Origin of the sequence: Lactobacillus sp. JM1 (assembly GCF_009834385.1) — a bacterium.
Taxonomy (GTDB): domain Bacteria; phylum Bacillota; class Bacilli; order Lactobacillales; family Lactobacillaceae; genus Lactobacillus; species Lactobacillus paragasseri.
On record NZ_CP044412.1, the window covers coordinates 57,672 to 173,014 of the forward strand.

Sequence of the window (115,343 nt, forward strand, 5' to 3'; positions counted from 1 at the left end):
TTGAAAATTGAAAACAAAAAATAAAAGCAGCTGTCAAAGCTGCTTTTTGCGTATTGTAAATAGGATTGTAGGTCCCAAATGAGAATATATGAAAAATACGAGATATGAATGGAGTTTTTAATTTTGCTATTCACAATACAATATTAATTACGCAAAAAAATCAGATTTTTTGTTATTTCTTATAAAAATTTTCAAGTACTAATAATAGCGGTTTCATATCTTCCTTTGTTAAACTAAAAATGAAAGAAAGATGTGAGGCAATGTTATGAAAAAATATGATTATATAATTTTAGGAACAGGTCCTGCAGCATATCAATTTATTAAGCTCTTAGCTACGCAACATAAATCAATTTTAGTTATTGAAAGTGGCTTATTTGGTGGAACCTGTCCCAATGTCGGTTGTGAACCAAAAATCTATTTAGATGGTGCTGTTCAAGCTGCACTTCTTAGCAAACAACTAGAAGGACATGGTATTGAACAGGCTGCAGCGATGAATTGGTCACAATTAATGAAAGAGAAAAAGGAACGATTTACTAGTTGGCCGGATGAAACGAAAGAAATCATTGGTAAGACTTGCGATGTAATTAGTGGAAGTGCGCATTTTATTAATCGACAAACAATTGCAGTAAATCAAAAATATTTCCAGGGAAATAAGATTATTATCGCAACTGGGAGAAGACCGCATGAATTATCAATTCCAGGAGCAAAGTTTTTGCATGATAGTTCAGATGTATTATCTTTAAATAAAGTCCCAGAACACGCTACTTTTATTGGCGCGGGTTATGTAGCGATGGAGTTGGCTACGTTCTTAGCTGCGGCAGGCAGTCAGGTAACCATTTTGGTTAGAGGAGAGCAAGTATTAAGACATTTTTATCAAAAGTATAGTTCTGACCTAGTTAATCGAATGATGAAGCGCGGGATTCAATTTAGGTTTGCTACTGAGGCGACGCGCATTACTCAATTAAGCGATAAATATGTTGTTGAGTTAAATCAAGGTAGTTCCCTTGTAACTGATTACGTTGTGAATGCTAGTGGTCGAACGCCAAATATTGAAAAACTTGACTTATCTGCTGCACAGATTGACTATTCACCTAAGGGAATTGAGGTGGATCGACATTTACAGACAAACGTTAAGAATATTTATGCGATCGGTGATGTTACAAGTCAGGATGTACCTAACTTAACTACGGTGGCAGAATTTCAGGCACGCTATCTTTTCAATTCTCTTGAAAAAGGTTTAAGTCAGCCAATCGACTATCCTGCAATCGGAACTGGCGTATTCGCCTTTCCGCAATTAGCCCAAGCTGGGGTTAATCCTGATAGCGTTTCTGAAGATAGAGATAATTTTGAAATTGTAGAATATGAACTAAGTCAGAGTAGTTTATATGCTGGTCAAAGAGAAAAGGGGCTGCTAACGGTAGTTTATGATAAAGCTAATTATATTGTTGGAGTTAGCGAAATCAGCACAAGTGCAGTTAATGATGTGAATTATTTTGTCCCAATTATTGGATTAAGAATCAGGAGAAATGAATGGCATCGAAATGTATTGCCAATTTATCCAGCCTTAGCTGATAAGATTGAAGGAATTTTGAGATAGAAAAAATGGCACCATTAAGGTGCCATTTAATTATGAATCTAATTTTTACAAGTCGCTTCCACCATAGTTAGGAGCTTCTTTAGCCATTTGAACATCATGTGGGTGAGATTCGCGAAGGCCAGCGTTAGTAATTTGAACAAATTGACTGTTTTCAATCAATTCTTCGATTGTACCAGCACCAACGTAGCCCATACCAGCACGTAAACCACCGTCAATTTGGTAGATAATATTTGAAACGTCACCTTTATAAGGAACTAAAGCTTCAACACCTTCAGGAACTAACTTGTTTGCTTCGTTAACTCCGCCTTGGAAGTAGCGGTCAGAAGAGCCATGTTGTTGTGACATTGCTCCTACTGAACCCATACCGCGGTAAGACTTAAATTTTTTACCTTCATTTGTGAAAATTGTACCAGGTGCTTCAGTAGTACCTGAGAACATTGAACCTAGCATTACTGCATTTCCACCAGCAGCTAAAGCTTTAACCACGTCACCAGAGTACTTAATTCCGCCGTCGGCAATGATCTTCTTGCCGTATTTTTGAGCAACATTAGCAGCATCATAAATAGCAGTAATTTGAGGAACACCGACACCAGCAACAATACGAGTAGTACAAATTGAACCAGGTCCAATTCCGACCTTAACAACATCAACGCCAGCGTCAAATAAGGCAGCAGTTCCTTCGCCAGTAGCAACATTTCCTGCAATCAGAGTAGCTTTAGGGAAGTGATCGCGAATTTCTTTGATCTTACGCAGAACACCAGCAGAGTGACCATGTGCAGTATCAATAACAATTGCGTCAGCGCCTGCCTCAAGTAAGGCTTCAGCACGTTCAAAAGTATCACTTGTAACGCCAACAGCTGCGGCAGCTAAAAGACGACCTTGATCATCAACTGCAGGGTGAGATAAGTTAGGATCAACAGCTTTAGTTTTAGCCTTTTTAACCTCTTCAACCTGGGCTTCGATTGAAAGGTTCTTGTGAATAACCCCTAAACCACCATTTTCGGCCATGGCAATTGCCATATCACCTTCAGTAACAGTGTCCATTCCAGCAGAAATAAGTGGAATGTGAAGTTGAAGATTAGGCGCTAATTTCGTATCAAGTTTAACTTCATTGGGCAGCACATGACTTTCAGCTGGAATTAAAAGTACATCATCAAAAGTTAATCCTTTTTTGGCAAATTTTGTTTCCCACAAACTCATTGTAAAGTCCTTTCTATAGAAGCAACGTTTTAATATTAAATTAGCTAAACTTTACTCGAATCTGAGCCAGAAGTCAATTGGAAATTTGATTTATTTTTTTAATAATTAGATTGGCTAGTAACTTATAACCATTGACGCCGAAGTGAAGACCATCATTCTTTTTTCCGTTGAAAATTTCGGGAAAGTTTATATTTTCTTGCATTTTACTGGCAAGATCAATAACCGAAAATTTATATTCGCTAGCTATTTTTTTTACTATATTGCTGTATTCCATAACTAAACGGTTGCTTCTTACTCTTTGTTTATTTTCATCAACTGCTGGTGGTGTGATAAAGATAACTTTTTCTGGATAATAAAGCCAAATAATGCTTGAAGCAATTAAATCTAAATTTTTTTCAAATTGACGAAGAGGGACTTGCTTATGCGTTGCTAAGTCATTAGTGCCAACTAAAATAATTAGATAATTACACTTAGGCTGATTAAAGACCAGGCTAGGTAGGGAAAGGGCAAGACCGCCAGAATTAATTCCTGATATTGCAGTGTTGTAAATATCACAAGAAAGAATTTTTTGTAGCTGAAAATTGAGTTCTGGAATTGAGTGGTTTTCAGAGCGGGCAATAATGCTGTCCCCAGTTAGAAGTAATTTCATATCAAAATCCTTTGGGTAGAAAAAAGACCTTGAGAAAAATCTCAAGATCTTTTCTAATTATAAATAATTTGATCTTTAGAACTTGTTCTTGTCTAAAGCAACTGGTGAATCAGGCTTTTCACCGTTGATTAACTTCAAGTTGTTATCAAATGCCTTAACAACCATGTTACGTACTGCGTGAGTAGTGTAGAAAGCAGTATGTGGAGTTACTAAAACATTTGGACGATCAATTAAGTCAGCTAAACGAGCATCTGGGAATTCTTTGCCTTCCCAATCCTTGTTAAATACGCCAACTTCGCCTTCGTAAGTGTCCATTACGAAACCAAAGATCTTACCTGAGTCTAAACCACGGATAACAGCATCAGTGTCAACAAGTGGACCACGTGAGCAGTTTACGATTACAACGCCATCTTTCATTTCAGCGATTGACTTATCGTTGATCATGTGAACGTTAGCTGGAACATCTGGTACGTGAAGTGAAATTACATCAGCTTGCTTGTATAAGTCATCAAGTGAGTCAACGTAGTAACCTTTCTTTTCAAGTTCTGGGTTCTTGAAGATATCGTAAGCAATAACCTTTGCGCCGAAACCTTCCATAATTCTCATAAATACTTGACCAATGTGACCAGTACCAACAACACCAACAACTTGGTCACGAACTTCACGACCAATAGTAGGTGCCCAGCGTAAGTCGCGCTTAGCCATCTTTTCATCCATACGCTTGTCTTGACGTAGTACACGAGCAGCTTGGATTGCAGCATGTTCAGCAATTGCGTCAGGAGAGTATACAGGAACGTTAGTGATTTCAAAGCCTAATTCCTTAGCTTTGTCCATGTCAATGTTATCAACACCAACGTTACGTAATGACATCTTAGTTACGCCAGCATCAGCTAAAGCTTGAAGAGTTTCAGGAGTGTAGTCTAATTGTTGGTAAACAACAACCCCGTCAGCACCCTTAGCTAACTTAGCAGTTTCAGGAGTCAAAAGCTTGTCAGTGTATTCAACTTCAACATCCTTGTGAGCATCTTTCCATTCGTTTAAGAAAGGTTCTTCATCTTTACGAATAGCGTAAGCAAAAATCTTTGTCATAAATTCAACCTCCGTCAAAATTAATAGTATGACCGTCTTTTATTATACACTTGACTTTGTTAATAAAAACACAAAATCGGATTTTTTTGAAACTTATTTTAAAGATGTTTCATGTGAAACGATAATTGCAGTTAAAAATAGATTTTCTTTTGCGTATCATTATAGGGTGCCTTATGATAATGGTTAGAAAAAAGAATTGGAAGTAAAGCTGCTAAAATGTTATTAAAAATCAGTCAAAACAGATGAGGGAATAAGTAATGTCAGTTGTTGTGAAATATATAGATTTAGATAATAATTCAGCTGAATTGGCAAGTTCAGAAGAATTGAATGGAAAAGCAGGAGAAAGAATTAACTATCATACAGCAGAAGAAGTCCAAAAGCTAACAGCTGCTGGTTATGTATTGATTAATAATTCGTTTGATCCAAATAATGAAATACATTTTTTTGATGAAACTTCTCAAGAATACAAGCTCACTTTTAAACATGGTCAAGAAGAAGTAACTGCTAAGAATCTAAAATATGATTGTCAATTAAATGATGTACAACTTAAAGGAAAGCAAGTAGTTCATTATACAGGCCTTGAAAAAGATATTCCTGACAATGTAGTTGGAGTCACTTTTAATAGGAAAATTATTTACGACAAAGTTACTAAGCAGAAAGTTTCACTTAGTGCCTGGCAACCAGAAAAGTATTATTTGCCTTTAGTTGCTACTCCTGCCGTTTTAGATTACACGCCAGATAAAGCGGTAATTGGCGGAGAAGCTGTTACAGTTCAAAAACCTAAGCATGAGTATGTCGTTACTTATTTGCCTAATAAGAAAAATGCTAGAAGGCAGAAGGCTGAAATCAAGTTTATTGATATTGATGATAGTAATCAAGAATTAGCTAGCTCTGGCGAATTAAAAGGTAAACCCGGCAAAGAAATTTCTTACAGTACGACAGAAATTTTGAAAGAACTGACAGATAAAGGATATGAAGTCGTTACTAATGACTTTGATTCTAATGACCAGAAGCCTGTCTTTGGAAATAGTAGAGATTACATTCAAACCTTTATTATTGCTTTAAGACATAAAAAGCAAGCCGTTAATTCTGATCATCTTTCTTCCGAAATTGACCATCGTCTTTATGAAAAAGAAGTACATCGCCGAATTACCTTTTCAGGTTTAAACGGTCAACAGTTAGATGATATAGTTCAAACTGCTGTCTTAAAACGTAGTCTAACAATGGACATGGTTACTAAAAAAATTATCCCAGGCGAATACACTAGTCAGTGGCAAAGCACAGAAACATATCCTTCAGTGGCCGTTCCTGTTGTTGCAGGATATCATACTAAAACTAAAGAAGTAGTAGCTTGTCCCGTAATAGAAAAAGACATAAGTGAAGAAGTTAAGTATTATGCAAATAGTTATTTGATTCCAGTTGATGCAAATCATAATAAGCTTTCTGAAATAGATAAGAGGCAATTAATTACTAATTCTATTGATCCAACGAAAGCAATTTTCCCTAAATTAGAGCTTGAAAATGTCGTCTTAAAGCCAATTAAAGAGGTAAAAATTGAAGATCCGGGGCGAGATTATGAGGTTCCATACTTATTAGTTCATAAATATATTGCCGTCGATGAGAAGCATCCTAAAAAGGAAGTAAGTCCAGCATATTATAGAAGAATTGTGACAGCTCGCGTTCATTATCAAGGTGCTGGCGATTTGACTCCTGCTGACGCAGAACAGACAGTTACCTGGACAAGAACAGTAACCTATGACGAAGTAAGTAGAGAAATCATTGATAATGGAATGTACACGACAAAATGGTTAGCTGATAAAGATATCTTTGAAGCAACCCCTACGCCAGTTATTAAGGGCTTTTGCGCTGATATTGGCTTAATTGGCGAACATCCAGTTACAGAAACAGACTTGATGGCGACTGTTACTTATGCGCCAGTTGGAAAAATGATCCCAATTGATGAACATGGAAATGAAATAAAAAATGCTATGCGATCACCATATATTAATGATCCATATGATCCAGTACGGGTACTTTTTAACGAGGAAGTTCCAGAAGTACAAGGATATGCTCCGGTTAACAATACAATTTCGGTTAATGATCCATTTTCCGATACCAAGGTAACTTATACCTTGAAGCCCCGTTATATTCCAGTGAATAGTGAACACCCATATCGCCCGATCAAGCCAACGATGTATAGTGTGCCAGTTAAGGAAACAGTCAAATATCAGGGAGCAGGAGAGCAAACACCAACGGCTCGTTTGCAAGCTGCACGATGGACTAGAACATTAACAGCCGATGAAAATACCAGTGAATTAATAGACAATGGTAAATATACAACAGCTTGGAAAGTTGATAAGAATCACTATACTGCAGTAAAAACGCCGGTAATTGATGGCTATCATGCTGATAAGAATATTATTGAAGCAAAAGAAGTTAAAAAAGCTGATCTTAATTTTTCTGTAGTTTATCAAGCTAATGGACGTATAGTACCAGTGGATGCAAAAGACAATTCGTTAGTCGGTGTTGAGCAACCATCATATGTAACTGATCCAGAAGATGCAACAAAGGTATTACCAAAACAAGGTGTACCTAGAATTTTGAATTATGTACCAGAACAAGAAGTGATTACGGTAGGAGATGCAGGAGAAGATACACGAGTTAAATATTACACATTTAACGAATGGAGTGAATTAAAAGCTAAGAAAAAGGCTGAACAAAAACATAAAAATTTAAAAACAAAGAAACCGATTGAAAATAAAGATGAGCAAGAAAAGAAGGAAAAAGTAGAAGAAAAGCCAAAAGCAGCTAATTCTGATCAAAAAAAGAAGCAAGATCATAAGGTTTTGAAGCATATATTTCCGTGGATGAAATAGAAGATAGAAGGCTAGATTTGTTTAAGCAAATCTAGTTTTTTTATTGCAAAATTTTTAGACCAATTTTTATGAAGAAGTGTATAATTAATTTTCGAAAAAACTTTTTCGGAGGAAATATTGTGTCTGATAAAAGCGAATCGCTGACTAAATTAGAAGAGGATGAAAAGTATAATCGACTAACAGCATTGAAGTTATTTGCGATGACTTCATCGATGGTTATTTCAGTTAATGAACTAGCTCCTTTTGGAAAAACTGGACCAACCGCAGTCTTTTATTTACTATTAGCTGGGTTAATATGGTTTGTACCAATTACGCAGATGGCAGGAGAAATGGCTTCTGTTGATGGCTGGGATAAGGGCGGAATTTTCACCTGGGTAAAGGGATCGCTGGGAGATCGTGCTGGCTGGACCGCAATGTTTTATCAGTGGATTCATATTACAGTTGGGATGAACACGATGATGTACGTTATTATTGGTGCATTGTCGATTACCTTTAATACTCCTTGGTTTAATACAACACCAAGTATTAGATTTTTACTGATGATGGTAATTATCTGGTCAATTACTATTGTTGAAATGGTTGGAGTTAAAAAGATTGGTCATATTACAGAATGGTTATTTGCATTAGGAATTGCGTTACCAGTCATTTTACTAATCGTTACGTTCTTTATATATTTAATTCAAGGCCGTCCCTTATATATGCATTTAAACTGGGATAATATTATTCCACATCATTTAACTGGGACTACCTTAGTAGCTTTTGTGCCATTTGTACTTGCCTTTTGTGGTGGTGAAGCATCTGCACCACATGCTAAATACTTAGAAAATCCAAAGAAGTATTCTACAGTTATGCTTGCTCTAGCGATCACTGCTATTTCTTTTGATTTATTAGGTAGTACGGCAATTGGAATGTCAGTTCCTAAAGATCAAATTCAAAATTCAACTGGCTTTGTTTATACTTTCGGAAAAATTTTAGATTCAATTGGTTTACCTGGCGACTTAATTAAAAAATTTATCGGTGTGTTATTGGCAGCGGGTATTATTGGGGAATTAGGCAATTGGCTTGCTGGTCCTAGTCAGGGAATGTTTGAAGCAGCTAAAGAAGGTTATATGCCTAAATTTTTTGCAAAATCTACTAATCGTGATGTTCCGATGAGATTAATTGTTTTACAGACTTTGATTGTAACGGCATCGGCTGTTTTAATTACTTTTACCAGTGGAAAGAACTCAGATTTTGCCTTTAATGTTTCTTTAGCAGCAACTACTGCGCAATATTTAATGGTTTATATTTTGATGTTAATTTCTTATATTGTTTTGAAAATAAAGCATGGAAACTTAAAGCGTAGTTATTATATGACTAAAAATAAGGCGTTAGGCATTACGATTGCGATTATTGCCCTGGTAATAACTGTAGTTGCTTTCTTTATTTCATTTATTCCTGCTCAAGGTACGCCAGCATACTTAAGAGGGGTTTATGTTTGGACGATGATTGGGCTTTGCATGATTGTTACGATTCTGCCACTGGTGATATATCATTATCATCGCCACTTTTAAGTAGAATAAATGAAAGTTAAAAAAATATTAATAAAATAAACTTTTTACTTGTAAAAAGTTATTAATAAGATTACATTTAAGATGTATTCAAGTAAGAAGTGTAAAGCAAAAGAGCTATGGTAAATTTGAGGTATCCATAGCTCTTTTGTTTTATTAAATTTAATGACTTAAGGAATAAAAAAGAATGAATAATCCTGAAGAAATACAGCACTTCATTGACGTTTTAATTAAAGAAGATAGCTTTGTCAAAGCTGCTAAAAAATTATATATTTCGCAACCATATTTAACTCAGCTGATCAAAAGAATTGAAAGTCATTTAGGTACTCCAATTATTAATCGAGATAAAAAGCCATATTCATTAACGCAAGCAGGGCTACTTTATTACCAATATCTAGAAAATGTTTCTTACGATAAACAGCAATTAAATAAAAAGATTGCTAAATATACACACCCTGATAAGGAAATTATCAAAATTGGTATTCTAGAAAGTTTAGGAACGTATTTACTACCAGAAATATTGCCAGATTTTTTAAAGTAAAATCCGCAAGTAGAGATTCAGCTTTTCGAAAATTTCCCTAGGGAAAATGAAAAGAACTTGCTAAGTGGAAATATTGATTGCTACATTGGCCAAACTCCTGAAGCAATTGATTCAAGCCTAGATATTGTTAGTAATGGTGGGGAAAAGTATTATATCGTAATTTCACCAGCTTCTCCTTATTATCAAGCTGGAAAGTTTATACTTGATCCACATGAATTAGATCTAAAAGAGTTACTACAAGAGCCGTTCGTTTTAAGCGTTCCGGGTTCTGCAATTCGCCATCAAGTGAATGGCGTGTTTCAAAGATTTCACTTAGAGCCCAAAGTGATTTTAGAGTCTAAAAGTATTATTACGGCTACTAGTTTGGCAATTCATGGGATGGGGCTCACAATTTCCACTGCTAGTATTATTAAACGAATTGGTGAGACACCCATTAATTTGTTTCCTATTAGCCATGACCTAATTAATGTCGTTTTCTTTATTGCATCTAGGCGGGAAAAAAATAAATCAAAGGCTCTAAAAAATCTAATTAGAGAATTTAAGAATAAAAACCTGCAAGCAATTATCAGGTAATATTCTCTACTGTAAATTAGCTATAACAAATTTGTTATTGGTAAGTTACAAAAAAGATATTTAAGCAGTGCGTTTCAATCACCTATAATTTAGGTATGAAAAAGGTTTAAGAAAGGGCATTAGAATTATGAAATCGGGAAAGTATGAAGTAAGAGCTAAGGGCCATGGCGCAAGTTTCATGCCTATGGAAGTAACCCTCTCTGAAGATAAAATTGAAGATATTAAGGTAGACGCTAAGGGCGAAACTAAAGGTGTGGCAGACGAAGTCTTTAGACGTTTGCCAGAGGAAATTGTTAAAAATCAGACTTTAAATGTTGATACCGTCAGTGGTGCCACTATTTCTAGTCATGGTGTGATTGACGGAGTAGCCACTGCAATTAGTGAAGCTGGTGGTGATCCTGATGAGTGGAAGAAACGTGCTAAGCCTGCAGAACAAAGAGAAAAAGATGAAACGTATACTACTGATGTTACAATTGTAGGTGCTGGTGGTGCCGGTTTAGCTGCAGCAGCAAGAAGCATCCAACATAATAAAAAGGTTATTGTGCTTGAAAAATTCCCACAAATTGGTGGGAATACCAGTCGTGCAGGTGGTCCAATGAATGCGGCTGAACCTGATTGGCAAAAGCAATTTAAAGCTTTAGCTGGCGAAAAGGAAACTCTTGAAGAATTGGCAGCAACTCCAGTTGAAAAAATTGATCCAGAATATCAAACGGATTTTAAGGAGTTGCAAAAGCAGATAAAAAAATATGTTGCTTCTGGAGCTAATTACTTATTTGATTCAAAATTACTTCATGAAATTCAAACTTATTTAGGTGGTAAACGTACAGATTTGAAGGGTAATGAAATTCATGGAAATTATGCCTTAGTTAAAGAATTGGTTGATAATGCTTTAGATTCAGTTCACTGGCTGGCAGATTTAGGAGTAGATTTTAATCGTAGCCAAGTGACAATGCCGGTTGGTGCTTTATGGAGAAGAGGACACAAGCCAGTTGAGCCAATGGGTTATGCTTTTATTCATGTTTTAGGTGACTGGGTAAAAGAACATGGTGGCACAATTTTAACCGATACTCGTGCTAAGCATTTAATTATTGAAGATGGCAAAGTTTGCGGTGTAATTGCAAAAAGACCCGATGGCAGTAAAATTACTATTCATGCCAAGGCAGTAATTTTAACTGCTGGAGGATTTGGTGCAAATACGCCAATGGTTCAAAAATACAATACTTATTGGAAACATATTGATGATAATATTGCGACTACTAATTCTCCAGCTATTACTGGTGACGGGATTGGCCTTGGTAAGGAAGCAGGCGCAGATTTGGTTGGAATGGGCTTTATTCAAATGATGCCTGTTTCTGATCCTAAGACTGGTGAATTATTTACTGGTCTTCAAACTCCTCCAGAAAACTATATTATGGTCAATCAAAAGGGAAAGCGTTTCGTAAATGAGTTTGCAGAACGTGATGTTTTAACTAAGGCAGCGATTGATAATGGCGGTTTATTCTACTTAATTGCCGATGACAAGATCAAAGATACTGCTTATAACACAACGCAAGAATCAATTGATGCGCAAGTTAAAGCAGGTACCTTATTTAGAGCAGATAGTTTAGAAGAGTTAGCTAAACAAATCGGTATGGATCCAGATACTTTAGTCGATACAATTAAGAAATATAATTCATATGTCGATGCCGGAAAAGATCCTGATTTTGAAAAGTCCGCCTTTAACTTAAAATGCGAGGTAGCACCATTTTATGCTACGCCAAGAAAGCCAGCCATTCACCATACAATGGGTGGTTTAAAGATTGATACTGGCGCGCATGTTTTAGATAAAACTGGCAAGCAAATTTCTGGTTTGTATGCGGCTGGTGAAGTAGCTGGTGGTATTCATGCCGGCAACCGCCTAGGTGGAAATTCTCTTGCTGATATTTTTACTTTTGGTAGAATTGCCGCAAACAGTGCTATTGATGAATTAGAAAAATAGTATAGATAGATTAAAACGTTGTAAACACTGGAGTTTGCAACGTTTTTTTGCTAAAATACTAAAAATACTTAATTTTTTTGGAGGACTTGAATTGAGAGAAGCGCAGGAAAAAAAGCTAACTACAAAACAGTACTTAATTGTAGCATCAATGATCTTTGCACTGTTCTTTGGTGCAGGAAACTTAATTTTCCCACTTCATTTAGGTCAGCTTGCTGGTAAAAATTGGGGACCAGCAGCAATTGGCTTCTCAATTACAGGGGTAGTCTTACCTTTACTTTCACTTCTTGCAGTTGCAATTACTCGTAGTAATGGTGTTTATCAAATTGGATTACCAGTAGGAAAGATCTTTGCTCTTTCTTTCATGACCTTAATGCAGCTAACAATCGGTCCATTATTTGCAGCACCAAGAAATGCCACTGTATCTTATACTGTGGGGATTGCACCGCTTTTGCCTAAGCAATTTCATGGAATTGGTTTGATTGTCTTTACGATTATCTTTTTTGCCATAGTTTATGTGATTGCCTATAACGAGAGTGATATTCTTTCTTCTTTAGGTAAGGTTTTGAATCCGATTTTTTTAATTTTGCTTTTTATTGTCTTTGTAATTGCGTTTGCTCGCCCGCTTGGTAATCCTGATATGGCTACAACTACTAAAGAATATATGAATGGTGCGATAGTTAAAGGCTTTTTAGAGGGCTATAATACTATGGATGCTTTAGCTGGTTTAGCCTTTGGGGTTACTGTAGTAACAGCGATTAAAGAGGTAGTTAATAATGATGAAAAGAAAACTGCTAAAATGACTGCTAAGTCTGGGTTAATTGCAGTTATTGCAATTGGTGTAATCTATACTTTATTAATCGTTATTGGTGCGATGTCATTGGGGCATTTTAAAATAGCGAGTGACGGCGGTATTTTATTTTCAGAGATCGTTAAATATTATGCTGGTATTTTTGGGCAGGCGTTGTTAGCTGTTTTAATCTTTTTAGCCTGTTTAACTACCGCAGTTGGGGTCTTGGCGGCTTTTGCCTTAGATTTCAGTGCCCATTATTCAAAGATTAGCTATAAGGGGTGGCTAACAATCGGATGTCTAGGTTCGTTAGCTACAGCAAATTTGGGCTTGGAAAAAATCATTCATTGGTCGCTTCCTGTTTTAATGTTTTTATATCCCTTGGCTATTGTATTAATTATTCTATCTGTATGTTCACCGCTATTTAAAGACGACATGGTAGTATACAAAATTACGATGCTTTTAACTCTAATTCCAGCGATTTTTGATTTAATTACTAACTTGCCTGCACCAATTTCTGGAACACAGTTTTATAAAGTAGTAAGTCAGATTCGCTTACAATATTTACCTTTAGCCAATATTGGCTTATCTTGGGTTGTACCAACAATTTTAGGATTAGTTATCAGTGTCTTGATTCATTTTTGGCGCCGTAAAGCTAATAAAATATAGTAATTCAGCTATGGTTCATTTGAATCATAGCTTTTTTGTTGGGATAATGAAGCTAGGTGATAAAAATGAGTTTAACCAATAAAGTGCCCGAAAAAGATGTGCATGATTTATTTACTCGGGTAGCTCCGCATTATGATCAGATGAATAATTTAATTAGCTTAGGTACGCAAAAAGGTTGGCGCAAGAAATTTCTAAAAGAATTAAAAGTAGCACCGGGTGAATTTGTCCTAGATTTATGTTGTGGTACTGGCGATATCACGATTGCTTTGGCAAAACAAGTTGGTCCGTCAGGAAATGTAATTGGACTTGATTTTAACCAAGAAATGCTTGATTTAGCTGAACAGAAAATACGCCAGCAAGATTTACAAAAAGAAATTCAATTAAAGCAAGGGGATGCAATGGAATTGCCATACCCAGATCAGAGCTTTGATATAGTAACGATTGGTTTTGGCTTACGGAATGTTCCTGATGCAAATCAAGTCCTGAAAGAAATCTATCGAGTATTAAAGCCAACTGGTAAAGTGGGAGTGTTAGAAACATCGCAGCCAACCAACCCGCTTATTAAGTTAGGATGGAAGAGCTATTTTAAGTTATTTCCTAGCTTTGCAAAATTATTAGGTGCTAATGTATCTGATTATCAATATTTGTCTCATACTACCGCCAAATTTGTTTCTGCGGAGCATTTAAAAGCAATGCTTATAAAAAATGGATTTAAAAATGTGCATGTAGATAAATTAAATTTAGGTGCGGGTGCAATTCATATCGGAATTAAGAAGTAAATGAGCTAAAATATAAAATAAAAACTAAAAAAGGAGAATTTTATGAAAACTGGTACTAAAATTATTACTTTAGACAACGGTTATCACTTGTGGACTAATACTCAAGGTGAAGGCGATATTCACTTATTAGCGCTTCATGGTGGACCTGGTGGCAACCATGAGTATTGGGAAGATGCTGCAGACCAATTAAAGAAACAAGGATTGAATGTACAAGTTACTATGTATGATCAATTAGGTTCATTATATTCAGATCAACCAGATTACTCTGATCCAGAAATTGCCCAAAAATATTTAACTTATGAATATTTCTTAGATGAAGTTGATGAAGTTCGTGAAAAACTTGGCTTAGATAATTTTTACTTAATTGGTCAAAGTTGGGGCGGTCTTTTAGTTCAAGAATACGCTGTTAAATATGGCAAGCACTTAAAGGGTGCAATTATTTCATCAATGGTTGATGAGATTGATGAATATGTTGATTCAGTTAACAGAAGAAGACAAGAAGTTCTTCCACAAACAGAAATTGACTTCATGCATGAATGCGAAAATAATAATGATTATGATAATCAACGCTACCAAGAAGATGTGCAAATTTTAAATATTAATTTTGTGGATCGAAAGCAACCATCAAAGCTTTATCACTTAAAAGACTTAGGTGGCAGCGCAGTTTATAATGTCTTCCAAGGTGATAATGAATTTGTTATTACTGGTAAGCTTAAAGACTGGCATTTTAGAGATCAACTTAAGAATATTAAGGTACCAACATTAATTACTTTTGGTGAAAATGAGACAATGCCAATTTCTACTGCTAAAATTATGCAAAAAGAAATACCAAATTCACGTCTTGTTACTACGCCTAATGGTGGACACCATCATATGGTTGATAACCCTGACGTTTATTATAAGCACTTAGCTGGCTTCATTCGTGAAGTTGAAAATGGCAATTTTAAGGGTGAATAACGATAAAAAGTCCATGCGATAGCTTCTATATTGAAGCTCTAGCATGGACTTTTTAAGCATATAAATCGCTTTCAAGGTATGTATCCTATATAATTAATAGTAAATATAGTTTTATTAATTTAAGGAGAAAAGCCATGAGGAGAAAAATAAGTAAACTGCTAGTAGCAACTGCTTTAATAGGGACATTAGGAATTTCAGTAGTGGCTTGCAACAATAATGATTCAACTAGTAAAACTAAGCAATCAAGTGTAAAGAAGACCGTTAAAGATAAGGCAAGTAATACAAAAAATACAGCAAGAAAAAGTAAGATTAAACTTAGTCAAACTGAAGCAATAAATAAATTTGATAAAAAGTATTCTGATAAAAAATTAAAAGAAATAGATCTAAAATTAGATGGTAATAAGTACTTTTATGAAATTACAGGATTTGATAAAGATAAAGAATATGAAATGACCATCAATGCTACAAGTGGAAAAGAAGTTAAATCTAGTTCTGAAAAATTAGACTTAGATGAACGTCTGCAAAAAGGACTTGATTTAGATAAGGTGATTTCTCGTGATCAAGCAAGTGAAATAGCAGAAAAAGAAGTTAAAAATAGCACTGCTAAAGAATGGACTCTAAAAATGGATCAGGATAAAGTCATTTGGGATGTAACTGTTGAATCGGGTTCAAGTAAACATGAAGTAGAAATTGATGCTATTTCTAAGAAAGTTATTAAATCAGAAAAAGATGATTAAACAAAAAATTCAGAGTTTTTAAGCTCTGAATTTTTTTATTAGTATTTTTGTAGAAATTAATTTAATAAGTAATTAGCTTATCGGCGTTCATTGTTTCATCGTCTAACTTGTAAGTCTTTAATTCAAAATCATTTTCAAAGTTGCAGTAATAAGTCTTAGTAGCAGCAGAATAGCAAGCAGTATAGACAGTGTATTCATTGCTACCTTGTTTGTTAACTACGCTGCCTTTAATCATCGCAACAGACTTTAAGGTGTTAAAGAACTTGGCAACGTTAGCTTTTTCACCTTTAACAGTTGGATAATTAACATTTAAGTAAGCTGCTTTAACAAAGCGATCTGCTGGAATGCTATCACCTGGTAAACCTAAGCTGCCAGTACCAACGCCCCATGGAGCAACTTTTTGACCGTTCCAGCTTTGAGCTGTAGCGTCATGTGGGTTTAAGCCAGTATAGTTGCCGAGATTAGTAAGGTGCCAATTAAAATCTGGGCTGTTAGTTAGAACGCCAAGCTTATCATCAAAGACTTTCATACCGTATTGCTTTGAAATCTCGACAATAATAGCTTCATCTTTGTCACTAATAATCCAGTGAAGAGGAGCAACTGCAAACGATGAATTAATAGCCTCATTAACTAAGTTAACGTTTTTTAAAGCTTCTTTTACGTCGCTGACTTTAGTAAAGTTTTGGGTGACCCAGAGCATAATTTCGTAAGAAGCTAAATTAATTTTTCCATCAATTGGACCGTCACTGAATTTGGCAAAATGCGGGAAGTTTAGACCAGCAATTCCCAAACCATCTTCATTGAAACAGTCAAAGTAAGAAGGATAGCCATCGACTACAATTCCCATGCCGATAACAGCCTTTTTAGTAGTTGTATTATCTAAAAATTTATATGGAAGAGGATAGTTGCGAGGTGTAATAATTACACCTTCACCATAATCTTGTCCAACGTCTAAGTTACGTCCAAAGTATAGATTTCCTTGACCATCAGTAAATCTTAAACCAGTACACATTTTAAAATCCTCCTTAATTATTCAGTAGTAGTTTTAGTTTCTTGCTGAATGATGTATTTCTTTTGACTTCTCTTAATTTGAATAACAGCAAATACTAAGATGATAAAACCAATTGCTACAAAGGCAATCATGAAGTACCAAGCGACTGTAAAGCTGGCTTTTCCTTTAATAATTCCGAATAATGGAGCACCAATAGCGTATCCAATCGCATAAGCCAAACCAACGTATCCTAACATTACACCCTGATCTCTTGAACCAAAGAGGTCCTTAGCCATAAATGCGGGACCAGACATGTAGCTAAATACGGCTAAACCACAGAAGATAGCGTAAGCAATACCTGCAATTTTACTTACGTGAGCGCCATAAGGTTGAAAACTGATCAGAACCATCATTAAGATGGATAAAACATACATGCAGCCAGCATACGTCATTGATTTAGCAGTACCAAATTTATCAAATAAGAACCCCCCGGAAACATTTCCAATCAAACAACCAACACCGTACATTGATCCAATGAGACCAACATCGGTTAGTGAAAGTTTAGTATCAAGAAAGGCTGCATAATCTTCATTTAAGGAAGCTAAGCCTAAGCCAATAATTAGAAAGCCAAGACTGAAAATCCAGAACCATTTCATTTGTAAAACTTGTTTACTAGTCCAGCCTTTAAATTCCTTAGCTTTAGCCAATTCTGCTTCTTTCTTGCTTTCAGCTAACTCAGCATCAGAAATAACGATTTCATCTTTCTTAGGAGTTCTAATAAAGCAGGCAATAACTATACCAATTACTAATAGAGCAACTGCGAAGATGAAAAATGGTGCCATTGAAGTCAAGTGACCGGTCTTAGTATTACCAGTCATAAAGTGCTTTAAAATAGCTTGCGTTGCAGGTTGTAAGAAAATATTACCAATTGAGCCACCGCAGAAGGCAATTCCTAGAGCAGCTCCACGTCCTTTTGCAGGGAACCAGTGGTTAATAACCCAAGGCACACCTTGACCGGAATAAAAAGTTGAGCCAATCATACAAATGATAGCGGCAATATAGAATCCTGGTAGTTTTGTACTAATTCCAAAGATTACATAGGCAATAGCGGAAAGACCAATACCGATTAAATACATAAGTCTGAAATTAACTTTCTCTAATGCTTTACCAATAAATGGCGAAGCAACTGAAGCAAAAACTGCCCCAAACGTAAAGATTAATGTATATGATGCTAAGGTAAAGTGAAAAGTATTAACTAAAGGGTGGATAAACAAAGGTTGAATATTTTGAGCAATCCCGTAAGGAATGGCTTGGGTTAACATACAAAGGAAAACCATAAAATATTTATAGCCTTTGCTAACGACCTTATCTTTAGTAGCGACATCAGTAGACATGTAATTACCTTCTTTCTAAACTAATTACTTATCTAAAATAATATTTGGTTTGCTGACGACAATATTTTTTTGCATTTGCTTAATTTTAATAGCTGCAAAAATTAATAATATAAAACCAATTGCTACAAAGAAAGTAGTGCAGCACCAAGCAGTTGTAAAACTGGTAGCGCCTTTTATGACGCCAAATAATGAGGCGCCAATTGCAAAACCAACAGCATATGCCAGGCTAATGTAACCTAAGTTAACACCTTGGGCTTTTGCACCAAATAAGCTTTTTGACATAAATGCGGGACCAGACATATAGCTAAAGACAGATAGACCACTTGTAAAGGCCCAACCCATACCAGCGTAGAAATTAATGCGATCGCCATAAGGATGAAGGCTAATAAAGATCATCATTAGGATAGCTATAATTAACATTATTCCTGCATATGCCATTGATTTGGCTGTGCCGAACTTATCAAATAAATAACCTCCAGAAATATTTCCGATGATACCAGCAAGTCCAAATACCGAGCCAATCATTCCGACTTCAGTTAAGGATAATTTAGTATCAAGGAAGGCCGCATAGTCTTCGTTTAACGAGGCCAAGCCTAAGCCGATAATTAAAAATCCAATACTAAAAATCCAGAACCATTTCATATGTAGAACTTGTTTACCGCTCCAGCCTTGAAATTCATGTGCTTGCTTTTGAGCAGCTTCGTGCCGGTTTTGCTCAACTTCTTGAGCAGAAGCTAAGATTTCATCTTTCTTTGGTACTCTAATAAAAGCCGTAATAATCAATCCAACTATTAGCAAAGCAATAGCAAAGATAAAGAAAGGTGCCATGGAAGTTAAGTGACCAGTTTTAGTATTACCGGTCATGAAATGCTTTAAAATTTCCTGGGTAATAGGTTGGAGGAAAATATCACCAATCGAGCCACCGCAGAATGCTAAACCTAAAGCAACGCCGCGTCCTTTAAACGGAAACCAGTGGTTGATAATCCATGGAACACCTTGACCAGAATAAAAGGTTGAACCAACCATACAAATAATTCCAGCTAAATAAAAGCCAGGTAACTTTGTGCTAATTCCAAAAATTACATATGCACCAGCTGAAAGACAAATACCAATCAGATATAAAATTTTAAAGTTTACTTTTTGTAAAGCCTTACCAACTAATGGTGAAACTAAAGACCCTACGACAGCCCCAAAAGTAAAAATTAATGTGTAAGAAGCTAATGTAAAATGAAAAGTATTAACTAGAGGGTGAACAAATAAAGGTTGAATTAATTGAGCGATTCCATATGGAACAGCTTGAGTTAACATGCAGAGAAATACCATAAAGTATTTGTAGCCTTTACTGACCACCTTTTGTCTATCGTTTGACATCGTATCTCTCTTCTTTCTGACAAAATACTATTAGCTTGATAAGTTATATATTATTATGCGTGTGAGCTTTGACTATAGCCACCTATATTGTGGCTCACTAAATCGAGTAAATCAAAAATAACGGCTTATAATGTTATTTAATAGGCATAATAAAAAGCCTATCTTTTTTTAAGATAGACTTAAGAAAATTATTTTTTTACATATCCTGCGATGTCATCATCGTCAAAACTATAGCTTAGTTTCTTGCCATATGCCTTTTCATAGGCTTTTTTCTTTTGTAGATAATCAATATCACGCATTCTTTTGGCGTTTTGATCAACTGTTAGACGGTCAATTGGATAGATTGTTGGCAAAACGTGAAGAATGTAGCGAGTTTTATGGAACTCGCTACTATTTTTCTCCATTTCAGGAAGATCCTGAATCTCTACAAAACAGGAAATAATTGGAACGTTGGCCTTAGCTGCGTAGTAGTAGGCACCTTTTTGAAGAGGACGCGGCTTTCGATAGTTATACCACATTTCTTGTTCTGGATAGATCAAGACCCAGCCCTTTTTATCAAAAACTTGCTGCAAATGTTTAGGAAATTCACGCCCCAAATATTGGTAGCTTTGAACAATTGGAATTGCATTAATGTTGTTCATTAAGAAACCAAAGAAACCGGGTAATTTTAAATTAGAATCTTCAATCACAATATAAAGCTTTTTGTGACATTTGTTGGCTAATTTTTTGACTGGAAGACTATCAGTTTGTTTGAAGTGATTACTAGTAACAATTGCGCCATATTTAGGCCCTTGAGCACGATGTTTATTCTTGATTTGCGTGTGGGCCATCAAAATTAAAGTATCAATATTAATAATGCCTTGGGCAATAATATTCTTTAGTTTATGACTAAACTTTTTTTGTTGTTCCCAATAATCATTAACCAGCTTGATTCTTTCGCTTTTAGTTAGGATAGGATCGCCTAATTCGACTTTGGCATGCATTTTTCCTTTTTTAACAGCTGCTTTGATATTTTCGATAACTTTTGCGCGATTTTCTCCAATAATCATAATTTAACCCTTTCGCCTTTTCTTTTAACTTGAGCCCAATTATTTGGATCAAGTGCTGTGCTAGCTTCTTTTTCAAGCATATGATCTAATTTTGCTCGGTCTTCGGCTCGCTCTTGGTCAGTATAGTTGTCTAATTCTCCCTTTAACTCCTCATAAAAAGGTGTGCTAGAGGCATATTTCCAGAAATAAGCATCATATTGGACATCTTTAAAGTGCCAAGGTTTGAAAAACAAATTATAGTGAATTAGCCCAGGTTTAGAAATGGGTTCGGTATTTTCATTAGGCATTGCATCCCAGCGTGGATCAAGATGCAAAATTCTTCCATCGCCAATCTCATTTAGGTAGTCTTGATCAGGAGCAATACAATCAAAGTGATATTGTTCAAGTAAATGCATAAAGTGATCGATAAAGTGTTCATCCCTAAAAGCCTTAGAATTTAAGACTAACATCCCCGAATTGATATATTTCTTTGGATCGAGAGCTAGAACCTCTTTAATATATTTCACCATTTTATCTACATATTGAATCGATGAGTCTGTACAAGCGGCGAATAGCTTATTATCTAAGTCGTTATTATACAGCTTAGCAATGTCATCAACGACGACGGTGTCACTATCGATGTAAATTGCTTTATCATATTGTGGAAATAGGTCCGGAATAAAGAGACGATAAAAAATAGACATTGTGAAAAAGTCTGCTCGAAGGTAGTTTTCTTTACGATTCTGGATCGGTTTTACTAATTTTTCATCGATATGGAAAAATTTAACATGTACATAGTCATTAGCAAAAGCTGCAAGTTGCTTTTGGTGTTTCTCAGACAGGTCTTGGTTTAAAAAAGTAACTGTGTAATCATTTTGCGGACTAGCATTCTTAACTAAAGAATTAAGCGAAACTGCCGCATACTTGGTAAAATCATCACTAATACTATAAAAAACAGGGATAGTCATTTTTAGTCCTCTTTATATCTTTACAGATGTCGTTTTCTTAACTTTTGCCCAAGTTACATCTTCATCTTTGATTTCGTCAACTTTTTTAATCATCCAATCAAGGTCAGTACGTGCTTTTTTACGGTCCTCATCGGTAAAGCTAGCTAATTGTGCTTTTAGTTCTTCATAATATGGAGACTTCTTAGCAACATCCCAGAAGTATTTGCCATATTGAACATCTGCAAAATGCCAGGGCTTGAAGAAAAGATTATAATGAACAATTTTAGGATTTTTAATTTCATCCATGTGTTCATTAGGCATTGCATCCCATTCAAGTGGTAAATGATAAATTTTATCTTCGCAAATCTCATTCATATAAGCTTGATCAGGATCGATATTATCGAAATGATACTTTTCAATTAATGAATAGAATTTATCGACAAATTTCTTATCTCTAAAGGCTTTCATATTGAAGAGAATAACGCCGTTATTAATATATTTTTCTGGTGGGAAAATACCTTGACATTCCTTGATATAAACTTGAAGTGGTTTAATAAATCTGATTGACATATCTGGTACGCTAGCAAACATGTTATCACCAATTTCGGTGTTGTAAAGCTCAGCGATGTCAGTACAAATAATAGTATCAGCATCTAAATAAACAGCCTTGTCATATTGAGGAAAAAGGTTAGGAATAAATAGACGGTAGAAAATAGACATCGTGAAAAATTGTGCCCGTAAGTAATTCTCTTCACTGTTGTGAATCGGAGCTACCATTTCGTCATCAATATGAAAAATATTAACATGGACATTTTTGGTTGAAAGATCTTCCAAATCTTTCTTATGCATATCACTAATGTTTTGAACTAAGAGAGTAATGGTATAGTCCTTGTTTGTATCAACATGGTCAATTAGTGACTGAATTGAAACAGCTGCGTAAGGTGTGTAGTTGTCGCTAATTGTATAAAAAACAGGTATAGTCATCAAAAAAATAGACTCCTTATATATTAAAAGTTTCTAGGCCCGCTTTAATTGTGACCTAAGCTCTGTATACTGCTTAAGTAAATCATCATATTCATGTAATTTCAAGACGCTGTGCACACGCTCTATATCCCATGGTTTAACAGTTAAAGTATGGAAGTATGGCTTAAAGCGAAAGCTAGTTGTAAAATGTTGAATTTTAGTATCGGTTCGTAAACGATATTGTTCATTGTAGCAGCGCGGAGCAATTTTCTTCTCAGTAGCAAGTTTATTTAGAGCAGACTGATCTGGGAGAAGCATTTTTTTATCACTCATTTTTTCTCTAACTTTGGCAAATAATTGTGTTTTTTTAATTTCAGACATATTAAGAAGCAAGACGCCTGAGTTTAAGTAATCAAATGGCTTATGAGTATGGATATTATGAAAGAAGAAACGACCCCAGAAGTCTAAAACACCAACTAGTTCGATATTAGTTAGATCTTGATTATAAAAGTCGCTAATATCTTTACGCACAATAATATCATCATCTAAATATAAGATACGATCAGGAATTTGTGGTAGTTGATCCGCAAAAAGGCGTAGCATTGCATATGGAGTAAAGCGTGTTTCCATATTTGCTCGTGGAGGTTCTTTTTTAAATAATTCAGTACAATCGATTAATTCAGCAGTATTGTTAGGATCTTTTTCCTTCAGCAGTTTTTTAATTAGCCTAAATGCTTGCTGATTAAAAGCTGTGTATCCCTCTGCGTGCATCGTTAAAATGTAAAAGTGTAAGGGAGTTGATGTGTTTTTTAGTAAAGATAGTGTTGTAATTAAAATACCATCTTCGGCATGAGAATCGCCGCAAAACATAATGTTCATTTTTATCCTCCGATTTTTCGCTGCTGGTAGCGATAATACTCATAGTTGCTTAATTTTGAACGGTCCTTTAATTGAGTAAATACTTGATCATGTAGCTTTTTTTGCTGTAATTTTTTAGGCAGAGAAGTATCTGGGAAAAAAGGCCCATCAATATAGACAGTAATCCTAGGTCGCTTGCTGAATTTTCTTTTCTGGTAGGTTGTCGTCATGACAAAGCTTGGCTTATTCGTTTGAACTGAAAAATTAAAACTAGTTGCTGGAAATGGGCGAATATCAGTATAGTAAGGCCAGACATGTGCTTCTGGGTAAATAATAATATGGGCATCTTCCTTAGTTAGAGTATTAACTGCCTTAAGCAAATGAATTGCTTGTTTAATATTTTTGCCAACTGGTAGTCCTCCATAAGGTAAGAGAATTTTTCCAATTATTGGAATTCCCCAGTTTGCTTGATTAGCAATTGCATAATAATCTTTCCAGCCAAAGAGGGTTAAAGGCATAAAGGCATCATTAACCATTTGAGTGTGATTTCCATAGACAAAATAGCTTTGATGTTTATATTTAAATAACTTATCTCTCCCTATTACTTTGACATGCATTACGCCATAAGTAAAAAGATAAGCAAAACCAGTAGCTAAAAAACGCATTAAATAGTTAAGAGGAGTACGTTTAATAATTTGATAATTGCTAGGTAGGGTGAAATCTTGTTGCTTACTTTTGACAATGTCATCAGTTAAAGAATTATAGTAAATAACATTACGTTGAGATGCTTTAGTATTCATGATATTAATTATAAAAGAAGTTTAAAAACAAAAAAAGACATCGCCACAGCGATGCCTTATAAATATGGGTGGTCAGGGGATCGAACCCTGGACCCACGGATTAAGAGTCCGTTGCTCTGCCAGCTGAGCTAACCACCCAATTGGATAACCAACAGATACTATTATGCCAAAAAAAAATAAAAATGCAAGAACTTTTTTGCCCCTTTTTTAAATACAAGGAGCCAAAAACAAAAAAGACATCGCCACAGCGATGCCTTATAAATATGGGTGGTCAGGGGATCGAACCCTGGACCCACGGATTAAGAGTCCGTTGCTCTGCCAGCTGAGCTAACCACCCAATTGGATAACCAACAAATAGTATTATGCCAGGAAAAGAACTAAAGTGCAAGCTTTTTTTGCATAAGTTTAAAAAAAGTGTGGAAAACAGTATAATATAGTTATTAATATTGAGGAGGCATCATTTATGCCAAAAAAGATTTTAGTCGTTGACGATGAAAAACCAATTTCTGACATTATTAAATTTAACTTGACTAAGGAAGGCTTTGATGTCGACACTGCTTATGACGGCGAAGAAGCGGTAAAAAAAGTTGATGAATATGATCCAGACTTGATGATTCTAGATTTAATGTTGCCTAAAAAAGATGGCTTAGAAGTTGCACGGGAAGTACGTCAAACTCATGATATGCCAATTATTATGGTAACTGCTAAAGATACTGAAATTGATAAGGTATTAGGGCTTGAGATGGGGGCAGATGACTATGTTACTAAGCCTTTCTCCAATCGAGAGCTAGTTGCTAGAGTAAAGGCAAACCTACGTAGACGTGATTTAACCCAAAAAGCTACTGAAGATGATGAAGATAAGAATATTACTATTAGTAATTTAGTAATTATGCCTGAGGCCTATATGGTCGAAAAAAATGGCGAAAAAATTGAATTAACGCATCGTGAATTTGAATTACTTCATTATTTAGCTCAGCATATGGGTCAAGTGATGACTAGAGAACATTTGCTGCAAACCGTTTGGGGCTATGATTACTTCGGGGATGTTAGAACTGTTGACGTAACTGTGAGACGTTTACGTGAAAAAATCGAAGACAATCCGAGTTCGCCAACAATTTTAGTTACACGGCGTGGAGTAGGATATTACGTTAAAAACCCATCAGATGAATAAGGATCAAAGTCACTAGTAATAGTGGCTTTTTTTGCAATTAGGACAAATGAAGAAAATAAAAAGTGTATTAAATTCTATCAATTTTAAAATCGCAGTAATTTTTATGCTGCTCTTATTAGCAACGATTGAAGTGGTTGGTGCGTCTTTTACAAGGCAACTCGAACAAAATTCAATTCAAAATTTTGAATCATCAATTCAAGTTCCCAATATTATTACTAACCAAATTTCTAGTCAATTAAGTAGGGCTAATTCTAAAAAGGCTAATCAACAGTTAAGCCAGATTATTTCAAACTATAATTTAGGCGATATTAGCCAGTTAATGGTAGTTGACAATAAGGGAGTAATTAGAGCTGTTTCAAATGTGAATGATCAAAACCGGATTGGACAGCGAACTAGTAATGTAGATATCAAGAGCGTACTCTCAAATGGCAAGCAAGTTTCAAAAGTTATTAATGACAACGGAAATTATATGGTGCAAATTTCACCTTTGACTTCTGCTAATGGAACTAATACTCCTGTAGGAGCAATTTATGTCCGCGCTAGTTTACAAGGTGTCTTTAATAACTTAAGACAGGTATCAATTTACTTTCTGATTGCTTCACTGATTGCAGCTGTTTTGGGAGCAATTGTAGCCTTAGTCATTTCCCGGGCAATAACTAGACCTATTGAGGAGATGCGTAAACAAGCATTAAGAGTTGCAAATGGAGATTATTCTGGACATGTTCGAGTTTATGCGCAAGATGAATTAGGTCAACTAGCTGAGGCCTTCAATACTTTATCAGTAAGAATTGAAAGAACTCAAGAAATTTCAGATAGTGAGCGAAGACGGCTAGATAATGTCTTAACACACATGACAGATGGCGTTATTGCAACAGACAGACATGGAAATATCACGATTATTAATGAAACGGCACTTGATTTTTTAGGAAAAACTGAAAAAGACGTTATTGGAAAGCCAATTACTAATTTACTTGGACTAAAAGATGTCACTATCCAAGATTTATTAAGTACTCAGCAAGAATTAGTTGTTCGAGTTAATGATAATACGCGCGATGAAATGATTTTGCATGCTAACTTTTCTCTGATCCAGCGTGTAACAGGATTTGTTTCTGGCTTAGTTTGCGTGCTTCATGATATTACCCAACAACAAAAAAATGAACGTGAGCAGCAACAATTCGTTTCAAATGTTTCACATGAGCTTAGAACACCGTTAACAAGCTTAAGGGCATATGTTGAAGCATTGAATGATGGAGCATGGAAAGATCCAAATATTGCACCGCAATTTCTCCATGTTATTCAAGATGAAACTGAGCGAATGATTCGAATGATCAATGATTTGCTTAGCTTATCAAGAATGGATCGAGGAGTAGCAAGGATGGATTTAGAATGGGTTAACTTAAATGACTTTGTTAACCACGTTTTAAATCGGTTTGATATGATGCTCAAGTCTGATTCTGATAAGATGCACAAAAAGAAATATACGATTAAGCGTGAATTTCCTCATCAAGCCTTATGGGTTGAGATTGATACGGACAAGATGATGCAAGTAATTGACAACATTATGAACAATGCTATCAAGTATTCACCTGACGGTGGCGTTATCACAGTTCGCTTATTGCAGGCTCAAAAGCACGTTATCTTAAGTATTTCTGATCAAGGATTAGGAATTCCAAGAAAAGATTTAAACAAAATCTTTGATAGATTTTATCGTGTTGATAAGGCGCGTTCTCGTAAACAAGGTGGAACTGGTCTAGGACTGGCTATTTCTAAAGAAATAGTAGAAGCACACCATGGTCGAATTTGGGCAGATAGTGCTGAAGGAGCTGGCTCAACTTTCTACATTTCTTTGCCATATGAAGCAATTAGCGAGGAAGGAGAAAACTGGGATGAGGTTTAAAGATAAGTTTTCTAGAATTACATTACGAATTAGTTTAATTGTAATGGTTGTCTTATCAATTATCTTATCAGCTATTATTTGGGGTTCTGATGCACGATTTTCAAGAATTGAAGAGACGTCTAATCAAACTCAAACTAAAGATTTGGGTCAACGTTCTTTAAGAGATATTTATTTGCCTACTCAAACTTTTTATTTTAAAGATAGGCAAATGTATCAGGTTTACGATACTAAAAATAATCTTCCGCTAGAGTTTTCAAAATTAACTCAATCAGTTAAGCCATTATTGCCAATTAGAGTTTGGTCTAGTCAAAGTAAATATGAAAAGTTATTAAAAAATCCTAACTATGTTCAGTTGACATATCCAGATCAGATAACTATCTCCTTATTCTTAACTAATGTAAGAAGGACTGATAGTCGGGAATTTAATCGCTTTTTTGTACCCGCTCGATCCAGTAAGTATATCTATTTAGGTAATGACGAAAACTATACTATTTATCGAGTTCGTCTAAGTGATGTATCATTTGACAATTTGGTAGAACATATTCAAAGTGCTAAAACACAGATGCCAGTTACACTTAAAAAAGTTCATGATGATTACTTGCCCTTCTATGACAAGAATTTAAGTTTACCAACGTATAGCTATTTAACTAAGGAAGAGTCAGATTCATACTTTGTGTATCGCTTGCTAGGCTCTAATAATCCTACCCAGCATAGTTCTGGAGAAAGCATTACATATTCTAATGGAGTATATGAGCGGTTGATTGCTACAAAGCATACTCATAATTATGAATATATTGATTATCAACAAGATCAGGTTCCCAAGACTATTAGTCGAAAATTAAATGATAGTTTATATTTTGTTCGTAAAATTGGATTATCCGAGCCAGATTTAAGGTTCTTTGATGCTGATAATAATACAGTTATTTATCAAAATTATGTTGAAGAATATCCGATCTTTTTGCCAGGAAAATATAAGATGCGGGCGCAAGTTAAGTTTGCTTCTAATGGAATGACAATTAACTTTAATAGCTTAGACTTGCAGATTCCAATTCCAACTAGTGGAGAAAAGAAGACGCTTATTCCGACTAATGAAGCGATGGATGAATTATATCAAAAGGGATACCACCAAAAAGATATTGAGCGCATTGGTATTGGTTATACGGCTAAATCTGATAATAGTAAAAATAAAAAATTAGTAGATCTAGAACCAACTTATTATGTAAAAATTAATAAGCAGTGGAAGACTCTAGATGAATGGCTGAATATTAATAATCAAGTTGTGAATTCTGGAAAGGAGGGGCTAGTAGATGGACTTTAAGAGAATTGAATGGATTTTTTTAGTCGTATTTATTGGAATCAATATCTTTTTGGGTATTGAACTTTGGCAAACGCCGACGCTTTTGTCTGCTGGCTCTACTCCGGCTCAAACTGATATTAAAAGTGAAACAAGCGCAGATCAGATTACTATCCCTAAAGTTAATGATAAGCAAGAAGATGGGTATTATTTAGCTGCCAAAGTGGACAATTCTTGGACAAAAAAAGCAGCAGCACAGGTAAATCAACAAGTAGAAACTAATGTAAGTGAAAATAGTATTTCAGTTAATTTGAGCAAACCAATTGCTCTATCGAAAGATTCCAAAAAAGCCCTGAAAGAAATTATTCACTTTAAAAACAATAGTCAAAACGTGTATGAGGGTAAAGATTATGTCTATCTTTCAGAACTATCTGAAGGGGATGATTATGTCTTTAATCAGAAAACAAAGTATGGAGAAGTTTTTGCTGCAACTGCACGATTGCACATTATTGTTAAAAATAATCAAATTGTATCTTATTCGCAACGCTATGTTAGCAATTTGAACCCGGTACGCGAAAGACAAAATACAATTAGTTCAAAAGCTGCTGTAAATTCCTTATATACTTATAGTGAATTACCAAATAATTCCAAGATTATCTGGTTAAAGCAAGTTTATACCAAGTTGATCACTGTTCGAGGAAGCGAAATTTATATTCCTACTTGGGTGGCAGCGATTGAAAATAATAATTCGCATACGATGACCCTTAAACGCGTAAATGCATTTACAGGGACAATTATCCAAAATAATATTGCTGCTGATGATTCAAAGGAGTAGAGAAATTTGAAAGTATCGGTTTTATCAAGTGGTTCAGCAGGTAATTCTACGTTGATTGAGACTTCGCAGCATAAAATCTTAATGGATGCAGGTTTATCTGGAAAAAAGACTAAAGATTTACTGGCACAAGTAGGCGTTGATATTAAAGATATTGATATGGTATTTATCAGCCACGATCATACTGACCATTCCGGTGGATTAGGCGTATTAATGAGAAGATATCCTAAAATTTCGGCTTATGCGAATTCAGGTACTTGGAATTATTTAATTGAAAGTAATAAGATAGGAAAATTACCTGTTGAACAAATTAATACGTTTGAATCTGGTATAACTAAGACTTTTGGTGATTTAGACGTGACGAGTTTTGCGACGAGCCATGATGCAGCGCAGCCACAATATTATGTCTTTACAAGTGGTGGTAAAAGATTTGCGTGTTTAACAGATACTGGTTATGTTTCAAGTACTGTTAAAGGTGAAATAAAAGATGCAGATGGTTATTTGATGGAATTTAACTATGACGATATGATGCTTAGAAATGGTCCGTATTCTTGGTCATTAAAGCAACGAATTATGTCTGATGTTGGACACCTTTCAAATGATCAAGCAGCAGACACCTTACTTGATGTGGTTTCTCCAAAAACTAAACATATATTTTTAGCGCATCGCAGCCAACATAATAATACCCAGTATTTGGCGCATGAGACGGCTGAAGACTTATTAGTAGCTGGGGATGCAAATTTACCAGCTGATGTTAAGATTATTGATACTAATCCAATGCAAGCTGGCTCTTTAACGAAAATATAAATTTTTAGCAAATAATTTGACTTGAATTCATAAAAAATTCAAAATTTGTGATTAGGCTAGAAATGAAGAGAAAAGGAGAAATTTTTATGGCAGAAAATAATACTAAGCACCCTACTAAACATAACGCTTTAATCAAAACTGGTATTGTTGGAGTGGTTGCCGGACTTCTTGGAGGTGGAGTTGCTTATGCAGGTTTATCTCAAGTTAATGGACAAAATGCACCACAAACAAGTATCGTTCCAACGACAAAAGTTGAAAAGTCTAGCAGTAAAAATAGTAGTCAGATGACTAATGCCTTTAATACTGTAAAAAAATCAGTTGTTTCTGTGGTTAACTTAAAGAGACAAAGTTCATCTTCAAGTAGTGATCCGTTTGGTATTTTTGGCTCTGATAGTTCTAGTTCTTCAAAGAAAAACTCTAAATCTGACTTGGAAACTTATAGTGAAGGCTCAGGTGTTATTTACATGAAGTCTAATGATAAAGGCTACATTGTAACTAATAACCACGTTGTATCTGGAAGTGATGAGATTCAAGTCATCTTAAGCAATGGTAAAAAAGTAACTGCTAAAAAAGTAGGAACTGATTCAGAAACAGACTTAGCTGTTTTAACCATTGACGGAAAATATGTTACTCAGACTGCGCAATTTGGCTCATCTAAGAATTTAGAGCCAGGTCAGCAAGTTATTGCTGTAGGTTCACCTTTAGGTAGTGAATATGCTACAAGTGTAACTCAAGGTATTATTTCAGCTAAGAATAGAACTGTTGATGTAACTAATTCTGCAGGCCAGGTTACTAACCAGGCAACAGTTATCCAGACTGATGCTGCTATTAATCCGGGTAACTCAGGTGGTCCACTTGTGAATATGTCTGGGCAAGTAATTGGGATTAACTCAATGAAATTGTCCTCTTCTAGTGACGGTACAGCTGTTGAGGGTATGGGATTTGCAATTCCAAGTGATGAAGTTGTTTCTATTATTAATCAATTAGTTAAGAATGGAAAAATTACTCGTCCAAAATTAGGTGTAAGAATTGTATCAGTTGATGAATTAACAGAGTATGGTCGTAAGAAGCTCGGTTTACCTGATAGCGTTAAATCTGGTGTCTATGTAGCTAGCGTTACTAAGAATGGTAGTGCAGATAAAGCAGGAATTAAGTCACATGATGTAATCACCAAGATTGATGGCAAAGCTGTTGATAGTGTTGTTTCACTACATACTGCTCTTTATACACATAAAGTTGGCGATACAGTAACACTTCAGGTTGTTAGAGACGGTAAGTCACAAGATATCAAGGTTACTTTAAGTTAAGTGAATATTATTAAATAGAGATAAAAAAGCTATGATTATGCGTTTTGTAAGCGGTAATCATAGCTTTTTCTTAATATTTAAAGTGTGAAACGTAATAAAGTTCGGCTTTTAATGCTGTCAAGAACTGAAAGTTATCCATAAGATTGTGGAAAAATGTGGAAAACTCTGTGGATTGTGTATAACTCGGTTAAAATAAAAATAAATTGTGTGGAAAACCTGTGAATTGTGTGTAAATAAAATTTTAAATTTATCTGTTCTGAACGGCTGTTCAAGTTGACTATGTAAGGAATAGACTAAAAAGTTTGGAAAAATAGTAGTGTTTATAAAAATGTGGAATAAATTCAGTAAAAAAGTTATCCACTTTTTTATAAACCACAATTTATTGATAATCAATTAGTCTGACCACTAAATATAGTTTTTAATAATCCACAGTTAGGGGAAAACCGATGTGGACGCTATGTCAATTAGGGGATAAAATTAAAAACTAGATGCGTGAAAGGTTAGATAGTTATAATGAATATCAAAATTGTTTGTGTAGGTAAACTAAAAGAAAAGTATTTTAAAGATGGAATTGCTGAATACGTCAAAAGAATGGGTCGTTTTGCGAAGATCAAAATAGTTCAAGTACCCGACGAAAAAGACCCCGAAAAACTAAGTCCTGCTGAAATGGAACAGGTCAAAGAAATCGAGGGGAAAAGAATTCTAGATAAAATAAAAGATAAAGAATATGTGTATGTGACGGCAATTAAGGGCAAAGAAAGAACTAGCGAAGACTTTGCCAAGGAGCTAGCTGACTTGACTACCTATGGACATTCAGATATTACCTTTGTGATTGGGGGAAGTTTAGGAACAAGCGATGCAGTAAATAAACGAGCTGATGATTTAATTAGTTTTGGTAAATTTACAATGCCGCACCAATTAATGCGCTTAGTTTTAGTTGAACAAATTTACCGTGCGTTTATGATTAATAGCGGAAGCCCTTATCATAAATAATTATTTTATAAAGAATAAGATTGGTTGAAGTAGGATTAAAATACTACTAAAAATAAGCCAGTCTTTTTTTGTTAGAGTAATTGGCACGATGATGCTTCGTGCTTTATCTTCACGATATCCATGTGAAATCATCCCTTCAGCTAGGCTATTTGACCAAGAGATAGCTGCTAAAATTGCTTTAAAATATAATATTGGCGAATAAAAGGAGAGATGATAATGGCGCATGTCCCCAACTAAGCGAATACGATTAACTTCAGCATGGATTTTAGGAATTACGTTGAATGCGGCTAAAGTTCCATAGGTAAATTTACTTGGTAGTTTGAAATTTTGTTCTAATGAGCGAGCGAGCGCAAGGACACTGGTGGTTTCAGTAAATGTGGCTCCTAAAAATATATAAGCGTAAATTCGCGTAAATAAGACGCTGGCTTGGTAGAGGCTATGGCCGGGAGTAAAGTAATAGATTGTAATAAAGACCACTAAAGCTGCAAATAATGGAATTAAAAAAATCAAGAGTAGTTTTTTAAGACTTAGATGCTTAAATGCGAGATAGCTAAGACTAGCTACAATAATTATTATATTGGCGATCAAATTAGGAATAAGCGATATTTCAAGCGAAATAATTAAAATCAAAAATAGTTTCAATCCGGGATTCATGTTATTTACCTTTTTATTTAGTGTAGAAAAGTTTCTGATCTTTGATAGTTAAGTGATAGTCACAGAGATGCTGAACTTGCTCAAGTTGGTGGCTAATGACAAGTAAGGTGTGGTTAGAATCTAGAAAGTACTTTTTAAGCAAATAAATGACCGCTGAGACGCTTTCTTGATCTAAACCACTAAATGGTTCATCTAGAAGTAAAACCTCAGGATAAGCCATTAACATCACGAGAATTTGCAGCTTTCTTTTTTGTCCTCCAGATAGAGAATAAACAACTTGTTCGTCTAAATTCTGCAAGTTGAGTTTAGTTAGTAGGTGTTCTAGCTTAATTTTATTTAAGGAAAGATTTCGATTGTACTTTAGGCTAAAGTCTAATTCTTCCTTTACTGTAACATTTAAGAATTGGTCATCTGGATTTTGAAAAAGTTGTCCTACTTTTGCTAGATAGGGCCTCCGATGCCATTTCTTGATGTCTTTACTTTCAAATATTAATTGTCCTTGATACGGAATAATTTTGGTTAGAGCCTTAAATAAGGATGTCTTACCGCTTCCGTTTTCTCCAGTTAATAAAGTGGCTCTTCCGGGATAGATTTTTAGATTAGTTGGAGAAATTAGATTTTTTTTTGGAAAAGATAGTGAGAATGATTTAAGGAAATAGACTGGATTTTGTTTTAAGTCAGGAAGAGAGAAATATAATGCTTGATTTTTTAGCGTGTTGTCAGGCAAAGTAATAGTCTTAATATTTTTGTCTTTAATAGCCAAGACCATAGAAGCTAGCTTTTCATAGCCAGAAAAATTATGGTCACTAATTAAAATCGTTTTTCCTTCTTTGTGAAGTGTAGCTAAGCAAGTTAGTAGAAACTGTCGATTGTGAGAGTCGCAATTAGCAAAAGGCTCATCTAATAAGAGTAAGTCGCTTTTCATGGCAATCAGGACGGCTAAGGCAACACGTTGCTTTTCACCACCCGAAAGCTGAAGAAAAGGTTGGTCTAATAAAGATGAAATATTAGTTTTAGTACTTGCGTAATTAATACGCTTTAAAGCAGAAGTACGATCAACTAGTTTGTTTTCTAAGGCAAAAATTAGCTCTTCTCGAGGAGTCGCCATCGTGAATTGTCGACTAGGATCTTGAAACACCATGCCCCAATTAGTGAATGGCTGTTTTAAAGAACCAGCAGTTTTTTTGCCATTGAAAGTCGGGTCAAGACCAGAGATAAGCTTTAATAGAGTTGATTTGCCACTACCAGTTGGACCAGTTAATAGGACAAAATCGCCTTGACTTATAATCAAATTTAAATCTTTAAAAATTGGCTGATTTTGATATTGAAAAGATAGCTGATTAAGTTTAATTTGTTTGGACGACATGAGCTTTTACCAAGAGATTAATGATTAATTTAACTAAAACGCAGGTAAATAAAAGCATTGAAAGCCAACGAACTACAAAGTAGAAAATCATGTTAAAAGTTGAGAAGTAGCTGTAGCCGTTCTTAATGAAGTCGTACAGGTAAGTAACAATTGTTGTCGTTGTAGCAGATAAGAAAAGCGTGAACCAATTGTAGCGGTGGTAGCTAGTAAAGGTAAAGCCTAATTCACACCCTAGGCCTTGAACAGCTCCAGAGATTAGATTTACTGCGCCCCATTGTTCTCCAGCAAGTAGTTCAACGCAAGAACCTAAAAATTCTCCTAGAAAAGCAGCCCCAGGAAGTCGAACTAAGAATCCTGCTAAAGGACCTGCCATACACCAGATTCCCATCATAATATCATTGGCTAACATTCCATAGCCAACTGGTGTAAGGAGGGCAGTCAAGACGTTATAAAGACCGTCACTAGCTAAATAAATTAAGCCAAAAATAATAGCAATTAAAGCAATTAGGATAATATCTCGAACATGTAATTTCTTCATTTTTTCCTCCCAAAATAAAAAAAGCCACCTCAAAGAGGTGACTAAATAAAAGTCTAAAAATAAATCATTTTCCCTACGCTGATGTTAATCAAACAGGTTCAATGGGTATATTCTCAGCCATCTGGCACCCCAGTTATATTTCTAGGTTTAGCTTACGCTTAATAAGCCGAAATGACAATTAAAAATAGTAAAAAGGTTATAATTAAAATAGAGTAAAAGCAAAGGGGACCGGTTGAGATGGCAACAGCGACATTAAAAAGTTATTTATCAAGTTTAATGCAAAATACTCAAGGTACTGAAATAGAAATCCGTACTGAAAACCTTCTTTTGCCGTATAGTCTTTATTTAGAAAAAGTGCATTATGATTTTACTGAATATCAATCTAATACTAGTCAATTAATTTACTGCTTAGCGAGTAAGTGCGAGGTTGAAATTAATAATAAAACTTTTTATTTGAAGGCAGGAAATATCTTGCTAATTGAAAAAGACACTGACTATACAATCAGAGTTAGCGATAAAAATGCAATTATTGTTAAATTTAAACTGGATAACGATTTTTCATGGCAAAAACAATTAGAGCAGGTAGATGCCAATACACCTAATGAACAAAGATTGAGTACATTATTTTTAGAAAAGTTAAATCAAGATCGTGCCTTTTTATTTACAACTACTTCTGTGATGTGGGGGAGTCAAAACTTGAAAGGTATAATTCAAGACTATCTTAATAATGTCGCTTTTAACGGAACAATTGGCTTAGAGCTGCTTAAAATTATAATCTTGCGCAATTTGCGTGAACAAAACTTTAAATCTAACGAAGTAAAAGAAAGCACATTTAAGGATGAAGCGTTAGATCAGTACATTGACCAACACTATAATGATATTAGTTTAACGCAAGCTGCCAAATACTTTGGTTTTAATCGAAATTATTTTTCTACAATGGTAAAAGAAAAAACGGGAAAAAGCTTTGTTGAGCATGTTGATGAAAGACGGATGAAAGAAGCTAGAAGGTTATTGGCCAAGCCAAATGTTTCATTAAAAGAAATAATCGAAACTATTGGATATTCAAGCAAATCGTTTTTCTATAAGAAATTTAAGCATTATTATGGCCTGACTCCAGCAGAAATGAGAAAGAGACTATTTAGAGAGGCTCATATCAATTTGAAATAATAGATACGTAAAAAGGGATGCATGTGCATCCCTTTTATTACATGTTTTCTAATCTCTTAATTCTGTCAGCTGTAGGCGGATGAGTATCAAATAGTGAACTCAACCCCCGCTTATGCAGCGGATTTTCGATGTATAAGCCAGCACTTGACGGATCTGGATCTTTCATCGGTTCACTATTTGAAATCTTTTCTAAAGCTGAAATCAAACCTTGGGGATTTCTAGTAAGCTCAACCGAACTTGCATCAGCTAAATATTCACGATTACGAGAGAGAGCCATCTGAGCTAGTGCGGCAGCAAGAGGTCCTAAAATTAGTGTGAAAACAATGGCCACTATTTTAAAAATTATTTCTAGAGGACTAGAGTCATCGTCATCACGGTCAGAATTGCCGCCCCACCACCAAATACGGGAGGCAAAACTAGAGATAAATGAAATTACAGCAGCTAAAGCAACTCCAATTGTAGATACTAAAATGTCATAATTTCGAATATGAGAAATCTCATGGCCAAGAACGCCCTCTAACTCACTTCGATTAAGTCGCTTTCTTAATCCAGTAGTAACAGCTACGAAGCTGTGTTTAGGATCACGTCCAGTCGCAAAGGCATTAGGACTTTCATCGTTGATAATAAAGACTCTTGGCATTGGAACCTGACCAGCGAGTGCCATATCTTCTACAATATGCCATAGTTCTGGGTCATCTTCTTCATGAATCTCTCGGCCATGATTCATACTCATGACTAAATTTCCCGGATTTTGAAGAACAATAAAAAGATAAATTAGGCTACCAATTAGGGCAATTACAATTCCTGATAGCGGTTCACCGTTAATCAAATATCCTAGCCCACCACCAACAAGAGCTAGAATAATAACGAATATAACAAGCAAAAATGCTGTTTTACGCTTATTGCGTGCTATTTGTTGATAGAGCATTGATAAACCTAGAATTTAACTTTAGGAACAGCCTTTTCTTCAGTTGGTGTTTGAAGGTAATCCATATTCTTAAATCCGTGAATCTTAGCGACTAAGTTAGATGGGAAAGTTAATAGTTTCTCATTAAACATAGCAACAGTTGAGTTGTATAACTGACGTGAATAAGCGATCTTATTTTCGGTGTTTGTAAGTTCTTCTTGAAGTGACATGAAGTTTTGATTTGCTTTTAGGTCTGGGTAATTTTCAGCTAGGGCAAAAATACTCTTCAACGAATCAGTAATTTGGTTAGAAAGCTTAATAGCTTCTTCGTGATCAGAAGTAGGAATATTTACTAATTGATTCCTTAGGGCAACTACTTTTTCTAAAGTGCCACTTTCATGCTTGGCATAACCCTTAACTGTTTCAACTAAGTTAGGAATTAGGTCGTTACGACGTTTTAATTGAACATCAATTTGACTCCATGCTTCATCGGCATGAACTTTAGCTTTTTGTAAGCCATTGTAGATTCCGATATAAACGGCCACCAGTAAAATTAAAATGATAATAATAATCCATGTTAAAGTCATAGAAGTAAATCCTTTCTATTATCATAAAAATATGGTTAAAATGTTAGGAATATTGTACCAAATAAAGAAAGTTTAGAATACCAAAAAAGCGCAATTTTGCGCTTTTTTTATGATATTTAAATAACAAAGTCCAAAACTATCCAACCTAGAATTGTCAGAATAATTAAACCTGCAAATTCTAGTACTGAAAATACCCAGAAAAATTTTCTCTTTGAAACAGTCCCGTTTTCAACAAAACTCTTGAAAACAAGCATATTGGCCATTGAACCAACGATTGAACCAAATCCTCCAATATTTGAGCCAAGGAATAAGGCTTCCGCAAAGTTGGTAAATTTACCAATTAAAATTGTTGAAGGAACGTTAGAAATGAATTGACTTGAAATAATAGAAGTCAAGAATACAGAATGTTCAGAAAACATTGTCTTAGAAATTAAAGTAACAATAAATGGAATTTGCTGGATATCGCTAATAAAAATGAAAAAGCATGTGAAAGTTAGAAGTAGAGCATAATCCACATGTAACATAATAGAGGGATTAATAATAAGAGCAAGGATCACTGCAACAATTGCAGGGACGTATGCGGGTACAATATTGAAAACACCAAAGAAGAAGAAAATTGAAACAGCAATCGTTAAAAGCATTGGTCGAATGCTGATTCTAATGTCTTCTAAAGGCACAGTAGGGATTGGCTTATCTTTAACAAAAAAGATAAACACTAAAACAATAATTAAACTAACTAGTAATAATGGAATTGACCAACTAAAAAACTTAATCGGTGAAACATTATAACGGTTAACAACAAATATATTATGAGGATTTCCCCATGGTGTAAAAGCAGCACCAATGTTTGCGCCCATCCCAATTAAGGTGACAGGCAAGATCTCAGGTAAATGATGGCGTCTAGCAATCGTTAAATATAACGGTATAAGAGTTAAAACAGTTATATCATTAGTTAAAAACATCGCAGAGATAATTGACAAAATTGTGAAGATTGCAGTTAATCTTCGGGTACTCCTAGCGCTTGCAGTTAGTTTGTAGGCTAAGACATCCAAAACGTGTAAGTAGGAAAAAATTTGGATGATTGTAAGCATTGCTAGAATTGAGTAAAGTGTATGAAAGTTAATATCTTCAATACGCGGTCTTGTGAAGAATAAGCTTATGATCGTTATGACAACCGTAATTTGTAAAATACGGTCTTTAGCAATATTTTTGATGACGGTCATTAAGGTCCCCTCTTAAAATTAATTCAACACTACTATTTTGAACTCTTTACGGCAAGTTCGCAACGCTTTTTTCGCATTAGTCCTTCCTATTAGTAAGATTTTGAGCATTTTATTAGGGAAAAAGGTAATTAACCTGCTATATTTAAGTTAGTAAAAGAGGACGGAGGGAAATAAATATGGTTGATTCTAAGAATCTCGAATTAAAAATCAAAGATAGTGCTAAAGACGTTTTAGAAAAGAAAATTAAGCCAGGACAAGTTGTTTTGCTGGCTTTAAATGATGGTTCAAATGGTTATTCTAAATTAGGGGGAACTTGTACTATCGGTGCTAATTTTCAACTGGTGTTATTAGATCATCCGGATTCGGAGTTTTCAATTAAGGTTAAAAACAACATGGGTTTAGATATGTATACATCTGATAAAGAATTAGCATTTCTAGACGATGGCTTAGTTCTTAATGCGCGCAATGCTACTCTATCCTTATCTTCTAATGAAGGAATCATCGATGGTGGAGTTACTATTTCTGAATTCAAAGGCGAAAAACTTTCTGCTGATGAGATGAAAAAATTAGGTGGAAAGATCTGCTAGGTATTGAAGTGACGTGCTTCTTCGTGGTATGATAATAAAAGATTTTCGAAAATTTTATTTGAGAGGAAGTATAGATCTATGCGTAAAGGTGAAAACTACAACACTGGTGTTACACCAAACTTAAGACCTAAGAACAAGAAAAACTCTAAGGCTCGTGTTAAGAGAGCTGCTGAAGTAGTTGCTTTCTTAAACAAAGCTGCTAAAGATGAAAACAAGTAATTAAATTTACTGCATAAGATAAAGAGAGACGCTGTTTAGCGTCTCTCTTTTTTTGCATGTAAAAGTTATATAAATCCTAGTTTATTTAATAACATTTTGTTGTAAATGAAATTATATTACTATATAAAAAGACTTATAAAATGTAACAAATTAAGCATAGGATAGAATTTTAAATGAATAACATTTCAAGAAAAGGGGTAGAAGTAAAAGCAATTTTTGCCCTTGTTTTGCCGTCTATTTTTTTAGGACTGGCAAGTAACTTTTCTCGCAATATTTTTTTAGGGGTTATGCTGCTCTTAATTCTAGGAGCAGTTATTGGATTGAGCGCACCAACTATTGTTAGTACCTGGCTTATTTTAATTTTGACTGTGCTAGGAATTAGTGCTCTAACTCTTGGATATGTAGCGATAGATTTTTATGGGAAGACCTTGCTACTTGTTTCCTTTCCCTTAGAAACATATTTAACTAGTCAAATTAAAGAGTGCATCTTTAGATGGCAAATATTTAAGAAAAATCAGTCTAGCGCCTATCGCTATCTCAAGCACTATGATCAAAATGTAAAATTACAAACGACCTATAATGCAGAAAAGTTATATAAAAAGATTAAGAAAATTTTAACAGAGAAAAATTATTTACCACTGTGGTGTGATTTTACAATTATTGATTGGGAACATGATCAGCAATTTGCGCAATTTAATTTAGAAGATAATGACGAGATTTTGCGGCAGATAGCAAGAGTACTTAAAAAGAGCAGGTTAGTTGATGAGAATTTATATTACCTGGGAAATGGTCAATTTCTGATTATCTCTAATACGATCGCACCGGGTACATTAATGGTTTTAAATGATGAACTAAAAGCTGAGTTAAAAAGGCTACAGTACAAGGAATATCAGCCTGCTTTTAAGATGGCAACTCAGCATATTACAGAGAAAGATTTACTTGAGTATCCTGACTTTAAAGCCATTCTTAAACGTCTAAAAAGAAAACTTGAAACAGACTTAGTTGTTGAATATTTAAAGGGAGTAGAAGTATGAGTAATTGGTTCTTTTTCTTAGTAATTTTGATTACTTTAACATTTTTAGTGGCATTTTTTGCTATGTTTCGTAACCTCTGGACTATTTATCATCAAACCGAGCATACAGTACGTCATTTAGGAAGAAAGCATAATGTTAAATGATTTTTTAGCTGTTTCAACTTTAGTTTCAATTTGGTTTTCGCTTTTAGCCTCATTAGTTACGCTTTATGGTGCAACTTGTTTTTGGCTTAAGCATAGTAAAAAAGTTATTTCAATTACGCCATTAAAGCGTTATCCCACAATTACGATTGTTGTTCCAGCACATAATGAAGAAGTGGTGATTGCAAATACCACCAAGGGAATTCTTAACTTGAATTATCCTGCATCAAAGATCGAGCTCCTCTTATATGCCGACAATTGTCAAGATAAAACTGCAGCTGAAATGCGTAAGGCGACAGATTTACCTCAATATAGATACAGAAATGTACAAATAATTGAACGTCATGGTTCAGGCGGTAAAGCAGGTGTCTTAAATGATGCTTTAAAGATAGCGCAGGGAGAATATATTTGTGTTTATGATGCCGATGCATTACCTGAACAAAATGCTCTCTATTTTTTAGTGAAAAAAGTTTTAGAGAATCCCCAGCGATATATGGCAACTTTTGGCAGAAATAAAACACGAAATGCAAAACAAAATTTTTTAACTAAATGCATTAACCAAGAAGTTATTGTATCTCAAAGACTTCAACATGTAGGCGTTTGGAATTTATTTAAAATTGGGCGAATTCCAGGAACGAATTTCATCATTAATACAGAATATGTAAAAAAGATTGGTGGCTGGCAAAGCGGCGCCTTAACTGAAGATACCGAAATTTCTTTTCGGATTATGGAAGATGGGTACTTGATTGCTCTGGCATATAATTCAGAAGCTTTTGAGCAGGAGCCTGAACATTTACGTGATTATTATTATCAACGATTACGTTGGGCTAAGGGTAATTATCAAGTGGTGATGAATAACTTTAAGCACTTATTTGATAAGAGTAACTGGCGTGTGAAATTAGAAACTTTTTATTTAACATGTACTTTCTTTTGGTTTAATTTAGCTGTTATTCTTTCAGATATTATTTTTTTTGTGGATTTGGGATGTATAATTGCACGATTTTTTAATCCAGAAATTCCAATTATCTTTGCGATGAATTCTAATGTTCTCTTAATGCAGCTACTATTAATTAACTGGTTATTAATGATCTTGCTCTATGTAATTCAAATAAATCTAGCTTTAGCTACCCAATATGGTCAAGCCACTAGTGACCAGATCTGGCTAGCTTTAGTGTCATATTTTACTTATTCACAGCTCTTCATTGCTATTTCTCTTCAAGCAGTCTGCTCAGTAATTGGAGATAAGTTGTTTAAACGAGATGGCACTAAGTGGGTGAAAACCAAGAGGTTTGCAGATTAGGAATAAGAAATGAAAGTAAAGAATTTAATACTAATTTTAGGAACTATTATTGCTTATTTAGGAATTATTGGCTATGTGAGGATGAGCAATGATCGAACGCTAGAAGAGCGATATTATCATGAGTGGCGTGAAGATTATATAAAAAATAAAAATCAAAATGAACAATACGTAAATGCAGCAGGGGAAAAGGGCCCTTCGTTTGCTTTATCTGAAGCGCAAGGCTATGGAATGTTATTGGCTGCTAAAGCAGGAGAGAAACATCTAGGAAGCCGGATTGATTTTCAAAAGCTAGACAATTATTACTTGGCTCATCGCTTAACAAATTCAAATTTGATGAGCTGGAGACAGAAAGATAGGAAAAATATTTGGCGTGATAATCCTGTGAGTGCAAGTGATGGTGACATAATGATTGCTCAAGCTTTGCTACATGCTAATAGAGTTTGGCCAGGACATGGCTACAAGTCACAAGCTGTTAACTTAATTAATGATATAAAAAGGTTTGAGATTAATCAGAAAGCTAAAATGGTAACTGTCGGAAATTGGGCTAATAAAGACTCACGCTTTTATAATGTCCTGAGGACATCAGATGTAATGCCAAAAGCGTTTGAAGAATTTTACCAAGCGACCGGTGATCGGGAATGGCTAACAATTAAAAGCAAAATGCTTAACTATTTGCAAAAATTAAGCAAGAAACACGATACTGGTTTAGTTCCTGATTTTGCATGGGTTTCTAATAATTATGTGAAACCCGCAAAAGCTAATGAAGTGGCGACTAATGATGATGGTCACTATAGTACAAATGCTTGCCGAGTCCCAATGCTATTAGCGGAAAGTAATGATAAGAATGCGGCTCAAGTAGTAAAGAAAATGCTAAAATTTTTTAAGAAAAAAGGAACTTCGGCTGGTTTTACCTTAAAAGGCAAAAAATTGCATTATTATCAATCAGCGAGCTTTAGTGCACCAATCTTTGTAGCAGCTAATAAGTATCGTAATCAAGGCTATGATACTTTGGTTGAACAAGAAAAGTATATCTTTTCAAGATCCCTTCCGAAAGATAACTATTACGATGCTACTTTAACGACTTTAGCTGCTTTAAATACAAATGAGTTGACTGGATTAGAAAAATAGAGAAAGATTAAGTTGTTGAATCTTTCTCTATTTTTGATTTGCAAGAGTAGAACGGTTTTGCTATGATAGTAGAAATTTTAGACATTTTTATATTTCTGGAAGGGGTAAGTTTTTATGGGATTAAATGCATATATTCAAGGTTTTAATAGTTTAGAGTCAATCGATCGTGCACCAGGTTATTTTAAATATCAGCATCATTCTGTCGCTGATCATAGTTTTAGAACGGCTGAACTTGCTCAAATGATGGGAGATATTGAAGAAGTTGTTGGTAAGCAAAAGATAAATTGGAAAGCTCTATATGAAAAGAGTCTTAACCATGATTATACTGAGCGGTTTATTGGTGACATTAAGACTCCAGTTAAATATGCAACTCCACAATTGCGAAAGATGATTGGAGACGTTGAAGAAACAATGACTGCCAAATTTATTAAGGACGAAATTCCAAAAGAATTTCAAAAAATTTACACTAAGCGTCTATCTGAAGGTAAAGATGATACTTTAGAAGGTAAAATTTTATCTATTTGTGATAAGTTAGATTTACTTTATGAAGCTTATGGTGAAATTGAATTAGGAAATCCCAATCCAGTTTTCATGCAAATGTTTAAAGAAAGTCTTGAAACGATTAAAAAGTTTGATGACTTAACTTGTGTTCAATATTTTATTAAGAAAATTTTGCCAGACTTATTTAAAGGCGACTTTGCTGGTAAAGATAAGATGCAAAGAATTGCTTTTAGTATTTTACTAATGGGGGAAGAATAGTTTGAAATTACAATGCGCATCCTGCGGGTTGCGACTTGATAGCCTTCATTTTAAGCAAGAAGGATTAATGAATCCCAAGTTAACAAGCATTTGTGATATTTGCTTAACACGCAATCTGGATGCAGAAGATTATGAGAATTTAGTAATTGAAAATATTTCCCAGGTAATGCTCTATGGCTTTGTAGGAAAGAAAAATACGGGCAAGGCTAATCCGGCGGCTTTAAATCAGTATCTTGTAGGAAGCGATCATAGACGCCAATATGAATCTTTTATTCAAGACTATGATGGTAATGAAGTAGCTTTGCAGCAATTGCCACGATTCAAATTTAATCAGGCAATTATTAAGAGCGAAGATAAAGAAATAGATTATATTCCTAATAGCAATGTTGATTTTGCTGTTAATATGAAAAACATGGGAATTGAAGTCGACTTCTCCTTAAATGAAGTAGATTTTGTTGACCGTGAAAGAATTCGTCACAAATATAATTATCGTTGCCAATATTGTGGTAGACGCGGAACAAGCGTAGATCACAAAGATCCAGTTTCTTTATCGCATGATAATTCTTTTGATAATCTGATTTTGTCATGTAGCGAGTGTAATCGAATTAAATCTAATATGCCCTATAAATTATTTATTAAGTTGAATAATCAACTTAGTGTTGTAAATAAAAAATTGGTTAAGTACGAAGACACTCTTGCTAATTTAAAAGAAGAATTTCAGCAGGCAAAACGTGATTTAGCTGGACAAGTTCATTTGAAGGGAATAGTTAATGACCCTGAATTAAATGCGATGAGAAAGCAAAATAAAAAGCTTCAAGATGCGATTGATAGCTTACAAAGTGATTATGATGCCTTAAGAAAATTGCGTAAGACATATTTTGAAACCGGCTGGAAGCTAGCACAAGAAAAAGAAAATAGTGAGATTATATAGAAAAAATGCATTGGACAAAAATCCAATGCATTTTTTTACTATCTTAAAGTTCATTGCTTCTAAAGTTACGTAAGAACTTCTTAGTCTTCTCTTCTTGAGGATTATTAAAGATCTCTTGTGGTGTACCTTGTTCCGTAATAACTCCATCGCTCATAAAGATAACTTGATCAGAAACGTCACGAGCAAATCCCATTTCGTGAGTAACAATGACCATTGTTAATCCAGTTTTAGCTAGTAACTGGATGGTATTAAGTACTTCACCAACCATTTCAGGATCTAGCGCACTAGTTGGTTCATCGAAAAGTAAGATTTCTGGATCCATCGAAATTGCCCGCGCAATAGCAACACGTTGTTGCTGTCCACCAGATAGTTGTTGAGGCTTTGCAGTTAAGAAAGGCTCCATACCAACTTTCTTTAAGTTTTCAATTGCAATTTTCTTGGCTTCCTCTTTAGAGCGTCCGAGAACCATTTCTTGACCGATCATACAGTTTTGAAGCACATTTTTATTATTAAACAAATTAAATTGCTGGAAAACCATACCAACCTTTGATCGAAATTTATTACGATCAAAATGAGAATCTAGAATATTGTTGCCATGGAATAAAATCTTACCATTACTTGGTTCTTCAAGAAGGTTAATACATCTAAGCATGGTTGATTTACCACCACCAGATGGACCAATAATGGTCATTACTTCACCTTTATTGATATCAAAAGAAATGTCTTTTAATACTGTGTGATCGCCGTATTTCTTTTGTAAATGTTGTACTTGTAAAATGTTTTCTTCGTTATTATTGTTCATGTTCAAATCCAGTCTCCTTTGGATCTTCTACTTGTAATTGATTAGCCATTAAGTTGTAGTTCTTTGGACCTTCAAGCTTCTTTTCAATGAAATTAAAAATTCTAGTGATTGAGAATGTCAAAATTAAGTAGATCATTGAAATAATGAAGTAAGTTTGGAAGAATTGGAAGGTTTGACTGGCAACAGTTGTACCAACAAAGAACAATTCTGATACAGAAATAATACTTAATACTGAAGTATCCTTAATGTTAACAATAAATTCATTAGTAATTGATGGTAAACAGTTTCTGATTGCCTGCGGTAAGATAATATGCCACATTTGTTGTGAGTGAGTCATACCGATAGCAGAAGCTGCTTCAAACTGACCTTTAGGAGTAGCGTTAATACCACCACGAATAACTTCGGCTAAGTAAGCACCAGTATTAATTGAAACAATTACTAGAGCAGCTACTGTACGGTTTAAGTTAAGGTGCCATAATTGGGCAATTCCATAGTAAATAACGGCTGCTTGAACCATCATAGGAGTTCCACGGAACACTTCAATATAAACTGCTAAAATCCAGTCAACGATCTTTAAGCCCCACTTTTTACCAGTAGACTTAGGGGTTGGGATAGTTCTAACAATCCCAACAAGTAAACCGATGAAGAAACCAACAATAGTACCAACTAAAGCTAAAAGAAGAGTCATTCCAACACCGCCAAGGATCATTGAACCATAGCGATGCATAATTGACATGAACCAGTTTTCTTTCTTGCTGCTACCGGCTTGAGGCTGTTCTTTTACAGCATCAGCCATTAATTGGTCGCGCTTTTTCTTAGAAATACCGTTTAAAATGCTGTTAACTTGGTTAAGTAATTCAGTGTTGCCTTTCTTAACACCAATTGAAGTAATTGAATCATCGTGGGCAACCTTGAATCCCTGCATCTTGTTTAAGTTAACGGCAACGATGTTAGGGTTAACTGCCTTATAACTTTGGTATTCAATATCTTCTGCAACATAACCATCAATAGTACCTGATTGCAAGCTTTGACGCATTGCAGAAAAGCTTCTCATTGCTGGTTCACGTTTAGCACCATGTAATTGCTTAATTAAGTCATAGTGCAACGTACCTTGTTGAGCAGTTAATTTTGCTCCCTTAAAGTCATTTAAGCCTTTTGCTTGAGCAAATTTTCCAGTCTTGCTTGTAATAACAACGAAAGTACTCTTTCTGTATGGTTCAGAGAAATTGATTGCCTTTCTACGTTCAGCAGTAGGAGACATACCAGCAATAATTAGGTCGATTTTGCCAGAAGTTAAAGCTGGCAATAAACCATCCCATTCGGTTTTTTCAACGACAACTTTACGATGAAGCTTTTTACCGATAATTTTTGCGATTTGTACATCATATCCATTTGCATATTGCTTAGATCCATCAATTGGAACTGCGCCATTTGCATCTGTAGTTTGAGTCCAATTGTATGGTGGATAATTAGCTTCCATACCTATTTTTAGGGGTGCTTCCTTTTTAGCCGCTTCGGTTTGGGTAGAATTAGAACTAAAACCGATAACCAAACTTAAAATTAGGGCTAATAAAGCACTAAACCATCTTATTTTTGACTTCACTTTGAAATACCTCCAAAAATTATTTCAAATAAAGCCAATACAATAAAAGCGTAAATAAAAAGCCTCGCTGTTTACCAAAAACAACGAGGTTTGAAAATCATCAGTAATTAAACCAAATCATATAGCGCTCCCTGGGGACTACCAGGACAGTATGTAAGATATGCTCTCACATCCCAACAAGCTTAATTCGCGAAAGTAAGCTTGTTTCGGCGATAATCCTAAAAAACTACTGTCAATGTATTCGCGTACTCAAGTAGATTTTGTGGTTATCGCAACCTCTATTGCATTGGGGATTTATTTAACTGATGAAAAGATTAAACGATTTTTAATCTTTTGTCAAATAAATCCGTGATTTTGTTTAACATCTTTTTTCTTAATATCTGAAACATAGGGATTACCAGCAACTATAAATCTTAGTTTTTTCTTGGCCCATTTAGGATCTGACTGATTGATCCCGACTCTTGGAAGAGCAGTAATTTCTTCAATTTTACGTTTATGATTAATGTCAATATCGAAGGGAGAATCTTCTAACCGAGCTAAATCCCATTTTCTACTAGTAATTCCTAAAGCCTGCATCATCTTTCCAGGACCATTAGTTAAAAGTGGACCAGTTTTGCCATTACGGTTTTTAATCATGGTATCAATTCCAGTTAGTGGGTCAATGGCCCTAATTAAAACTCCTTGTGGTTCGACTGCTGCTTGGCAGGCAACATCAAAGAAAAAATATTGCCGCTGAGAATAGATATATAAACTGCCACCGGGACGATATAAGCCTTCATTTGCTTGACTGCGTCTACCACCATAAGAATGAGCAGCACGATCTTTTACACCAACATAGGCTTCTGCTTCAACTATTGTGCCTGATAAAATTTCGTTTCCATTATTGAAAGATAGAGTTCTACCTAACAGATCTTTGCTAATTTCACTAGTAGACCGATTAGTAAAAAAATCTTCATAGTTCATATTGCTACTTCTTTCTAAAAATGTTGTACACTCGTATTTGAAAGTAAATATAAATTGTAAGGAGGAACTAAAAGGTGAATGAGATAAAAGTTGTTAGAATTTATGATCATGAGCAACCCGCAGGTTATAGAATCTTAGTAGATCGTTTGTGGCCAAGGGGAATGAGCAAGGTAAAGGCTCATTTAGATGAATGGGATAAGGAAATTGGACCAACTAATGAATTAAGAAAATGGTTTAATCATGAAGACGATAAGTTTCCTGAATTCAAGACTAAGTATATAGCGCAACTGAAAGCTAATCCAGTAACCCCGAATTTTATTAAGAATGTGAAAGAAAAGTTAGCTCAAGAAGATGTTATTTTCTTATATGGTGCTAAAAATAAAAAGCACAACCAGGCAGTTGTGCTTAAAGATTTTATTGATAGTCAATTAGGTTAAGGCATTTTTTTGCCATGTAAGTTTTGTCGAACGTAATGAAAAATAATTGTTAAAATAACTGTACCAAAAACAATGCAGGCAAAGATTGCATCGGGCAATTTAAAGTTTAACGGTGGCAATGAAACAAGTAGTTTAACTGCAATAATTGTAATTAAAACATAGGCCATTGTTTGAAGTTCAGGAATAATTTCCATTAATTTAATAATAACTTCTGCAACTCCTCGCATGCATAAAATACCAATCATTCCGCCAACTAAGACGACAACTGGATTATTTGAAATTGCTAAAGCTGCTAAAACAGAATCAATTGAGAAGACGATATCCATTGACTCAATTGAAATAACAGTTCTCCAAAATAATGAAAGATGGTGCTTTCTTGTTTTGGAGTTCTTTTTCTTGTGGGCTTCTTTTTTTGCCGCTTCTTTCTTAGCAACTTGTGCAGGATGGCGAACATCATAAAAATACTTATAAACTAAATAAAGTAAATATAAACCACCTAAGAGTTTGATTTCCCAGAAATTAATTAGGTAAGTACCGATCCCAATTACAATAAAACGGAATAGATAAGCACCCCAAAGTCCATAGACCAATGATTTCCTTTGCTCATCTTTAGTTGGTAAAACTTGCGTTTGTGCGGCTAAAACTACCGCATTATCAACTGATAGCAAACACTCCATTAGAATTAGAGTCAGAATCATCATCCAATCTTGTCCGCTAGTTAGGACATGGGCCCAGTTATTAGCGTCAAAAAAAGGCTGATAAAGTTTAATCAATTGCATTCAAATAGCCTTCTTCAAGTTTTATTAAGCGTTGCTTTTCCTTTTCTCCCATTCTATAACTTCCCACCTTGTCTGACGCTAAAATTACGCGATGACTTGGAATAAAAATTAGGGATGGATTTAGGGCTACCGCATGTGCAACTGTTCGAACTGAAGTTGAGCCATTAATAGCAGAGGCTAAATCATTGTATGAAATGGTTGTTCCGTAAGGAATATTTTCAATCATTTTAACAACTTGATTTTGAAATGGAGTACCAAAGCTTGAATAGTCGATAGGAACGGTAAAAGAGCGACGCGTGCCTGCAAAATATTCTTTTAATTGTTGAACATAAGGAGCTAATTTCTTTGAATCTTGAACAAGAATGTGGTTAGGATAAAATCCTAAAATAGAAGATTCAATATTACTATTCTTGGAACCAACGAATGCTAATCCCAAGTTACTGATGACTAATTCATAGGTCCATGGCTTAATTTCAACAAAATCGTAATAAAAAACTTTTGCTTGGGCAAGTGGCATTTAATCCTAACCTTTCTTTTAATTAATATATTAACTCCATCTTATATTGTACAACAAAAAATAACAGAAAGAGCTATGGATAAATTAAATAAAATGTTAGTTAAGATAATATCGGTTATATATATAATTTGTCAAATACTTTTTCAGCATTTTCAATAATTGTTAAAACTTCTTTAGGAGCTGGTACAGGAGTATTATTGATAACCCATACTTTAGCAGCAGCTTGTCGATAGGCAAGAAGTTGAGCGAAAGGATAGACAACAAAACTAGTTCCAGCAATAATAACTAAGTCACTATTTTGAATTGCTTTGATTGATTCAGTTAAAACCATTTCATTAATTGGTTCACCGTATAAAACAATGCCAGGACGAATTATTCCGTGGTCTTTTGCGTGTAGGTATGATTCTTTATATTCTTCGTATGAAATTTTTTCATGACACTTAGTACAAAAAATATTATAAAGATTGCCATGAAATTCAATGACATGTTTGTTGCCAGCTTTTTTGTCCAAGCCATCAACATTTTGGGTAATTAAAGTGCCATTTTTACTACAGCTAGCTGCAATTTTTTGGTGAATAATATTTGGTTGAGCATTAGGAAAATACATATTCTCCATTACAAAGTGATGGAACTTAGCTGGTTCGTGAAAGAGGGTGTCCTCGCTTAAAATTTGTTCCGGGCTTTCAGATATGCCATTATAAATGCCATTTTTTGATCTGTAGTCAGGAATATGAGAGGGCGTAGAAACTCCGGCACCAGTTAAGTATGTGACATGGTGAGCATTGTTGAGATCTGCTTGCAGAGCAGCAATTTGATTGTCTAAATCCATATGAAACCTCCTATACTTTTAATTTTCAACTAAGTCAATTATAGAATGCTGAGAGAAAAAGTGGTATTTGTTATAATTGAAGTAAGAATTTTAACGTTAATAAATAATTTTAGAAGGAAAGATATGTCACTTTTGTATATTGCTTTTGATATTTTGCTAATTGGCTATATTTTTTATAGTTGGTATTGGCAAGCAAACATTGATTATAAGGCTCGCTTTAGAAGTTCATCGGTTATTTGGGCCTTGATTTTTCTATTAATTGGATTTTATTTAGATTACTTTACTGATCCAACTTTACTCATGAATGTGTTTATTGCGACATTCTTGTTAATGAGCATTATTGATGGCGTTAGTGGATTAGCTAAAAAGAGATTAGTTGTAAGTGGATATTTTAAACGAACAGTTAAGTATAGCGACATTGCACATGTTACTTTAATTGCAGTTCCTAATCCTAAAAAGCCTACTGTAATGGCGATATTTCAGACTAATAATCGGCAAGCGTATTATCTACGCTTTTCACAGCAAATTAGTGATGTAATTGCTAACATCAGAAAATATTTAGGTTCAAATGTTGGTATTGAAGTGCAGTCAATGATGTAAATGTAAAAATACGAATATAAAAAAAGGATAAGTACTCTGATCACTACACGAAGAAGCGAAAGAGTGCTTATCCTTTTTTGTTTTTTATAAAATTGGAGAAAGTAATCTAGAAAAGGCCTGTTTAAAGCGAAGATAACGGGACCAATTATTGGTGATGTCTAAAGTTAATTCAGTACAGTTAGTAAGATCCTTTTCAAAAATCTGATTTAATTCCCGGGTAATATTTTTATCGTAGAAAACGGCATCGGTTTCAAAATTCAGACTATATGAGCGAAAGTCTTGATTCATAGAACCAACTGCTGAAAATCGTTCATCAACCATGACAGTCTTAGCATGAATAAAGCCATTGTTATAGACATAAATTTTTATTCCCTCATGTAATAAGTAGTTTGCATACCACTGAGTAGCGCGGTAAATGAAGGGGTGATCGGGCATTGAAGGAATCATGATTCTGACGTCAACTCCTGAACGGGCAGCAATAACCCAGGTCGCGATCATTGGATCGTCTGGAACTAGGTAAGGCGTTTGAATCCAGAGCGTTTTTCTTGCCATCATCATCATTCTAATCATCCCATTACGTAAATAAGGGGTAGAGGTATCAGGTCCATCTGACACGATTTGCGTTGCAACATCATCTTCAGTTAGCTTATTTTCTTCAATCTTGGGAAAAAGTTTTTCATTGAATGAAATTGTCTCATTCTTATTAGTAACTGAAGCATTCCAGTCCATTACAAAACGTTCTTGGAGCAGTAGTGAGGCTGATCCTACAATTCTAAGATGTGTGTCGCGCCAGTAACCGAACTTTTTGCTTTTACTTACATATTGGTCGCCAACGTTGAAACCACCCGTCCAAGATATTCGGCCATCAACAACAACAATCTTACGGTGAAGGTGATAATTCATCCGATATTTTTTGATCATATTCTGAGACGTGATAAAAGCTGCCACTTCTCCCCCTAGATCAGTTAAAGGCTTAAACCAAGCTTTTGAAGCACCTGGCGATCCCCATGGATCATAAATCAATCTTATTTTCACGCCTTCACGAGCTTTTTTGATTAATAAATTAAGAAACTTGTTTCCTAAATCATCATTCATGAAGGAATAATATTCAACATTGATTGTTTCTTTAGCCTGATTGATATCATTAAAAAGAGCTTTGAATTTTTCTTCTCCGTCAGTATAAAAACTAATTTTATTGTTTTTAGAAAGCGGGGAGTCATATTTAAAGTTGAAATAGTCAATTAAAATTTTTGCTTCTTTAGAAGTATCTGTTGGTCCAGTATCCTTAGGGATACGCGGAATCATCTTATTTACTTTATTTAAACCGATGTGTTTTTGATTATTAATTGCAAAAAGGTTTTCTTGCGATAATCCACGCCCAATAAAACCGTAAAGAATAAAGCCGAGTACAGGAAAAATAAGTAAAATAATTAGCCAGGCCCAAGAGGTAGCGACCGATCTTTTTCTATGAAACACTACGTAAAAGGCTAAAAGTGTATTAACTGCCCAAAGAAGTGTCCAAAATTCATTTGAAAAAATAATTATCCCTCCCTGTTAACTCAGTTGTTATCGTTGTTATGTCCTCCAAAAATAAGAAGAAGTCTAAATAATTGTAGCATGCTTGTTAAAACTGCTGCGACATAAGTTAAAGCTGCCGCAAATAATACTTTACGTGCCATCGGCATCTCTTGTGGAGATAAAATAGCGCCATTATTTAGCATTCTTAGTGCACGGTGTGAAGCATTAAATTCGACTGGTAAAGTTACTACCTGAAAAAGAAGAACTAGTGCAAAACACCAAATGCCAATTCTAATCAAAGTTTGATTCATTCCTAAGACTAGTCCCAGAAGAATTAATGGCATTGATAAGTTAGAACCAAGAGAAACAATTGGCACTAAGGCAGAACGCATACGCATTGGTGCATAGTTGCTAGCATCTTGTAAAGCATGTCCGACTTCATGTGCTGCTACTCCAACTGCGGCAATAGAAGAAGAATTATAAACAGACTGCGAAAGGCTGAGAACTTTATTAGTAGGATTGTAATTATCGGTTAAGTTTCCAGCAACCTCACGAATTTCTACTTCATATAAACCAGCTTGGTCTAGAATATAACGAGCTGCTACTTTACCAGTGTAATTACCTTGATTTTGAACCTGATCGTAACGGTTAAAAGTCGAATTAACATTCATTGAGGCCCAGCCGGAAATTGCTACGCCTAAAATAATCATCCAAAAATATGGGTCATAGAAAAATGGCATATAGTACATAACGATTTTCTTTCTTTATAAAACTAATCAGTTAACTTCAAAAACTTATTGATAATATTAATTACAAAAGGATTATCATGTAGAACACTATGCTCAGCTGCGTCCCCGCGAACTTCGACTTCTTGGAAGGTGTGGGCACCAGGAGCGAGGATATAGCGAATTGATTTAGCAGAAACAACAGAAATAAACCTATCCGTATTAGTTTCATCTAAGATATTTCCATAAATATTTAAAACAGAAATATTAGGATTAAAGCGACGCTGATTGAATAGCATTCCTAAGTAGGAAATACTCATCAAAATAGGACGTCCTTTTTCATTAAGACGATTAACATTGGGTAAATCACCTAAATACATTACTCCATCAAAAGGACCAGCAATTAAAGCACAATGATCTAGGTGGGGAAAATTCTTTCTCAAGCTTGTTTTCATTTCAACCTTTACTACTGAAGGGGCACCTAAAGAATGGGCGACCGCACTATATTTTTTGAAATGGTATCTCTTACTTAAGTAAGACAAAGCGGTGCGTAAGTAATAGGAACTTGCATAAACGCCAGCAATTCGGTCTTTAAAAACTAATTGAACGATGGGTTGTGGATCAGCTGTCCAAGTTCCTTCCAAAATAAAATTACCAAAGGGATCAATTGTAGCTTTAAGAAATTTATCTGTGCCTTTTGCCTTGCAAGCAGCATGAACCATTTTGTTAGTTGTATAATCGCCTCCGCGAAAACCATGTACGTAAAAAATTGGCGTTTGCGTAATTGTAGAAGTTGCTGCTTCTGTTGTTGAACTATCTTCAACTTTGCGTTTGTGCATTCTGAGCAGCCAGCGAGTAGGAGTAAAAGTAGCCATTAAACCTAAAAAAGTCATTCTTGCAATACTAGGTTCTTTATTTTTATGTTTATTATTCTTTTCAACTTCTTCGCTATATCTTTTTTGAATAAAAAACATGCTACATCCTCCCTTTGTATTAGTTTTAGCGTTAAAATTATTCTAACATTTTATCAGCTAGAGCAGATAGGAAAGGAATATTTATGAAATACTATGCAGTAAAAAAAGGTCGTACACCTGGTGTTTACCGAACATGGGAAGATGCTAAAAAACAAGTTGATGGCTTTTCCGGTGCGGAGTATAAGTCTTTTGAAAAGATAACTGATGCGACTGAGTATTTAGACTGGAATAAAGAAACACAACCAGATATTGTTAAAGAAGATTCTTTAAGCAATGCGATTAAGAAAATCCAAGCTGCTAACATCACACACCAGTCTAAGAAGCAAAAAGTAAAAAAGACTAGTTCTAATAATTCAGCAGACTATTTTGCAACAATTTATACAGATGGTGGATCACGAAATACTGGGGTACATAAAGGTGGGCACGTTAATAAGACTGATAGAGCAGCTTGGGCTTATTTAATTGAATGGCAAGATGGCCGTACTTATGGATCTGGCGGAGAATTCGGCGCTACGAATAATAAGATGGAATTATTGGGTCTAATTAATGCTTTAGAAAAATTGCTTGAGTTGAAATTTAATGACAAACATCTTTTATTTGTTTTAGATTCACAATATGTTTTAAATGGAATTAATAAACACTGGATTGAGGGATGGAAGAAACGTGGCTGGAAGCGATCAAATGGCCCTTTAATTAATGCTACCGAATGGAAAAGGCTAGATAGTTTACTAGGTCATTTTCCGGATAGTACTTTTAGCTGGACCAAGGGACACGCTGATAATGAAGGCAACGTTTTTGTGGACCATGAATTAAATCGTTATATGGATAAAATGAAGTAATAATCTGCTTAGTAAACAAAAAAAGTCTGCAATTTGCAGACTTTTTTAATGCACTTTTTTTAGTAGTTGCTATAATAATAACTGAAAGACTAGAACGCACGCAGGTACTAGTTTTTGACGACGGAGACGGCTATTTTAAGCCGTCTTTTTTTAACGTTTTAGTTTAAGATAATGACACCGCCAAAGGTACTTCTAAACCAGCTAACGATTGAATCAATTAATTTTTGAAACCAGTTACGAGTTTCAGGAGTATTAAATTTTGAAAAGATATTCTTAGCACCAGATTGAATTTGGTCTGCTAGTTGACCAGCTTGTTGTTGGAAGTTTTTGTCTTTTAATGCACCAGAATTTTTAATCTTAATTAAGACATTAATAATTTGTTCTTTTTGATTATTGGTAATAGTATCACCGAGGTGGTTAATGTTAATTTGGTTATTAACAATATCCCTGATTTGGCTATCAGAAATATTTTGCCCCTGTTTAGCCATTTCTTTTTTTGCACCAGCTATGGCATTGTTTAATTGGGCGTCAGAATAGCCATCTTTTCCCTTGTTTTGGCTAGTAATCTTACTTAAGGTATTCATTTCAGTTTGTGCTGCATTAATTTGATTTTGATTTAAAGAATTGCCATTTTTAGCATATGCGGCATAAACGCCGGCTAGGGCACCTGATCCGTCAATTGGTGTAGCAGAAGTGACGTAAATGTCCGCGTCAGAAATACCAGCGGTTAAAGCAGCATTTTTGTATTGGTTAGCAGTAATAGTTGTAATGTTATTATGGCCATTATAAGGTAAAATATGAACATTAATCCCGCTACCAGAGCTAGTTTTTTGGATCATGGCACTAGACCAAACGCCCGAATTATTAGTGAAGTCATAGCCTGAAGGATTAAGATATTTTACAAGATCTGCGCCAGTAATAGTGATGGTGGTATAATTACTACCATTTAAGGACTGCGTCAGAGTGTTAATTGTTCCCTGCTTTTGAGAAGAGGTAAGGGATGTACCTAAGGTTATAACAGGAGTGTCATTTTCATTTGCCTTAACTGTTTTAGTATTACTAATAGCAGTTAACCCTAAAATTCCACTTGTTAAGATAGCTACAAGCGCAGTTAGTATTTTTTTCATAATAAAATTTTCTCCTTATGAATAAAATATACTCAATGTGATGGCTATATTATAACCTAAATAGCTAACTGAATTATGTAAATAAGTATTAAGATGCTATAATCATAAGCAAAAGGAGGCAGACGCTGTGTTACGCCAGCCAATGTTAACGGTAATTATGCCTGTCTACAATATGGAAAAATATTTGGGCCGGGCATTAGAAGCTTTAGCAAAACAAAAAGATAAAAATTTTAAATTATTAATTGTTAATGACGGATCAAAAGATAAAACTCGCGAAGTAGCTGAGAAGTATCGTGATCGGTTTCTTTATTTTGACATTATTAATAAAAAGAATGGTGGCCTTTCTGATGCTAGAAACGTTGGAATGGCTCATGTAACTACCCCATATTTTACTTTTCATGATGGGGATGACTGGGTTGATCCTGGCTATACTGCTTATTTTGTAAGAGCATTTGATGAGCATCCAGATGTAGATATTGTTTCTTGTGGTTTTTGGATTGATTCAGAAAAAAGACATGAAAGTCATCCAGTAGGAAGTAAGCAAAGCGGGGGCTTGATCGACAAGAGAGAAGCTTATTTGAAGATGACTAATGTCTTTGGGTCACCTGTAAAAGGATATACCTGGAATAAGGGATATAAAATTAGTGTCATTAAGAAGTATCATTTGCGTTTTGTTGAAGATTTAGCCTTTATGGAAGATCAAATCTTCAACGTTAAGTACGTATCATTGACTAATGGTTTTTACTATAGTTCAACACCTTACTATCATTATTGGCAACGTGCGGATAGTATGGTGCATGATCTTAATCCTAAGAAAATACCAGATAATTTCCGAGCTAATTATCGTGTATGGCACCAAATTATTAAAAGCTTGATGGCAGAGCGTGAAGCTCAAAAAGAGAATAAAAAGATCGCAAAAAAAGCATCTTTAAGTGATTTGGATCATCAAGATTTATAAGAATTTATAGCTAAAGGAATTGGTATGAAAGTAAAAGTTAATGGAGTTGAAATTTACTATCAGAAATTAGGTAAAGGGCATCCTTTAATTTTGTTACATGGGCACCACCAAGATGGTGGAATCTTCGATAAATTAGTTGCGCCGCTTTCTTTATATTACACAGTTGTGGTTCCTGATATGCGAGGCCGCGGTTTAAGTGAAGGAGAAGCAAGCGAGCATTATCAAACTGAAGTTGAAGATTTACGGGCTTTTATTAGCGCGCTTAAACTTGAAAAGCCTTATATCTTAGGCTTTGGGTCTGGAGGTTTAGTTGCTCTTTCTTTGGCCGCCCAAGCACCAGAACTGGTTTCTAAAATAATTGTTGCTGGTACTTACGTTAACGGAAACGGCGTGAATGCAAAGCACATTGCGGCTAATACTATTCGAGGCTTTTTTAAGGGAGATCGTGACAGCAGAGTGGCTTTAAGAGAGAGTCATATTCCGGTTGAAACGTTAAAACGGATTAAGACGCCTACTTTATGCGTAGTAGGTGAAAAGGATTGGGTTAAGGTTGAACATGTTCGCTGGTATAGTCAATTGCTTCCTAATTGTCGTTTAGTTTTAATGCCTCGTCAGACGCATTATAGTTATGTTGTTCATAGTTTAAAGTTACTAGATTTAATTAAAGATTTTTGTAAAGAGAGCTAAAAAAGTAGCGCTCTTTTTCTTTTTGATCTAAAAATTCGATAGAATTAATATATAAATGGAATTTAATAAATAGCAGAAGGTTAGAATAATGACAAAAATAGTGGTTCAAGGGATGAATGGCGAGATGTCTATAAATGATGACAAAATTACAATTAAGCATACTGCGCCGTTATTTCCAGGTAAACGAGAAGTAATACTAGATATTCACAGTTTACAAGCTGTTGTATATAAAAAAGCGCACATCTTAATTAATGGTTTTCTAAAATTGGTTCCTAAAGGTGATAATCCCATGATTTATCAAACGGCTAGTTTACACCAAATGGGAAAAGATGAGCTGGCAATTGTTTTGAGAGCTTTTGAAAATACAAATCCCAAAGATGCAGAGGATTTTTATAATTATGTCGTTGGTCGCTTAGATCAAATCAAGGCAGCAGAAAATAATCAGTTATAATCTATAGCTAGAAAAGTAGAGCAAAACAGGAATTTTTAGTTATAATAAAACTAGCTGTTAATTTTACAAGGAAGGGCAAATTGATGAATAAAGAAGAATTGCACGAAATGTTGCACCCAATGAAATTAATCGGTCTTGGTGGAAACCAAGCTTTAGCAGAGAGAATTGCGGCAGCTTTGGATAAACCATTGTTAGAGACTGCTGTTCAACACTTTAGTGATGGAGAAATTCAAGTTAACATTACGGAAAGTGTTAGAGGCTGTGATGTCTACGTAATTCAATCTATTCAAGATCCAGTAAATGAAAACTTTATGGAATTGATGATTGTATTGGATGCTTTACACCGTGCATCTGCTCACTCTGTTAACGTAGTAATTCCTTATATGGCATATTCACGTCAAGATACTAAGAATCGTTCACGTGAGCCAATCACCGCTAAATTATTAGCTAACTTGCTTCAATTGACTGATATTGATGACTTGATTGCAGTTGACTTACATGCATCTCAAATTCAAGGTTTCTACAATATTCCAGTTGATCACTTACACGCTATGCCAATCTTAGCTCAATACTTCTTAGATAACGGTATTGCAAGTAAGGATGATGATGATGTAGTAGTTGTTTCTCCAGATCACTCTGGTGCAAAACTTGCACGTACTTTTGGCTCATACTTTGACGCACCGATTGCAATTGTTGATCAACGTGGTGCACGCTACGATGCAGAAGCTCATGATATGATCGGGGACGTTAAGGATAAGACTGTTATTATCGTTGACGACTTAATTGATACTGGTTCTAGAATTGCTTCTTCAACTAAGTCAGTTTTAGCTGCTGGAGCTAAGAAAGTTTATGTTGCAGCAACTCATGCTTTGCTTTCTCAAAATGCAATTGATGTCTTAAACGAATTACCAGTTGAACAAATTGTTGTAACTGATACTATCAAGCACAAGAAATATCCAGATAGAATGGTTCATTTATCTGTTGCACGTTTACTTGCTAAGGGTATTGATTACATTTACAACGATAAATCAATCCACCAAATCTTTGATGAACAAAACAGAATTCAAGGATAATCCACATTAGATTTTAATATTTTTAAAGGCTAGAAATTAGGTTTGTAATCTATCTTCTAGCCTTTTTTGCTTTAAAAAATAAAAAGCACTTGACTTTTTATCTAAATTTTAATAATATTTATTAAAAATTTAATTTTTTTAATTAAAAAAGATGAAATCAAAGAAACTTGTAGCAACTGTTGGTGCGGTAGCATTAGGATTAAGTATTCTAAGTTTGACTTCGCATAAGGTATCTGCAGCAAAAGTAAGTACAAATAGAGTATTAGAATCAAAATCAGTATCAGGAAGTTGGCAAAATACTATTTTAGGACCTGAACAAGGATATATTGGGAGTGGTGGAGGATATAGTCGAGGTCCTAATCCACAATATGGGTATTGGCATTAACTATGATTGTTAAAAAGTAAAATTCATATATTTTTAGAAATAAATGAGAAAGATTAAAAGCCACCTCTTACTTTATTTTTTGGCTGAAAATAGGTGAATAATGACAGATAAAAAAGTGTTAAAAATACAATTTTACTTAAATATTATTTTAGCTGTTGTACTTCTATTTAAATACAATGATGTTTATTTTTGGGGATATTTAATAATATTGGTTTTAACTCTACTATTAAGTAAAAATGCGAAAGCTTTTAAATTACTTAGTATTATTTTTTTTCCAATAATTTTTGTGGATCAATTTACTTTTTTAATTAATCTGCTGATTAAATTACTGCCACATTTCATTACTATTATTTATTTCTTATATTTTATTGGAGCATTAACTTTAATTGTTCCAGTTACAAAAGAATCATATGCGAAAATAAAAACTCCAATTTTTCGACTTTTAGCGTCGAGCTGGCTTACAGTAAGTGTTCTTGCGACAAATGTAGTTGTACTTAAAAATATAGAACATGATACTTTTCTGTATGGTTTTAATAATTCAGCTATAACTAATGGATTAGTGGTTTTTGTTTACATGTACTGCGTAATTAAGAGTTGGGGATATAGATTTTATTTTAATTTACCTTTTAATTTTTCTAATAAGAAAAACATAATTATGTTAATATTAACTGCTTCTTTAAGTATATGGATTATTCTTTTTTCAGCTTTTAATTTTATGGCAATTAATTGGAGTGAAGTTTTCTGGAATTGGAATTTTTCGTTAATTAACCCACTAGATTCAAAAAAAGTAAAGAATGTATGGGAATTACTATTTTTTTCTGCTAGAGCCGGTATTGCGGAAGAAAGTGAACGTTATATAAACTTACTGCTTTTATTAATTATTTTTAAAAGTAGAAAATTACGTGTTGAATGGTCAATCTTAGGAAGTAGTTTTATTTTTGCTTTATCACATATATTGAACGTGTTTTCTGCTCCTCCATATCAAATGAAGCCAGATCAAGTTGTACATCAAGTCGTTAATGCCTTTGGTATTGGTTGCTTTTTAGCAGTTTTATTTTTATACAGTGGAAAGTTATGGCTAACAATGTTAATTCATACATTTGCTGATATTGTAGCGCTGTCGATTACTTCTATTGGAATGATTGGTGAAACTCTTTTAGATCCCTTTACTCAGACGTTTATCGATTTAAGTAGTTGGTTAATTTTGGCAGCAATTTTGTTTCTTTTTAATAAGCAAACTGTTAAACATACTGCTACAATTCTTACAAAAAATAAAAATATATAACATTAAATTTTTAATATTATATAAAAGGCTAGAGCTAGTTTAATAAGCTGTTTCTAGCTTTTTTGCTTTAGAAAATACTTGAATTTGAATTAAGTGCTTAGTATTATTATTAAAAATAAATTATTTTTAATTAAAAGGAAGGAGGAAAAATGAAGACGAAAAAAGTTATAACAACTATTGGAGTAGTGTCCTTAGGATTAAGTGCATTAAGTTTGACCTCACATAAGGCATCTGCAGCAGAAGTAGGTACTGATACTGTATCTTTTGCTGTGAAAAGAAATGCACCAGTGAATGTAAATAGTGTTTTAGAATCGAAACTTTTTCCTAACGGACGCAGAAATTACTTCTTAAATCCTGATAAAGGTGGAACTACTTATCTGTGGGACACGCCAGGAGGGACATATCGTGATCCACGTCAACTTTATGGTAAAGGTGGTGTACATTAGGATATTTAAATTGTCTGAGAAAAACATATTTAATAAATATAAAAATCCTATTAAATCATAGTAGATTAATACCAAGATTTAGTAGGATTTTTAACTTCTGAGCTTTTACTGGATATATATTTTTAGACCTTAAACTTTTAATATGGTGGAAATTTTATGAAACACAGTAGAATATTACAAATCCAAATTTATTTAAATATTGTGATTGCGATAGTTATGTTAACAAATTATCATACAATCAAAGATTGGATTTATATAGGGATATTGATTATAGTTATTTTAATAAATAAATTTATAAAAATATCCCAAGTAGTAAATATTGTATTTTTGCCTATGATTTTTGTAGATCAATTTGGTTGTTTCATAGATTTACTTATAAAGGATTTACCTAAGTTAACAGTAATTCTATTCTGGATATATTTTGTTGGAACAATATTTGTATTAATTCCAGTCGTTTTGGTTGAATATGGAAAGATAGAAAAACCTATTTTTCGTTTGATAGCATCAGTATGGGTAACATACATGCTTTCAGTCATTGGTAGTCCACTTTATTTACGAACTTTGTCTCAAGCAAGCGTATTAGTAGGTTTAAATAGATCAGGGATTGTATATGGATTAACAACTTTAGTATACGGATACATTGTTCTTAAAAAATGGGGTTATAAGTTTAGTCTGAATTTGAACACTGCATTTTTTAGTAAAAGAAAAAATATGATAGTATTTCTGCTATTAGTCGGATGTACTATTTATATAGTTCTGTGTGAAGTATTTAGTAACATGGCGTTAAATTTGCAGGAATTATTGTGGAGCTGGGATTTTTCTTTAATTAATCCATTTGATTCAATTTATTTTAGAGAACCATGGAGAGTGCTTTTTGATGCAATTGATGCTGGTATTGGTGAAGAAACAGTTCGATATATAAATATTTTGATCTTATTGATGATTTTTAAAAATAAAAACGATCAAATCGCGTATGCTATTGTAGTTAGTTCAATTTTATTTGCCTTACCACACATTGGTAGTGCGTTTGCTGGAGAGCATCGATTCTCTCTCTTAGGAACAATATTACAAGTAATTAACTCATTTGGCTTCGGATGTTTTATGGCTACACTTTTTCTTTATAGTGGAAAAATATGGATACCAATGATTATACATGCTTTGAATGATTTCTTAGTTTTCTCAATTACGCCTCTTGGCACTAACAACGCAGGAATTTTTTATAGTGAAATAGGGCAAGTTTTAAAGGTATTAATATTTGTGTTCATTTGGATAATATTCGCAATAATTACATTTACTAAGAATAAAGATATCATTCGCAATAATGTCCAAATCTTGACTCGGGTTCAAAAAACAGATTTGACAATTTCGCGAAGCAAGTTATAATACAAACAAATAAAATAGCCAATTAATTGACTATACAAGAACTTTAATTTCATAGAATAGAAATGCCTCTAGTATAAGTTAAATACTAGGGGTATTTTTGTCTTTAAGGGAGGACTACAAAATTGGATGAAAAGGAGAAGCTAAAACTAAAAAGATCGCTTAAAAGCCGTCATGTAACAATGATTGCAATTGGTGGAGCAATTGGTACTGGATTATTCTTAGGATCTGGTACAGCTATTCAAAGTGCTGGTCCATCAATTATCTTGTCATATCTAATTGTTGGAATTATTAGCTTTTTTATGATGAGAGCTTTAGGAGAGTTAATTCTAGCAGATCCTGAGCAGCATTCATTTATTGAATCAGTAAAAAAGTACCTGGGAAATAGAATGGAATTTGTTGCGGGGTGGACTTATTGGTTATGCTGGCTTAGTTTAGCAATGGCTGATTTAACTGCAACAGGAATTTATTTGAAATATTGGTTTAAAGACTTACCACAATGGGTAGGGCCTTTAGTAATCGTTGTTCTGTTAATGCTTGTTAACATGGTTAATGTTGGATTATTTGGCGAGCTTGAAAGTTGGTTTTCAATGATTAAGGTTTTAGCTATCTTAGCCTTGATCATTACTGGAGCGATTCTACTCGTTATGCATACCAAAATTGACTCTAGAACAGTTTCTCTTACTAATCTGGTAAATTATGGGGGCTTTTTTCCAACAGGCTCATGGGGCTTTTTAAAGTCATTTCAGATGGTAGTTTTTGCCTTTGTCGGAATAGAAATTGTCGGTTTAACAGCAGGTGAAACGGCCAATCCAGACAAGGATATTCCCAAGGCAATTAATACTTTGCCAGTCAGAATTGGATTATTCTATGTTGGTTCCATGATTGCTATTATGGCTGTTTATCCTTGGAATAAGATTGTTACTACAACTAGTCCGTTTGTACAGGTTTTTGGCGCAATTGGGATTCCTGCAGCAGCTGGGATTTTAAACTTTGTTGTTTTAACGGCAGCAATGTCCGCTACTAATAGTGCTATCTTTTCAACTAGTAGATCACTATATGCACTTTCACGTGGAAATAATGCCCCTAAAAGATTTGGAAAGTTAAGTAGAAAAGCGGTTCCTAATAATGCCTTGACCTTTTCATCGTTAATTTTATTTATCGTTGTAATTCTGAATTATATTATGCCAGCACAAGTTTTCGATATTATTTCTAGTGTATCAACAATCAACTTTATTATGGTATGGATAATTATTATGTGGACGCATTTGAAATATCGCGCAGAAAATAAAGGAAAACTAGGTAGCTTTAGAATGCCGGGATTTCCAATAACTAGCTGGGTTACAATCATTTTCTACTTAGTAATTTTAATAATTTTGGCGCTAATCCCAGCAACGAGACTACCATTACTTATCTCAATTATTTTTATTTTAGCTTTATCATTGAGCTACACTTTTTTAGAAAGAAAAAATTAAATATCACGTAAAGACTGACAAATAAAATTGTCGGTCTTTTATATAGCATTAAATTTGAAAAAAAGCAAAATCCTATCTCGTTATTAGTAATAGGGCTTGGTATAATGATTGTAATTAATGCTGTGAAAACGCTATACTGTATAGGAATAGAATAATAATAACGAGGCAAAGGATATGGCAAGACAAAAAAATTTAGCAAGACGACATGAAATACTGCGCAATACTTTTATGCTCCTGAAAAAAAGAGGCATGGAAAATGTATCACTACAAATGATTGCAGATAAATCTGGCATTTCTAAATCACTACTCCAGTCATATTACCCACATAAGAATCTATTAATTACCGAAATTGTTACTAATTTTATGACAGCAGTCTTAAAGAGTTTAAATGCGACTGATTTCAAAAATTTGAATACATATTCTAAGATGAAAATCTTCATTTATTTGATTTTAGAACAAGGTATCCAAGATGAAGGCGTTGAACGCGTTGTCAAAAGTATTTTAAGTGATGGTGATTCATTGGATCGCTGGAGCCAGATTCTTGATGATTGGCTTAAGCATGAAGGCGTTAAGCATGATTTGGGAAATGATCGTCAAGTTCAGATTGGTTTAAACTTTATTGTTACAGCTGGAGGAGGTCTATACGTAAAACGGACTGAATTTGATTTAGATGCTGATCAAATTTCTGATATAATGGTAAAAACTTTTATGTCAACATTTTTATCAATAGATGAGTCAAAGATAAGTCAAACACTTGCAGAGGCTAAATCTGCCTTACAAAAATACGAATTAACTACTTTAACTCAGGCTATTAATAAAATGTTCGACAATTAATTTTAAGGAAGGTCGAGGAAATGGCAGTACGCACACGCAGTGAGCTGCGTAGAATTGATCAGGCTCAAACTGTGCATGATAAAAGATCTTTTGGAATTGCAATCTTTACAATTGTGGTTTTGTTTTTCAGCTTAGTAACTTTTATGAACCCGATTTTTATGAGGAGTCAGATTGCCAAAGAAAGCAATGGAGTTGTAGCTGAACGCTATATCAATCAGAAGTTTGATAATTTCGCTGCAGCAATTGGTGCTGATCGAAGTAGTAACAACAGTACTAATAATCTATTAACTGTTGAGCAAACAAGACCGATTGCGAATGCAATGATTGACTATACTTTGGGAATTCATTTATTTAGAGCAGAAAATTCTAGCTTAGCTAGTCAAATTCGTAAGGTTATCTTGACTAAAATTGATGACAATTCTTCCATGGAAGCTAAGTCTGTTCAGGAAAAATTGAAGAAGAATAAGGAAAGTGGGCTTTACGCAATTATTACAAGCTTTGGCTTGGCTAATGCCACTTTAGCAGCAAATGTTGAGCTTGTATTTTTGATTTTAAATATCTTGGTTATCATTTTTGTGGGCATCTTAGCTTATCAACAAATTAAAAGACTCAAAGAAATTGTTTCAACTGGGCGCTTAATTAATATGTTTGCCGCTGGAGGGATGAGAGCATCACTAGGATTGATCGTGATTTTTGGACTATTGGCGTTCATTCCGACAATTTTCAATGTTGAAGGTTTGATCTTGAATATTGGCTATTTTTTGGAGATAGCGAGTGGCATTTTCTTAGAGTTAGTAATTGTCGGAGTAGTTTTGTTTGTAATTAGCACTGTTACTTGGCAGCTTACGAGTGCAAAATAATAAGAAGTTAACGAATATACAAAAAAGGTCTCAGGTTTTTACCTGAGGCCTTTTTCTGGGAAATGGCGCCGGATTGGATGATCTTAATTGTATTCAAGTAAGTGTAAAGTAGTTAGGGTATAAAATAATTGTAATATGCAACAGCCATAACGGCTCTTGTAAGGGTCCTCAACCATTTCTCACTACTTATTTTTACAGTAATTAGGGTTTAAATCAAGTTGAAAGGCCTAATTATTCTTAAATAATATAATATGTTCAGCTTGTGCTGAAAGAATATTCTAAAATTATAAATTCGTTACTTTAAAGCCTTTTTCAAGATGTTAGTTTATTAATTATTCTGCCTGATCCACTGGTTTTTGCCGAGATAATACCAAGTTATATGATCGGTAGTAATTGATTGACCATAAGCGTAACTTTTTCCAGAAGTAACATGATTGGCAGTGCGTTTTCGTAGATTTGGATAAGGACTAGTATAAATATTTGTATCAAATGACTGGTTATTGATATTGACTACACCAGCAGTAAAATCTGGATTGTTGTAAACATAAAAATTATGAAACCACTGATCATTGCCTAAGTTGTAGTAAGAATAACCATCTTGATAAGAACGGCCAAAAATCACTGTATTCATCTGGCGCTTTTTATTCAAAGAATCACGTAGTTTTTCTGCTTGAAGTAAAAGAGCTGATTTAATTGTTGTAGATGAATCAGGATCAGCTACTTGGTTTAAAATTTTGCGAGTTGTCTTGTCGCTACTATCTTTAATATTTTGCGAGGAGGATATTTTTTCAGAGCTCTTTTCTCCGTTCTTAGTCTTAGTGTTATCGTTTGAAGTTTTTAGTTTAGGCTGATTAGCAGCAACTTGATTAAATAATTTAAAACTATATTGGTAGACATTATCAATATTTACGTTATATTCATGCCCTGAAACTAACTTAATATCTCCTGGGAAGTAAGTGATAATTGTTTTGAAGTAGCCATATGCCTTATTACTGAAATTATTAACATTTGTGGCTTGGCTAACTTCGCCTGTATCTAAATCGGTGACGGTGATTTTAGGAATACCGGAGGTAGTTTTATCAGATAAATAAAGAGACCAAGCAATGTTATTTCCTTGAAGTAATTCTATTGGGAAAACGCCACTATTAGGATAGGCAACGGCACTTTTAGCAGCAGCCTTATAGCCATCGCTTGAATATGCAACTTGCTGGACTGAATAGCGGTAGCTATTTTTACCGTATGCTGCACCAATACCAGTGGTAGTAAGTCTACTTGATAAAAGCCACGCACGATGTCCAGTATCCGATCCATCAAGATTATAGGTATCAGTTAATAAATCTGTGATTACATCACCAGCAGATTGATTGCTTACATTAAAATTCAAATTAGAGCTAGCAGAAACATTTTTGGCAATTGTCCAGTAAGTATCGCTAATATAGTTCGGTCGTGTTTCACTAGGTAACCCGTGTTGATTAGTAAATGGGTTAGCCTTAATTGCAGCCATAACACTTGCGGTAATTTGCGCGTTGTCATTATCTGTCTTATTTGTAGAAATACTTGGCAGATCAAACAAACCACGATAAAAATTAATATAGTCTAATTGAGAATTAATATAAGAATTAGTAACAGAACCAGGTGAAAATGGTGCTGTTAAGTGAGGGCTACTTGCATAAAGATTACCAGAATTAAAAGTTTGTTTTGGTAATCTTGAATATTGATTTTGAATTCGATGAACTTCTTGGATTTCATCTTTGGTAAATGTTGCGGCCAGCGCTTCGCTAATCGTAACGGTACTAGTTGTAGCACTGAGTGTAATAGCAACTAAAAAAGCGGTGGCTTTTTTTGTAAAATTCATCTTATCTCCTTTGCGGGATTTATTATTAGAGTAATAGTAATATATATAACTTAATTATAAAAAATTTTCATTCTTTTGAGACTTTTTTTCAAAAATAATGCATTATAGCGTCACGATTGTTTATAATAAGGTTTCGAGGACAAAAAGGAGATAAAAATATGACTGACAAAATTAAGGTAGGTTTGATCTTCGGTGGAAATTCTTCAGAATATGAAGTTTCTATCATGTCTGCCCACAACATTTATGAGGAAATTGATACTAATAAATTTGATGTTTATCCAATGTGGATTACGAATGATGGGTATTTGGCTAATGATGCCGATTCTCGCAAAGTCTTAGACAATCCTAAAATGGAAGTAGCTAACCCTCATAAAGTAGCAAATATTTCTAATATTGTTGAATTAAAAGATCGTCCTGAAATTGACGTATTTTTCCCAATTGTACACGGAAACTTGGGTGAGGATGGTTGTTTACAAGGTTTATTTAGAGTTCTAGATAAGCCATTTGTTGGGGATGATGTCTTAGCTGCAGCTGTAACGATGGACAAGGAAATGACCAAAATTTTAGCTCAACGTGCTGGTGTTCCTGTCGCAAAGTGGATTGCAGTTAAGCGTTTTGAATATAACGATCCAGATAATGAAAAGTTAGACTATGAATACGTAGCTAGTCAATTAGGCTCAGATTTATTCGTTAAGCCATCAAATCAAGGATCTTCAGTTGGTGTAAGTCACGTTACTAACGAAAAAGAATACAAGGTCGCTTTAGCTGAAGCTTTTAAATATGATGATAAGGTTTTAGTTGAAGAAACTGTTCACGGTACTGAAGTAGAAACTGCTGTTTTAGGTAATGATAAGCCAATCGTTGCTGGTGTTGGTCAAATTATTAACGCCAAGGATTCATTCTATACTTATGAAAATAAGTATGATGATGATTCAACTTCAACTTTAGAGATTCCAGCTAAATTGCCTGAAGGGATTGTTGAAAAGGTTAGAAAAAATGCTTTAAAGGTATTTCAAGCAACTGAATGTAGTGGCTTAGCACGTATTGACTCAATGCTTCGTACGGAAGACAAGGAAGTTGTTTTAACAGAAGTAAATGCTCTTCCAGGATTCACTAATATTAGTATGTATCCTAAACTATTTGAAGAGGTTGGAATTCCATATACTGATTTGATTACTAAATTAATTGACTACGCAATGGAACGCTACGATCACAAGAAAACTTTGTTACATAAACATGATTAAACTTAGTTTAAGTAAAGGGAGAATTTAGGATGGCAAGCGACCATAATTTTGAAGAACTTGAGGCCCCAGCAAAAACGGCGGAAGAACTTCATATTAGCGTAGCAACATTAAGAAAGTATTCCTTAATTGTTGAAAAAGTTACTGGAAATAAAGACTACTATGAGAGGACTAAGCAGAAGTCTCGCTTATATTCAGCTAAAGATATTGAAGACCTAAAAGCTTTTAAAGCTCTGTCTAAAAAAGCTGATCTGACTTTACAGGAAGCAGCAAGACAAGTTTTTGCAGTGAGTGATAAAAAAGCTGAAGAAGCCAAAAAGGCTGCAAAAATGCAAAAAGAAGTAGCAACTAAGACTGCTACTGTAGATGCTGATCAAGTAGTTAAGCTTTTAACTATGCTCCAAAATACGATTGCAAGTCAAAATCAAGCAATTCAGGATTTGCAAAAGCAAGTAGCGCGCGTTGAAGCTCAAAATAAGAAGTTAATTGATAGCTCACACCAATTAGCTGAGCCAGAATCAACAGATTCACAAAAAGAAGTTCAAGCTAATAAAGATCAGGAAGCTGCCGATAAGATTACTGAAGAACAAAAGAGTGAGCAAGAGGCTCATGAAGAAATCTTAAGAAAAGCTAGAGAGAACGAAGAAAAGCGTCGTAAGCAAAAAGTAGAAGAGAATATTCATCGTACTTTAGCTCAGATGCAAATTCATCCCAAGAAAAAACACCATTGGTGGGATCGCTTTTTTAATTAAAAAATAGGATGCCTGTTTGTAGGCATCCTATTTTTATTCGTCTTCAGGTTCAATAATTAATGACTCTGCTAACAAAACGTCGTTATATAGATTTAAAATATAGGTTCGATATTTGCCTTCCTTTTGTCCAATCATTTCTAGATATTCGCGTTCAATCGCAAAAGCCCTAAAAAAAGCAAGACGCTGTAGATACTGTTCTGATTTGCTTAGGTTAGGCTGGTCAATTGTCTTTAGCAGAACTCGTATATACTCACGCGTTTTAACAACTCGTTTTTGATTAAGTAGGGTATAGATAACATGGCGTTTTACTCTTTGCGGTAAATACATTTTATGAACGGCAACTAAGGCGCGTTTAACCATTTCACTTCGTATTTTATCCATTACGATGTGGGCCTCTTCGTCACTGACATTATGCGGAAGAATAAATTGAAAGACAATTGTTGGAACAAGCATACTTAAAATAATTAAAACAGCCTCAGACATGATGACTAGGTTATAACTTTGACTTCCTAGGAAGTCAACGCTTATCGTTAATGCTAATGCTAAAGTAACTGCACCATGAATCCCTCCAAGTGAAAAGACTATGCTTTCTCTTCGATCATAACGAATAATTAAGCGACCATATAGGTAACGAACTAGCAAGTTGGCAAGGTAGACTATAATGCCAACAATAATCCATTTAGCTAGATCTCCATTAAAGAGCTTATTACGTGAAATTCTTACCATCATCAATCCTAAAATAATGAAAACCATACTATTAAAGATGTCAGAAATAAGATTTTGTAAGTCTTGGCTCATATGAACCTGTCTTGAATTAAGCAATAAGCTTTGTTGAGATTCTGCATTATGTAAGAGACCAGCAACCACCACTGCGATAATTCCAGAGACATGGAGATGTTCTGCTAGAGCATACAAAGCTAATGGGGTAAGAATATAAATAAGATTTTGAGCATTTAAGGAATTAAATCTGGATCTGACAAGAGTCTGACGAAAAATAATTATTACCCATGCTACAGCGAAACCTAGAATTGCACCGCCAATCGAAGAAATACAAAAGTCCTGAATTGTCTGTCCATAATTAATATATCCATTTGCAAACCAAAGAAGGCTCATGTTGAGCAAGATAATTCCAGATGCATCATTAAAAAGTGATTCAGCCTTTAATGCTGACGTTACACGGCGAGGCATTCTTAGGCCATTAGTTACTGCTTCACTTGCTGTGGCGTCTGTTGGCGTACTAATACTGCCAATAATAAATGCAAGCGGTAAGCTAACGTCAGCAAGCAGATGAATGCTAAAGCCGCTTACAATTAAAGCTAGTAAAACCATGATAATAGTTAGCCCAATTATCTCTTTAATACGTCTACCAACGTTATGAATCCTAGTCTTTTGTCCTTCAAAAAATAAAAGTGGCGCAACGATCAACTCCATAAAAATTTCTGAATCAAAACTAGCTATTTGTTGGTTTAAAAAGGGAATAAGACCAATAATAATTCCGATGATCATACTTATATAGTTAACTGATACTTTATCAATTGCTTGAGCAATAATAATACTGATAGCAGCTGCAATTGCTAGAGTAAAAGTTGAAATCATAAGTTCCATAGTTTAGATTTACCTCAGATAAATTACTATTTTTTAATAATTAGTAAAAACTTTTAATGCTACTATATTAGCATACTCACCATTTAGGTTATTAGGGAAGGTGAAGATGTGAAAAAGAATCAAAAAGTTTGGCTTAGTTTAACGACTTTAATTGTTGGCATAGTTTTTACGGTGATTACGTATTTTTCTACAACTTTTGCTAGCAAGCCAATTGCTGTAATTACCGATAATCACATTCAAGACACGCTAATTAATAAAACCAAAGACAATTATGAAAATAAAGATGAAGTTAGGCAACAAATATTGCATTTAAAAATCATCTCAGGAAAATACCGAGGTAAGAGATTCGTTGTTACCAATACCTACTCTCCTTCACAAGCTGTTTCACAAAAATATCGTCCTCATCAACGTGTGATTGTATCTTTTATTAAAGAAAAGCCAAAATTAGTTGAACCTAAACGTGATTGGGTAGTTGTCTTGAGCATGTTTTTAACTATTAGTCTGATCATTTTAATCACCGGAAAACAAGCTAGTTTATTGTTAGTTTCAATGATTTTGAATAGTATTATTTTTTATTTTGTGATTAAGAATGATATTAAAGAAAATGGAACCAAAATTTTCTTAGTTTATGGTATTGCAGCTATTTTGTTTACTTTTATTTCCCTGATAATTGTACAAGGATTTAATCAAAAGATGCTTGTTACACTAGTTGCTACGCTTCTAGGTGTTTTTGTGTCGTTTGGAATTTTTTATTTAGTTATGAGATTGACACATGAACGCGGGATTGACTATGAAGCAGTTGATTATGCAACGCAAGATCCGCGCGCGCTATTTTTATCTCAGACCATTTTAGGAGTTCTTGGGGCAGTAATGGATGAAGCAACTGATATTGTTTCGAGTCTTTATGCGTTAGCTAAACATAAGGTTGACTTAACCTTTAAGGAGTTATTTCTTAGTGGCCGTACATTAGGACAAGAAATTATGGGACCATTAATAAATGTATTAGTACTGATTTTTATGGCCGAAGCACTGCCAATGACAATTTTGTATCTAAGAGATAATAATACTTTAGTTTATACTTTTAAATATACTCTTTCTTTAGGTGTAATTCAGAGCTTAAGTTCAGCGATAGGCATAGTTTTAACTGTGATTTTTGCCACTCTTGCTAGTTCTGTCTTTTTAAAAAATAAAAAAATAGAGGAGGCAGCGAAATGACAACTTTAACGGCTCTATTGATAATTCTCTTAATTTTAATGATTATTGTTGGTGGAAAAACGGGCCTTAAAAGTTATCTTAGTGTGGTTATTAATGCCTGTTTGATAATTCTTGTTGCTTTGTTAATTTCTTGGGGAGTAAATATAATCTTGGTAGGAATAATTTTTATTCCTTTAAAATTATTAACAATTATTTATTTAGGGACACACGATTATACTGTAGCTAAGAACGCGTTTTTAACCGCTTTATGCGTGAGCTTGATCGTAATGCTGATAATTATCCTGCTTGAAAGCTTAGCTCAAACTCAGGGCTTTGGAGACCAAGCAGGAGAAGAATTAATTGGTTTATCGTTGAATGTAGGAATTAGTTTCGCTCAAATAGCTATTTTAGTTGCAATTTTTTCAATGCTAGGGGCAATTGCAGAAGCAAGTGTAGCGATGAGTGCAGGCTTACTTGAATTAAAAAGGCACGATCCGAATATTACGCAGAAGCAATTGATCAAGAGCGGAAATGAAGTTGGTTCTGATGTGTTAGGAACAGCCATGAACACAATTTTATTTGGTTTATTTGGTAGCTTTTTGCCAATATTTATTTGGTATATGAGGTTAAATTATTCATTATTTGAGATTTTAAATGATAAACTTTTTGTAGATGAATTCTTAATTATTGTGTATTCATTTATCGGCGTACTTTTAACAGTCCCATTGACAACAATACTTTTAGCACATACGTTGACGCATAATGAACTTAAGAAATAAATAGCATAGAGGCTTAGCAAGATGAAAGTAGAGTATTTAACACAAAAAAATTTTAATAATCGCGAATTTAAAATCACGTATTATGGATTACAAGATAATCCGCAGCTTTTGCAAAAAAAGAGACCATTGATACTCGTTTTCCCTGGAGGAAGCTTTGACCATTTATCTTTAAGAGAAGGAGAACCAGTAGCATTGGCATATGCAGCTCATGGTTTTAATGCTGCCGTTGTTTCATATAATCTAACTACCGATCCAGGTAAAATATATCCTGATGCAGCCTTATCAGGATTAAAAGCTGTTTCTTATTTTAGAGAAAATAGTGAAAAGTTAGGAATTGATCAAGAGCGAATTACTACAATTGGATTTTCTGCTGGCGGTCATGTTGTTAGTTCAATGAACGTGATGGCAGAAAGTGAAAAATGGCAGGCAAAATATGATTTTAACCATGATCAAGTAGCGCCTAATGCCACAATCTTGGGCTATCCTTTAATTAATATTAAAGATATTGGTTTTCCGTTGCCAGCTGATGCTAATCAAAAAATGCCTACTGCTAAAGAATTATTAGATACAGCTTTAGGAGTGACGCCTGATACGCCCCCCGACTTTTATTTTCCAAGCTGTTGATGATCCAGTTGTCTTGATTGATAATACAATCGAATATATTACAGCTTTAAGAAAGAAAAAAGTTCATTTTGAAGCACATTTGTTTAATAAAGGCGGCCATGGCTTTTCACTTGCTACTCCTGAAGTGGCTGTGGCTGGACGTGAGCCCGATTCGCATCTTGCACATTGGTTTAAACTAAGCCTTGAATGGTTAAAAGATAGAAAAATTTATATTTAGTTTCACGTGAAACAAGACCTGATTTTATATAAAAAAGTCCGAAAAGAAAATGAAGTTAATCATTTTGCTTTTCGGACTTTTTGTTTAATATTAGATGTTTTTATTCTTTGGCCATAAAGAATAAAACTTCTTTACCAGAAGCTAGATTATCAGAGGTAGCTAAAATTCTAAGTTTAATTGCTTTTGCTACTACGTCTCTTAAACCGATTACTTTGTTTTTAGCATCATTTGGCCAATTAATTTCTTTACTGAAATCGCTGAAGTTTTCACCGTCTTTTGAAATGGCAACTTGAACTCGCAAAATATGACCTATCCGGTCTCGTGAACGAGGTACGTAAACCATCCGGCTCAGCTTATAAATGTGATTAAAATTAAAAGTCAAGTCTAGTGGACTATCTTTACTAATTTGGTCTTTTGAGAGCCATTCACTAGCTAGCTTAAGATCAGTTAAGTTTTCGACTGGAGAATCTTTTTCACTTTCTGCTGTGCTAGTAACTTTTACATTAGAAATTGCATAATCCATTTGATCGCGCTTGGTATGAGTTCCAAAGTATTCAGACCAATCTGATACCTTGTTACCGAATTTATTTCTAATTCTAAACCGATAGCGTGTGTTAGGTTCAAGCTCGTGGAAAGTGAAGGTATCTCCATCAATATTAGTATGAACAATTCCATTAACTTCGATATCAGCCATTATATTTTTACCGACGAAGTTAGTTGGATTAGTCCAAGTAATGGTGATGCTCTTTGAAGTTAAACGGTCCGTCAAAATTGCGGCACTTCTTGGTGAAGCCATAGCTGAATCGATAATAGCATGTTGTTCGACTTCACTACCATAACTAAAGTTTTCAATCGTAAGTTCAAATTTATTGTCATGGATGTCAACAGCTGGCATTTTTACCTTAAGAGCAGGCTGCAGTTGACCTGTAAATTGACCAAATTCTTTGCATGGCACGTAATCTTGCTGGTAGAAAATACCTTCTTCTGATTTGTTAAAGCTATCTAAATCATTATATTCAGGTAGTGGAATAATTTGATCATTTAATTTAAGTGAAACTTTACCAGGATAGCGATCAGCCATGATTGTTAAGATAGTAGCTTGTTTTTCTTCAAGTCCTTCATAGCTTCCCTCGGTTGGATAAACCGTAATATGAAGTTTAGATCCATTAACCGAACTGGTAATTTGTGTTGTAGCTGCATTTCCCTTTTCATAATCATTAGTTTGATTATCATCTTCATATAAGATGGCAGAACTCTTATTTTGTGGATAAACAAGGGCACTTCTAAGTGATTCCTGTAAGATTGCCCCTCCGCGAACGTAAACAGGAAGATGCCACAATGGATAGTGTAACTTATCGTAAATTCTGCCACCGATTAATTTTTTACCAGTAAAGAGATCGATCCACATAGTTCGATGATCAGGCAGGTAAAGATTGTCTTTTAATGAAGCTCCACTTGGATCTTCTCGACCATTAGTAATTGGGGCTATTAATAAGTTGTTTCCTAGCATAAACTCATGTTTTACCTGATTTGTGTAGTTAACTTTTTCGTGCGGGAAGGACAAAAACAGAGGTCTAACAATCGGCATGCCATCTTGAGCAGCTCGGGTAAGAGTATAGAGATAAGGCGTAATTTCTTCCCTAAGTTTTAGGTAAGCGCAAGTAATTCGCGTCATTTTTGCATTAAATGCAAACGGTGTTTTTTGGATATTGCCGTAATTATCAATTGAGTAAAGCAGAGGCGTGAAGACTTTCCACTGTAGGTCACGGATGTTTACTTGAGCATTACCGCCGCCTTCTTTTCCATCAATAGCACTTCCGATATTTGGTTGACCAGAAAGAGACATACTTAAGAAACTAGCAATCTCTGTTGCAATTTGTTCCCACTCGCCTCCTACACCTTCATTTGCGGTGGTAGCTAAGGTTTGAACAGCGCTCCAGCCATTACTTGCCATTGCCCAAGGACGATTAGTTTGGTTTTTATCAACTAAAGGCTCACTAGCAATTGCAAAATCTTGCATAATTTTGTCATTAGCTAAATTAGGAGCTTCTGTCTTAAATTTTAAGAAATTAGCTGGTGCGTTTGCAGGTAAAGCCCCGTAGAAACCAAGTTTTATATTTTGCTCCTTGGCAAAATCAACTAAGTTAGCTAATTCGGTTTCATTTAAAGTTTGCTTACTGTTGTAGTTAGGAACAAACCAGCTAAGTGGAAAATGATGTGAGCGGTAACGTTCAATCATTGCACGAGCAGAAAATTGATACTGCTCTTCACCATTAAGGGAGGACTTAGCAACAATTTCATTATCAGCATGGGCAATTTTATAAGTATTACCATCTTCAAATTTAATGGCATTATTTTCTTGAGGCTTCGCAACACTCCAGCAAGTATCAAGATAGTTACCTAAGTATCCTAGGCCAAGAGCATATTTAGGCAAGAAGAGGGGAGAGCCGGTAATTTTGTAGTACTGACGTAAGATTTCAGCTGGAGAATCTCCTAAAAGATAAAAATTATCAAAAATAGGAGTTTGATGGGTAAGAATAGCAGTATTGCCATTTTCACCTTTAAAGTCATAAATTCCGTTTTTCCAAGTATTGCGCAATTCTGCAAAGCCAGCATTGGACCAGAAAAAGCCTTCTGGACAAACAACTGCACCAGGACCGGTTAAATTAGTATTTTTGATTTCAATTATTTTTCCTTTATGACTAAAGCTTCCATTTTGCATTCCGCCGCCATAATAGAATTCATTTTTATTTTGACGTAAGAATTCACTAGAATAATCTGCTCCTAGTTCAATCGGACTACTTTGCATCATACGATAGCGATGAAGTTGATCATCAAAAATGCTAAAGATTGCAGGATTTTTTTGTAAACGAAGTGAAAATTGACCACTTTTAATCGTGAAAGTTTCATCAGTGACTAAAAGTTGTGATTCTTCAAAAGGACGCAAACTAAAGTTACCTGCGGCAATCGTTAAAGACGGCGACAAAGGTTTAAATTCTGCTGCCGGATCGATAATTAAGCGAAAGATTCCTTTAGCAATAATGTATAGACGTGCTCTTTTTCCATCTGCAAATTGCAGATCGTAGTAGCGAGTACCTTTCGCTACTTGCACTAAACGACTTAATTGTTGTGGTTGTTGGTTGTTAGTAATTTCAGACATATTACATTTCTTCTTTAAATTAAATTTTTCATTTACGTATAGTTCATATTATAACGAAAAAATGCATTTCGTGTTTTTTTAGATTTGACATAAAGCGCTTTCTAGAATATTCTGTAGAAGGTGGTACTAACCAGTTGAAGATTGGATGGGGTTAGAAGATGAAAAAGCCACTTTATCAGCAAGTAATTTTAGATCTTGAAAAGAAAATTAAGACTGAAATGAAGCCAAATAATCGACTGCCTAGTGAAAGGCAACTTTTAAAAGAATATGGTGTGAGTCGAAATACGATTCGATTAGCATTAAATAATTTAGAAGAGCGAGGCATTATTTATCGATTGCATGGAAAAGGTACATTTGTTTCCACAATTTATCTAGATCAGACCAACTTAGGAAGTATGTATTCATTTAGTGAACAGATGTCAGAAGCAGGACACAAGCCAACAACACAAAACCGCACATTAGAGCTTGTTGTTCCCGACGCAGCTGTCGCAAATCAGCTTAATTTGAAAGCTCAAGAAAAAGCGTACAAGTTAGTTAGGTTACGTCTAGCTGATGGAGTACCACTAATGTATGGAGAAACATATTTACCAGAAAGTATTTTTCCGGATCTAAAAATGTCGGATTTAAATGAAAATCATTTGTACACTGTTATGAAGCAAAAATACAATGAACAAAGTGTTCTTGCCTTTGAAGATGTACAAGCGGTTAATTTAGATGAAAGAGACAGTAAGATTTTAGGCGTAAAGCCCGGGGATGCTAGTTTAAAAATTTTTAGACGGGCAATCAATGATAAAAACGTGCCGATTGAATTTACCATTTCTCTAGCTAGAGGGGATAGATTCATTTATCGATCACGGCAATACAATCATTTAGTTTAGTTATCGAAAGGAATAGGCCAATGTTTACAAAAAGTGATGCAGAACTAAAAAAGATGGGCGCAGATATTACTACTAGAGAAATTCAGCAACAACCTTCTTTATGGAAAGAGACTTTTAAGATTTATCAAGAAAAGAAACAAGAAATTGATAAATTTTTAGCTAAAATCAATCAAAAATTTAATAAAGTAAAAGTCATTTTTACAGGTGCAGGAACAAGTGCTTATGTTGGCAACACTGTGATGCCATATTTGAGAAAGCATGCCGATCGTACTAAGTATGATTTTGAAGCAATTGATACTACTAAGATTGTTTCAACACCAGAAGATTATCTTGAAGCGGAAACACCAACAATTCTAGTTTCTTTTGCTCGGAGTGGTAATTCTCCTGAATCAGTTGCAACCGTTGAACTTGCTAAGCAATTAGTTACGAATTTATACCAAATTGCTATTACATGTGCTCCAGAAGGACACTTGGCTCAAGACTTAAAAGATGATCCAAATGGACTTGTTCTTTTAATGCCTGCTAAGTCATTAGATCAAGGTTTTGCGATGACAGGTTCATTTTCATGTATGAGCTTAGCTACTTTGTTGGTATTTGATACTAGAAGTGATGCAGAAAAAGAAACAATTGTTAATGAAATTGCTAAGATGGGCGAAAGCGTAGTTGATCGTGAAGCGGAAATTCAAAAATTAGTTGATACTGACTTTGACAGAATTACTTATATCGGTAGTGGTGCTTTAGGCGGCTTAGCTGAAGAAGCTCGACTTAAAATTTTGGAATTAACAGCTGGAAAAGTTGCGGCTTTATTTGATACTTCAATGGGATTAAGACATGGTCCTAAGTCATTTTTAGATAAGAAGACGATTGTTTTTGACTTTGTTTCAAATAATTCTTACACCAGAAAGTACGATTTAGATATTTTAGATGAGATTAAAGCTGATGAAATAGTTCCATTGGTAATGGGGGTAGGACAACTTAAGAAGGGACAAGACTTTGATGGCAAATTCTTCGCCTTTTCTGGAGAAGAGTTACCAGATGCATATTTAGCATTGCCAGATATTATGTTTGGTCAAACAATTGCCTTGCTTACTTCGGTTAAGGTTGGAAATACTCCAGATACTCCTTCACCAACCGGTACAGTTAACCGTGTTGTTAAGGGAGTAACAATTCACAAATTCATCAAATAAAATTCAAATTTAGAAAACACTTTCAATTTAGAATAGAAGTTAATTTAAGGAGTTAAATACTATGTCATATTATATTCATGCCGGAAAGTTCTTTTTAGAAAATAAAACTGAAAATGGTGGTTATCTTGAAGTTCAAGATGATGGAAACTTTGGTTTATATTATCGAGAAGATGAAAAGCCAAGTCATGGTCTAATTAAGGAATATGGCGATCAATGGATTGCACCTGGTTATGTTGACACGCATATTCATGGCTTGCTTGATGAAGATACGATGAAGAGCGACTGGGAAGGCGTTAATAAGATTTCTGAAGGTTTGCTTCAAGCTGGTGTAACTAGTTGGCTACCAACTACAATTACTGCAAGCGATAAAGAATTAACTGAAACTTGTGAAAAGTTTGCGGCACATAAGGGTGAAGAAACTGGTGCTAAAATTCAAGGATTACACTTTGAAGGTCCATTCTTTACTCCTAAGCATGGTGGGGCAGAAAATCCTAAGTATATGACTGATCCTTCGATTATGCTTTTAAAGAAGTGGCGTAAAGCTTCAGATAACATGTTGATTAAGATCTCAATGGCACCTGAAAGAAAGAATGCCCGTCAATTTGTACGTGAAGCTGTAAAGATGGGCTTAGTAGTTGCTTTGGGACATTCAGATTCTGATTTCGAAGATGCTATTGCTTGTGTTGAAGCTGGAGCTAGCGTCTTTACACATACTTTCAATGGGATGAATGGATTGTCACAACACTCACCTAACATTATTGGTGCTGCATTTTCTTCTCGTTTAACAACGGATGAATTAATTTGTGATGGTCACCACGTTGAAGAGCCAGCTGTTCGCGCCTTAGTAAATGCACGTGGGCCAGAGCATATTGCCTTGATTACTGATTGTATGCAGGCTGGATTAATGCCTGATGGTGATTATGTTTTAGGTGAATTGCCAGTTTATGTTAAGGACGGTATGGCTCGTTTGAAAGATACTAATAACTTAGCCGGCAGTATTTTGCTCTTAAAGGATGCAGTTAAGAATGTAGTGGACTGGAATGTTGCAACACCTGAAGATGCAGTTATGATGGCTAGTTATGTACCAGCTAAGAGTTGTAACTTACTCGATAAGTGTGGTGTGATTAAACCTGATCACCCAGCTGACTTTGTTGTTTTGAATCATGATATGACTGTCAGTGAAACTTATCTAAATGGTGAGTCACGTTACAAGGCTTAAAAGAGTATACTTTTAGTAGGAACTTTAGAAATTCTTAAAAAAGTGGTCACAACCAGTTGACTAGTAAAAGTTAATATACTAAGATTGAAACTGTAGAAAGCGTTTACAGAAATATTTTACGGAATATGGAGGAATCTATATGAATATTGTGGGAGCTAGAATTGATGGACGGCTGGTCCATGGTCAAGTAGCTAATCTTTGGACCCCGAAGCTTCAGGCGGATCGCATTATGGTTGTTGATGAAGATGCAGCAAAAAGCGATATCCAAAAAAGTGGTTTGAGAATGGCTACGCCTCTTACGACTCGTCTTAGCGTTTTGCCAGCACAGGTTGCAGCAGATCATTTGATTCATGAGCGTTATGGTAATCAGCGAATATTTATTGTCGCTAAAAAGCCAGCAGCCTTCTTAGATTTACTTAACTTAGGTCTTAAGCTTGATACTTTAAATGTAGGTACAATGTCTCAAACAGATACTACTAAGCAAGTAACTAAGCAGATTAATGTTGAAGAAAAAGATGTCGAAGATTTTAAAAAGATAGCAGATAAGGGCGTGAAAATCACAGCTCAGTTAACTCCAAGTGATGATTCTCATGACTTTATGAAATTAATGAATGAAAAGATTAAATAGGAGGTCTAACGATGGCTTGGTGGCAAATATTACTACTTACCCTCTATGCTGGTTATGAAATTCTTGATGAATTGCAAATTTATTCATCTTTGAATACACCAGTTGGTGCCGGCTTAATTGCTGGTTTAGTTATGGGCGATTTAAAGACTGGTTTAATTATTGGTGGTGCCATGCAACTTACTGTGCTAGGTGTTGGTACTTTCGGTGGTGCTTCTAAGATTGATGCAACTACCGGTACAGTTTTAGCAACAGCATTCTCTGTAAGTATTAAAGGAATGAGCCCACAAGTAGCTATTTCTTCAATTGCGGTTCCAGTAGCTGCAATTATGGTTCAATTGGATGTTTTAGCAAGATTTGCTAACACTTACTTTGCACACAGAATTGACCACTTAATTGAAGAGAACAACTACAAGGGTATTGAAAGAAACTTCCTCTATGGTGCAATTCCTTGGGCTTTATCTCGTGCAATCCCTGTATTTATTGCTTTAGCATTTGGACGTGGTTTAGTTCAAACTATTGCTAACTCATTAAACGGAAACTTGAAGTGGTTAGGTACTGGTTTAACAGTAGCTGGTGCGGTACTTCCTGCAGTTGGTTTTGCTATTTTGCTTCGCTACTTACCAGTTAAGAAACACATTGCTTACCTAATTATGGGATTCACATTTACTACTTTATTCTCAGTCTTATTCACAAGTATTCAAACTTTAGGTACAGGTCTTCAAGCAGCAAACAAGTCATTTACTGCAACTTTCAACGGCTTGCCAATGCTTGCAATGGCTTTAATTGGATTAGCATTTGCAATCTTGCACTACAAGGATGAAATTAGTGGTAAAGGTGGCAGCGGTAAAGGTGGAACCAAAGAAGCCGCAGCTACTACAGAATCAACTAATGTAGCTTCAGAGGGGGAAATCACCGATGATGAACTCTAAACCAAAATATAAATTAACTGACAAAGACTTTAATCAAATTAACAGACGTTCTTTATTTGGTTTCCAACTAGGTTGGAACTATGAAAGAATGCAAAACACTGGATATTTATTCTTGATCTTGCCACAACTTCGTAAGATTTATGGCGATAATACTCCAGAATTACAAGAAATGATGAAGACACACGTACAGTTCTTTAACACTTCTAACTTCTTTAACACAATTATCACTGGTATTGATTTAGCCATTGAGGAAAATGAAGGTGTTGAAGGTAAGGATACTGTTACTGGTCTGAAGGTTGGTTTAATGGGACCATTTGCCGCAATTGGTGACTCAATCTTTGCTGCTTTGATTCCAACCATCTTCGGTGCCTTGGCTGCTTCTATGGCTTCACAAGGAAACCCAGTAGGTGTATTTATTTGGATTGCCGCTCAAATTGCGATCTGTTTCTTCAGATGGAAGCAACTACGTTTTGCTTATGATAAGGGTGTAACTCTTGTTACTGAAATGAGAGACCGCTTGAATGCTTTAACTGATGCTGCTACAGTACTTGGTGTGTTCATGGTAGGTGCTTTAGTTGCTACGATGGTTAATGTTAAGTTTGCTTGGGTACCACAAATTGGTAAAGTTACGATGGATATCCAAAACAACTTAGATATGATCATTCCTAAGTTATTACCTGCCTTGATCGTCGGCTTTGTTTACTGGTTACTTGGAAAGAAGAAGATGACTTCAACTAAGGCTATTTTAATTGTTTTAGTTCTATCAGTTGTTCTTGGCGGTATTGGTGTTCTTGCTAAGATTTAGCAGTCAATTAAAGGAAAAATATTATGGCAAAAGAATTAGTATTGATCAGTCACGGTAAGATGGCTGAAGAAGTTAAAAAGAGTGCAGAATTAATTATGGGTCCCCAAGAACATATTCATGCTGTATGCTTGCTTCCTGAAGAAGGACCTGAAGATTTTGAAAAGAAGTTTCAAGATACTATTAATGGCATTCCTGAAGAAGATTTAACAGTATTTGCTGATTTAATGGGAGGTACTCCTGCTAATACAGTTAGTCGTTTGATTATGGGTGGTCAAAATATTCATTTAGTTGCAGGGATGAACCTAGCAATGGTGATTGATTGGCTCAATAGTCAAATGATTGGCAATGATTCAGATGCTGTTAATGCTGGTAAAGCTGGAATTGTGGATATCAATCAAATGCTTGCTAGCATGAAGAAATAGATTATTTAGATAGATGTTGAAAACGACTCACGGTGGTAAAACCACACGTGGGTCGTTTTTTATAATAAAAAAATTTATAGATTTATGCGTAATAAACATATGGGATAACCCCTCAAATATTTTTAGAGAGGATTCTATGAGTCGTACCATACTTATTCTGATCAAGATAGGTCGAAACAATTGCAGGATGGCGTGACAAAGATTATCATTAATTCACAAGTTTCAGCTGAAGGTCAGAGCGAAGACTTAAAAGCCTTGGCTAAGCTGATGAACAATGAACCTGTGAATTTAAATAAATATTTTGATTACGCGCAAAGAAGAATTAAGGAAATCAACGAAGATCCAGAAATGAGGGAAAAGATTATGCTTTACGAAACAAGAATGCTAGAACGTGAACAAGCTGCTGGGAAAATCGCATATGCAGAGGGTAGAAAAGACGGTGTTGAACAAGGAAAAGTAGATTCCGCCAAAGTTATTCTTGAGAATCAAATGGATAATGGTAGCACCTTAGAACAAGCTACAGAATTTGTTAGAAATTTGAAATTGATTTCTGATGAAGAATTGAACAAGCTAATTGCCTTGTATAAATAGTTTGTAATTACACAAAGGCTATAAAAAGCTGATAGATTTCATTTCTATCAGCTTTTTTTGTCGAGTAATTTGTTACAATATAAATAATTTGATGATAGCGCTATAATTTACCCTTTTAGAAAGGTCAAGATATGAATAAATTTTGTCCCCATTGTGGGAAACCAATTAAGCCTACGGATCGATTCTGTTCACATTGTGGAAAGTCAGTTATATCTTCCAAATCTGGAAAACAATCGATGCCTAAAAGAAGTGAAATTCACAGCAATAAATTAAAATCACAAAAACGAAATATCATTATTGGAGCAATTATCGCTGTATTTGTCCTTATTCTTGGCGGCTGGGGATTATATCAACATGGTCGAAATTCAGCGGAAAGCACAGTAATTGGTGGCAACGGAAGGCTAACTAATGCTGAGATTAAAAAGATCCCGCGTAAGCAATTAGCAGCTTGGGCAATTCTTTATGCTGATAAAAAATATGGCAAAAAATGGGGCGAAGCAGCCGATGATCTAAGAAGTGGTCACTTGACAATCAGAAGTTATTCAAAATATCGTTTTGGAGATTATGAAATCAGTGCTACTGACGGAAGTACTTTATATGTTATAAATGATCAGGTTGGCTATTTGGTTTCTAAAGATAACAAAGAGATAACTTATGTTGGAAATAAATCTAGCTATAGTAACAGAAGTGTTTTAAATCAGATTTATCCAGAAATTAAATCTGAAAATACGGAGAAAAATGTAAATATTTGGAATGATAATCTATCAATTGTTGATGGTAAAGCAGATGATAGCGATGAAGATGCTAGGAAACAAAGTTCCAAGGCTAGAACAAAATCTAAGCAATCTACGTCTGAAGATAAATTATGGTCAAGCACTCAAAATAATGAACTAATTAGTTACATGGATGAATTTGGGGAGAAAATGCATCAATCGTATGAGCATTATATTGATGGCAAAGATGATCTAGTAACGTTAGCTGGAGAACATTTTCCAAGTGATATTAATGAAAATACTTATCCATTTAAATTGAGCTCTGGAGATCATGATAGTAGGGATCCTAAAGATATGGACAGCATTAAAGTGAAATGGAATCCGCAAGTAACTAGTAAAGATAATGACAGTGATACATATAATGTGGTTGCTATTTTTAATCATAATGGTAAAAGTGCAGAAGGTCATATAACGTATCTGTTCTGTTTTTACCATGGGGAACCTGTTGCCTTGGTTGATCAGACAACAAATGGAGGTTATGTAGTAGTTCACCCAACGGCTAACCAAGACTTAACTTCTCACTTTGAAGAAATTGCGAATAATGATTAAAAAACTACTTGGAGATAAAAATGAAAAATAGAGTATTTATTTTTTTACTAGTAGGATCTGCTGTTTTAGCTATGGCTGGATGTCAAAGCCGTTATAAGCAAGAAAAAGGCAGTAATGAACAAGCTAAAATTATTAAACAAACTAAAACAAATAAAAATGTAAGTATCGTAGGAAGTTATCGTGATGATACTGATGGAGCAGCAATTGCTTTTAATTCTGATCATACTGGAAGATATGTATATGCTGATCCTAAGAATTCAGATACTGATGATCGGTTAACCTGGAAGAAAACTGGTAAAAATACTTATATAATTAGACTTAATGACAATGATGTGAATAGTGCCTTAACTGCTAAGCTTACTGGTAGCACTTTGGTTATATCAGGGGATGACGACTGGAATACAGAAACGTTTAATAAAACAAAGAATAAACTTAATTTGGATGACTTTCTTTCAAGCAAGAAAGTAGAAAGTTCAACATCAAGTAAGGCTAAAAATAATGTGAAAAATTCTAAGTCTACAAATAGTGTTCCAGGTGATGAAGGACTATTTGATATGCCAAATGAATTACGTGGTACATGGTATTTAGCAAATGAAAGCGACGGAAGCGTAAGTAAACTGATAATTGATAAGAATACCATTACTGGTGAGGGATTTATAGAAAAATTGCATAAAATGAATAAGAACTTTGATTTTACCAGTTATGCTCAAAATCATCCGTCTTATCAAGATATGACGAAGGACTGGGCAAGAGTAGTTGTTTTATCTGAAAATGGCGAAAGTAAAGTTAACGTTCGTGGTTGGTTGCAAGGTGCTGGAGCTGGAGAATATTATAATTTAGCTACAGAACATGGACAAAAAGTTTTAGTAATAGGTGGCGGTGCTGAGGCTTGGGTAGATGGCATTGGCTGGAGAAATAGAACCGATGCCGAAAAATATGGAAAAGAAAAATTTAGTGATCTTCATTATCGAGAAGATATTAGTTTAGAAAATAATGATGATTCTGATAGCGCTGCCACAAATGATGAAGATTAACCAATGAATAATTGGAGAAGTTCTTTGGTTAATAATTTATGTACAAAAATAAGCTGATAGAGTAAAAGAACTCTACCAGCTTATTTTATCTAATTAATATACAGCACCATCGTAGAAGTTGTATCTTGGACGGTTGAAATCAAATGTAGCTAATTCGCTCATCTTGATTACGTTGTCTGCAACACCCCAGCTCATCAAGTTGATTGATTCGCCGTATAATTCATCAGGAATTACAAGTAAAACGTATTTACCTTGAGACATTGCATAACCTAATTCCATACCTAAACCAACATCTTCTTCTTTAGGAACGTAAACGCCAAGCATGATGTCGCTAGTTTTAATTCCGACTAAATCTCCATTGTAGGTAGCTTGAGCCCATTCTTTGTCATGTAAATATTCAGGGTGTTCATCAACACGAATGTCTTTGTATTGATTTTGAAGTGGAACATAGCTGTTTTCTAGATCAATAGTTGGGTTAGCATTTAAAGCACTCATTGCATCTTTGTATGCCTTGTTTTGAGTTTCAGTGAACCAACCAGCACCAAAGTAAACTGTCTTTTGTTTTGTCATGGAAAAACCTTTCTTTCTTATCGGTGGAACATTTTTACATTAACTAACTTTAACAAAATTTGAACAAAAGGAACACCCACTTTTGTGTTTTTGAAATCGGTTTTATATAATGAAACTAGAAATTTTTGCTTAGGAAAGGCGGAACCTACTACGAATACTAAAAAAAGTCTTTTCGATCCAGAAGCTGTCTTTGTAACAGATTTAACTGATCGAAATGAAATCTTTAAGACCGTTTCTCAAAAATTATATGACTTAGGCTATGTTAAAGAAGATTTTTTAGGCGATATTATTGAACGCGAAGATAAATATCCAACTGGAATTTCTATGAGACCCTTATCTCGAGAATTGCCTGATGTTGCCGTACCTCATACTGAGGGTAATTATGTTAGCACGCAATTAATTGTACCGATTGCTCTTAGAAACTCTGCAACCTTTAATAACATGGTTAATCCAACTGAAAAGTTAAAGGTAAAATTCCTGTTTTTAATTTTGAACAATGACCCAGATATGCATTCAACTATTTTGGCTAAGATTATGGACTTTTTAGCTGGAACTTCAGTTGATGATCTAAATGAATTATTTAATTCGGATTCAAATGAAGAAATTTATGATTTCTTAGAAACTAATTTTGAAACTGAGAAATAAAAAAAGAAGCTGCTTAGCAGCTTCTTTTTGTCTCCAGATTAAATTATTAAACTCCCGGATAGTCAGTACTTGAGAATGAAAGTGAAAAGTAATCACAGCGCTTATAGCCAACGACTACTTCAACTACTTCTCCTGTAGAAGATAAAATAGTTTTCTTGACTTGGCGTACAACGGGATAATCTTTAGCAATTTTGAGTTGCTGGCTAATTTCACTATCAGCTTTTACAATTGTATCCGTTTCTGTAAAGGGCTCATCGAATAAGTATAATTGCTTATCTTTTTGAAGCGTTTCATAAATACTATGATAGTTATTAGGATCTTTAGCTAAATTTTTATTAATGAATTTAGCTGGAATAAAAGAACGGTGCACCATAAAAGGTGTGTCGTCAATTAAACGCAAGCGTTCAATATAGTAATAACTCTCATATTTTGGTAAACCAAGTTTCTTTAACATTTTAGCTTGGTTATCTTCTTGTAGCTTTAAAACTTTAACTCTGTCTTCTTCTTGTTTATCAGAGAAAACTTCATTATCACTTAAACGGACTAATTTATCCTTTCTTGAGCGTGAAATGAATGTGCCTTTACCTTGATGACGAACTAAGTATCCTGCCTTAACTAGATCTTTAACAGATCTAATAACAGTAATAGATGAAACATTAAACTTTTCTTTTAATTGAGCTTCACTATAGAATTTATCTCCGTATTTAAATTTGCCAGAGATAATTTCTTTCTTTAGCTCGTTTTCAATTTGTAAATATTTTGGAATATCCATAATATATCAATCCTTAAGATAGATTCTCCTAAGATCCATGATATCACGGCTTGAGAGCTTCATGGTAGAACGAAGGTATTCATTGATTCCACCATATTGCTGGTTTAGAACGTGTATGGCATGATCTAAGTATTCTGGATAGACTGACTGAATATCCTTAATAGATTGCAAGACGCGCTTGCTAGAGCCGTCAGCGGCAGCTTGCTTAAGCATTCCATCAACGAAATCTTTCGTGGTAACATTTGTTAAAGTGTAGTCATATTTGATAGTAGTAAAAGGTACACCTAATGCTGATAAAACTAGCAATGCACCGAATCCAGTTCTGTCTTTTCCTGCGGTACAGTGGAAGAGCAGGGCATTTTTCTCTTGATCGTTAGCAAGTAAAAGATCGAAAAACTTACGATAGGCTTTTTGAGCTGTTTGTCCATTAATCATATCTTCATATGCAAAGAACATATGCTTAAAGCCGAATTCGGGATCCTTTTCCGCATTTTCTTCTAAAGCAAAAATCCCTTTAGAAGCGTTAGTTAAGTCATCGCTGAAAACTGGATCAAAAATATATTTTGCACCTTCAGGTACACGATCAGGATGCTCAGTTTTTTCTTTTTCGGTTCTAAAGTCAACGTCATATTTTACGCCGTGTTTTTGCAATAAATCTAAGTCTGATGAAGAAAGATCAGCTAAATTTCCGGTTCTAAGCAATTTATTGTATTTGATAGTTTGACCAGATACGGTTTTATAACCCCCAAGTTCGCGGAAATTGCGACCATTTTGGATGCCAATTAATTTTGTCTCATAATTTTCGCTCATTAATATTTTTCCTCACTAAAGTTATTTAAATACAGTATTATTACTTTAACATATTTTTTCATAAATATTTTAGATTTATTAGATCTATAAAAAGAAAACAAATTTATTAATTGTTATAATTAATGGTAAAATTACAATGTAAAGATGCAAATTCCATTTGGAGATGATTACTTATGGTAAAAGATTATAACAATATTTTAGTTCCTGTTGATGGATCTGAAACAGCAGAGCGTGCATTTGATAAGGCAGTAAAGATTGCTCTTGATAATAACGCTCACTTGGATGTATTAAACGTTATCGATACTCGTCAATTCATGGGGGAAATGCAAGATACTTTGATTTCTGGAGACACCATTTATCAAATGACCCAAGATTCTGAGGAGTATCTTAAGAGCTTAAAAGAATGGGCTAAGGAACATTTTAACTTTACTGATGTTTCTTATCACATTCGTTACGGTTCGCCTAAGAGAATCATTGCGGTTGATTTTATTAAGGACCACCACAATGACTTAATTATTATGGGTGCAACTGGTATGAATGCAGTGGAAAGAATGCTAATGGGAAGCGTTACTGCTTATGTTAACCAACATGCTTTATCTGATGTTTTAATTATTAAGACTGATATTGATAACAAAAAAGTCGCAAAACCTAAGAAAAAATATTTCTAAAAAGCGAACATTAAAAAATCACTCTATTATTTACTAATGGAGTGATTTTTTTATAAAGTGGATCGATCCAATTCAATCAATTAAAAATTACGAGCGCTTTCATTAAAATAATAGTACCCAAGTACGAATATTTTTGGTATGATACATAAGAACGAACGTTAGTACTAGGGAAGGAAGAGCGATGATGGTGAATTTCGATTACAACATTATAAAACGTAACCAAGATTCAGTGGCTCGTTCTTGGGCTGGTTCTTTCTGGGAATCAGTCTTCATTGGTGTTGGCGCTTTCGTTGGTTTTTTAGCGACTTTTAAGACTCGATGTGATTAGCTATTTTTGTCAGCTTATCATATTGAGTCTTTTTTTGTATTTGTCATTTAATGTGTTTCATTAGGAGGAAACGATGAAAAAGTTCAAAAAAGTCTTGGTTGGCCTTTTTGCAATTTTACTTGCTGTTGTTGCAACTGCTTGTTCTAACAAGTCAAATAGTTCAAAAGATGGTTATACACCTAAGTCATTAACTATCCAATTTGTACCTAGTCAAGCTGCTAATAAACTTGAAGCTCGTGCTAAGCCTTTAGAAAAGATGCTTTCAAAGAAACTTGGTATCCCAGTTCATGTTTCAATGTCAACTGACTACAACACTGTTGTTGAAGCAATGAAATCTAAAAAGGTTGATGTTGGTTTCTTGCCACCAGATGGTTACGTATTAGCTCACAAGCAAGGAGCAGCTAATGTTTTACTTCAAGCACAACGCTACGGTGTAAAACAACCAGGTGGTCAAGCTACTAAGAACTTGGTTAACTCTTATAGAGCCGAAATTCTTGTTAAGAAGGGTTCTAAGATTAAGTCTTGGAAAGATTTAAAGGGTAAGAGTATTTCAGTTCAAAACCCAACTTCTTCAGCAGGATATGTTTTCCCAGTTGCTGAACTTGAAGAAAAAGGATTAAACGTTCCAAAAGATTGTAAGTTAGTTACTGTTACTGGACACGACCAAGCAGTGCTTAACGTATTAAATGGCGATACTGACGCAGCATTTGTTTTTGAAGATGCTCGTAACATCGTTAAAAAAGATAACCCTAAAATTATGGACCAAGTTGTTCCAATTTACTTCACTAAGCCAATTCCTAACGATACTATTTCTATTAGAAGCGATATGTCTAAGTCATTCCAAAAGAAACTTGCAAAGGCATTTATTGAAGTTGGTCAATCTAAAGAAGGTAAGAAGATTATCGAATCTGTTTACAGTCACGAAGGCTACACTAAGTCTAAAGACAGCAACTTCGATATTGTTCGTAAATATGACAAGATTATTGCTAAGGACAAGAAATAGTCAATTAAATATAGCTTAGTTAGTAAAAAGATAATTGTCTCTAAAAGATGATTATCTTTTTATGCACTGTAAACAATATAAATATGTTAAGGAGAAATTTAGATTAAATGGCAGCTACTAATCAGCCAATGATTCAACTTAAAGACGTTAGCAAAATTTATGATAACGGAACAGTTGGTTTAAAGGATATTAACTTAAATATTGATAAGGGAGAATTTGTAGTAGTGGTAGGTTTATCTGGTGCAGGTAAATCAACATTACTTCGCTCTATTAATCGTCTACAAGATGTTTCTAAGGGAGATATCTTAATTGATGGTAAATCAATTACGTCTGCTAAAGGAAAAGACTTGCGTGAAATCCGTCGTGATATCGGTATGATTTTCCAAAGTTTTAACTTGGTTAAACGTTCAAGCGTTTTGCGAAATGTTTTAACTGGTCGAGTTGCATATTATCCAACTTGGAAGACAACTTTTAACTTATTTACTAAAGAAGATAAGCAAAAAGCGTATGAAGCATTGCAACGTGTTGATTTGGCAGATAAGGTTTATACTCGCGCAGACCAACTTTCTGGTGGACAACAACAACGTGTTGCTATTGCTCGTGTACTTACTCAAAATCCTAAAATTATTTTAGCCGATGAACCAACAGCTTCTCTTGATCCTCAAACTTCACGTCGAGTTATGCATGACTTAAAGATGCTTAATGAAGAATACGGTATGACAGTTGTTGCTAACCTTCACAGCGTTGAACTTGCTAAAGAGTTTGGAGATCGAGTAATCGGTGTCCGTGCCGGTCAAATCGTTTATGATGGCAAGATGAGTGAAACTTCTCAAGCTGTCTTTGACGATATTTACAATGGCGGAAACGGCAAGAAAGGGGAAGAAGATGCCTAAATCTAAGGAACAGCATTTAGCTGAATTGCCTAAAAAGAAATTTAAAATTATGAACCTTGTTTGGGTCGTAATTATGGTTTTAGGTCTCTTTCTTTCGGTAAATGTAACCAATACGCACATTAGCGTTTTGTTTAATAACTTTAGCCAATTTACCGATATTTTTGTGCAAATGTGTCACCCAGACTGGGGATATGCTGCTACAGCAGTTCCGCTTTTAATTGAAACAATTAAAATGGCTATCTTAGGAACTGTGATTGGTTCAGCTATTGCATTTGTATATTCGCTTTTAATTGCAAGAAATATTGTTAAAAATAAGGCAGTTACTGGCATTTTGAGAGTGATCATGAATATTGTTAGAACTATTCCAGATTTACTTTTGGGTGCAATCTTTGTTGCAATTGTTGGTATTGGACCAGTTGCCGGTGTGTTAGCCTTATCAGTATTTACTTTTGGTGTAGTTGTTAAATTGTTTTATGAAGCAATTGAAACCATTGATCCAGGTCCAATTGAAGCTTTAACTGCTGTTGGGGCAAACAAGCTTCAAATTATCCATTTTGCTGTGATGCCACAAATTATTACTTACTTTATTTCTTATGTTTTATATGCATTTGAAATTAACGTCAGAGCTTCAACAGTTCTTGGATATATCGGTGCTGGTGGTATCGGTCTTTACTTGCAACAAACTCTACAAGTCTTTGACTATGCTAAAACTGGTCTAATTATTTTAATTATTATCGTCGTCGTAGTTCTTATCGACTATGTTTCTACTAAATCTCGGGAGGCGTTGATGAAATAATGGATACTACAATGAAAAAACTACCTCCTAAACCAATTGACACTAAGAAAAAAATTAAGCATTGGGTAATTGCAATTGTTACTGTAGCTTTAATTATTTGGTCATTTGTAGGAATGAACTTTGGGGGAATAAAAGCGACTGCTGGTCAAATTGCCGGTGCTATTTTGGCTGGTATTTTCCATCCAGATTGGTCTTATGTATATAACGGAAGCGGCGAAGATCTAATTTCTCAATTATGGGAAACAATCTGTATTGCTTTCTTGGGTACTTTTATTTCTGCAGTTATCTCATTACCTTTTGCTTTCTGGGCAGCTAACACGCGCCACAAAAAATGGTATACTTCCCGCTCGGGAAAAATTGTTTTAGCTGTTATTCGGTCTTTCCCAGAAATTGTTTTGGCTTTGATGTTTATTAAAGCTGTTGGACCTGGTTCGGCAGCCGGTGTTTTAGCTTTAGGTTTTCACTCCGTGGGGATGCTTGCTAAATTGTTCTCGGAAGCAATTGAGAACCTTGAAGAAGGAGCTAATGAAGCTGTTACAGCAGCTGGTGGATCTAAGTTTAACATTATTATGTTTGCAACAATGCCAAACTTAATGCCAGCTTTAATTTCTAATACTTTGTACCGTTTTGACGTTTCAATTCGTTCAGCATCCATTCTAGGTTTAGTTGGTGCTGGTGGTATTGGTTATCCATTAATTATTGCCTTGCAATATCGTCAATGGAACCGTGTAGGTGTTATCTTAGTTGGTATTATTGTCATGGTTGTCATTATTGACTGGATTTCTGGCTGGATTCGAAAGAAATTAGTCTAATTTATTATTTAAACGAGTAGAATTTTTAGCTACTCGTTTTTATTTTTGTCAAATTCTAAATTTTTTTGTAATATCTACCTATAATAATGATAAGTAAAGGAAAAAAAGAACTTTTTTGTTATAATGGAAGTTGTATTTCAAGGAGGACAATGATGGATAATTTAACTACCATGACATTGGCTGATGATATTGCTTTATCACAAGAAAAAATTATCAACGGTCAACAAGACCTGAATACCAAAAGAATTTATAATGAAATTAATAGTCTAGGCATTCTTGATAAGCCAATCGAAGAATACTTTGATATGACTCAAGATGAATACTACAACAGTGAATCTGATGGTAAATTAACTCTACTTCATTTAGATCAACCACTAAGTGAATTAAGCGATCGCATTTTGACTAATCATGTAGATGGCTATGTTGATAAGGATGAAATTAATTTAACCTATAATCATGAAGATCCATTGCAAGATGGTAGCTATGATCGTGCTACTGACTTACATGTACTTTTATATAGTTTGAAAGTTATTGGTGCTGTCAGAGCAATTGCTCCAGATGACTTAAAAAAGGTTTTGTCTAAAGATGCGGTTTTATCATTGGGTCTTGCCGCTGCTGCTTTGGCAAAAAATTAACCCCAAGGCCAATTAAAGGCCTTTTTTTGTGTGATGAGTGGGGAAGAGTATCATGAAAATTATCAACAAAACCAAAGGTATGATTGATAAGTTTTCCGGGATGACTCGGAAGATGATGCGAAAGAAAAATAATGTTCCATTTGACGGAATGCAAAAATACATGACTGTCGGTGAGTATAACGTTGGAGCACCGGAAGGCACGCCACATGGTGAAGAATATAAGCTTATTGTTTACAAAGATACTGATAATGTTTTGCACCAAGCTTTGCGTTCAGTTGATGCTTCTGATTTAGCACCAGCTTATGTCAGAAAGTTTGATAAAAGATTAAATCGGTATACTGCCTTTGTTAATAAGCGGACCGGGCGTCGTTATATCGTTGAAGATCAGTTAGATCAATTAGTCGACTATGTAAAAAAGCATAGCAGAAAAGGCTATAATTCGATTAATATTGGCGTTTTAACTGATACTCATTATAAAGATACTGATAGTATTGATTTTTATGGCCATAACGGTTTAAGACATGTTAAGGAATTTAATTATCTTGAAGACAAAGACATTTTAGACTTAAAAGCTCATTTAGGCGATTGGATGGATGGGTCTGATCCAGGCTTAGTAGGTGAAGCCGAATTAATTTCCTTATCACGAACATTTCGCTCTAAAAAGACTAATTTTGCTGTGATTAAGGGGAATCATGATGAAAATGACAAATTTGATGAACATCATGATTTAAGGGCTAGTTTTCCTGAAAATGAATTCGAAGATATTATGTGGCCAAGCATGTATGCACAGGATGGCATTCATTACATCACGCGTAAACATGGTGTCGCATACTTCGATAAAGATGATGTCAGAATTATTACCGTTAATACTTCTGACTTACCCTATGAATTAGACGATCAAGGAAAGAAAAAGTATGATACGAAGCTTTCTTTAGCTATTCGTGAAGACCAGATGCAAGAAATTATCGAAATTCTTGAAAATTCAAATGGTAAAACGATTATTTTCATGAGTCATGCTAACCCTATTACTCGCAAGGGAACAAATGCCCTAAAATTCAATGGGCGTTCGCTACATGAATTGATGGTTGCTTTTAATCAACATGAAAAAGGATACCTTAATTCTAGAGACGTTCCTCCTGAATTTACCTTAGCTAATAGCTTTGATTTTACGAAAATTAAGAATGCAAAAATAGTTGCATATTTCTGTGGACACCGTCATACTGAGGACCAATATCGGATTAATGGTATCCAATATATATTTTTTAATTGTTCGGCCCTTATGGGACCAAACCATGCGCTTACTACGCAATATAATAAGCGCTGGAATAGACAAATGGATCATGCTAATGAAGCAGCAGGCTACATTGTAAATGTTGATATTAAAAGACATTTACTACAGGTATTTGGTTATGGTGCGGCTTCTAAGAGAAGATTCTATCGAATTTAGTTTTTGAAATGTAAATAGCTTATAATAAGATATTTTGAGGTGAAAGTTACTTATGTGTGGAATTTGTGCGTTTTTCGATCCCGAATTGAAGGATAAAGACTGTGCTATTCAAGGAATGATGGACACGATCAAGCACCGTGGACCATCTTCAGATGGAAAGTATACCAATGATCATGTGGCTTTAGGTTTTAGACGTTTATCAATTATTGATTTGCGTGGCGGAAGTCAACCTATTTTTAATGAAGATAAAAGTAGAGCAATTATTTTTAATGGTGAAATTTATAACTTTAAACCATTAAGAAAAGAATTAATTGATGCTGGTCACACCTTCACTACTAAAGCTGATACTGAAGTTTTACTTCACGGCTATGAAGAATGGGGAATGGACGGCTTATTGAAGCGCGTTCGTGGTATGTTTGCCTTTGTAATTTGGGATGACAATACTAAGACTTTATATGGTGCACGTGATTTCTTTGGAATTAAGCCAATGTATTATTCAGACCAAAATGGTAAGTTGATCGTTGGTAGTGAATTGAAGAGCTTCTTAGCTTATCCTGGCTTTAAGAAGGAATTAAATACTGAAGCAGTTAAGCCATATTTAATGAATCAATACAATGACTTAAAGGAAACTTTCTTTAAGGGGGTTTACCGCTTCCCAGCAGGTCACTGGTTTGAATATAAAGATGGTAAAATGAAGACTCATCAATACTGGGATGCTAAGTATGTTGAGAATAGCTTAAGCTTTGAAGAAACTTTAGATAAGATCAACGAAGATTTAAAGGAAACTGTTGACTTATATAGAAACGCTGACGTACCAGTTGGTGCGTTCTTATCTGAAGGTATTGATTCTTCTTACTTAACTAGCTTACTTGATCCTGAAGATGTCTTTTCAGTTTCTTTTGATGATTCAACTTATAACGAAGCATCAAAAGCTAAGGCACTTTCTGATTTACATGGCTGGAAGTTCTTCGCTGATAAGGTTGATGCAGATGAAGCCATGCGCGACTTCCCAGAAATGCAATATCACATGGATGAACCAGATGCTAACCCATCAATTATTCCATTATGGTACTTGTGTAAATTGGCTAGAAAGCATGTTACTGTTGCTCTTTCTGGTGAAGGTGCTGATGAATTATTTGCTGGTTATGTAAACTATGGAATGCATACGCATAACGACGTAATCAAGGTCTTTACTGCCGGTTTGAAGAAATTACCTAAGAAGAGCCGTGTTCGCTTAGCTCATAAGATTAAGAAGATGCCTAACTTCCCAGGTAAGGTACATATGTACACTAACTTAGCAGAACCAAGCGAGTTTTACGTTGGTCAATCCGTAATTTATGATATGGATTATCCGACTATCTTTACTTCTAAAGATGCTAATAATATCTTACGTGATAAGTACAAGAATGATTTGACAGTTAATGGCATTTATCAAGAAGACTTCAAGAAAGTTAAGAATATTGATGAAGTTAAGCAAATGCAATATATTGATCTTCACCACTTTATGCTTAATGATATTGAGCAAAAAGCAGATAAGATCTCAATGGCTCACTCATTAGAGTTACGTGTGCCATATCTTGATAAGAAGATTGCAGAGCTTGCTAACTCAATTCCAACTAAGTATTTAGTTAACCGTCATGATACTAAATATGCTCTTCGTAAGGCCTCTGAAAAAGTCTTGCCAGAAGAATGGGCACAAAGACCAAAGCTTGGCTTTCCAACTCCAATCAAGCAATGGCTTAAGGAACCTAGATTCTATAAGCAAGTTAGAGAATTGTTTACTGAAGACTTTGTAAATGATATTTTTGACCAGAAGAAGATTGTTAAATTACTTGATGATAACTACAAAGGCGATGGCTCAGCTCGTCGTCAAATCTGGGCAATTTACACTTTCTTAGTATGGTACAAGTTGTTCTTTGTTGACTATGATGAAACTGTTAAAAAGTATCAGCATGTTCAACCAGAGGTTGCAGAGTTAATTGAAAGTGGCAGACTTGTTTAATTAAAGTTAGAGAGAAGTACGGATACGAAATGGTACAAGCAAAATTTACTCCTATTTTATTAGGTAGCGACATCAATGTTTATGGAATGGCACGTTCATTCAATGAAGCCTATGGAATTAAGGTTCAAGCATGGGCAGCTAGCCAATTAGCAGCAACGCGTTACTCTAAAATTGTTGATGTGGAAGTTCATGAAGGCTTTGAAGAAGATCCAGGCTTTATGAACGTAATGAAGCAGAAAATTGAAGAATACAAGAATCACCCAGAACCAGTTATTTTAATCGCTTGTGGGGATGGATATGCAGAATTACTTGCTAAGCACAAAGATGAATTAAAGGATACTTTCGTTGTTCCTTATATTGATTATGACTTGCTAGAGAAGTTAATTTCTAAAGAGGGATTCTACGAAATTGCTGAAAAATATGGTCTTCCATATCCACATACTAAGATTGTGACCATGGATGACTACAAGGCTGAAAATTACTTAAATTTACCATTTGATTATCCAATTGAATTAAAGCCAGAAGATCCTGTTTCTTGGTTAAATTGTCAATTTGAAGGCCGTAAAAAGGCATTTACTATTCACGATGAAACTGAATTAGTCGATATTGTAGGCAAGATTTATACTAACGGTTATACTGAAGACTTGATTTTGCAAGACTTTATCCCAGGTGATGATTCTAATATGCGTGTTCTTAATGCCTACGTTGATAAAGACCACAAGGTTAAGATGATGTGTCTAGGCCATCCACTTCTTGAAGACCCTACTCCACAGTCAATCGGTAACTACATGGCAATTTTGCCAGCATTTAGTCAAAAACTTTATGATACAGTTCAATCATTCCTTGAAAAGTTGAATTACACAGGAATGGCCAATTTTGACATTAAATATGATCCAAGAGATGGAGAATACAAGTTCTTTGAAATTAACTTGCGTCAAGGTCGTTCAAGTTTCTATGTAACTTTAAATGGCTATAACTTGGCTAAGTGGTATGTAGATGATTATGTAGAAGATAATTTAAAAGATAAGCCAACTGTATATGGTAATAAAGATGGTGCTAACTACATGCTTTGGCTTGGGGTTCCTAAGAAAATCTTTAAGGAATATGCTTATGATAACGGCTCAAAGCGTTTAGCTGAAAAATTAATTGATGAAGGTCATTATGGTACTACTGTCTTTTACGATAAAGATCGGAGTTTCAAACGTTGGCTATTAATGCGTTATATGTTCCACAACTACTATGCTAGATACAAGAAGTACTATGAGGTAAATAAGGGGCAATATTTTGAAGAAGAAGCTAAGAAGTTAAAAAAACAAGCACTTCGTGATGGCCAACAAGAAAACCATGAAAATGAAATTTAGTTAAGAAATACCCTCTAAGTAGAATGACATTGCTTAGAGGGTATTTTTGTATCTAAAAGTATTAAAATAAAGATGATAGGAAAGCTACTTGAGAAAGTAGGAAAATAGAATGATTGACTGGGGATTAATGGCTCTATGCATAGTAACGATGTTACTAGGATTTTTTGAGCTGTACCGTACTTTTAGATTTTATAAATGGGATAAAAAAACTAAAGAAATGCCAACTGCACCTTATGTGATTTATTTTGGAACGTTTTTTAGTGGGGTATTAATTGTCGTGTCAGCTATGTTTATGATGGGGAATACTTCATTGACACTTCCTAAAATTTTTTACATAATTTTGGGAATTATTCTAGTGGTCGTGGCAGTTTTAATGTATCGTCGTGGGCACCAAATGGCGAAGAAATTAGGTAAGGATGATAGTAATATTGCTGTTTGGCAAACCTATTTGATTAGCACAGTAATTTTAATTACTGGTTTGATTAATTTTCTTAGATGATAAAAGAGAGCTGAAATTCAGCTCTTTTTTTGTCCAATAAATTTTGGCTTATTATTTGCTAATAATTTTCTACTTTACTGATTATAGAAAAAGTTTAAAATTCTCTTCTTTCTTGTCTGACGTGAATTTTGCTAAATACAATATATATGTTCTGAAAAGTCAATACCTACAATATCATGTAGTTTTTGGTAGAATATAACCATACATATTGTGAAAGAAGAGAATGACCATGTTACAACAAGATGCTCAAATTAAATCAATTACTCAAATGACCCTTCCAGAAACAGCCATTAAAAGAGATGGTAGCATCTATCCTTTTGCTCTTTACAAAATTGAAATGGTCTTAGACAACTTGCATCTTACAGAACATGAAGCAGATATTTTACCTTCTATTTTGAAAAAATTAAATGGTGTAAAACAAACTTCTACGAAAGATATTGCAGATGCCTTTGTCCAAACTTTAACAGAACTAGGATTTGATGATGAAGCCAATGCTTACGTAGACTACCGCAGGGAAGACGAAGCTAATTTTGAAAAGCAAACTGAAACTACCAACCGTCTGGATCGTTTAGTCCACCATGATCCAACGATTGTTAATGAAAACGCCAATAAAGACTCACGTGTTTTTTCAACTCAGCGTGATTTAACTGCTGGTGTTGTTGGTAAGACGATTGGATTGACAATGATGCCTGAACATATTGCTAAGGCGCACCTACGCGGCGATATTCACTGGCATGATTTAGACTATACTCCACTTAGCCCGTTAACTAATTGCTGTTTGATTGATTTTAAAGAAATGCTTAGTCATGGCTTTACGATTGGAAATGCTAATATTGAGTCTCCTCATTCAATTGAAACTGCTACGGCGCAAATGTCGCAAATTATTGCTAATGTAGCTTCCAGTCAATATGGTGGCTGCTCAGCTGATAGAGTTGATGAAGTTTTAGCTCCTTATGCTGAAAAGAATTACCATAAGAATATTAATGAAGCGCGCGAATTTTTTGATGATGAAGAAAAAATCAAGGCTTTTGCAATCAAGAGAACTAAGAAAGACATCTACGATGCTATGCAAGCTCTTGAATACGAAATTAATACCTTATTTTCAAGTCAGGGACAAACTCCATTTACTACTTTAGGATTTGGGTTAGGAACTTCATGGATTGAGCGCGAAATTCAAAAGGCTATCTTGAAGATTAGAACTGAAGGTTTAGGTAAAGATAAAAGAACTGCTATCTTTCCTAAATTAGTTTTCACCTTAAAGAAGGGGCTTAACTTACATCCTGGCGATCCAAACTACGATATTAAGGAATTAGCCTTAGAATGTTCAACTAAGCGGATGTACCCAGATATTGTTAGCTATGACATGATTAAGAAAATCACAGGTTCATTTAAGGCTCCAATGGGTTGTCGTTCATTTTTACAGGGCTGGAAAGATCCAGAAACTGGTAAGGAAGTAAATTCTGGTCGAATGAACTTAGGTGTTGTTACTTTGAATTTACCTAGAATTGCAATGGAATCAAAGGGTGACAAAGATTTATTCTGGCAAATCTTTAGAGAAAAAGTTCAAACAGCACATGAAGCTTTACAAATTAAGGCTAAGCGTTGTACTGAAGCCGTTCCTGATAATGCCCCAATTCTTTACGAATATGGTGCTTTTGGAAAGCGTCTGAATGCAGAAGATAATGTAAATGACTTATTTAAAAATGGTCGTTGTACTGTTTCTTTAGGTTATATCGGCTTATATGAAGTCGGTACCGTTTTTTACGGGCCAAACTGGGAACACAATGAAGAAGCTCATCAATTTACAATTAATATTGTTAAAGAGCTTCATGACTACTGCGCTAAGTGGGAAAAAGAAGATCCAAATCACTACCATTACAGTGTTTACTCAACTCCAAGTGAAAGTTTAACTGATAGATTTTGCCGTTTAGATACTAAGAAATTCGGTAAAGTGAAAGATATTACTGACAAGGAGTACTACACTAATTCTTTCCACTATGATGTTAGAAAACACCCAACTCCATTTGAAAAATTAGCCTTTGAAGCACCATATCCATTTTATGCGGCTGGTGGCTTTATTCACTATTGTGAGTACCCAAACCTTAAACAAAATCCTAAGGCTTTAGAAGCTGTTTGGGATTGGGCTTATGACAAGGTAGGATACTTAGGAACTAACACTCCAATTGATCAATGCTATAAGTGTGGTTTTAAGGGTGAATTTAAGGCAACTGCTAAAGGATTTGAATGTCCTCAATGCGGCAACCACGACCCAGAAACTTGTGATTGTGTAAAACGTACTTGTGGCTATCTTGGTAATCCTTTGAAGCGTCCGATGGTTCATGGTCGTCACGAAGAAATTGTTCACCGTGTAAAGCACTTGAACTTAGGAATGGAAGAAAAAATGGCTAAGGATGAAGTTAGAAAGAATGACGAATATTAATGCCAGAAAAAGATAAAAACAGTCAAGAAGGTCCTGATGTTCGAGGTAACTTAATTAAAGTTAATGTTGGCGGCGATACAATTTTTGTTGATTCTAACCAATATAAGCCGCAAGTTGAACATGCTAAAAAATTAAAGCAGCAACATAGGAAACCTAAAAATCCTAAACCACAAGAATGGATATCGGAAGAATATTCTAAGCATAAAATTGCGGACTATAAACCATTTAACTTTGTTGATGGGGAAGGCGTTAGATGCAGTTTATATGTAAGCGGATGTTTATTTGATTGCCCTGGCTGCTATAATTTGGCAGCGCAGAACTTTAATTATGGACGTCCTTATACACAAGAGTTAGAAGATAAAATTATTGAAGATATGTCTCAATCTTATGTGCAAGGATTGACTTTATTAGGCGGAGAACCATTTTTGAATACTTGGGTTTGCTTAAAATTAATTAACCGAGTGCGCAAAGAATTCGGACATACTAAAGATATTTGGTCTTGGTCAGGTTATACTTGGGATGAACTCCAAAAAGAAACGCCAGATAAGAAGGAAATGCTTTCAAAAATTGATATTCTGGTTGATGGACGCTTTATGGATGACTTAAAGGATCTTACTTTACAGTTTCGTGGTTCAAGTAACCAAAGAATTATCGATGTTCAAAAGTCTCTTAAAGCTAAGAAAGTCATTATTTGGGACAAGCTAGTTAGATAAGTTTGATAGAATAAGGGAAACGATAATGTTTCTCTTATTTTTTTAGGTGAAAAAGATGCAAGAAAAGAATTTGAAATTAGTCGATAAAATTATGACAGCTCTTCAAAAAGTAGAAGATCCTGAACTACTAGTTGATGTGGTTAATCTAGGCTTGATTTATGGAATTGATATTGAAGGAGATCATGCCACGATTAAGATGACTTTAACTATTGTTGGCTGTCCCTTGTCGACATATCTACAAAATGCAATTGAAAAGGCAGTTTTGACGGTTCCTGAGATTAAGACTTGTGATGTGAAATTAGTTTGGTACCCGGTTTGGAGTCCAGAAAGAATGACGACAGCTGCTAAGCAGCAATTAGGGATGCTTGATAATGAACAAGCTCTTGATCAAGAAGAAGAAATTGAAGACACCGAGGAAAAGCAAAAAATCGTTGATTTCTCAGTGCCGATTAAGAAACTAGCTGAAGAATATCCGGATTTCGTTCAAATTATGTATGATTGTGGTTTTACTAGAATTAAAATTCCGGGCTTATTATCAACAGTCGGACGTGTGATGACCATTCCGCTTGGAGCACAGGCAATGAAAATTGATCTTAATAAGATAAAGCAGGCTTTTGAAAATAAAGGCTACAAGGTGATTGATAAATGAAAGAATTAGCTAAACAACGCCAAGAGGCAATTTTGAAAATTTTAAATTTTATTCAAAATGGTGGAGAATTAGAAGAAGCAAAAAAAATGTTTCAAGCTGCTTTTGATCAGGTTGATGTAGCTGAAATTACAGCAGCTGAAAGAGAATTAATTGCGCAAGGACTTGATCCAAGAAAGATTCAATACCTGTGTAATGTTCATGCGGATGTTTTTAAAGGCAATATTAAAGAAAATAAAGAAAGTCCAGAATTCGAAACGCCTGGTCATCCTGTTCATACTTTTAAGTTAGAAAATATTGTAATTAAATCTTTAATTAATGATGCCTTGCTTCCTGATTTGGCTAAGTGGGAAGCTGGATCTTCTGATGCTCTACCTAAGTTGAAGCAAGAGTTAAAAGATCTGGCAAAAATTCACTATCACTATGCCCGTAAAGAAACTTCTATGTTTCCACTTATGACTAAGTATGGTATTACTGCTCCACCTAAAGTTATGTGGGGTGTTGATGATAAAATTAGAAAATTAATTGGTCAAGCTAATATGCTTGTTAATCAAAAAAATGTGGATCCAAGTGAAGTTGCTAGTGTAATAAAAAGTGCTGCTCATGAAGTTCTTGAGATGATTTTCAAAGAAGAAAAAATTATGCTTCCAATGCTTGATGAAGTTGCTAGTGAAGAAGACTGGGGCAATGTTAAGAATGAAGAAGAGCAGATTGGCTATACTTTAATTCAAAAGCCGATGAACTGGAAGCCAAAGATAAAGCCAAAAGTTGCAGGGCCGATCTCTTTAGATAAGTTAAGCAGTTTAGCCTTGAACTTTGCAGAAGGTAGCTTAAATTTAGAACAGCTGTCAGCAATCTTAGACTTATTGCCATTTGCGATAACGTTTGTCGATGAACATGATCAGGTTGCATATTTTGGTGGAGGGGCAAGTATTTTTCCGCATTCTAAAAATGCGATTGGCAATAGTGTATATTCTTGTCATCTTCCTGAGAGCGTTCCACGAGTTAAGAAAATTTTTGATGATTTCCATCAAGGAAAGAAAGATAAGTATGAATTTTGGTTTGAGCCGCGGCATATAGGGCGATATTTATATTTGCAATATTTAGCCGTTCGAAAAGATGGAAAGTATCTGGGATGCTTAGAGGTTGCACAGGATGTAACAGAAATTAGAAGCTGGAAAGAAGAAAAAAGATAAAAAATAGCTCGTATTTTGCGAGCTTTTTTTGTTTGGGATCTATTGTGTGTTATGTTAAAAATGTAATCTATAAAACTTAATTTTGTTTTCCATTAATTTACGCGAATGTCAATCATAACTTTTATTTAACCTGTAAAGTATATGTATTGGAAATTCGTAATAATGTAATAATTGATAAAATTCTAGTATAATAAGAATAGCAATCTCTAGAGTTAATACTGATAAAGTAGTAAATTGAGTTGTTATAATAAATTAATCAAAAATCCTATAAGAATTATTTTTAACGCGTTAAAATAACTATAGAAATCTTATAACTATTACCAATTTAAAATTGAAGGGACAGGCTAAAATGTTATTCAATAAAAAAGACTTTGATTCTAAACAACGTTTTAGTATTAGAAAATTGAGCGTTGGTGTTTGTTCTGTTTTACTTTCAACTTTATTTCTAACTTTTAATGAAGGTCAGACAGTTCACGCAAGTACGGATGTTAATGCGGCGGACACTACAACGACTAGTGTATCATCTAATACTACTAATAATAGTTCTGATAATAATACTGATAAAAAAGATGACTCAAAAGTAGAGGCATCTTCTTTGGCAACCGCTGAAAAGCATGCTCCAATTCCAATTGCTGCTGAAATTAAGAGTAACAAGTCAGAAGATCAGACAAATAGTGCATCTGCTGAAACTGCTACTCAAGTAAGTAAATCTAAGCAAGCACAAAGTCAAACAACTATTAATATTGTTAAAGCTACTGCTACTCAAGCATCTACTTCTTCAAAAGATAGCTCTGACACAACAAGCTCTAAGGATAATTCTGCCCAAAATACTGTTGAAAAAAATAGATCAACCTCAACTTCAAAATATACACCTGTCTTAACTAGCGAAACTTCCGTTTCTACTAAAACTAATCAAAGTAATAGTAATTCTGCTACTCAAGAAAAATCGAATATTAAACCTGTAACCCCTCATGCTGATTCAACCGAACATATTGCACCAGAGACTTATACTATGGATAGCGACACACCTGCTTATGTAGTTGCTGGAAGTGATTTGACAAATTTAGCCTCAAAATTTATTTCCAATGCGGCTGCTTTAATTCAAAGCGGGGCTACTTTTTCTTGGGTTGGCAATGCCCCAACTGCAACGCAGCAAGATGCTATTAATGGTAGTACGATATCTGGGACTATCAGAGTAACGTATAAAGATGGTACAAGTACAACTAAGGATATTGAATCTTACGTTGAAGCACGATCACAGCTTCAACCAAGTACCTTCTACTATGTGAATAGGGTAAACGATACCCCAGACTTTAATACTGCTGATGCTAATGGCAATGACTTTTCTACGATGATTGTCAATCAATACGCGTATGATTCTACTGCCTTTTCTTACAAGATATTAGGGACACTGGATACAAGTAGTTTAGGTATCCACTGGGCCAATGTTCAAGTTACGGATAACAATACTTTTGCTGGTGCACCACTTGCTCCTACAGTTATCGGTGATCCTTATGTTATTAAGGTCCCTTACGTAGTTCAAGGGCTTAAATTCCATATGGCAATGCCAGACGGCTATGAACTAGGAAACGGTGCGTCAATTCCAAGTCAGTATACTTTGGCTGCTTTTAGTCAAACTACACCTGTTGTTCAAGTGCCAATTCACCAAAAGATGCACTTCTACATTACTTTCCACGATGAAGATTCAAATACTAATCTTGGTACGGTAGAAGTGTCAGGCAGTGCTGCAGCAGGAACTGGTGGCTATTATCCAAGCATTAACACGAAATTAACATTTCCAGCAGGTGCTGATGCTGGTGACTATTATTCTGTTTCAACTTCTGGCGTGCCGGATGGGGTGCAGTTAGTTGGGAGTTACGGGGTATCGCTTACCAATCCAACCGCCGATTGGACAACTCCAAACTATCAGTGGGAGAATACTTTCTCCGTTCTTAAGGCTTTAACCGGTGCAACGATGACCATTAATCTTAAGCACAAGATCCAGGAAACACAAGAACAACAAACTCGTAAGCCGACTGTGAACTATATTAAGGCTAAAGTTAATGCCGATGGTACTTATACGCCAGACGGGTCTGCATTTACTTCTGCTGTCCTTGATGTGTACTACTCAAGAACTAAGTCAAAGGATCTGGTTACTAAGAAAGTTACCTACACTCCATGGCTTTGGGATACCAAGCAAGGGCAGAATGGTTACCATGTTGAATCAGGTACTTGGACTAGCCTTCCACAAAGCTGGGGAGCAGTTGTAGCTGATGTGCCGACATTGGATGGTTACACCGCTGCAACGGTTACTGATCAATCGGATCAACCAGCAAATCAATTTGTTTACCCAACTTGGAATAAGGCAGGGACATCCGGCGAAGGTAAGGAATCCTTAGCATATACTGAGAACGCTCCAATTTATGAAGCACGTCCAGTTCATACTGTTTTGTATATTCCTAATGAAACTCAAACTCGGACTGTCACTGAAAACTATGTTTATGCTGACGCTGGCGATTTAACTGGGGAAGAAGTATTTTCACCATATAAGCTTGAGATCTTTTATAAAAAGACCGGAAGCCTAAATGTGTCAACTAACACAATCACATATAGTGGTTGGAGTTGGGATACTGATGCTGGCGATAGCGATACACCAGGGTTCCACGTTATCTCTGGTCAGGGTAATTGGACTGGCTTAGGAAGTAACGGTCAACCTTCAGGATCTTCGCTTGGAATTAACGTTCCTACTAAAGATGGCTATACTGCGATCATCAGTGCTTATCCAGCAGCAATTTATAGTTCAACTGTTTTTGGCAATCCAGGAGTCAATTCTGGAACGGGTTATACAAATGATACTGATTCAACTTGGTACTGGCGTAATTCGTTAACTACTTACTATGTTCCTAATTCTAAACTTAGTAAAACAGTTACAAGAACAATTAATATTACTCAACCAGGTAAAGAAACAGAAACGACAGTTCAAAAGTCTACAATTACACGTACCGCACACTTGAATGTTAATGATAGTGGAATTGCTTATAACGATTGGGGTACTGATTCAATGTATTGGTATGCATTAAATGTACCAAAAGTAGGCGGCTACACAATGACTGTTACTAAAACAGTTAATGGAGTTACTACTCCAATTCAACTCGTTAATGGGCAAATTCCAGCTGAAACAGTCAATGGTACTTCGCAAGATACAACTATTAATATCACTTGGGGTGCTGTAGCTACAGCTACATTAACTGGTACTGGTACTAGTACTTATAATGGCCAAGCTATTACTAATGCTGAACTTAATAATGCTTTGAAAGTGAATGTTACAGGACCAACTGCAGGCGCAGGTATGTATACTCTTCAAGCCGGCGATGTTGAATTTTCAACCGATGGTATGAACTGGACTACTGCCTTACCAATCAATGCTGGCAACTATCAAGTTCGTTTAACTGCTCAAGGTAAAAATGGCATTATTGCTAAATACGGCAACAACAGTATTATTTGGACTCAAAATGGGCAATCAACTATTACCAGCAATGCAACTTACATGATTAATAAGCTTGCTGATAATGCTGTAATGGCTAATGCTCAGAGCGGCAATTATGAGATGACTTATAATGGTGCTGCTCCAAGTACACTTGATCCAAGTAAGTTTGTCTTTACAACGACTGTTAATGGTCAAACCGTTACGCTTGATGCCACTGGCTTAAATAGCAGCGACTTTACTTGGGCTGATGGTAATGCGCCAGTTAATGTGGGTACTTACAAGGTTGTCTTGACTGATGCTGGTTTGGCTAAGTTAAATGCTAATAATCCAAACTTTGACTTAACTAATTCTGGCAACGGGACTTTCACGATTAACCAGGCTAATGCTTCAGCTACTCTTTCAGGTAGCGCAAGCCGTGAATACAATGGCCAAGCAGTCAGTGTTGATGATCTCAACTCAACTAGTACTGGTAACAACATTACTTTGACTTTGCATTATCCAAAGGATGGTAATGCTAACTATTCAACTACAGTTAAATTAAATAATGGCTACTTTACTTGGAATACACCAAATGGTCAAGCTCCAGTTAATGCAGATAGTCAACCTTATACAATTGTTCTGAATTCAGATGCAATTGAAGGAATAATTAAACAAGCTGTTGGTAACGGTCAAAATGATGTAAGTAACGTTAAGTTCGCAGATAATGCAATTAGCGGTAGCGCAAGCTTTGAAATTACACCATCTGCTAATACGGTTAGCGTTTCTGGTACCCAAACCGAAACCTACAATGGTTCACCGATTAATGTGGTCTACAATGCTGACGACACTAACAGTGTGAAGGTTTCAATCACTCAAACTAGCGGTAATACTACCGGCGCTGTTGCAAGCTTAGCCGATGTAACTCTTGATTCAGGTGACTTTGCGATCGTTAACGGTCCAGCCGAAAATGTCGGTAGCTACCAAGTGAAGTTGACTGCTGCTGGATTAGCTAAGATTCAGAATGCTGTTGGCGATAATTATCATATTAGTATTGATCCAAATGCTTTTGGTACTTTAGTAATTAAAAAATATAAGGCAAGCGCAGTCTTCAGTGGTGATCCTTCATACACTTATACCGGAACGCCTGTTAGTGCTGATGATTACTTGGGTAAATACTCAATTGCGTTAAATGAGCCTAACAATCCAACTTATAACTTGGTTGCTGGCGATATTGAATTTAATGTTGACGGCAATTGGACAAGCCAAGCCCCTGTTAAAGTCGGAACGTATCAAGTTCGCTTATCACAGTCAGGCTGGAACCACATTAAGGCAATTAATAGCGATAATGTTGAGTGGGCTGCTACTGCTTCTGCAGGTAAAGGATCTTACACGATTGACCAGGCTAAAGTTACCGCAGATCTTAGTGGTAATAGCTCAATGATTTACAATGGCTCAGCGGTATCTACTGCTGACTTGTATGCTAATGGTTCAACAATTAAGGTAGCTATTAACGCCGATTCAAGATTGGCAATCCGCTGGGTTGATGCTAATGGTTCAACAATTAAGGTAGCTATTAACGGTACTGGAATTGCCAACTTGCCAAAGAGCTTCACTTTAGAAGCTGGTGACTATACTTGGTCAACGAGTGATAACCAATCGCCAGTAAACGTTGGTAATTACACGATTAAGTTGACACAGGCTGCTATCAATAAGATCCAAAGTCAGATTGATCAGGTTGTGGGTGCTGGTAACGTGGTCCTTACGACAACTACTGACGACGGAGGCTCTGCAAGCTTTGAGATTAAGCAGGCAGTTGCTGCTAACGTTCAACTATATGGTGGAGAAAATACTATCTATAATGGCAATCCAGTCAGCTTTGATCCAACTAAGACTGAAACAGCTAACAACTTTGGCTTCCATAACGTTGAAAACTTAACAGTTCCTACTTTCACAGCTAGTGACTTTACTTGGTATGATGGTCAAGGCAATAAACTTTCATCTGCACCAACTAATGCTGGTACTTATTACTTGAAGCTGAATACTCAAGGTGAAAAGGCCTTTGCGGATGCTAACCCTAATTACACTTTTGAAGAAAATGGTAAGAGCACAATTTCTGGAGAAATCCCATATGTAGTGACTCCAGCTGAATTAACAATTGGTGTTTCAGGTAGTGCTTCTAAAGTCTTTAATGACAAGAATGCTGAAATTACGCAAGAGCAAATCAACAATGGCGATATTAAATTAGTTTGGGGCAATTCAACTACTGAGCCAACTGATTTAGGTAAATTTACTTTAACTCCATCTGATCTTGAAGTAGTTGATGCCAACGGCAAACATGCTATCCATGCTAATGCCGGGATTGGTGCCGATGGTCAACCTGTAAAAGGTAATCCTTACAAGGTTCAATTGACTGCTGACGCTATTAAAAGAATTAAGCAATTATCAGGTGCTGCTAATTATAAGATTAGTCAGTCAGCTAAGAGCGGTGAGTACTTCATTTATGAACATAAAGCTGAATTAACCTTAACTGGTAATCAAACGACTGTTTATGGAACAGCAACGCCATTTAGTCCAAGTAAGTATCAATTAGCCTTTACTAATTGGCTTTCTACTGATTTACCAGTTCCAAACTTAACTTGGAAAGACAATAAGCTTTTAAATAATGATAATGATACTGGACTTACCTGGACAGTTGGTGACTTATATGTTGAAGGCTATCCGGATGGTGGTGTTCCAACTAATGTCGGCACTTACCGCGTAAAAATTTCTAAGCAGCTAACTGATAAGTTACGCCAATTATTCCCAGACTATGACTTCTCGGGTAACATTGGGGAAAACGGTGTTGATGAACAGGATAATGAAGAGATTGTTGAACCAAGTCATACACCAGCTTCATATGTTATTACGCCAGCTAATACAACGGTAAAAATTACTGGGGCTCAACATGTGAAATATGGTGAATCGACTAACATTAATGTTGGTGATTACAGTATTTCTATCACCGCACCTGTTCATAATGAAACTGTTGATAATAATGCAGAACGAATTTATACAAACGTAACTTTAGCTGCTGGTGATCTTGAGTTTGTTACTGTACCTACTAATGTGGGTACTTATCAAGTTAAGTTATCAGCACAAGGTTTGCAAAAGCTTAAAGATTTAGCTGGTTCAAGCAACTACGATTGGACGCAAGCTGCGGATGCTAAGGCTAACTTCTTTGTTGAACAAATGCCAGTAACTATTGCTGTTTCAGGTCAATCAAGTGTAACTTATGGTACGCAAGATTGGCTCAATGCAATTAAAGTAAACCCATCTGGCTATGTATTAACAATTACCACTGAAAATGGGGCTGCTCTAAGTTATCACACAGTTGATGGTGATCTAGTATTTAACCAAACCCCAGGTAATGTTGGTGAATACCAAGTAGAATTGTCTGCACAAGGTTTGGCTAACATTGAAGAAAAGCTCGGCACTAATTACTCATACCCACAAACCGCTGCTGATGTAACTGCGAAGGGAACATTCACGGTTAAACAAGGTGAAGTTACTGTTACTCTTAATGGTAGTGACGGCAAAACTTATAATGCCGTACCAACCTTATCAAGTGGTCTTAACTTAGATAAGTACAACGTAGCTTACACTACTACGGTTTACTCCGCTGATGGTAAAGCACAGACTCTAACTTTGACAGCTAATGATTTACAAATTATTGGTGATGCAACTAATGTCGGTACTTATCAAGTAGAATTATCAGAAGCTGGTCAAGAAAAGCTAAAAGCCTTAACTGGTAATCAGGGTGCTAACTACAAGTGGGCATTTAATACTAATGCTGATTATGTAGTAAAAGCAGCCGCAGCTAGTGCAGAACTTAGTGGCTCTAACCAAAAGACTTTTGATGGAACTGCTGTAACAACTGCTGAAGTTAATAGCAATGGGCAGATTTTAGTTCACTTTACTTTCCCAGGTTCAACTACTCAAAGTACCTATGCTTTACAAAACGGTGACTATACTTGGAGTACTGCAAATGGCAATGCACCAACTAATGTTGGTACTTACACGATTAGTTTAAACAAGCAAGCTATTCTAGATCATTTACAAAACGCTTTGAACACACAAGCTGGTTTAGGTGACAATGATCAGTCTAATGTGACTGTTTCAGCAGATAAACTAAGTGGTCAAGCAAGCTTTAAAATTAATCCACAAACACTCACTGACGTAACAATTTCTGCACCTGATCAAAGTAAGACTTATGATGCTCAAGCAGCGGATCTTGATGTTAATGGAATAACTATTACTGCAAATGGAATCGTTGCTAATAATCCATTAGTAAATCCGGGTATTAGCGCTAGCGACTTCACTTGGTATGATGAAACTGGTAATAAGCTTGAAAGTGCACCGGTTGATGTTGGAACCTACCAGGCACGCTTAAATGCAAGTACGCTTGCTGAATTACAAAATGCAAATTCAAACTATCAATTTAGTTCTGTAGCTGGTTTGATTAACTACACAATTAATCCAGCTCCTGCCACTGCAAAAATTAGTGGTTCAGCTGATCGTGACTACAATGCTCAAACTACTTCTGTTTCGGATGTAATGAACAAGATCAAGTGGAATACAACAGGTTTAGTCACTAACCAAGATCTTAACCTTACTGGCTTAACTGCCAATAGTTATGCTTGGTACAGTAAAGATGCTGACGGTAACTACGTTGCAATGACTGGTAATCCAGTAAACGCTGGCACTTACTACTTACGCTTGACTAAGGATGCAATTGCACAAGTAAAAGCTGATAATTCAAATTACAACTTTACTTCAGTTGATGGCGAATTTACTTACACGATCAACGTTGTAAACGGTACTGCAACTCTTAGGGGCTCATCTTCTAAGACTTATGATGGTCAAGCTGCAACTACTGCTGAAGTGAATAGTACAAACGGTGATATTATTGTTAGCTTTGCTTTCCCAGGATCAAGTGCTCAAAGTACTTATGCTTTGCAAGCTGGAGATTACATTTGGGAAAATAAGGATGGTCAAGAAATATCAGCACCAACTAATGCTGGTACTTACACTATTAAGTTAAGTGCAGATGGTATTACAAACTTGCAAAACGCAATCAACCAATATGCTGGCCAAGGAAATGTAACTTTAGACGCACAAGATCTTTTAGGTGCTGCTGTTTACACAATTAAGCAAAAAGCTCTTAATGTAATCCTTGGTAATAATGGTACTGGTACAGATGGCAAGACTTACGATGGTCAGCCAGCAGTAATCAATACTCAAGCTGAAAACTTTGGCGTGTTCACCACTAGTGGCCTAGTAAATGGTGAAGACTTGAATGCCGCTAACTTGACTAATGACGACTACGAATGGGTAGACGCAAATGGTAAGGCAATATCAGCACCAACTAATGCTGGTACTTACTACATTTCTTTGACCGCAAATGGATTGAAGAAATTACAAGCTGACAATCCTAACTACGCAATTTCTGAAAGTGGACAATTTACTTACGTAATTAGGCCAGCTGAAGAAAATGTAACAATTTCTGGTAGTCAGGAAAGCACATCAACCTCAATTGATAATGCAAACTTCACGGTTCACGCTCCCGCAGGTATTACAGTTCCAACAGGGATGACTTATGAGTTTGCAACTGGAGTTCCATCTGAATCTGGCGTTTATGTAATTAAATTAACTCCAGAAAGTATCGCTGCTCTTGAAAAAACAAATCCAAACTACAAACTGAATATTTCTTCAGACGCTAGATTTACCTTGGATGCAACTTTAAGTATTGAGTTTGAAGATACACAAGATGGTAATAAGCAAGTCGGTAAGACAATTACTAAGACAGGTGTTGCTAATTCAACTATCAATGATCTTAAATTAGTTGTTCCTGACAATTACGAATTAGCTCCAGATCAAGAATTACCAACTAGTTATACTTTTGGTAAGACATTGAATCAAAACTTGTATATCAAGTTAGTTCATAAGTTGAATGAGCTTAATCCAACTGATCCAAGTACTAATCCACATCCAACTAATAAGAATTGGTTCAGAGAAAATGGCTTAGTTAAGGACGTTACTCGGACAATCAACTACGAAGGATTAAGTACAGCCCAATTAGCTCAAATTCCAGAAACTCAAAAAGCTCAAACTGTTGAGTTTACTAGAACTGCTAAGTATGACTTAGTTACTGGTAAGATTGTTGTAAATAGTGAAGGTTCATGGACTGCAGTAGATGGTAAAGATATCTTCGCTGGCTTTACTCCATTTGCCTTTGCTGGATACACAGCAGCTCCTGCTAAGGTTGAGCAAGTGAAAGTAACTGGTAATGATAAGAATAGTCAAATTACTGTTACTTACACTGCAAACAATCAAACAGGTAAGATCTCTTACGTTGATAGTGATGGTAAAGAAGTTGGCCAAACCACAATCAGTGGTAAGACTGGTGAAACTGTCAAGGTAACGCCAGAAGCTCCAACA

102 protein-coding genes, 2 tRNA genes, 2 pseudogenes and 2 riboswitches (2 of these 108 cut by a window edge) are annotated in these 115,343 nt (G+C 35.1%); of the genes and pseudogenes, 71 read left to right on the top strand and 35 right to left on the bottom strand.

Annotated features, from left to right (window positions below; translation table 11 throughout):
- Positions 1–24 carry the final stretch of an AI-2E family transporter gene (locus F3I00_RS00300; RefSeq protein WP_020807267.1) on the top strand. The gene continues 1,026 nt to the left of window position 1, outside the view, so the window shows 24 of its 1,050 coding nt (coding positions 1,027–1,050); its start codon lies beyond the left edge, outside the window; it ends in the stop codon at positions 22–24.
- Between the two features lie 241 nt (positions 25–265).
- Positions 266–1,597 (top strand): NAD(P)/FAD-dependent oxidoreductase, encoded by a 1,332-nt coding sequence (locus tag F3I00_RS00305; protein WP_020807268.1) that lies wholly within the window; start codon positions 266–268, stop codon positions 1,595–1,597.
- Between the two features lie 45 nt (positions 1,598–1,642).
- Here the strand turns inward: F3I00_RS00305 and F3I00_RS00310 are convergent, their stop codons facing one another.
- From F3I00_RS00310 to F3I00_RS00320, 3 genes are all read right to left on the bottom strand, one after another.
- Positions 1,643–2,797, bottom strand: coding sequence for an IMP dehydrogenase (locus tag F3I00_RS00310; RefSeq protein ID WP_020807269.1), 1,155 nt, complete (start codon positions 2,795–2,797; stop codon positions 1,643–1,645).
- Positions 2,798–2,870: 73 nt separating this feature from the next.
- Positions 2,871–3,446, bottom strand: coding sequence for an SGNH/GDSL hydrolase family protein (locus F3I00_RS00315; RefSeq protein WP_020807270.1), 576 nt, complete (start codon positions 3,444–3,446; stop codon positions 2,871–2,873).
- 75 nt (positions 3,447–3,521) lie between these two features.
- Positions 3,522–4,535: a D-2-hydroxyacid dehydrogenase gene (locus F3I00_RS00320; RefSeq protein ID WP_003648111.1), complete on the bottom strand. Its 1,014-nt coding sequence runs from the start codon at positions 4,533–4,535 to the stop codon at positions 3,522–3,524.
- Between the two features lie 257 nt (positions 4,536–4,792).
- Here F3I00_RS00320 and F3I00_RS00325 point away from each other — a divergent pair, with 257 nt between their 5' ends.
- The 8 genes and pseudogenes from F3I00_RS00325 to F3I00_RS00360 all read left to right on the top strand — a co-directional run bounded on the left by F3I00_RS00325 (position 4,793) and on the right by F3I00_RS00360 (position 15,982).
- Positions 4,793–7,411, top strand: a complete 2,619-nt coding sequence (locus F3I00_RS00325) for a hypothetical protein (protein WP_020807271.1) — start codon at positions 4,793–4,795, stop codon at positions 7,409–7,411.
- Between the two features lie 68 nt (positions 7,412–7,479).
- Positions 7,480–8,964: an APC family permease gene (locus F3I00_RS00330; RefSeq protein ID WP_065169566.1), complete on the top strand. Its 1,485-nt coding sequence runs from the start codon at positions 7,480–7,482 to the stop codon at positions 8,962–8,964.
- 184 nt (positions 8,965–9,148) lie between these two features.
- Positions 9,149–10,075 (top strand): annotated as a pseudogene (locus F3I00_RS00335) (LysR substrate-binding domain-containing protein).
- A 127-nt stretch (positions 10,076–10,202) separates the two neighbouring features.
- Positions 10,203–12,053, top strand: a complete 1,851-nt coding sequence (locus F3I00_RS00340; RefSeq protein ID WP_065169567.1) for a flavocytochrome c — start codon at positions 10,203–10,205, stop codon at positions 12,051–12,053.
- 91 nt (positions 12,054–12,144) lie between these two features.
- Entirely contained in the window at positions 12,145–13,509 is a 1,365-nt protein-coding gene (gene brnQ / locus F3I00_RS00345; RefSeq protein ID WP_020807275.1) for a branched-chain amino acid transport system II carrier protein, read from the top strand.
- Positions 13,510–13,574: 65 nt separating this feature from the next.
- A complete protein-coding gene (gene ubiE, locus F3I00_RS00350; RefSeq protein ID WP_003649692.1) occupies positions 13,575–14,288 on the top strand; it encodes a bifunctional demethylmenaquinone methyltransferase/2-methoxy-6-polyprenyl-1,4-benzoquinol methylase UbiE in 714 nt (237 codons plus the stop codon).
- 42 nt (positions 14,289–14,330) lie between these two features.
- The gene (locus tag F3I00_RS00355; RefSeq protein WP_020807276.1) at positions 14,331–15,245 is read left to right on the top strand and encodes a prolyl aminopeptidase; all 915 of its coding nucleotides are present in this window, start codon (positions 14,331–14,333) and stop codon (positions 15,243–15,245) included.
- 134 nt (positions 15,246–15,379) lie between these two features.
- Positions 15,380–15,982: a PepSY domain-containing protein gene (locus F3I00_RS00360; RefSeq protein WP_020807277.1), complete on the top strand. Its 603-nt coding sequence runs from the start codon at positions 15,380–15,382 to the stop codon at positions 15,980–15,982.
- A 61-nt stretch (positions 15,983–16,043) separates the two neighbouring features.
- Here F3I00_RS00360 and bsh read toward each other — a convergent pair whose 3' ends face one another.
- From bsh to F3I00_RS00410, 10 genes are all read right to left on the bottom strand, one after another.
- The gene (gene bsh / locus F3I00_RS00365) at positions 16,044–16,994 is read right to left on the bottom strand and encodes a choloylglycine hydrolase (RefSeq protein ID WP_065169568.1); all 951 of its coding nucleotides are present in this window, start codon (positions 16,992–16,994) and stop codon (positions 16,044–16,046) included.
- Between the two features lie 17 nt (positions 16,995–17,011).
- Complete coding sequence (locus F3I00_RS00370; RefSeq protein WP_020807279.1) at positions 17,012–18,367, bottom strand: conjugated bile salt MFS transporter; 1,356 nt, start codon at positions 18,365–18,367, stop codon at positions 17,012–17,014.
- Between the two features lie 24 nt (positions 18,368–18,391).
- The gene (locus F3I00_RS00375) at positions 18,392–19,738 is read right to left on the bottom strand and encodes a conjugated bile salt MFS transporter (protein ID WP_159310953.1); all 1,347 of its coding nucleotides are present in this window, start codon (positions 19,736–19,738) and stop codon (positions 18,392–18,394) included.
- Between the two features lie 188 nt (positions 19,739–19,926).
- The gene (locus tag F3I00_RS00380; RefSeq protein WP_020807281.1) at positions 19,927–20,787 is read right to left on the bottom strand and encodes a lysophospholipid acyltransferase family protein; all 861 of its coding nucleotides are present in this window, start codon (positions 20,785–20,787) and stop codon (positions 19,927–19,929) included.
- The gene (locus F3I00_RS00385) at positions 20,784–21,734 is read right to left on the bottom strand and encodes a glycosyltransferase family 8 protein (RefSeq protein ID WP_020807282.1); all 951 of its coding nucleotides are present in this window, start codon (positions 21,732–21,734) and stop codon (positions 20,784–20,786) included. The genes F3I00_RS00380 and F3I00_RS00385 overlap by 4 nt, the downstream gene beginning before the upstream one ends.
- Before the next feature lie 12 nt (positions 21,735–21,746).
- A complete protein-coding gene (locus tag F3I00_RS00390) occupies positions 21,747–22,697 on the bottom strand; it encodes a glycosyltransferase family 8 protein (protein WP_020807283.1) in 951 nt (316 codons plus the stop codon).
- Between the two features lie 33 nt (positions 22,698–22,730).
- Positions 22,731–23,555, bottom strand: a complete 825-nt coding sequence (locus F3I00_RS00395) for a glycosyltransferase family 8 protein (RefSeq protein ID WP_020807284.1) — start codon at positions 23,553–23,555, stop codon at positions 22,731–22,733.
- A gap of 2 nt (positions 23,556–23,557) precedes the next feature.
- Positions 23,558–24,334: an acyl-phosphate glycerol 3-phosphate acyltransferase gene (locus F3I00_RS00400; protein ID WP_065169570.1), complete on the bottom strand. Its 777-nt coding sequence runs from the start codon at positions 24,332–24,334 to the stop codon at positions 23,558–23,560.
- Between the two features lie 65 nt (positions 24,335–24,399).
- A tRNA-Lys gene (locus F3I00_RS00405) sits at positions 24,400–24,472 on the bottom strand.
- A gap of 126 nt (positions 24,473–24,598) precedes the next feature.
- Positions 24,599–24,671: transfer RNA gene (locus F3I00_RS00410), tRNA-Lys, on the bottom strand.
- A 126-nt stretch (positions 24,672–24,797) separates the two neighbouring features.
- Here F3I00_RS00410 and yycF point away from each other — a divergent pair.
- The 7 genes from yycF to rlmH all read left to right on the top strand — a co-directional run bounded on the left by yycF (position 24,798) and on the right by rlmH (position 32,635).
- Entirely contained in the window at positions 24,798–25,505 is a 708-nt protein-coding gene (gene yycF / locus F3I00_RS00415; RefSeq protein WP_003649681.1) for a response regulator YycF, read from the top strand.
- Positions 25,506–25,551: 46 nt separating this feature from the next.
- On the top strand, positions 25,552–27,402 hold the full coding sequence (gene walK, locus F3I00_RS00420) for a cell wall metabolism sensor histidine kinase WalK (RefSeq protein WP_003649680.1): 1,851 nt from the start codon (positions 25,552–25,554) through the stop codon (positions 27,400–27,402).
- Positions 27,392–28,720: a YycH family regulatory protein gene (locus tag F3I00_RS00425; protein ID WP_020806675.1), complete on the top strand. Its 1,329-nt coding sequence runs from the start codon at positions 27,392–27,394 to the stop codon at positions 28,718–28,720. Before walK ends, F3I00_RS00425 begins: the two co-directional genes overlap by 11 nt.
- Positions 28,710–29,531, top strand: coding sequence for a two-component system regulatory protein YycI (locus F3I00_RS00430; RefSeq protein WP_159310954.1), 822 nt, complete (start codon positions 28,710–28,712; stop codon positions 29,529–29,531). Before F3I00_RS00425 ends, F3I00_RS00430 begins: the two co-directional genes overlap by 11 nt.
- 6 nt (positions 29,532–29,537) lie before the next feature.
- Positions 29,538–30,335, top strand: a complete 798-nt coding sequence (locus F3I00_RS00435) for an MBL fold metallo-hydrolase (protein WP_020806673.1) — start codon at positions 29,538–29,540, stop codon at positions 30,333–30,335.
- Positions 30,336–30,421: 86 nt separating this feature from the next.
- Positions 30,422–31,642, top strand: a complete 1,221-nt coding sequence (locus F3I00_RS00440; protein ID WP_020806672.1) for a S1C family serine protease — start codon at positions 30,422–30,424, stop codon at positions 31,640–31,642.
- 513 nt (positions 31,643–32,155) lie between these two features.
- A complete protein-coding gene (gene rlmH, locus F3I00_RS00445) occupies positions 32,156–32,635 on the top strand; it encodes a 23S rRNA (pseudouridine(1915)-N(3))-methyltransferase RlmH (RefSeq protein WP_020806671.1) in 480 nt (159 codons plus the stop codon).
- On the opposite strand, the gene F3I00_RS00450 is transcribed toward rlmH, so the two are convergent.
- The 3 genes from F3I00_RS00450 to F3I00_RS00460 are packed head-to-tail and all read right to left on the bottom strand — an operon-like array spanning position 32,636 to position 35,193.
- Positions 32,636–33,289: an energy-coupling factor transporter transmembrane protein EcfT gene (locus F3I00_RS00450; RefSeq protein WP_020806670.1), complete on the bottom strand. Its 654-nt coding sequence runs from the start codon at positions 33,287–33,289 to the stop codon at positions 32,636–32,638.
- Positions 33,290–33,302: 13 nt separating this feature from the next.
- Positions 33,303–34,655 (bottom strand): ABC transporter ATP-binding protein, encoded by a 1,353-nt coding sequence (locus tag F3I00_RS00455; RefSeq protein ID WP_159310955.1) that lies wholly within the window; start codon positions 34,653–34,655, stop codon positions 33,303–33,305.
- On the bottom strand, positions 34,636–35,193 hold the full coding sequence (locus tag F3I00_RS00460; protein WP_020806668.1) for an ECF transporter S component: 558 nt from the start codon (positions 35,191–35,193) through the stop codon (positions 34,636–34,638). Before F3I00_RS00460 ends, F3I00_RS00455 begins: the two co-directional genes overlap by 20 nt.
- 52 nt (positions 35,194–35,245) lie before the next feature.
- A riboswitch (TPP riboswitch) is annotated at positions 35,246–35,335 on the bottom strand.
- Positions 35,336–35,430: 95 nt separating this feature from the next.
- On the opposite strand from F3I00_RS00460, the gene F3I00_RS00465 reads away from it, so the two are divergent.
- A complete protein-coding gene (locus F3I00_RS00465; RefSeq protein ID WP_020806667.1) occupies positions 35,431–36,360 on the top strand; it encodes an AraC family transcriptional regulator in 930 nt (309 codons plus the stop codon).
- A gap of 37 nt (positions 36,361–36,397) precedes the next feature.
- Here F3I00_RS00465 and htpX read toward each other — a convergent pair whose 3' ends face one another.
- From htpX to F3I00_RS00480, 3 genes are all read right to left on the bottom strand, one after another.
- A complete protein-coding gene (gene htpX / locus F3I00_RS00470; RefSeq protein ID WP_003649670.1) occupies positions 36,398–37,288 on the bottom strand; it encodes a zinc metalloprotease HtpX in 891 nt (296 codons plus the stop codon).
- Positions 37,289–37,296: 8 nt separating this feature from the next.
- The gene (locus F3I00_RS00475) at positions 37,297–37,854 is read right to left on the bottom strand and encodes a LemA family protein (protein ID WP_003657159.1); all 558 of its coding nucleotides are present in this window, start codon (positions 37,852–37,854) and stop codon (positions 37,297–37,299) included.
- Between the two features lie 116 nt (positions 37,855–37,970).
- Positions 37,971–39,077: an SLC13 family permease gene (locus F3I00_RS00480; protein WP_065169572.1), complete on the bottom strand. Its 1,107-nt coding sequence runs from the start codon at positions 39,075–39,077 to the stop codon at positions 37,971–37,973.
- A gap of 176 nt (positions 39,078–39,253) precedes the next feature.
- On the opposite strand from F3I00_RS00480, the gene F3I00_RS00485 reads away from it, so the two are divergent.
- The 7 genes from F3I00_RS00485 (at position 39,254) to F3I00_RS00515 (ending at position 45,175) form a co-directional block, all read left to right on the top strand.
- Positions 39,254–39,664: an iron-sulfur cluster biosynthesis family protein gene (locus tag F3I00_RS00485; RefSeq protein ID WP_003649667.1), complete on the top strand. Its 411-nt coding sequence runs from the start codon at positions 39,254–39,256 to the stop codon at positions 39,662–39,664.
- A gap of 78 nt (positions 39,665–39,742) precedes the next feature.
- A complete protein-coding gene (locus tag F3I00_RS00490; RefSeq protein ID WP_003649666.1) occupies positions 39,743–39,883 on the top strand; it encodes a hypothetical protein in 141 nt (46 codons plus the stop codon).
- A gap of 173 nt (positions 39,884–40,056) precedes the next feature.
- Positions 40,057–40,917 carry a hypothetical protein gene (locus tag F3I00_RS00495; protein ID WP_020806666.1) on the top strand — a complete coding sequence of 287 codons (861 nt, stop codon included), beginning with the start codon at positions 40,057–40,059 and terminating at the stop codon, positions 40,915–40,917.
- 132 nt (positions 40,918–41,049) lie between these two features.
- Positions 41,050–42,357 (top strand): glycosyltransferase, encoded by a 1,308-nt coding sequence (locus F3I00_RS00500; RefSeq protein ID WP_020806664.1) that lies wholly within the window; start codon positions 41,050–41,052, stop codon positions 42,355–42,357.
- A 9-nt stretch (positions 42,358–42,366) separates the two neighbouring features.
- Entirely contained in the window at positions 42,367–43,485 is a 1,119-nt protein-coding gene (locus F3I00_RS00505; protein WP_020806663.1) for a glycosyl hydrolase family 8, read from the top strand.
- A 114-nt stretch (positions 43,486–43,599) separates the two neighbouring features.
- Entirely contained in the window at positions 43,600–44,244 is a 645-nt protein-coding gene (locus tag F3I00_RS00510) for a YfbR-like 5'-deoxynucleotidase (protein ID WP_003649661.1), read from the top strand.
- 1 nt (position 44,245) lies between these two features.
- The gene (locus F3I00_RS00515; protein ID WP_020806662.1) at positions 44,246–45,175 is read left to right on the top strand and encodes an HNH endonuclease; all 930 of its coding nucleotides are present in this window, start codon (positions 44,246–44,248) and stop codon (positions 45,173–45,175) included.
- Positions 45,176–45,218: 43 nt separating this feature from the next.
- Here the strand turns inward: F3I00_RS00515 and F3I00_RS00520 are convergent, their stop codons facing one another.
- From F3I00_RS00520 to F3I00_RS00530, 3 genes are all read right to left on the bottom strand, one after another.
- The gene (locus F3I00_RS00520; RefSeq protein ID WP_003649659.1) at positions 45,219–45,977 is read right to left on the bottom strand and encodes an amino acid ABC transporter ATP-binding protein; all 759 of its coding nucleotides are present in this window, start codon (positions 45,975–45,977) and stop codon (positions 45,219–45,221) included.
- Positions 45,967–47,580 (bottom strand): ABC transporter substrate-binding protein/permease, encoded by a 1,614-nt coding sequence (locus F3I00_RS00525; protein ID WP_003657151.1) that lies wholly within the window; start codon positions 47,578–47,580, stop codon positions 45,967–45,969. The genes F3I00_RS00520 and F3I00_RS00525 overlap by 11 nt, the downstream gene beginning before the upstream one ends.
- A 114-nt stretch (positions 47,581–47,694) precedes the next feature.
- A riboswitch (Lysine riboswitch) is annotated at positions 47,695–47,869 on the bottom strand.
- 47 nt (positions 47,870–47,916) lie between these two features.
- Positions 47,917–48,543, bottom strand: coding sequence for a DNA-3-methyladenine glycosylase (locus F3I00_RS00530; RefSeq protein ID WP_020806661.1), 627 nt, complete (start codon positions 48,541–48,543; stop codon positions 47,917–47,919).
- A 74-nt stretch (positions 48,544–48,617) separates the two neighbouring features.
- On the opposite strand from F3I00_RS00530, the gene F3I00_RS00535 reads away from it, so the two are divergent.
- Entirely contained in the window at positions 48,618–48,980 is a 363-nt protein-coding gene (locus tag F3I00_RS00535; protein WP_020806660.1) for a DUF488 domain-containing protein, read from the top strand.
- Here the strand turns inward: F3I00_RS00535 and F3I00_RS00540 are convergent.
- The 3 genes from F3I00_RS00540 to F3I00_RS00550 all read right to left on the bottom strand — a co-directional run bounded on the left by F3I00_RS00540 (position 48,977) and on the right by F3I00_RS00550 (position 51,105).
- Positions 48,977–49,759 carry a TerC family protein gene (locus F3I00_RS00540; RefSeq protein ID WP_020806659.1) on the bottom strand — a complete coding sequence of 261 codons (783 nt, stop codon included), beginning with the start codon at positions 49,757–49,759 and terminating at the stop codon, positions 48,977–48,979. The genes F3I00_RS00535 and F3I00_RS00540 overlap by 4 nt on opposite strands.
- On the bottom strand, positions 49,746–50,276 hold the full coding sequence (locus F3I00_RS00545) for a methylated-DNA--[protein]-cysteine S-methyltransferase (protein WP_003649654.1): 531 nt from the start codon (positions 50,274–50,276) through the stop codon (positions 49,746–49,748). The genes F3I00_RS00540 and F3I00_RS00545 overlap by 14 nt, the downstream gene beginning before the upstream one ends.
- Before the next feature lie 115 nt (positions 50,277–50,391).
- Positions 50,392–51,105 carry an NAD-dependent protein deacylase gene (locus tag F3I00_RS00550; RefSeq protein WP_020806658.1) on the bottom strand — a complete coding sequence of 238 codons (714 nt, stop codon included), beginning with the start codon at positions 51,103–51,105 and terminating at the stop codon, positions 50,392–50,394.
- Positions 51,106–51,228: 123 nt separating this feature from the next.
- Here F3I00_RS00550 and F3I00_RS00555 point away from each other — a divergent pair, with 123 nt between their 5' ends.
- Positions 51,229–51,705 carry a hypothetical protein gene (locus tag F3I00_RS00555; protein ID WP_020806657.1) on the top strand — a complete coding sequence of 159 codons (477 nt, stop codon included), beginning with the start codon at positions 51,229–51,231 and terminating at the stop codon, positions 51,703–51,705.
- Positions 51,706–51,789: 84 nt separating this feature from the next.
- Here the strand turns inward: F3I00_RS00555 and cls are convergent, their stop codons facing one another.
- The 3 genes from cls to F3I00_RS00570 are packed head-to-tail and all read right to left on the bottom strand — an operon-like array spanning position 51,790 to position 54,922.
- Positions 51,790–53,247 carry a cardiolipin synthase gene (gene cls, locus F3I00_RS00560; RefSeq protein WP_024273002.1) on the bottom strand — a complete coding sequence of 486 codons (1,458 nt, stop codon included), beginning with the start codon at positions 53,245–53,247 and terminating at the stop codon, positions 51,790–51,792.
- 17 nt (positions 53,248–53,264) lie between these two features.
- Complete coding sequence (locus F3I00_RS00565; protein ID WP_020806656.1) at positions 53,265–53,972, bottom strand: zinc metallopeptidase; 708 nt, start codon at positions 53,970–53,972, stop codon at positions 53,265–53,267.
- 23 nt (positions 53,973–53,995) lie between these two features.
- Positions 53,996–54,922, bottom strand: coding sequence for an alpha/beta hydrolase (locus tag F3I00_RS00570; protein ID WP_020806655.1), 927 nt, complete (start codon positions 54,920–54,922; stop codon positions 53,996–53,998).
- An 83-nt stretch (positions 54,923–55,005) separates the two neighbouring features.
- Between F3I00_RS00570 and F3I00_RS00575 the strand changes: the two genes are divergently transcribed.
- On the top strand, positions 55,006–55,761 hold the full coding sequence (locus tag F3I00_RS00575; protein ID WP_020806654.1) for a viroplasmin family protein: 756 nt from the start codon (positions 55,006–55,008) through the stop codon (positions 55,759–55,761).
- Between the two features lie 158 nt (positions 55,762–55,919).
- Here the strand turns inward: F3I00_RS00575 and F3I00_RS00580 are convergent, their stop codons facing one another.
- On the bottom strand, positions 55,920–56,888 hold the full coding sequence (locus F3I00_RS00580) for a DUF1002 domain-containing protein (RefSeq protein ID WP_020806653.1): 969 nt from the start codon (positions 56,886–56,888) through the stop codon (positions 55,920–55,922).
- Between the two features lie 127 nt (positions 56,889–57,015).
- Between F3I00_RS00580 and F3I00_RS00585 the strand changes: the two genes are divergently transcribed.
- The 11 genes from F3I00_RS00585 (at position 57,016) to F3I00_RS00635 (ending at position 66,722) form a co-directional block, all read left to right on the top strand.
- Positions 57,016–57,846, top strand: a complete 831-nt coding sequence (locus F3I00_RS00585; protein WP_003649646.1) for a glycosyltransferase family 2 protein — start codon at positions 57,016–57,018, stop codon at positions 57,844–57,846.
- Positions 57,847–57,870: 24 nt separating this feature from the next.
- Positions 57,871–58,533 carry an alpha/beta fold hydrolase gene (locus tag F3I00_RS00590; RefSeq protein WP_020806652.1) on the top strand — a complete coding sequence of 221 codons (663 nt, stop codon included), beginning with the start codon at positions 57,871–57,873 and terminating at the stop codon, positions 58,531–58,533.
- A gap of 88 nt (positions 58,534–58,621) precedes the next feature.
- Positions 58,622–58,984 carry a hypothetical protein gene (locus F3I00_RS00595; RefSeq protein ID WP_020806651.1) on the top strand — a complete coding sequence of 121 codons (363 nt, stop codon included), beginning with the start codon at positions 58,622–58,624 and terminating at the stop codon, positions 58,982–58,984.
- An 83-nt stretch (positions 58,985–59,067) separates the two neighbouring features.
- The gene (locus F3I00_RS00600; RefSeq protein ID WP_020806650.1) at positions 59,068–60,057 is read left to right on the top strand and encodes a ribose-phosphate pyrophosphokinase; all 990 of its coding nucleotides are present in this window, start codon (positions 59,068–59,070) and stop codon (positions 60,055–60,057) included.
- A gap of 151 nt (positions 60,058–60,208) precedes the next feature.
- Complete coding sequence (locus F3I00_RS00605) at positions 60,209–60,442, top strand: hypothetical protein (protein WP_020806649.1); 234 nt, start codon at positions 60,209–60,211, stop codon at positions 60,440–60,442.
- A gap of 100 nt (positions 60,443–60,542) precedes the next feature.
- Positions 60,543–61,727: a CPBP family intramembrane glutamic endopeptidase gene (locus F3I00_RS00610; RefSeq protein ID WP_020806648.1), complete on the top strand. Its 1,185-nt coding sequence runs from the start codon at positions 60,543–60,545 to the stop codon at positions 61,725–61,727.
- A gap of 149 nt (positions 61,728–61,876) precedes the next feature.
- On the top strand, positions 61,877–62,173 hold the full coding sequence (locus tag F3I00_RS00615) for a hypothetical protein (RefSeq protein WP_003649637.1): 297 nt from the start codon (positions 61,877–61,879) through the stop codon (positions 62,171–62,173).
- A gap of 156 nt (positions 62,174–62,329) precedes the next feature.
- Positions 62,330–63,556, top strand: a complete 1,227-nt coding sequence (locus tag F3I00_RS00620; RefSeq protein WP_020806647.1) for a CPBP family intramembrane glutamic endopeptidase — start codon at positions 62,330–62,332, stop codon at positions 63,554–63,556.
- A 122-nt stretch (positions 63,557–63,678) separates the two neighbouring features.
- The gene (locus tag F3I00_RS00625) at positions 63,679–65,028 is read left to right on the top strand and encodes an amino acid permease (RefSeq protein WP_020806646.1); all 1,350 of its coding nucleotides are present in this window, start codon (positions 63,679–63,681) and stop codon (positions 65,026–65,028) included.
- A 249-nt stretch (positions 65,029–65,277) separates the two neighbouring features.
- Positions 65,278–65,862 carry a TetR/AcrR family transcriptional regulator gene (locus tag F3I00_RS00630; RefSeq protein ID WP_020806645.1) on the top strand — a complete coding sequence of 195 codons (585 nt, stop codon included), beginning with the start codon at positions 65,278–65,280 and terminating at the stop codon, positions 65,860–65,862.
- 20 nt (positions 65,863–65,882) lie between these two features.
- Entirely contained in the window at positions 65,883–66,722 is an 840-nt protein-coding gene (locus F3I00_RS00635) for a hypothetical protein (protein ID WP_003649633.1), read from the top strand.
- Positions 66,723–67,050: 328 nt separating this feature from the next.
- Here the strand turns inward: F3I00_RS00635 and F3I00_RS00640 are convergent, their stop codons facing one another.
- Positions 67,051–68,577 (bottom strand): CAP domain-containing protein, encoded by a 1,527-nt coding sequence (locus F3I00_RS00640; RefSeq protein ID WP_020806644.1) that lies wholly within the window; start codon positions 68,575–68,577, stop codon positions 67,051–67,053.
- 158 nt (positions 68,578–68,735) lie between these two features.
- Here F3I00_RS00640 and F3I00_RS00645 point away from each other — a divergent pair, with 158 nt between their 5' ends.
- A complete protein-coding gene (locus F3I00_RS00645; protein WP_020806643.1) occupies positions 68,736–69,821 on the top strand; it encodes a D-alanine--D-alanine ligase family protein in 1,086 nt (361 codons plus the stop codon).
- Between the two features lie 29 nt (positions 69,822–69,850).
- The gene (locus F3I00_RS00650; RefSeq protein WP_003649630.1) at positions 69,851–70,570 is read left to right on the top strand and encodes a hypothetical protein; all 720 of its coding nucleotides are present in this window, start codon (positions 69,851–69,853) and stop codon (positions 70,568–70,570) included.
- 33 nt (positions 70,571–70,603) lie between these two features.
- Here F3I00_RS00650 and F3I00_RS00655 read toward each other — a convergent pair whose 3' ends face one another.
- A complete protein-coding gene (locus F3I00_RS00655) occupies positions 70,604–72,175 on the bottom strand; it encodes a sodium:proton antiporter (protein ID WP_020806642.1) in 1,572 nt (523 codons plus the stop codon).
- Positions 72,176–72,283: 108 nt separating this feature from the next.
- Between F3I00_RS00655 and F3I00_RS00660 the strand changes: the two genes are divergently transcribed.
- The 3 genes and pseudogenes from F3I00_RS00660 to F3I00_RS00670 all read left to right on the top strand — a co-directional run bounded on the left by F3I00_RS00660 (position 72,284) and on the right by F3I00_RS00670 (position 74,989).
- Complete coding sequence (locus F3I00_RS00660; protein ID WP_020806641.1) at positions 72,284–73,390, top strand: YibE/F family protein; 1,107 nt, start codon at positions 72,284–72,286, stop codon at positions 73,388–73,390.
- Positions 73,387–74,148, top strand: coding sequence for a YibE/F family protein (locus F3I00_RS00665; RefSeq protein WP_020806640.1), 762 nt, complete (start codon positions 73,387–73,389; stop codon positions 74,146–74,148). The genes F3I00_RS00660 and F3I00_RS00665 overlap by 4 nt, the downstream gene beginning before the upstream one ends.
- A 21-nt stretch (positions 74,149–74,169) precedes the next feature.
- A pseudogene (locus F3I00_RS00670) lies at positions 74,170–74,989 on the top strand (alpha/beta hydrolase).
- A gap of 100 nt (positions 74,990–75,089) precedes the next feature.
- Here F3I00_RS00670 and F3I00_RS00675 read toward each other — a convergent pair.
- Entirely contained in the window at positions 75,090–78,149 is a 3,060-nt protein-coding gene (locus F3I00_RS00675) for a DUF5110 domain-containing protein (RefSeq protein WP_020806638.1), read from the bottom strand.
- Between the two features lie 158 nt (positions 78,150–78,307).
- On the opposite strand from F3I00_RS00675, the gene F3I00_RS00680 reads away from it, so the two are divergent.
- From F3I00_RS00680 to F3I00_RS00725, 10 genes are all read left to right on the top strand, one after another.
- Positions 78,308–79,027: a GntR family transcriptional regulator gene (locus F3I00_RS00680; RefSeq protein WP_003649624.1), complete on the top strand. Its 720-nt coding sequence runs from the start codon at positions 78,308–78,310 to the stop codon at positions 79,025–79,027.
- Positions 79,028–79,047: 20 nt separating this feature from the next.
- Positions 79,048–80,214 carry an SIS domain-containing protein gene (locus F3I00_RS00685; protein WP_020806637.1) on the top strand — a complete coding sequence of 389 codons (1,167 nt, stop codon included), beginning with the start codon at positions 79,048–79,050 and terminating at the stop codon, positions 80,212–80,214.
- A gap of 61 nt (positions 80,215–80,275) precedes the next feature.
- Positions 80,276–81,433, top strand: a complete 1,158-nt coding sequence (nagA, locus tag F3I00_RS00690; protein ID WP_020806636.1) for an N-acetylglucosamine-6-phosphate deacetylase — start codon at positions 80,276–80,278, stop codon at positions 81,431–81,433.
- Positions 81,434–81,572: 139 nt separating this feature from the next.
- Positions 81,573–82,061: a PTS sugar transporter subunit IIB gene (locus F3I00_RS00695; RefSeq protein WP_020806635.1), complete on the top strand. Its 489-nt coding sequence runs from the start codon at positions 81,573–81,575 to the stop codon at positions 82,059–82,061.
- 11 nt (positions 82,062–82,072) lie between these two features.
- Positions 82,073–82,990 (top strand): PTS sugar transporter subunit IIC, encoded by a 918-nt coding sequence (locus tag F3I00_RS00700; RefSeq protein WP_020806634.1) that lies wholly within the window; start codon positions 82,073–82,075, stop codon positions 82,988–82,990.
- Entirely contained in the window at positions 82,977–83,795 is an 819-nt protein-coding gene (locus F3I00_RS00705; RefSeq protein WP_020806633.1) for a PTS system mannose/fructose/sorbose family transporter subunit IID, read from the top strand. The genes F3I00_RS00700 and F3I00_RS00705 overlap by 14 nt, the downstream gene beginning before the upstream one ends.
- A gap of 23 nt (positions 83,796–83,818) precedes the next feature.
- Positions 83,819–84,217, top strand: coding sequence for a PTS sugar transporter subunit IIA (locus tag F3I00_RS00710; protein ID WP_003647965.1), 399 nt, complete (start codon positions 83,819–83,821; stop codon positions 84,215–84,217).
- Between the two features lie 180 nt (positions 84,218–84,397).
- On the top strand, positions 84,398–84,808 hold the full coding sequence (locus F3I00_RS00715; RefSeq protein ID WP_020806632.1) for a hypothetical protein: 411 nt from the start codon (positions 84,398–84,400) through the stop codon (positions 84,806–84,808).
- 131 nt (positions 84,809–84,939) lie between these two features.
- Positions 84,940–86,130 (top strand): zinc ribbon domain-containing protein, encoded by a 1,191-nt coding sequence (locus tag F3I00_RS00720; protein WP_024273003.1) that lies wholly within the window; start codon positions 84,940–84,942, stop codon positions 86,128–86,130.
- Positions 86,131–86,150: 20 nt separating this feature from the next.
- Positions 86,151–87,164, top strand: coding sequence for a lipocalin/fatty acid-binding family protein (locus F3I00_RS00725; RefSeq protein ID WP_020806630.1), 1,014 nt, complete (start codon positions 86,151–86,153; stop codon positions 87,162–87,164).
- Positions 87,165–87,257: 93 nt separating this feature from the next.
- On the opposite strand, the gene F3I00_RS00730 is transcribed toward F3I00_RS00725, so the two are convergent.
- Positions 87,258–87,734 carry a nucleoside 2-deoxyribosyltransferase gene (locus F3I00_RS00730; protein ID WP_003649616.1) on the bottom strand — a complete coding sequence of 159 codons (477 nt, stop codon included), beginning with the start codon at positions 87,732–87,734 and terminating at the stop codon, positions 87,258–87,260.
- 84 nt (positions 87,735–87,818) lie between these two features.
- Here F3I00_RS00730 and F3I00_RS00735 point away from each other — a divergent pair, with 84 nt between their 5' ends.
- Positions 87,819–88,379 (top strand): PTS sugar transporter subunit IIA, encoded by a 561-nt coding sequence (locus F3I00_RS00735; RefSeq protein ID WP_020806629.1) that lies wholly within the window; start codon positions 87,819–87,821, stop codon positions 88,377–88,379.
- A gap of 46 nt (positions 88,380–88,425) precedes the next feature.
- Here F3I00_RS00735 and F3I00_RS00740 read toward each other — a convergent pair whose 3' ends face one another.
- Together F3I00_RS00740 and F3I00_RS00745 are read right to left on the bottom strand one after the other, a co-directional pair.
- The gene (locus tag F3I00_RS00740; RefSeq protein WP_003649614.1) at positions 88,426–89,151 is read right to left on the bottom strand and encodes a GntR family transcriptional regulator; all 726 of its coding nucleotides are present in this window, start codon (positions 89,149–89,151) and stop codon (positions 88,426–88,428) included.
- Positions 89,152–89,157: 6 nt separating this feature from the next.
- Positions 89,158–89,961 carry a tyrosine-protein phosphatase gene (locus F3I00_RS00745; protein WP_003649613.1) on the bottom strand — a complete coding sequence of 268 codons (804 nt, stop codon included), beginning with the start codon at positions 89,959–89,961 and terminating at the stop codon, positions 89,158–89,160.
- A gap of 173 nt (positions 89,962–90,134) precedes the next feature.
- On the opposite strand from F3I00_RS00745, the gene F3I00_RS00750 reads away from it, so the two are divergent.
- The 16 genes from F3I00_RS00750 to F3I00_RS00820 all read left to right on the top strand — a co-directional run.
- Positions 90,135–90,629 (top strand): universal stress protein, encoded by a 495-nt coding sequence (locus tag F3I00_RS00750; RefSeq protein ID WP_020806628.1) that lies wholly within the window; start codon positions 90,135–90,137, stop codon positions 90,627–90,629.
- Between the two features lie 181 nt (positions 90,630–90,810).
- Complete coding sequence (locus F3I00_RS10685; RefSeq protein ID WP_172620131.1) at positions 90,811–90,957, top strand: hypothetical protein; 147 nt, start codon at positions 90,811–90,813, stop codon at positions 90,955–90,957.
- Positions 90,958–91,030: 73 nt separating this feature from the next.
- The gene (locus tag F3I00_RS00755; protein WP_003649610.1) at positions 91,031–91,960 is read left to right on the top strand and encodes a phosphate/phosphite/phosphonate ABC transporter substrate-binding protein; all 930 of its coding nucleotides are present in this window, start codon (positions 91,031–91,033) and stop codon (positions 91,958–91,960) included.
- Between the two features lie 107 nt (positions 91,961–92,067).
- On the top strand, positions 92,068–92,853 hold the full coding sequence (gene phnC / locus F3I00_RS00760; RefSeq protein WP_003651369.1) for a phosphonate ABC transporter ATP-binding protein: 786 nt from the start codon (positions 92,068–92,070) through the stop codon (positions 92,851–92,853).
- On the top strand, positions 92,846–93,649 hold the full coding sequence (gene phnE / locus F3I00_RS00765) for a phosphonate ABC transporter, permease protein PhnE (protein ID WP_003649608.1): 804 nt from the start codon (positions 92,846–92,848) through the stop codon (positions 93,647–93,649). Before phnC ends, phnE (F3I00_RS00765) begins: the two co-directional genes overlap by 8 nt.
- A complete protein-coding gene (gene phnE, locus F3I00_RS00770) occupies positions 93,649–94,461 on the top strand; it encodes a phosphonate ABC transporter, permease protein PhnE (protein ID WP_020806627.1) in 813 nt (270 codons plus the stop codon). The genes phnE (F3I00_RS00765) and phnE (F3I00_RS00770) overlap by 1 nt, the downstream gene beginning before the upstream one ends.
- A gap of 152 nt (positions 94,462–94,613) precedes the next feature.
- On the top strand, positions 94,614–95,096 hold the full coding sequence (locus tag F3I00_RS00775; RefSeq protein WP_003651367.1) for a hypothetical protein: 483 nt from the start codon (positions 94,614–94,616) through the stop codon (positions 95,094–95,096).
- A gap of 52 nt (positions 95,097–95,148) precedes the next feature.
- Positions 95,149–96,543 (top strand): metallophosphoesterase, encoded by a 1,395-nt coding sequence (locus F3I00_RS00780; RefSeq protein ID WP_020806626.1) that lies wholly within the window; start codon positions 95,149–95,151, stop codon positions 96,541–96,543.
- Between the two features lie 52 nt (positions 96,544–96,595).
- Positions 96,596–98,545: an asparagine synthase (glutamine-hydrolyzing) gene (gene asnB / locus F3I00_RS00785; protein WP_020806625.1), complete on the top strand. Its 1,950-nt coding sequence runs from the start codon at positions 96,596–96,598 to the stop codon at positions 98,543–98,545.
- A gap of 29 nt (positions 98,546–98,574) precedes the next feature.
- Positions 98,575–99,906: a carboxylate--amine ligase gene (locus tag F3I00_RS00790; RefSeq protein WP_003649604.1), complete on the top strand. Its 1,332-nt coding sequence runs from the start codon at positions 98,575–98,577 to the stop codon at positions 99,904–99,906.
- 109 nt (positions 99,907–100,015) lie between these two features.
- Positions 100,016–100,405, top strand: coding sequence for a hypothetical protein (locus tag F3I00_RS00795; protein WP_003649603.1), 390 nt, complete (start codon positions 100,016–100,018; stop codon positions 100,403–100,405).
- Positions 100,406–100,634: 229 nt separating this feature from the next.
- Positions 100,635–102,845 (top strand): anaerobic ribonucleoside-triphosphate reductase, encoded by a 2,211-nt coding sequence (nrdD, locus tag F3I00_RS00800; RefSeq protein ID WP_159310956.1) that lies wholly within the window; start codon positions 100,635–100,637, stop codon positions 102,843–102,845.
- The gene (gene nrdG, locus F3I00_RS00805) at positions 102,845–103,558 is read left to right on the top strand and encodes an anaerobic ribonucleoside-triphosphate reductase activating protein (RefSeq protein WP_003649601.1); all 714 of its coding nucleotides are present in this window, start codon (positions 102,845–102,847) and stop codon (positions 103,556–103,558) included. The genes nrdD and nrdG overlap by 1 nt, the downstream gene beginning before the upstream one ends.
- Before the next feature lie 55 nt (positions 103,559–103,613).
- Positions 103,614–104,207, top strand: coding sequence for an iron-sulfur cluster assembly protein (locus tag F3I00_RS00810; protein WP_003649600.1), 594 nt, complete (start codon positions 103,614–103,616; stop codon positions 104,205–104,207).
- Positions 104,204–105,400, top strand: a complete 1,197-nt coding sequence (locus F3I00_RS00815; RefSeq protein WP_020806623.1) for a DUF438 domain-containing protein — start codon at positions 104,204–104,206, stop codon at positions 105,398–105,400. The genes F3I00_RS00810 and F3I00_RS00815 overlap by 4 nt, the downstream gene beginning before the upstream one ends.
- Before the next feature lie 349 nt (positions 105,401–105,749).
- Positions 105,750–115,343: the 5' portion of an MBG domain-containing protein gene (locus F3I00_RS00820; protein ID WP_201288367.1), read on the top strand. Its footprint extends 2,472 nt past the window's final position; only the first 9,594 of its 12,066 coding nucleotides appear in the window; the start codon lies at positions 105,750–105,752; its stop codon lies off the right edge, out of view.

Coding starts and splice junctions, on each gene's coding strand:
- F3I00_RS00305 (WP_020807268.1), top strand. CDS start 266: ATGAAAAAATATGATTATATAATTTTAGGAACAGGTCCTGCAGCATAT.
- F3I00_RS00310 (WP_020807269.1), bottom strand. CDS start 2,797: ATGAGTTTGTGGGAAACAAAATTTGCCAAAAAAGGATTAACTTTTGAT.
- F3I00_RS00315 (WP_020807270.1), bottom strand. CDS start 3,446: ATGAAATTACTTCTAACTGGGGACAGCATTATTGCCCGCTCTGAAAAC.
- F3I00_RS00320 (WP_003648111.1), bottom strand. CDS start 4,535: ATGACAAAGATTTTTGCTTACGCTATTCGTAAAGATGAAGAACCTTTC.
- F3I00_RS00325 (WP_020807271.1), top strand. CDS start 4,793: ATGTCAGTTGTTGTGAAATATATAGATTTAGATAATAATTCAGCTGAA.
- F3I00_RS00330 (WP_065169566.1), top strand. CDS start 7,480: ATGAAGAAGTGTATAATTAATTTTCGAAAAAACTTTTTCGGAGGAAAT.
- F3I00_RS00340 (WP_065169567.1), top strand. CDS start 10,203: ATGAAATCGGGAAAGTATGAAGTAAGAGCTAAGGGCCATGGCGCAAGT.
- ubiE (WP_003649692.1), top strand. CDS start 13,575: ATGAGTTTAACCAATAAAGTGCCCGAAAAAGATGTGCATGATTTATTT.
- F3I00_RS00355 (WP_020807276.1), top strand. CDS start 14,331: ATGAAAACTGGTACTAAAATTATTACTTTAGACAACGGTTATCACTTG.
- F3I00_RS00360 (WP_020807277.1), top strand. CDS start 15,380: ATGAGGAGAAAAATAAGTAAACTGCTAGTAGCAACTGCTTTAATAGGG.
- bsh (WP_065169568.1), bottom strand. CDS start 16,994: ATGTGTACTGGTTTAAGATTTACTGATGGTCAAGGAAATCTATACTTT.
- F3I00_RS00370 (WP_020807279.1), bottom strand. CDS start 18,367: ATGTCTACTGATGTCGCTACTAAAGATAAGGTCGTTAGCAAAGGCTAT.
- F3I00_RS00375 (WP_159310953.1), bottom strand. CDS start 19,738: ATGTCAAACGATAGACAAAAGGTGGTCAGTAAAGGCTACAAATACTTT.
- F3I00_RS00380 (WP_020807281.1), bottom strand. CDS start 20,787: ATGATTATTGGAGAAAATCGCGCAAAAGTTATCGAAAATATCAAAGCA.
- F3I00_RS00385 (WP_020807282.1), bottom strand. CDS start 21,734: ATGACTATCCCTGTTTTTTATAGTATTAGTGATGATTTTACCAAGTAT.
- F3I00_RS00390 (WP_020807283.1), bottom strand. CDS start 22,697: ATGACTATACCTGTTTTTTATACAATTAGCGACAACTACACACCTTAC.
- F3I00_RS00395 (WP_020807284.1), bottom strand. CDS start 23,555: ATGAACATTATGTTTTGCGGCGATTCTCATGCCGAAGATGGTATTTTA.
- F3I00_RS00400 (WP_065169570.1), bottom strand. CDS start 24,334: ATGAATACTAAAGCATCTCAACGTAATGTTATTTACTATAATTCTTTA.
- yycF (WP_003649681.1), top strand. CDS start 24,798: ATGCCAAAAAAGATTTTAGTCGTTGACGATGAAAAACCAATTTCTGAC.
- walK (WP_003649680.1), top strand. CDS start 25,552: ATGAAGAAAATAAAAAGTGTATTAAATTCTATCAATTTTAAAATCGCA.
- F3I00_RS00425 (WP_020806675.1), top strand. CDS start 27,392: ATGAGGTTTAAAGATAAGTTTTCTAGAATTACATTACGAATTAGTTTA.
- F3I00_RS00430 (WP_159310954.1), top strand. CDS start 28,710: ATGGACTTTAAGAGAATTGAATGGATTTTTTTAGTCGTATTTATTGGA.
- F3I00_RS00440 (WP_020806672.1), top strand. CDS start 30,422: ATGGCAGAAAATAATACTAAGCACCCTACTAAACATAACGCTTTAATC.
- rlmH (WP_020806671.1), top strand. CDS start 32,156: ATGAATATCAAAATTGTTTGTGTAGGTAAACTAAAAGAAAAGTATTTT.
- F3I00_RS00450 (WP_020806670.1), bottom strand. CDS start 33,289: ATGAATCCCGGATTGAAACTATTTTTGATTTTAATTATTTCGCTTGAA.
- F3I00_RS00455 (WP_159310955.1), bottom strand. CDS start 34,655: ATGTCGTCCAAACAAATTAAACTTAATCAGCTATCTTTTCAATATCAA.
- F3I00_RS00460 (WP_020806668.1), bottom strand. CDS start 35,193: ATGAAGAAATTACATGTTCGAGATATTATCCTAATTGCTTTAATTGCT.
- F3I00_RS00465 (WP_020806667.1), top strand. CDS start 35,431: ATGGCAACAGCGACATTAAAAAGTTATTTATCAAGTTTAATGCAAAAT.
- htpX (WP_003649670.1), bottom strand. CDS start 37,288: ATGCTCTATCAACAAATAGCACGCAATAAGCGTAAAACAGCATTTTTG.
- F3I00_RS00475 (WP_003657159.1), bottom strand. CDS start 37,854: ATGACTTTAACATGGATTATTATTATCATTTTAATTTTACTGGTGGCC.
- F3I00_RS00480 (WP_065169572.1), bottom strand. CDS start 39,077: ATGACCGTCATCAAAAATATTGCTAAAGACCGTATTTTACAAATTACG.
- F3I00_RS00485 (WP_003649667.1), top strand. CDS start 39,254: ATGGTTGATTCTAAGAATCTCGAATTAAAAATCAAAGATAGTGCTAAA.
- F3I00_RS00490 (WP_003649666.1), top strand. CDS start 39,743: ATGCGTAAAGGTGAAAACTACAACACTGGTGTTACACCAAACTTAAGA.
- F3I00_RS00495 (WP_020806666.1), top strand. CDS start 40,057: ATGAATAACATTTCAAGAAAAGGGGTAGAAGTAAAAGCAATTTTTGCC.
- F3I00_RS00500 (WP_020806664.1), top strand. CDS start 41,050: ATGTTAAATGATTTTTTAGCTGTTTCAACTTTAGTTTCAATTTGGTTT.
- F3I00_RS00505 (WP_020806663.1), top strand. CDS start 42,367: ATGAAAGTAAAGAATTTAATACTAATTTTAGGAACTATTATTGCTTAT.
- F3I00_RS00510 (WP_003649661.1), top strand. CDS start 43,600: ATGGGATTAAATGCATATATTCAAGGTTTTAATAGTTTAGAGTCAATC.
- F3I00_RS00520 (WP_003649659.1), bottom strand. CDS start 45,977: ATGAACAATAATAACGAAGAAAACATTTTACAAGTACAACATTTACAA.
- F3I00_RS00530 (WP_020806661.1), bottom strand. CDS start 48,543: ATGAACTATGAAGATTTTTTTACTAATCGGTCTACTAGTGAAATTAGC.
- F3I00_RS00540 (WP_020806659.1), bottom strand. CDS start 49,759: ATGCAATTGATTAAACTTTATCAGCCTTTTTTTGACGCTAATAACTGG.
- F3I00_RS00545 (WP_003649654.1), bottom strand. CDS start 50,276: ATGCCACTTGCCCAAGCAAAAGTTTTTTATTACGATTTTGTTGAAATT.
- F3I00_RS00550 (WP_020806658.1), bottom strand. CDS start 51,105: ATGGATTTAGACAATCAAATTGCTGCTCTGCAAGCAGATCTCAACAAT.
- F3I00_RS00555 (WP_020806657.1), top strand. CDS start 51,229: ATGTCACTTTTGTATATTGCTTTTGATATTTTGCTAATTGGCTATATT.
- F3I00_RS00565 (WP_020806656.1), bottom strand. CDS start 53,972: ATGTACTATATGCCATTTTTCTATGACCCATATTTTTGGATGATTATT.
- F3I00_RS00570 (WP_020806655.1), bottom strand. CDS start 54,922: ATGTTTTTTATTCAAAAAAGATATAGCGAAGAAGTTGAAAAGAATAAT.
- F3I00_RS00575 (WP_020806654.1), top strand. CDS start 55,006: ATGAAATACTATGCAGTAAAAAAAGGTCGTACACCTGGTGTTTACCGA.
- F3I00_RS00580 (WP_020806653.1), bottom strand. CDS start 56,888: ATGAAAAAAATACTAACTGCGCTTGTAGCTATCTTAACAAGTGGAATT.
- F3I00_RS00590 (WP_020806652.1), top strand. CDS start 57,871: ATGAAAGTAAAAGTTAATGGAGTTGAAATTTACTATCAGAAATTAGGT.
- F3I00_RS00595 (WP_020806651.1), top strand. CDS start 58,622: ATGACAAAAATAGTGGTTCAAGGGATGAATGGCGAGATGTCTATAAAT.
- F3I00_RS00600 (WP_020806650.1), top strand. CDS start 59,068: ATGAATAAAGAAGAATTGCACGAAATGTTGCACCCAATGAAATTAATC.
- F3I00_RS00605 (WP_020806649.1), top strand. CDS start 60,209: ATGAAATCAAAGAAACTTGTAGCAACTGTTGGTGCGGTAGCATTAGGA.
- F3I00_RS00610 (WP_020806648.1), top strand. CDS start 60,543: ATGACAGATAAAAAAGTGTTAAAAATACAATTTTACTTAAATATTATT.
- F3I00_RS00615 (WP_003649637.1), top strand. CDS start 61,877: ATGAAGACGAAAAAAGTTATAACAACTATTGGAGTAGTGTCCTTAGGA.
- F3I00_RS00620 (WP_020806647.1), top strand. CDS start 62,330: ATGAAACACAGTAGAATATTACAAATCCAAATTTATTTAAATATTGTG.
- F3I00_RS00630 (WP_020806645.1), top strand. CDS start 65,278: ATGGAAAATGTATCACTACAAATGATTGCAGATAAATCTGGCATTTCT.
- F3I00_RS00635 (WP_003649633.1), top strand. CDS start 65,883: ATGGCAGTACGCACACGCAGTGAGCTGCGTAGAATTGATCAGGCTCAA.
- F3I00_RS00640 (WP_020806644.1), bottom strand. CDS start 68,577: ATGAATTTTACAAAAAAAGCCACCGCTTTTTTAGTTGCTATTACACTC.
- F3I00_RS00645 (WP_020806643.1), top strand. CDS start 68,736: ATGACTGACAAAATTAAGGTAGGTTTGATCTTCGGTGGAAATTCTTCA.
- F3I00_RS00650 (WP_003649630.1), top strand. CDS start 69,851: ATGGCAAGCGACCATAATTTTGAAGAACTTGAGGCCCCAGCAAAAACG.
- F3I00_RS00655 (WP_020806642.1), bottom strand. CDS start 72,175: ATGGAACTTATGATTTCAACTTTTACTCTAGCAATTGCAGCTGCTATC.
- F3I00_RS00665 (WP_020806640.1), top strand. CDS start 73,387: ATGACAACTTTAACGGCTCTATTGATAATTCTCTTAATTTTAATGATT.
- F3I00_RS00675 (WP_020806638.1), bottom strand. CDS start 78,149: ATGTCTGAAATTACTAACAACCAACAACCACAACAATTAAGTCGTTTA.
- F3I00_RS00680 (WP_003649624.1), top strand. CDS start 78,308: ATGAAAAAGCCACTTTATCAGCAAGTAATTTTAGATCTTGAAAAGAAA.
- F3I00_RS00685 (WP_020806637.1), top strand. CDS start 79,048: ATGTTTACAAAAAGTGATGCAGAACTAAAAAAGATGGGCGCAGATATT.
- nagA (WP_020806636.1), top strand. CDS start 80,276: ATGTCATATTATATTCATGCCGGAAAGTTCTTTTTAGAAAATAAAACT.
- F3I00_RS00695 (WP_020806635.1), top strand. CDS start 81,573: ATGAATATTGTGGGAGCTAGAATTGATGGACGGCTGGTCCATGGTCAA.
- F3I00_RS00700 (WP_020806634.1), top strand. CDS start 82,073: ATGGCTTGGTGGCAAATATTACTACTTACCCTCTATGCTGGTTATGAA.
- F3I00_RS00705 (WP_020806633.1), top strand. CDS start 82,977: ATGATGAACTCTAAACCAAAATATAAATTAACTGACAAAGACTTTAAT.
- F3I00_RS00710 (WP_003647965.1), top strand. CDS start 83,819: ATGGCAAAAGAATTAGTATTGATCAGTCACGGTAAGATGGCTGAAGAA.
- F3I00_RS00720 (WP_024273003.1), top strand. CDS start 84,940: ATGAATAAATTTTGTCCCCATTGTGGGAAACCAATTAAGCCTACGGAT.
- F3I00_RS00725 (WP_020806630.1), top strand. CDS start 86,151: ATGAAAAATAGAGTATTTATTTTTTTACTAGTAGGATCTGCTGTTTTA.
- F3I00_RS00730 (WP_003649616.1), bottom strand. CDS start 87,734: ATGACAAAACAAAAGACAGTTTACTTTGGTGCTGGTTGGTTCACTGAA.
- F3I00_RS00740 (WP_003649614.1), bottom strand. CDS start 89,151: ATGGATATTCCAAAATATTTACAAATTGAAAACGAGCTAAAGAAAGAA.
- F3I00_RS00745 (WP_003649613.1), bottom strand. CDS start 89,961: ATGAGCGAAAATTATGAGACAAAATTAATTGGCATCCAAAATGGTCGC.
- F3I00_RS00750 (WP_020806628.1), top strand. CDS start 90,135: ATGGTAAAAGATTATAACAATATTTTAGTTCCTGTTGATGGATCTGAA.
- F3I00_RS10685 (WP_172620131.1), top strand. CDS start 90,811: ATGATGGTGAATTTCGATTACAACATTATAAAACGTAACCAAGATTCA.
- F3I00_RS00755 (WP_003649610.1), top strand. CDS start 91,031: ATGAAAAAGTTCAAAAAAGTCTTGGTTGGCCTTTTTGCAATTTTACTT.
- phnC (WP_003651369.1), top strand. CDS start 92,068: ATGGCAGCTACTAATCAGCCAATGATTCAACTTAAAGACGTTAGCAAA.
- phnE (WP_003649608.1), top strand. CDS start 92,846: ATGCCTAAATCTAAGGAACAGCATTTAGCTGAATTGCCTAAAAAGAAA.
- phnE (WP_020806627.1), top strand. CDS start 93,649: ATGGATACTACAATGAAAAAACTACCTCCTAAACCAATTGACACTAAG.
- F3I00_RS00775 (WP_003651367.1), top strand. CDS start 94,614: ATGGATAATTTAACTACCATGACATTGGCTGATGATATTGCTTTATCA.
- F3I00_RS00780 (WP_020806626.1), top strand. CDS start 95,149: ATGAAAATTATCAACAAAACCAAAGGTATGATTGATAAGTTTTCCGGG.
- asnB (WP_020806625.1), top strand. CDS start 96,596: ATGTGTGGAATTTGTGCGTTTTTCGATCCCGAATTGAAGGATAAAGAC.
- F3I00_RS00790 (WP_003649604.1), top strand. CDS start 98,575: ATGGTACAAGCAAAATTTACTCCTATTTTATTAGGTAGCGACATCAAT.
- F3I00_RS00795 (WP_003649603.1), top strand. CDS start 100,016: ATGATTGACTGGGGATTAATGGCTCTATGCATAGTAACGATGTTACTA.
- nrdD (WP_159310956.1), top strand. CDS start 100,635: ATGTTACAACAAGATGCTCAAATTAAATCAATTACTCAAATGACCCTT.
- nrdG (WP_003649601.1), top strand. CDS start 102,845: ATGCCAGAAAAAGATAAAAACAGTCAAGAAGGTCCTGATGTTCGAGGT.
- F3I00_RS00810 (WP_003649600.1), top strand. CDS start 103,614: ATGCAAGAAAAGAATTTGAAATTAGTCGATAAAATTATGACAGCTCTT.
- F3I00_RS00815 (WP_020806623.1), top strand. CDS start 104,204: ATGAAAGAATTAGCTAAACAACGCCAAGAGGCAATTTTGAAAATTTTA.